General features: G+C 67.8%; 94 protein-coding genes and 1 pseudogene (1 of these 95 running past the window's edge). 51 read left to right on the top strand and 44 right to left on the bottom strand.

Going from position 1 to position 115,343, the window contains the following annotated elements; translation table 11 throughout:
- Positions 1–518, bottom strand: the 5' portion of a protein-coding gene (locus ACGTNF_RS00475) for a TRAP transporter substrate-binding protein (protein ID WP_394599921.1). It extends 508 nt beyond the left edge of the window; the window shows 518 of its 1,026 coding nt (coding positions 1–518); the start codon lies at positions 516–518; the stop codon falls past the left edge of the window.
- A 203-nt stretch (positions 519–721) separates the two neighbouring features.
- Between ACGTNF_RS00475 and argE the strand changes: the two genes are divergently transcribed.
- The 3 genes from argE (at position 722) to ACGTNF_RS00460 (ending at position 3,460) form a co-directional block, all read left to right on the top strand.
- Complete coding sequence (gene argE / locus ACGTNF_RS00470; protein ID WP_394599920.1) at positions 722–1,897, top strand: acetylornithine deacetylase; 1,176 nt, start codon at positions 722–724, stop codon at positions 1,895–1,897.
- A gap of 1 nt (position 1,898) precedes the next feature.
- Positions 1,899–2,633, top strand: a complete 735-nt coding sequence (locus ACGTNF_RS00465) for a glutamine amidotransferase (RefSeq protein ID WP_394599919.1) — start codon at positions 1,899–1,901, stop codon at positions 2,631–2,633.
- Between the two features lie 71 nt (positions 2,634–2,704).
- Positions 2,705–3,460 (top strand): FadR/GntR family transcriptional regulator, encoded by a 756-nt coding sequence (locus ACGTNF_RS00460; protein ID WP_394599918.1) that lies wholly within the window; start codon positions 2,705–2,707, stop codon positions 3,458–3,460.
- Positions 3,461–3,568: 108 nt separating this feature from the next.
- On the opposite strand, the gene ACGTNF_RS00455 is transcribed toward ACGTNF_RS00460, so the two are convergent.
- Positions 3,569–5,368, bottom strand: coding sequence for an IlvD/Edd family dehydratase (locus ACGTNF_RS00455; protein ID WP_394599917.1), 1,800 nt, complete (start codon positions 5,366–5,368; stop codon positions 3,569–3,571).
- Between the two features lie 28 nt (positions 5,369–5,396).
- Positions 5,397–7,142, bottom strand: coding sequence for an IlvD/Edd family dehydratase (locus tag ACGTNF_RS00450; RefSeq protein WP_394599916.1), 1,746 nt, complete (start codon positions 7,140–7,142; stop codon positions 5,397–5,399).
- A 232-nt stretch (positions 7,143–7,374) separates the two neighbouring features.
- On the opposite strand from ACGTNF_RS00450, the gene ACGTNF_RS00445 reads away from it, so the two are divergent.
- The 5 genes from ACGTNF_RS00445 (at position 7,375) to ACGTNF_RS00425 (ending at position 13,097) form a co-directional block, all read left to right on the top strand.
- The gene (locus ACGTNF_RS00445) at positions 7,375–8,397 is read left to right on the top strand and encodes a TRAP transporter substrate-binding protein (RefSeq protein WP_394599915.1); all 1,023 of its coding nucleotides are present in this window, start codon (positions 7,375–7,377) and stop codon (positions 8,395–8,397) included.
- A gap of 86 nt (positions 8,398–8,483) precedes the next feature.
- On the top strand, positions 8,484–9,062 hold the full coding sequence (locus ACGTNF_RS00440) for a TRAP transporter small permease subunit (RefSeq protein WP_394599914.1): 579 nt from the start codon (positions 8,484–8,486) through the stop codon (positions 9,060–9,062).
- The gene (locus ACGTNF_RS00435; RefSeq protein ID WP_394599913.1) at positions 9,062–10,363 is read left to right on the top strand and encodes a TRAP transporter large permease; all 1,302 of its coding nucleotides are present in this window, start codon (positions 9,062–9,064) and stop codon (positions 10,361–10,363) included. Before ACGTNF_RS00440 ends, ACGTNF_RS00435 begins: the two co-directional genes overlap by 1 nt.
- Before the next feature lie 155 nt (positions 10,364–10,518).
- Complete coding sequence (gene araD1 / locus ACGTNF_RS00430) at positions 10,519–11,505, top strand: AraD1 family protein (protein WP_394599911.1); 987 nt, start codon at positions 10,519–10,521, stop codon at positions 11,503–11,505.
- A gap of 14 nt (positions 11,506–11,519) precedes the next feature.
- Positions 11,520–13,097: an aldehyde dehydrogenase (NADP(+)) gene (locus ACGTNF_RS00425; protein ID WP_394599910.1), complete on the top strand. Its 1,578-nt coding sequence runs from the start codon at positions 11,520–11,522 to the stop codon at positions 13,095–13,097.
- A gap of 77 nt (positions 13,098–13,174) precedes the next feature.
- Here ACGTNF_RS00425 and ACGTNF_RS00420 read toward each other — a convergent pair whose 3' ends face one another.
- The 3 genes from ACGTNF_RS00420 to ACGTNF_RS00410 all read right to left on the bottom strand — a co-directional run bounded on the left by ACGTNF_RS00420 (position 13,175) and on the right by ACGTNF_RS00410 (position 17,079).
- A complete protein-coding gene (locus tag ACGTNF_RS00420) occupies positions 13,175–14,155 on the bottom strand; it encodes a LysR family transcriptional regulator (protein ID WP_394599909.1) in 981 nt (326 codons plus the stop codon).
- A gap of 346 nt (positions 14,156–14,501) precedes the next feature.
- Positions 14,502–15,482, bottom strand: a complete 981-nt coding sequence (locus ACGTNF_RS00415; RefSeq protein WP_394599908.1) for a GntR family transcriptional regulator — start codon at positions 15,480–15,482, stop codon at positions 14,502–14,504.
- Positions 15,483–15,549: 67 nt separating this feature from the next.
- Positions 15,550–17,079 (bottom strand): UxaA family hydrolase, encoded by a 1,530-nt coding sequence (locus ACGTNF_RS00410; RefSeq protein ID WP_394599906.1) that lies wholly within the window; start codon positions 17,077–17,079, stop codon positions 15,550–15,552.
- 307 nt (positions 17,080–17,386) lie between these two features.
- Between ACGTNF_RS00410 and ACGTNF_RS00405 the strand changes: the two genes are divergently transcribed.
- The 7 genes from ACGTNF_RS00405 (at position 17,387) to ACGTNF_RS00375 (ending at position 26,061) form a co-directional block, all read left to right on the top strand.
- On the top strand, positions 17,387–18,691 hold the full coding sequence (locus tag ACGTNF_RS00405) for an L-fuconate dehydratase (protein ID WP_394599904.1): 1,305 nt from the start codon (positions 17,387–17,389) through the stop codon (positions 18,689–18,691).
- A 198-nt stretch (positions 18,692–18,889) separates the two neighbouring features.
- Positions 18,890–19,942: a TRAP transporter substrate-binding protein gene (locus tag ACGTNF_RS00400; protein ID WP_394599903.1), complete on the top strand. Its 1,053-nt coding sequence runs from the start codon at positions 18,890–18,892 to the stop codon at positions 19,940–19,942.
- Positions 19,943–20,017: 75 nt separating this feature from the next.
- Complete coding sequence (locus tag ACGTNF_RS00395; RefSeq protein ID WP_394599902.1) at positions 20,018–20,509, top strand: TRAP transporter small permease; 492 nt, start codon at positions 20,018–20,020, stop codon at positions 20,507–20,509.
- Positions 20,506–21,762, top strand: coding sequence for a TRAP transporter large permease (locus tag ACGTNF_RS00390; RefSeq protein ID WP_394599901.1), 1,257 nt, complete (start codon positions 20,506–20,508; stop codon positions 21,760–21,762). The genes ACGTNF_RS00395 and ACGTNF_RS00390 overlap by 4 nt, the downstream gene beginning before the upstream one ends.
- Positions 21,763–21,796: 34 nt before the next feature.
- Positions 21,797–23,254, top strand: coding sequence for an FAD-binding oxidoreductase (locus tag ACGTNF_RS00385; RefSeq protein WP_394599900.1), 1,458 nt, complete (start codon positions 21,797–21,799; stop codon positions 23,252–23,254).
- A 2-nt stretch (positions 23,255–23,256) separates the two neighbouring features.
- A complete protein-coding gene (locus ACGTNF_RS00380) occupies positions 23,257–24,429 on the top strand; it encodes a fumarylacetoacetate hydrolase family protein (protein ID WP_394599899.1) in 1,173 nt (390 codons plus the stop codon).
- A 54-nt stretch (positions 24,430–24,483) separates the two neighbouring features.
- Positions 24,484–26,061 carry an aldehyde dehydrogenase (NADP(+)) gene (locus ACGTNF_RS00375; protein ID WP_394599897.1) on the top strand — a complete coding sequence of 526 codons (1,578 nt, stop codon included), beginning with the start codon at positions 24,484–24,486 and terminating at the stop codon, positions 26,059–26,061.
- A gap of 117 nt (positions 26,062–26,178) precedes the next feature.
- On the opposite strand, the gene ACGTNF_RS00370 is transcribed toward ACGTNF_RS00375, so the two are convergent.
- The 3 genes from ACGTNF_RS00370 to ACGTNF_RS00360 form a co-directional block, all read right to left on the bottom strand.
- Positions 26,179–27,168, bottom strand: coding sequence for a Gfo/Idh/MocA family protein (locus tag ACGTNF_RS00370; protein WP_394599896.1), 990 nt, complete (start codon positions 27,166–27,168; stop codon positions 26,179–26,181).
- A 133-nt stretch (positions 27,169–27,301) separates the two neighbouring features.
- Complete coding sequence (locus tag ACGTNF_RS00365; RefSeq protein ID WP_394599895.1) at positions 27,302–28,306, bottom strand: DMT family transporter; 1,005 nt, start codon at positions 28,304–28,306, stop codon at positions 27,302–27,304.
- A 151-nt stretch (positions 28,307–28,457) separates the two neighbouring features.
- The gene (locus ACGTNF_RS00360) at positions 28,458–30,173 is read right to left on the bottom strand and encodes a DEAD/DEAH box helicase (protein WP_394599894.1); all 1,716 of its coding nucleotides are present in this window, start codon (positions 30,171–30,173) and stop codon (positions 28,458–28,460) included.
- 556 nt (positions 30,174–30,729) lie between these two features.
- On the opposite strand from ACGTNF_RS00360, the gene ACGTNF_RS00355 reads away from it, so the two are divergent.
- Both ACGTNF_RS00355 and ACGTNF_RS00350 read left to right on the top strand, forming a co-directional pair.
- Entirely contained in the window at positions 30,730–31,179 is a 450-nt protein-coding gene (locus ACGTNF_RS00355) for a YaiI/YqxD family protein (protein WP_394599893.1), read from the top strand.
- A gap of 46 nt (positions 31,180–31,225) precedes the next feature.
- The gene (locus ACGTNF_RS00350; RefSeq protein ID WP_394599892.1) at positions 31,226–31,342 is read left to right on the top strand and encodes a DUF188 domain-containing protein; all 117 of its coding nucleotides are present in this window, start codon (positions 31,226–31,228) and stop codon (positions 31,340–31,342) included.
- Between the two features lie 51 nt (positions 31,343–31,393).
- Here ACGTNF_RS00350 and ACGTNF_RS00345 read toward each other — a convergent pair whose 3' ends face one another.
- Together ACGTNF_RS00345 and ACGTNF_RS00340 are read right to left on the bottom strand one after the other, a co-directional pair.
- Positions 31,394–32,398 carry a glutathione S-transferase family protein gene (locus ACGTNF_RS00345; RefSeq protein WP_394599891.1) on the bottom strand — a complete coding sequence of 335 codons (1,005 nt, stop codon included), beginning with the start codon at positions 32,396–32,398 and terminating at the stop codon, positions 31,394–31,396.
- A gap of 75 nt (positions 32,399–32,473) precedes the next feature.
- The gene (locus ACGTNF_RS00340) at positions 32,474–33,391 is read right to left on the bottom strand and encodes a LysR family transcriptional regulator (RefSeq protein ID WP_394599890.1); all 918 of its coding nucleotides are present in this window, start codon (positions 33,389–33,391) and stop codon (positions 32,474–32,476) included.
- A gap of 102 nt (positions 33,392–33,493) precedes the next feature.
- On the opposite strand from ACGTNF_RS00340, the gene ACGTNF_RS00335 reads away from it, so the two are divergent.
- The 3 genes from ACGTNF_RS00335 (at position 33,494) to ACGTNF_RS00325 (ending at position 38,194) form a co-directional block, all read left to right on the top strand.
- On the top strand, positions 33,494–34,336 hold the full coding sequence (locus tag ACGTNF_RS00335; protein WP_394599889.1) for a pirin family protein: 843 nt from the start codon (positions 33,494–33,496) through the stop codon (positions 34,334–34,336).
- 207 nt (positions 34,337–34,543) lie between these two features.
- The gene (locus ACGTNF_RS00330; RefSeq protein WP_394599888.1) at positions 34,544–36,220 is read left to right on the top strand and encodes a peptidoglycan DD-metalloendopeptidase family protein; all 1,677 of its coding nucleotides are present in this window, start codon (positions 34,544–34,546) and stop codon (positions 36,218–36,220) included.
- Positions 36,221–36,394: 174 nt separating this feature from the next.
- Positions 36,395–38,194, top strand: coding sequence for an ABC transporter ATP-binding protein (locus tag ACGTNF_RS00325; protein WP_394600526.1), 1,800 nt, complete (start codon positions 36,395–36,397; stop codon positions 38,192–38,194).
- Between the two features lie 18 nt (positions 38,195–38,212).
- Here the strand turns inward: ACGTNF_RS00325 and ACGTNF_RS00320 are convergent, their stop codons facing one another.
- On the bottom strand, positions 38,213–39,895 hold the full coding sequence (locus tag ACGTNF_RS00320) for a L,D-transpeptidase family protein (RefSeq protein WP_394599887.1): 1,683 nt from the start codon (positions 39,893–39,895) through the stop codon (positions 38,213–38,215).
- A gap of 182 nt (positions 39,896–40,077) precedes the next feature.
- Between ACGTNF_RS00320 and ACGTNF_RS00315 the strand changes: the two genes are divergently transcribed.
- From ACGTNF_RS00315 to ACGTNF_RS00300, 4 genes are all read left to right on the top strand, one after another.
- The gene (locus tag ACGTNF_RS00315) at positions 40,078–40,779 is read left to right on the top strand and encodes a murein L,D-transpeptidase catalytic domain family protein (protein ID WP_394599886.1); all 702 of its coding nucleotides are present in this window, start codon (positions 40,078–40,080) and stop codon (positions 40,777–40,779) included.
- Positions 40,780–41,088: 309 nt separating this feature from the next.
- Entirely contained in the window at positions 41,089–42,438 is a 1,350-nt protein-coding gene (locus ACGTNF_RS00310) for an MFS transporter (protein ID WP_394599885.1), read from the top strand.
- 253 nt (positions 42,439–42,691) lie between these two features.
- Positions 42,692–43,180, top strand: coding sequence for a peroxiredoxin (locus tag ACGTNF_RS00305; protein WP_016855532.1), 489 nt, complete (start codon positions 42,692–42,694; stop codon positions 43,178–43,180).
- Between the two features lie 21 nt (positions 43,181–43,201).
- A complete protein-coding gene (locus tag ACGTNF_RS00300; RefSeq protein WP_394599883.1) occupies positions 43,202–43,630 on the top strand; it encodes a GFA family protein in 429 nt (142 codons plus the stop codon).
- A gap of 114 nt (positions 43,631–43,744) precedes the next feature.
- Here the strand turns inward: ACGTNF_RS00300 and ACGTNF_RS00295 are convergent, their stop codons facing one another.
- From ACGTNF_RS00295 to ACGTNF_RS00285, 3 genes are all read right to left on the bottom strand, one after another.
- The gene (locus tag ACGTNF_RS00295) at positions 43,745–45,877 is read right to left on the bottom strand and encodes a PhoX family protein (protein WP_394599882.1); all 2,133 of its coding nucleotides are present in this window, start codon (positions 45,875–45,877) and stop codon (positions 43,745–43,747) included.
- A 147-nt stretch (positions 45,878–46,024) separates the two neighbouring features.
- Positions 46,025–46,969 (bottom strand): uroporphyrinogen-III C-methyltransferase, encoded by a 945-nt coding sequence (cobA, locus tag ACGTNF_RS00290; RefSeq protein ID WP_394599880.1) that lies wholly within the window; start codon positions 46,967–46,969, stop codon positions 46,025–46,027.
- Positions 46,926–49,724: a nitrate reductase gene (locus ACGTNF_RS00285; protein ID WP_394599879.1), complete on the bottom strand. Its 2,799-nt coding sequence runs from the start codon at positions 49,722–49,724 to the stop codon at positions 46,926–46,928. Before ACGTNF_RS00285 ends, cobA begins: the two co-directional genes overlap by 44 nt.
- 353 nt (positions 49,725–50,077) lie before the next feature.
- Here ACGTNF_RS00285 and ACGTNF_RS00280 point away from each other — a divergent pair, with 353 nt between their 5' ends.
- From ACGTNF_RS00280 to ACGTNF_RS00255, 6 genes are all read left to right on the top strand, one after another.
- Positions 50,078–50,671: an ANTAR domain-containing response regulator gene (locus tag ACGTNF_RS00280; RefSeq protein ID WP_016855528.1), complete on the top strand. Its 594-nt coding sequence runs from the start codon at positions 50,078–50,080 to the stop codon at positions 50,669–50,671.
- A complete protein-coding gene (locus tag ACGTNF_RS00275; RefSeq protein ID WP_394599877.1) occupies positions 50,668–51,699 on the top strand; it encodes a CmpA/NrtA family ABC transporter substrate-binding protein in 1,032 nt (343 codons plus the stop codon). Before ACGTNF_RS00280 ends, ACGTNF_RS00275 begins: the two co-directional genes overlap by 4 nt.
- 286 nt (positions 51,700–51,985) lie before the next feature.
- Complete coding sequence (locus ACGTNF_RS00270; RefSeq protein ID WP_394599876.1) at positions 51,986–53,308, top strand: NAD(P)/FAD-dependent oxidoreductase; 1,323 nt, start codon at positions 51,986–51,988, stop codon at positions 53,306–53,308.
- Positions 53,305–55,821, top strand: coding sequence for a nitrite reductase large subunit NirB (gene nirB / locus ACGTNF_RS00265; RefSeq protein ID WP_394599875.1), 2,517 nt, complete (start codon positions 53,305–53,307; stop codon positions 55,819–55,821). Before ACGTNF_RS00270 ends, nirB begins: the two co-directional genes overlap by 4 nt.
- A gap of 174 nt (positions 55,822–55,995) precedes the next feature.
- Positions 55,996–56,370 (top strand): nitrite reductase small subunit NirD, encoded by a 375-nt coding sequence (nirD, locus tag ACGTNF_RS00260; RefSeq protein WP_394599874.1) that lies wholly within the window; start codon positions 55,996–55,998, stop codon positions 56,368–56,370.
- Positions 56,371–56,657: 287 nt separating this feature from the next.
- On the top strand, positions 56,658–58,073 hold the full coding sequence (locus ACGTNF_RS00255) for a PhoH family protein (protein WP_394599873.1): 1,416 nt from the start codon (positions 56,658–56,660) through the stop codon (positions 58,071–58,073).
- 95 nt (positions 58,074–58,168) lie between these two features.
- On the opposite strand, the gene ACGTNF_RS00250 is transcribed toward ACGTNF_RS00255, so the two are convergent.
- The 5 genes from ACGTNF_RS00250 to ACGTNF_RS00230 form a co-directional block, all read right to left on the bottom strand.
- Complete coding sequence (locus tag ACGTNF_RS00250; RefSeq protein ID WP_016855521.1) at positions 58,169–58,387, bottom strand: hypothetical protein; 219 nt, start codon at positions 58,385–58,387, stop codon at positions 58,169–58,171.
- A gap of 156 nt (positions 58,388–58,543) precedes the next feature.
- Positions 58,544–59,212, bottom strand: coding sequence for an alpha/beta hydrolase (locus ACGTNF_RS00245; RefSeq protein WP_394599872.1), 669 nt, complete (start codon positions 59,210–59,212; stop codon positions 58,544–58,546).
- A 72-nt stretch (positions 59,213–59,284) separates the two neighbouring features.
- Entirely contained in the window at positions 59,285–61,054 is a 1,770-nt protein-coding gene (locus ACGTNF_RS00240; RefSeq protein ID WP_394599871.1) for an SLC13 family permease, read from the bottom strand.
- Positions 61,055–61,199: 145 nt separating this feature from the next.
- Positions 61,200–61,406 (bottom strand): cold-shock protein, encoded by a 207-nt coding sequence (locus ACGTNF_RS00235; protein WP_016855518.1) that lies wholly within the window; start codon positions 61,404–61,406, stop codon positions 61,200–61,202.
- A gap of 249 nt (positions 61,407–61,655) precedes the next feature.
- Positions 61,656–62,255 (bottom strand): CBS domain-containing protein, encoded by a 600-nt coding sequence (locus tag ACGTNF_RS00230; protein ID WP_394599870.1) that lies wholly within the window; start codon positions 62,253–62,255, stop codon positions 61,656–61,658.
- A gap of 169 nt (positions 62,256–62,424) precedes the next feature.
- Here ACGTNF_RS00230 and ACGTNF_RS00225 point away from each other — a divergent pair, with 169 nt between their 5' ends.
- Positions 62,425–64,065, top strand: a complete 1,641-nt coding sequence (locus tag ACGTNF_RS00225; protein ID WP_394599869.1) for an FMN-binding glutamate synthase family protein — start codon at positions 62,425–62,427, stop codon at positions 64,063–64,065.
- Between the two features lie 323 nt (positions 64,066–64,388).
- Complete coding sequence (gene mntP, locus ACGTNF_RS00220) at positions 64,389–64,967, top strand: manganese efflux pump MntP (RefSeq protein ID WP_394599868.1); 579 nt, start codon at positions 64,389–64,391, stop codon at positions 64,965–64,967.
- Positions 64,968–65,030: 63 nt separating this feature from the next.
- Here mntP and ACGTNF_RS00215 read toward each other — a convergent pair whose 3' ends face one another.
- A complete protein-coding gene (locus ACGTNF_RS00215; protein ID WP_394599867.1) occupies positions 65,031–65,987 on the bottom strand; it encodes a cation diffusion facilitator family transporter in 957 nt (318 codons plus the stop codon).
- A gap of 140 nt (positions 65,988–66,127) precedes the next feature.
- Here ACGTNF_RS00215 and ACGTNF_RS00210 point away from each other — a divergent pair, with 140 nt between their 5' ends.
- Positions 66,128–66,655, top strand: coding sequence for an HPP family protein (locus ACGTNF_RS00210; protein WP_394599866.1), 528 nt, complete (start codon positions 66,128–66,130; stop codon positions 66,653–66,655).
- Positions 66,656–66,790: 135 nt separating this feature from the next.
- The gene (locus ACGTNF_RS00205; protein WP_394599865.1) at positions 66,791–68,767 is read left to right on the top strand and encodes an alkaline phosphatase family protein; all 1,977 of its coding nucleotides are present in this window, start codon (positions 66,791–66,793) and stop codon (positions 68,765–68,767) included.
- On the opposite strand, the gene ACGTNF_RS00200 is transcribed toward ACGTNF_RS00205, so the two are convergent.
- The 4 genes from ACGTNF_RS00200 to ACGTNF_RS00185 all read right to left on the bottom strand — a co-directional run bounded on the left by ACGTNF_RS00200 (position 68,764) and on the right by ACGTNF_RS00185 (position 71,695).
- On the bottom strand, positions 68,764–70,131 hold the full coding sequence (locus tag ACGTNF_RS00200; RefSeq protein ID WP_394599864.1) for a PepSY-associated TM helix domain-containing protein: 1,368 nt from the start codon (positions 70,129–70,131) through the stop codon (positions 68,764–68,766). The genes ACGTNF_RS00205 and ACGTNF_RS00200 overlap by 4 nt on opposite strands.
- 96 nt (positions 70,132–70,227) lie before the next feature.
- The gene (locus ACGTNF_RS00195) at positions 70,228–70,626 is read right to left on the bottom strand and encodes a DUF2946 domain-containing protein (protein WP_394599863.1); all 399 of its coding nucleotides are present in this window, start codon (positions 70,624–70,626) and stop codon (positions 70,228–70,230) included.
- Positions 70,627–70,735: 109 nt separating this feature from the next.
- Positions 70,736–71,227, bottom strand: a complete 492-nt coding sequence (locus ACGTNF_RS00190; RefSeq protein WP_394599862.1) for a phosphatidylglycerophosphatase A family protein — start codon at positions 71,225–71,227, stop codon at positions 70,736–70,738.
- Between the two features lie 27 nt (positions 71,228–71,254).
- Positions 71,255–71,695 (bottom strand): YtoQ family protein, encoded by a 441-nt coding sequence (locus ACGTNF_RS00185; RefSeq protein WP_394600525.1) that lies wholly within the window; start codon positions 71,693–71,695, stop codon positions 71,255–71,257.
- Between the two features lie 184 nt (positions 71,696–71,879).
- On the opposite strand from ACGTNF_RS00185, the gene ACGTNF_RS00180 reads away from it, so the two are divergent.
- The 10 genes from ACGTNF_RS00180 to ACGTNF_RS00135 all read left to right on the top strand — a co-directional run bounded on the left by ACGTNF_RS00180 (position 71,880) and on the right by ACGTNF_RS00135 (position 80,272).
- Entirely contained in the window at positions 71,880–72,458 is a 579-nt protein-coding gene (locus tag ACGTNF_RS00180; RefSeq protein WP_394599861.1) for a gamma-glutamylcyclotransferase, read from the top strand.
- Positions 72,459–72,602: 144 nt separating this feature from the next.
- Entirely contained in the window at positions 72,603–74,342 is a 1,740-nt protein-coding gene (locus ACGTNF_RS00175) for an isocitrate/isopropylmalate family dehydrogenase (RefSeq protein WP_394599860.1), read from the top strand.
- A 46-nt stretch (positions 74,343–74,388) separates the two neighbouring features.
- Positions 74,389–74,715, top strand: coding sequence for a YnfA family protein (locus tag ACGTNF_RS00170; RefSeq protein ID WP_394599859.1), 327 nt, complete (start codon positions 74,389–74,391; stop codon positions 74,713–74,715).
- 523 nt (positions 74,716–75,238) lie between these two features.
- Positions 75,239–76,465 (top strand): serine/threonine transporter SstT, encoded by a 1,227-nt coding sequence (gene sstT / locus ACGTNF_RS00165; RefSeq protein ID WP_394599858.1) that lies wholly within the window; start codon positions 75,239–75,241, stop codon positions 76,463–76,465.
- 268 nt (positions 76,466–76,733) lie between these two features.
- On the top strand, positions 76,734–77,261 hold the full coding sequence (locus ACGTNF_RS00160; protein WP_394599856.1) for a helix-turn-helix domain-containing protein: 528 nt from the start codon (positions 76,734–76,736) through the stop codon (positions 77,259–77,261).
- Positions 77,258–77,977: an AzlC family ABC transporter permease gene (locus ACGTNF_RS00155; RefSeq protein ID WP_394599855.1), complete on the top strand. Its 720-nt coding sequence runs from the start codon at positions 77,258–77,260 to the stop codon at positions 77,975–77,977. Before ACGTNF_RS00160 ends, ACGTNF_RS00155 begins: the two co-directional genes overlap by 4 nt.
- Entirely contained in the window at positions 77,974–78,318 is a 345-nt protein-coding gene (locus tag ACGTNF_RS00150) for an AzlD domain-containing protein (RefSeq protein ID WP_016855501.1), read from the top strand. Before ACGTNF_RS00155 ends, ACGTNF_RS00150 begins: the two co-directional genes overlap by 4 nt.
- Positions 78,319–78,436: 118 nt before the next feature.
- Positions 78,437–78,979 carry a sigma-70 family RNA polymerase sigma factor gene (locus ACGTNF_RS00145; protein WP_016855500.1) on the top strand — a complete coding sequence of 181 codons (543 nt, stop codon included), beginning with the start codon at positions 78,437–78,439 and terminating at the stop codon, positions 78,977–78,979.
- Complete coding sequence (locus tag ACGTNF_RS00140) at positions 78,976–79,728, top strand: anti-sigma factor (protein ID WP_394599854.1); 753 nt, start codon at positions 78,976–78,978, stop codon at positions 79,726–79,728. The genes ACGTNF_RS00145 and ACGTNF_RS00140 overlap by 4 nt, the downstream gene beginning before the upstream one ends.
- A gap of 112 nt (positions 79,729–79,840) precedes the next feature.
- On the top strand, positions 79,841–80,272 hold the full coding sequence (locus ACGTNF_RS00135) for a DUF7282 domain-containing protein (RefSeq protein WP_016855498.1): 432 nt from the start codon (positions 79,841–79,843) through the stop codon (positions 80,270–80,272).
- Between the two features lie 89 nt (positions 80,273–80,361).
- On the opposite strand, the gene ACGTNF_RS00130 is transcribed toward ACGTNF_RS00135, so the two are convergent.
- The 5 genes from ACGTNF_RS00130 to ACGTNF_RS00110 form a co-directional block, all read right to left on the bottom strand.
- The gene (locus tag ACGTNF_RS00130) at positions 80,362–81,090 is read right to left on the bottom strand and encodes an SDR family NAD(P)-dependent oxidoreductase (protein WP_394599852.1); all 729 of its coding nucleotides are present in this window, start codon (positions 81,088–81,090) and stop codon (positions 80,362–80,364) included.
- A 39-nt stretch (positions 81,091–81,129) separates the two neighbouring features.
- Positions 81,130–81,918, bottom strand: a complete 789-nt coding sequence (locus ACGTNF_RS00125; protein WP_394599851.1) for an SDR family NAD(P)-dependent oxidoreductase — start codon at positions 81,916–81,918, stop codon at positions 81,130–81,132.
- A complete protein-coding gene (locus tag ACGTNF_RS00120; RefSeq protein ID WP_394599849.1) occupies positions 81,915–83,273 on the bottom strand; it encodes an MFS transporter in 1,359 nt (452 codons plus the stop codon). The genes ACGTNF_RS00125 and ACGTNF_RS00120 overlap by 4 nt, the downstream gene beginning before the upstream one ends.
- A gap of 58 nt (positions 83,274–83,331) precedes the next feature.
- Positions 83,332–84,213 (bottom strand): polysaccharide deacetylase family protein, encoded by an 882-nt coding sequence (locus tag ACGTNF_RS00115; protein WP_394599848.1) that lies wholly within the window; start codon positions 84,211–84,213, stop codon positions 83,332–83,334.
- Between the two features lie 567 nt (positions 84,214–84,780).
- Positions 84,781–85,800: a GntR family transcriptional regulator gene (locus ACGTNF_RS00110; RefSeq protein ID WP_394599846.1), complete on the bottom strand. Its 1,020-nt coding sequence runs from the start codon at positions 85,798–85,800 to the stop codon at positions 84,781–84,783.
- 376 nt (positions 85,801–86,176) lie between these two features.
- On the opposite strand from ACGTNF_RS00110, the gene ACGTNF_RS00105 reads away from it, so the two are divergent.
- The 5 genes from ACGTNF_RS00105 (at position 86,177) to ACGTNF_RS00085 (ending at position 91,792) form a co-directional block, all read left to right on the top strand.
- Positions 86,177–87,697, top strand: a complete 1,521-nt coding sequence (locus tag ACGTNF_RS00105) for an NCS1 family transporter (protein WP_394599845.1) — start codon at positions 86,177–86,179, stop codon at positions 87,695–87,697.
- A 52-nt stretch (positions 87,698–87,749) separates the two neighbouring features.
- Positions 87,750–89,096 (top strand): amidase family protein, encoded by a 1,347-nt coding sequence (locus ACGTNF_RS00100; RefSeq protein WP_394599844.1) that lies wholly within the window; start codon positions 87,750–87,752, stop codon positions 89,094–89,096.
- 55 nt (positions 89,097–89,151) lie between these two features.
- Positions 89,152–89,454 carry a hypothetical protein gene (locus ACGTNF_RS00095; protein ID WP_394599843.1) on the top strand — a complete coding sequence of 101 codons (303 nt, stop codon included), beginning with the start codon at positions 89,152–89,154 and terminating at the stop codon, positions 89,452–89,454.
- Positions 89,455–89,532: 78 nt separating this feature from the next.
- Positions 89,533–90,576: a CobW family GTP-binding protein gene (locus ACGTNF_RS00090; RefSeq protein WP_394599841.1), complete on the top strand. Its 1,044-nt coding sequence runs from the start codon at positions 89,533–89,535 to the stop codon at positions 90,574–90,576.
- Positions 90,569–91,792 carry an ABC transporter substrate-binding protein gene (locus tag ACGTNF_RS00085; protein ID WP_394599840.1) on the top strand — a complete coding sequence of 408 codons (1,224 nt, stop codon included), beginning with the start codon at positions 90,569–90,571 and terminating at the stop codon, positions 91,790–91,792. Before ACGTNF_RS00090 ends, ACGTNF_RS00085 begins: the two co-directional genes overlap by 8 nt.
- 53 nt (positions 91,793–91,845) lie before the next feature.
- Here the strand turns inward: ACGTNF_RS00085 and ACGTNF_RS00080 are convergent, their stop codons facing one another.
- The 5 genes from ACGTNF_RS00080 to ACGTNF_RS00060 form a co-directional block, all read right to left on the bottom strand.
- A complete protein-coding gene (locus ACGTNF_RS00080; protein ID WP_394599839.1) occupies positions 91,846–93,633 on the bottom strand; it encodes an ABC transporter permease subunit in 1,788 nt (595 codons plus the stop codon).
- Positions 93,620–95,191, bottom strand: coding sequence for an ABC transporter substrate-binding protein (locus tag ACGTNF_RS00075; protein ID WP_394599838.1), 1,572 nt, complete (start codon positions 95,189–95,191; stop codon positions 93,620–93,622). Before ACGTNF_RS00075 ends, ACGTNF_RS00080 begins: the two co-directional genes overlap by 14 nt.
- Positions 95,188–96,075, bottom strand: a complete 888-nt coding sequence (locus tag ACGTNF_RS00070) for an ABC transporter ATP-binding protein (RefSeq protein ID WP_394599837.1) — start codon at positions 96,073–96,075, stop codon at positions 95,188–95,190. The genes ACGTNF_RS00075 and ACGTNF_RS00070 overlap by 4 nt, the downstream gene beginning before the upstream one ends.
- A 4-nt stretch (positions 96,076–96,079) precedes the next feature.
- Positions 96,080–96,910, bottom strand: coding sequence for an ATP-binding cassette domain-containing protein (locus ACGTNF_RS00065; RefSeq protein ID WP_394599836.1), 831 nt, complete (start codon positions 96,908–96,910; stop codon positions 96,080–96,082).
- A gap of 166 nt (positions 96,911–97,076) precedes the next feature.
- The gene (locus ACGTNF_RS00060) at positions 97,077–98,015 is read right to left on the bottom strand and encodes a LysR family transcriptional regulator (protein ID WP_394599835.1); all 939 of its coding nucleotides are present in this window, start codon (positions 98,013–98,015) and stop codon (positions 97,077–97,079) included.
- A gap of 155 nt (positions 98,016–98,170) precedes the next feature.
- Between ACGTNF_RS00060 and ACGTNF_RS00055 the strand changes: the two genes are divergently transcribed.
- Positions 98,171–98,875, top strand: coding sequence for an SDR family oxidoreductase (locus ACGTNF_RS00055; RefSeq protein ID WP_394599834.1), 705 nt, complete (start codon positions 98,171–98,173; stop codon positions 98,873–98,875).
- Positions 98,876–98,941: 66 nt separating this feature from the next.
- Positions 98,942–99,625 (top strand): type 1 glutamine amidotransferase domain-containing protein, encoded by a 684-nt coding sequence (locus ACGTNF_RS00050; RefSeq protein ID WP_016855491.1) that lies wholly within the window; start codon positions 98,942–98,944, stop codon positions 99,623–99,625.
- A gap of 411 nt (positions 99,626–100,036) precedes the next feature.
- Here ACGTNF_RS00050 and ACGTNF_RS00045 read toward each other — a convergent pair whose 3' ends face one another.
- From ACGTNF_RS00045 to ACGTNF_RS00005, 9 genes and pseudogenes are all read right to left on the bottom strand, one after another.
- Positions 100,037–101,083, bottom strand: coding sequence for an IS481 family transposase (locus tag ACGTNF_RS00045; protein ID WP_394599833.1), 1,047 nt, complete (start codon positions 101,081–101,083; stop codon positions 100,037–100,039).
- A 236-nt stretch (positions 101,084–101,319) separates the two neighbouring features.
- The gene (locus ACGTNF_RS00040) at positions 101,320–101,688 is read right to left on the bottom strand and encodes a nucleotide pyrophosphohydrolase (RefSeq protein ID WP_394599831.1); all 369 of its coding nucleotides are present in this window, start codon (positions 101,686–101,688) and stop codon (positions 101,320–101,322) included.
- Between the two features lie 619 nt (positions 101,689–102,307).
- The gene (locus tag ACGTNF_RS00035) at positions 102,308–103,840 is read right to left on the bottom strand and encodes a tripartite tricarboxylate transporter permease (RefSeq protein WP_394599830.1); all 1,533 of its coding nucleotides are present in this window, start codon (positions 103,838–103,840) and stop codon (positions 102,308–102,310) included.
- Complete coding sequence (locus ACGTNF_RS00030) at positions 103,840–104,367, bottom strand: tripartite tricarboxylate transporter TctB family protein (protein ID WP_394599829.1); 528 nt, start codon at positions 104,365–104,367, stop codon at positions 103,840–103,842. Before ACGTNF_RS00030 ends, ACGTNF_RS00035 begins: the two co-directional genes overlap by 1 nt.
- 75 nt (positions 104,368–104,442) lie before the next feature.
- Positions 104,443–105,423 (bottom strand): Bug family tripartite tricarboxylate transporter substrate binding protein, encoded by a 981-nt coding sequence (locus ACGTNF_RS00025; protein WP_394599828.1) that lies wholly within the window; start codon positions 105,421–105,423, stop codon positions 104,443–104,445.
- A gap of 615 nt (positions 105,424–106,038) precedes the next feature.
- The gene (locus tag ACGTNF_RS00020; protein ID WP_394599827.1) at positions 106,039–106,410 is read right to left on the bottom strand and encodes a hypothetical protein; all 372 of its coding nucleotides are present in this window, start codon (positions 106,408–106,410) and stop codon (positions 106,039–106,041) included.
- Between the two features lie 75 nt (positions 106,411–106,485).
- On the bottom strand, positions 106,486–111,282 hold the full coding sequence (locus ACGTNF_RS00015; RefSeq protein ID WP_394599826.1) for a DUF3320 domain-containing protein: 4,797 nt from the start codon (positions 111,280–111,282) through the stop codon (positions 106,486–106,488).
- An 89-nt stretch (positions 111,283–111,371) separates the two neighbouring features.
- Positions 111,372–114,581: a type I restriction endonuclease subunit R gene (locus tag ACGTNF_RS00010; RefSeq protein WP_394599825.1), complete on the bottom strand. Its 3,210-nt coding sequence runs from the start codon at positions 114,579–114,581 to the stop codon at positions 111,372–111,374.
- 630 nt (positions 114,582–115,211) lie between these two features.
- Positions 115,212–115,343, bottom strand: a pseudogene (locus ACGTNF_RS00005) (IS481 family transposase); the annotation flags it as partial.

Raw genomic sequence — 115,343 nt, 5'->3', positions numbered from 1 at the left:
AAATCTTCGACCGACTCGATCGGTTCCTTGGTCAGAATGTATACCGGCGGCTGGATGTAGGGCTCGAGCCAAACCATGCCCTGGGAGCCGTAGGCTTCCTCCAGCACTTCATCCCAGCCCTGTTCATGAAAGAGGCTTTGCAACTTGTCGGTGTCAGCGGTACCACCGGGGAGGCCGATCTCGACCACACCGGCCGGCAGCTCACCTGCATGCATCGATTGGAACGGCGCGCCCATGGTGATCAGGCCGGACTTGACCGCCCCCAGCAGGCCGGTGGTGCCGACACCTTCACCGGAGTAGAGCACCTGGACGTTGATCTCACCGTCAGAGAGCTCCTCGATGTTCTCGCCGAGATTCTCGTAGAGCTCGCCGAAGGCGGTACCACGGCTATACAGGTTGCTGAAACGCCAGTTGTATTCGGCAGCGGCGACGTCAGCGGCAGCGACGCTGAGTGCCAAACCCACGCCAAGCGCCGTGGTGGGAAGCCCCTTCTTCAGGCCGATGATTTTATTCAACATATTGTTATCCTTCTATGCACTAATGGAGTATGTACAGGTAAGTAATATTAGGCCAGTAAACCCTTGGATCGCAAACCCTAGCTTCAACGATAGATTGCCCACACCCGAGCGTTCAAAATTAAGAACACCGACACTCATGCGACCACCTTATCGGCGTACCGCTACATGATAGGCTAGCTCCTTTTCCCACTCAGGAGCCGACCATGACCGCTGCCCAGTTCCTCGAGAGACTGGTGGGCTTTCCCACCGTGTCCCGCGACTCCAATCTGGACCTGATCGCCTTCATCGAGGCCTGGCTCGACGACCATGGCGTCGAGCACTGGCGCGTCGACAGCGACGACGGCACCAGGGCCAACCTGCTGGCCCGCATCGGCCCGGCGGTCGAGGGCGGCGTGGTGCTCTCCGGCCATACCGACGTGGTGCCGGTGGACGGCCAGCCCTGGTCGAGCGATCCCTTCGCCCTGACCGACAAGGGCGACGGCCGCCTCTACGGCCGCGGCACCTGCGACATGAAGGCCTTCATCGCCTGCGCCCTGGCCGAGGTGCCGCGCTGGGTCGAGCTCGAGCTGGAAAAGCCGCTCTATCTGGCCTTCTCCTACGACGAGGAGATCGGCTGCGTCGGCGCGCCGCGCATGATCGAGCGGCTGATGGCCGACCATCCGCGTCCGGCGGCGGTGTTCGTCGGCGAGCCGACGCTGATGGAGCCGGTGGTCGCCCACAAGGGCGCCACCAATCTGCGCACCACCGTGACCGGCCGCGCCTCGCACTCCAGCCAGATCCACCAGGGCGTCTCGGCGATCCACGTCGCCGCCCGGCTGGTGACCTTCATCGAGGACGTGATGAGCGAGCTGCGCGCCGAGGGCCGCGTCGACGAGGCCTTCAACGTGGTCCACTCCAGCCTGCACGTGGGCAAGATCCAGGGCGGCACCGCCATCAACATCATGGCCCGGGAGTGCAGCTTCGAGTGGGAGATCCGCCATCTGCCGTCGGACCGCTTCGAGGACCTGGTCGGCCGCGTCGAGGCCTACGCCGAGAAGCTGCAGGCCGAGATGCGCGAGCGTGCCCCGGACGCCGGCATCCACACCGAGCGGCTCAACGTCACCGTGCCGGCGCTGGCCGACGACAACAACGCCGAGGTGCTGACGCTCTGCCGCGAGCTGGTCGGCGAGGCACCGACCGGGGCCGGGGCCGGGGCCGGGGCCGTGGCCTACGCCACCGAGGCCGGCCAGTTCCAGCGCGCCGGCCTGCCCACGGTGATCTGCGGCCCGGGCAGCATCAGCCAGGCCCACCAGCCCGACGAGTACCTGGAGATCGCGCAGCTGGAGGCCGGCTCGGCCTTCATGCGCGCCCTGGGTCAGCGACTGGCTCGGGGGAACTGAGATGCCGCGACTCCTGATCGTCAAGACCGGCGACGCCTTCGACGACGTGGTCCGCGACCACGGCGACTTCGAGGCGCTGTTCCGCGACCGGCTCGCCCCCGCCTGCGGCGAGTTCAGCCTCGAGGTGTTCGATGCCCGCCACGACGGCACCCCGCCGACGCTAAGCGCCGACGATGCCCTGGTGATCACCGGCTCCCACGCCATGGTCAGCGACGCCGAGCCCTGGAGCGAGGCGCTCAAGCCCTGGCTGCGCGAGACCCGCGAGCGCGGCGTCGCCATGTTCGGCGTCTGCTACGGCCACCAGCTGATGGCCGCGGCCTTCGGCGGCGACAGCGGCTATCATCCCGCGGGCCGCGAGACCGGCACCCACCCCGTGCGGCTGACCGAGGCCGGTCACCGGGACGCCCTGCTGGGCGCGCTGCCCGAGACCTTCCCCGCCCAGCTGACCCACGCCCAGTCGGTGCTCCAGGCACCGCCTGGCGCCGAGGTGCTGGCCGTGAACGACCATGACCCCTTCCAGGCGCTGCGCTACGGGCCCCGTCAGTGGAGCGTGCAGTTCCATCCCGAGTTCACGCCGGCGGTGATGCGCGCCTACCTGCGCCATCAGGCCGAGGGGCTGGCCGAACAGGGCCGCGACCCCGAGGCGCTGCTGGCGGCGGTGTCACCGACGCCGGAGGCCACCTCGCTGCTGGCCCGCTTCTGCGGGCTGTTGGCGGGCGCCGCGGCGGCGTCCTGACACCAAGGTCACATTGATGAAACATGCAACATAGAACACAATATGTTGAATCTTTACCGGACGCGGGACTCGTGACAGACAAGCAGCGCAAGACATCCCCTCGCCCCAGCGTGGCCGATTTCCTGGCCGAGGCCATCTTCTCCGGCCGCTATCAGCCCGGCGACTTCGTGCCCAAGGAAGTCGACCTCTGCGAGCAGTTCGCCATCAACCGCTCGGCGGTGCGCAGCGACCTGCGCCAGCTGGTGGACGTGGGCATCATCGAGCGCATCTCGGGCCACGGCTCCAAGGTGCGTGAATACGCCGAGTGGAACATCCTCGATCCCCAGGTCACCGACTGGATGACCCGCTACGCCGCGCCTAACCCGGGCATCCAGCGCGAGATCCTGTCGTTTCGCCTCGACGTCGAACCCTATGTGGCGATGACCGCCGCCAATCGCGCCACGGCCCGCGACCTGGTCGCCATCGAGGAAGCCTTCGAGGGCATGGGCCAGAACCTGCACGGCGCCGACGGCCAGGAGGCCCGGCTGCACAGCGACTACGACGTCGCCTTCCACGTCGCCATCTTCAAGGCCACCCACAACATCGTCTGGGCCCAGCTCTCGCACATCCTCAGGCCCTCGATCTACATGCTGGTGGCGGAGTCCAACGTCAGCGCCAGCGACCCCGAGGACAGCCTGGAGCGCCACCGACAGCTGATGGAGAGCATCCGCGCGCGCCAGCCCCGCGAGGCCTTCCTCGCCGCCCAGGCGGTGCTCGCCGGGACCGCCGAGGCGCTGGGCATCGAGTCCGGCGACAGCGCCCTGGGCCGCCAGCTCGACCTGGGCTGAGTCCGGCGCGCCTAGCTCCCACTCGGCCCTTATCACCGAACGCGCAACAGCACGCGGCCGGCGCCCCTCCCGGCGCCGGCCGCGTGCTGTTGCGCTTCCCGCGTGGTTTCAGTGATTGTCCCGCGGCGGGCTGACCCGGGCCACGTCGTGATACTTGGTCGCCGGCGCCAGGGTCATGCCGCGGTCCAGCGGCTCGACCATCGAGCGCTGGATCTCCTGCCAGGGCGTCTGATGCCCGGGATAGCGATAGCCGCCCTCGGCCTCCAGGCGCTCGCGGCGCGCGGCCAGTTCGGCGTCGTCGACCCGCAGCGTCACCTCGCAGCGGCCGAGATCGACGCGCAGCCGGTCGCCGCTCTCGAGCAGCGCCAGGGGCCCACCGGTGGCGGCCTCCGGCGAGGCGTTGAGGATCGACGGCGAGCCCGAGGTGCCCGACTGGCGCCCGTCGCCCAGGCACGGCAGCGACTCGATGCCGGCACGGATCAGCGCCTCGGGCGGCTGCATGTTGACCACCTCGGCGCCACCGGGATGACCTACCGGGCCGGCGCCGCGCATCACCAGGATGGTGCGCGCATCGATCTCGAGGGCGGGATCGTCGATCCGGGCGTGATAGTCCTCGGAGCCGTCGAACACCACCACCCTGCCCTCGAAGGCGTCGGGGTCATCGGGGTCCTCGAGGAAGCGCTGGCGGAAGTCCGCGGCGATCACGCTGGTCTTCATCAACGCCGAGTCGAACAGGTTGCCCTTGAGGTTGAGGAAGCCCGCGTGCTCGACCAGCGGATTGGCGTAGCGGCGAATCACCTCGTCGTCGGTGGTCTCCCGCCCGGCCAGGTTCTCGGCCAGGGGGCAGCCGTTGACGGTCGCCGCCTCGCCGTGGAGCCGGCCCGCGGCCAGCAGCTCGAACATCACCGCCGGCACGCCGCCGGCGCGGTGGAACTCCTCGCCGAGATAGGCCCCGGCCGGCATCACGTTGGCCAGCAGCGGCACCTCGTGGCCGAGACGCTGCCAGTCGTCGTTGTCGAACGCGACGCCGGCGTGGCGGGCGATGGCGTTGATGTGGATCGGCGCGTTTGACGACCCGCCCAGCGCAGAACAGGTGATGGCGGCGTTCTCGAACGCCTCGCGGGTCAGGATGTCGCTCGGCCGCAGGTCGTCCCAGACCATGTCGACGATGCGCTCGCCGGTCTGGTAGGCCACCGCGCCGCGCTCCTTGTAGGGCCCGGGAATCATCGCCGAGCCGGGCAGGCTCATGCCCAGGGCCTCGGCCAGGGAGTTCATGGTCGAGGCGGTGCCCATGGTGTTGCAGTGCCCCACCGAGGGCGCCGAATCGGCGATTCGCGAGAGGAACTCGGGATAGTCGATGTCGCCGGCGGCCAGGCGCTTGCGCATCTCCCACACCACGGTGCCAGAGCCGACGCGCTCGGCGCCGCGCCAGCCGTTGAGCATCGGCCCGCCGGACAGCACGATGGCCGGGATGTTGACCGTGGCCGCGGCCATCAGGCTGGCCGGGGTGGTCTTGTCGCAGCCGGTGGTCAGCACCACGCCGTCCAGCGGATAGCCGTGCAGCACCTCGACCAGCCCCAGATAGGCCAGGTTGCGATCCAGTGCCGCGGTGGGACGGCGCACGTTCTCGTGGATCGGGTGCAGCGGGAACTCGAAGGGCACCCCGCCGGCGGCGCGGATGCCGTCCTTGACCCGTTTCACCAGTTCGATGTGGTGCCGGTTGCAGGGCGTGAGATCCGAGCCGGACTGGCAGATGCCGATGATCGGCCGGCCGCTGGTCAGCTCCTCCAGGGTGATGCCCTGGTTCATGTAGCGCTCCAGACACAGCGCGGTGGTGCCGGGATGCTCGGGATTGTCGAACCAGTCGCGCGAGCGCAGCCGGTCGGGGGTCATGGAACCATCGTTCATGGTGCGTTCCGTCATGGCGTCCGTTACCTCAGTGCGAGTGGCGCGGCACGTCGGCGCCCCGCGGGCCGACCAGGAAGTCGAAGTCGCAGCCCTCGTCGGCCTGCAGCACGTGCTCGATATAGAGCTGGCGGTAGCCGCCGCTGCGGGCGATCTCCTTCGATTCGGCGGTGGGATCGCTCTCGGCCAGGCGCGCCTCGAGCTCGGCCTCGCCGACCTCCAGATGCAGCCGGCCGCTATCGCAGTCGAGCGCGATCCAGTCGCCGTTGCGCACCGCGGCCAGCGGCCCGCCGGCGGCCGCCTCCGGGGCCACGTGCAGCACCACGGTGCCGTAGGCGGTGCCGCTCATGCGGGCATCCGAGATGCGAACCATGTCGGTGATGCCCTGCTCCAAGAGCTTGGACGGCAGGCCCATGTTGCCGACCTCGGCCATGCCGTGATAGCCGCGCGGCCCGCAGTTCTTCATCACCAGGATGCTGTCGGCATCGACGTCCAGGTCCGGGTCGTTGATGCGGGCCTTGTAGTCGTCGAAGTTCTCGAACACCACCGCGCGGCCGCGATGCTGCATCAGCTCGGGGCTCGCCGCCGAGGGCTTGAGCACCGCGCCGCCCGGCGCCAGGTTGCCGCGCAGCACGCACATCCCGCCATCGGCGCGCAATGGAGAGTCCAGCGGGCGGATCACCTCGTCGTTGTAGAGCGGCGCGTCGCAGACGTTCTCCCATAGTGTCTTGCCGTTGATGGTCAGGGCGTCCTTGTGCGGCAGGCGGTCGGCCTCGCCGAGGCGCTTGAGCACCGCGGGCAGGCCGCCGGCGTAGTAGAACTCCTCCATCAAAAAGCGCCCGGAGGGCTGCAGATCGACGATGGTCGGCGTGCCGCGGCCGATGCGCGTCCAGTCGTCCAGCGCCAGGTCGACGCCCATGCGCCCGGCGATGGCCTTCAAGTGAATCACGGCGTTGGTCGAGCCGCCGATGGCCGCGTTAGTGCGGATGGCGTTCTCGAAGGCGTCCTTGGTCAGCACCTTCGACAGCCTCAGGTCCTCGTCGACCATCTCGACGATGCGGTTGCCGGAGAGATGTGCCAGCACGTAGCGGCGTGAATCCACCGCCGGGATCGCCGCGTTGTGCGGCAGCGAGGTGCCGAGCGATTCCGCCATGCAAGCCATGGTCGAGGCGGTGCCCATGGTGTTGCAGGTGCCCGCCGAGCGCGACATGCCGGCCTCGGCGGCCATGAAGTCATGGATCGAGATCTTGCCCGCCTTGACCTCTTCGGAGAGCTTCCACACCACGGTGCCGGAGCCGATGTCCTGGCCCTCATGCTTGCCGTTGAGCATCGGCCCGCCGGTCACCACGATGGTCGGCAGGTCACAGCTGGCCGCGCCCATCAGCAGCGCCGGGGTGGTCTTGTCGCAGCCCACCAGCAGCACCACGGCGTCCATCGGGTTGCCGCGGATCGCCTCCTCGACGTCCATGCTCGCCAGGTTGCGGGTGAACATCGCCGTGGGGCGCAGGTTGGACTCGCCGTTGGAGAACACCGGGAATTCCACCGGGTAGCCGCCGGCCTCGAGGATGCCCTTCTTGACGTGCTCGGCGATCTTGCGGAAGTGGGCGTTGCAGGGCGTCAGCTCCGACCAGGTGTTGCAGATGCCGATGATCGGCTTGCCCTGGAACTCGTGGTCGGGAATGCCCTGATTCTTCATCCAGCTGCGGTACATGAAGCCGTTCTTGTCGGCGCTGCCGAACCACTCGGCGCTGCGCAGCCGGCGCTTGCTGTCTGTCATGGAAGCCTCTCCTCATCGCGTATCGCGGCCTGTTCTCGTGTCGAGCGTCTCACCCGGAGCGTGGCCTCCGGACGGCGCGGCCATGACATGACGGTAGCCGGACGGCGCCGCGTAGTCGATACATACGAAAGTATATGTTGAACAAATATATTGTATGTACAACATTTAGAGCCCGCGACGGCACGCCAGCCGGAGCGCCGCGACACAACAACAGCTTCGATGGAGAGTTCCGATGCCCTACCTCAAGACGCCCAGCCTGCTGCTCACCGGCACGGCGATGATGCTCGGCCTGTCCGCCGCCCAGGCGGCGGAATACGAGTGGAAGTTCCAGGCCTCCGAGACCGCCGGCGAACCCAGCTTCCAGATCAAGCAGGAGTGGGCCGACCGGATCGAGACCATGACCGACGGCCGGGTGAGCATCGAGATGCTGCCGATCAACGCCGTGGTCGGCCCCACCGAGACCCTGCAGGCGGTCTCCTCCGGCATCCTCCAGGGCCACATGACCGATCCCAGCTACTTCTCGGGCCAGGACCCGGCCTTCGGCATGATCGGCAACCTGGTCGGCGCCTGGAACGATCCCTACGACTTCCTGGAGTTCATGAAGCAGGGCGGCGGCGAGGCGCTCTACAACGAGCTGGCCTCGCCCTACGGCACCCACCTGATCAGCGCCGCGACCTTCCCGCTGGAGTCGATTCCCTCCACCGTCGAGGTCGACTCCATCGCCGACTTCGAAGGCCTCAAGATCCGCGCGCCCCAGGGCATGGTCTACAACATCTTCGAACGCATCGGTGCCACCCCGGTCAACCTGCCGGGCTCCGAGGTCTACACCGGCCTGGAGAAGGGCGTGATCGACGCCGCCGACTCCACGGTGCTGTCCAACAACGACGCCATGGGCATCCACGCCTTCGCGCCCTACCCGCTCTATCCGGGCTTCCACTCCATGCCGATGATCGCCGTGTCGATCAACCAGGACATCTGGGACGGCCTGCCCGAGGACATCCAGACCACCCTCGAGACCGCCTTCGACGGCATGGCCTATGACCTGATCGCCCGCCTCAAGGCCCAGGACATCGAGACCCTGCAGGCACTCAACCAGAACGCCGACGTTACCCCCATCGACCTGCCCGCCGAGGAGCGCAAGGCGTTCCGCCAGGCCGCCGAGCAGGAATGGGCCGAGTGGGCCGGCCGCAACGAGATGACCCAGAAGATCTACGACCAGGCCACCGCCTTCCTCGAGGCCCGCGGCCAGCTGTAATCCCCAGCCACACCGGACGGCGGCGCCCGAGTGCCGCCGTCTTCCCTGACGTTCATGACGGCGCATCCCGCGCCCCCGGAGGAGTCATGTCTTCCCCCCTTCCCGACGATCCCGCCGCGATCGAAGGCGACAGCGCACCGCCCGTGCGCGGCGCCTTCGACCGCGGCGTGGTCATGGCCGCCAGCGGCGCCGCCTGGCTGGTGTTCATCGCCATGGCGATCAGCGTCTATGAGGTCATCATGCGCTACGCCTTCAACTCGCCGACCTCCTGGGTCCACGAGAGCGTGGTGATGCTGGTCGCGGTCGGCTTCGCCCTGGGCGGCCCCGCCGCGCTGGCCAGCGATCGCCATATCCGCGTCAAGGTGCTCTACGACGCCGCCGGCCCGCGCTGCCGGCTGTGGCTCGACCGCTTCAACGACCTGGTGACCTTCGGCTTCTGCCTGGCCATGAGCTACGCCGCCTTCACCATGTTCTGGTCGGCCTCCCACAACCCGCTGGGCGAATGGCAGCTGGAACGTTCCGGCACCTCCTGGAACCCGCCGTTTCCGGCGCTGGTGAAGGGCATGATCCTGCTGGCACTCGCCATCATGTGCGTGCAGTCCTGCCTGCACCTGATCCGCTCGCTGCGCCGTCGGCCCGACACCACATCACACGAGATCGACTGATGGATATCGCAACCGGAACCATGTTGATGGTGGGGCTGATCTTCGCCCTGCTGATCACCGGCCTGCCGCTGGCCTTCATCACCGGCCTGGTCGCGCTCTCCTTCACCTTCGGCTGGTTCGGGCCCAACGCCCTGCCGCTGGTCACCAGCCGAGTCTACGGCTTCGTCACCGAATACTCGCTGGTGGCGGTGCCGATGTTCGTGTTGATGGCCTCGCTACTGGACCGATCGGGGATCGCCAAGGACCTGTTCAACGCCATGCGGGTGTTCGCCGGCCGCCTGCCCGGCGGCGTGGCCGTGCAGACCGTGGTGGTGGCCTTCTTCCTGGCCGCGCTGTCCGGGATCATCGGCGGCGAGATCGTGCTGCTGGGCATCCTGGCGCTGCCACAGATGCTGCGACTGGGCTACGACAAGCACCTGTCGATCGGCGTGGTCTGCGCCGGCGGCGCGCTCGGCACCATGATGCCGCCGTCCATCGTGCTGATCATCTACGGCCTGATCGCCTCCCAGTCGATCGCCGACCTGTTCACCGCGGCCATCACCCCGGCGGTGATCCTGATGGCCAGCTACATCGGCTACGTGCTGGTGCGCTGCCTGAAGAACCCCGAGATGGGCCCGCCGATGACCGACGCCGACCGCGAGGAAGGCTTCGCCAGCCGCGGCCAGGCGCTGCGCGCCATCATCGTGCCGGCGCTGATCGCCGGGCTGGTGCTGGGCTCGATCTACGGCGGCGTGGCCTCGGTCACCGAGGCGGCGGCCATGGGCGTGTTCGGCGTGCTGCTGGCGGTGTTCGCGCGCGGCGAGTTCTCGTTCAAGACCCTGCACCAGAGCCTCGGCCAGACCCTGACCACCTGCGGCATGATCATCTGGATCGGCATCAGCGCCGCGGCGCTGGTGGGCGTCTACAACCTGATGGGCGGCAACCGCTTCATCTCGAGCATGATCATGGGCCTCGACGTGGCGCCGATCGTGATCATCCTGGTGATGATGGCGATCCTGCTGGTGCTGGGCATGTTCCTCGACTGGATCGGCGTGGCGATGCTGACACTGCCGATCTTCGTGCCGATCGTCGAGCAGCTGGGCTACAGCCCGATCTGGTTCGGCATCCTGTTCGCGGTGAACATGCAGGTGTCCTTCCTGTCGCCGCCGTTCGGCCCGGCCGCCTTCTACCTCAAGGGGGTGGCGCCACCCGAGGTCAGCCTCAAGGACATCTTCGTCGCGGTGCTGCCCTTCATTGCCCTGCAGCTGTGCGTGCTGTTCGCGCTGCTGTTCTGGCCCGACATGGCCATGTGGCTGGTGTAACCGCGCCGGCAAGGCGGCGCCCCGTCGCCTTGCCTCGCCCCCATGCTTAAAATCAACATATAAAAACATATGTTGCACATACACCCGACGCCGGGGCTATGATGGGGCCACGTCAATGCTTCGCCGCCCCGACCCGACAGCCGAGGAAACTCGCCATGCGCATCATCCAATGCCTTCATGACGGTACGGCCCGCGCCGCCCTGGTCGAAGACGACAACAGGGTCCGCCTGACCGAGGCCGACACCTACACCCTCGCCCAGCGGGCCATCGCCGCCGGTCGGCCGCTGGCCGAGATCGTCGGGTCGGCGCTGACCGAGACCCGCCTGGACTACCAGGCGCTGGTCGACGAGCGCCGCCTGCTGCCGCCGCTGACCCATGACGACCCGGCCCACTGCCTGGTCACCGGCACCGGCCTGACCCACCTGGGCAGCGCCGATACCCGCGCTTCCATGCATGCCAAGGCCCAGGCCGACGAGTCCGAGCTGACCGACTCCATGCGCATGTTCAAGCTCGGCGTGGAGGGCGGCAAGCCCGCCGCCGGCGAGACCGGCGCCCAGCCGGAGTGGTTCTACAAGGGCGACGGCGACTGCGTGGTGGCCCCCGAGGCGCCGATGCCGGTGCCCGCCTTCGCCGAGGATGCCGGCGAGGAGCCGGAGCTCGCCGGGCTCTACGTCATCGGCGACGACGGCCAGCCCTGGCGCGTCGGCTACGCCATCGGCAACGAGTTCTCCGACCACGTCACCGAGCGCTTCAACTACCTGTGGCTGGCCCACTCCAAGCTGCGCCACTGCAGCTTCGGCCCGGAGCTCTTGATCGGCGAGCTGCCCGACCACCTCGAGGGCACGAGCCGCATCGTGCGCGACGGCGAGACCCTGTGGGAGAAGCCGTTCCTCACCGGCGAGGCCAACATGGCCCACACCGTCGCCAACCTCGAGCAGCACCACTTCAAGTACCCGGGCTTCCGGCGCCCCGGCGACGTCCACGTGCACTTCTTCGGCACCGCGACGCTGAGCTTCGCCGACGGCGTCCAGACCCGCGACGGCGATCGCTTCGAGATCAGTCTGCCGGCCTTCGGCCGCACGCTGCGCAACCCGCTGGCGTTCGAGGCCGACACCCCCGAACCCCCCGTTCAATCCCTGTGACCTCAGGAGGCCCCATGACCCTGGAAGGCAAGCAACTCATCGGCCAGCAGGCCGTGACCAGCGACGGCAAGCCGATCCACGCCGTCGATCCCGCCACCGGCGAGACCCTGTCCCCGGCCTATCCCGCCGGCGGCCGGGCCGAGGTGGAACGGGCCTGCGACCTGGCCTGGGCCGCCTTCGATACCTACCGCGAGACCGGTCTCGAGGCCCGCGCCCGCTTCCTCGAGACCGTGGCCGAGGAGATCGAGGCCATCGGCGATGACCTGATCACTCGCGCCATGGCCGAGTCCGGCCTGCCGCGGGCCCGCCTGGAGGGCGAACGCGGCCGCACCTGCGGGCAGCTGCGCCTGTTCGCCAAGGTCGTGCGCGCCGGCGAGTGGCTCGATGTGCGCCTCGATCCGGCCCTGCCGGAGCGTCAGCCGATGCCGCGGGTCGACCTGCGCCAGCGCCACATCGCCCTGGGTCCGGTGGCCGTGTTCGGCGCCTCCAACTTCCCGCTGGCGTTCTCGGTGGCCGGCGGCGACACCGCCTCGGCGCTGGCCGCCGGCTGCCCGGTGGTGGTCAAGGCCCACGCCGCCCACCCCGGCACCTCCGAGCTGGTCGGCCGCGCCGTGCAGCGCGCCGTGGCCCGCTGCGAGCTACCCGAGGGCGTGTTCTCGCTGCTCTACGGCTCCGGCCGCGAGCTCGGCCAGGCGCTGGTGCGCGACCCGCGCATCAAGGCGGTGGGCTTCACCGGCTCGCGCTCGGGGGGCACCGCGCTGATGCAGGCGGCGCAGTCGCGCCCCGAGCCGATCCCGGTCTACGCCGAGATGAGCTCGATCAACCCGGTGTTCCTGCTGCCGGAAGCGCTCCAGGCTCGCGGCAAGGCACTCGGCGAGGCCTTTATCGGCTCGCTGAACATGGGCGCCGGCCAGTTCTGCACCAACCCCGGCCTGGTGATCGCCGTGAAGGGCGAGGCGCTCGATGCCTTCGTGGCATCCGCCGCCGAGGCGGTGAAGGGCTCCGCGGCCCAGACCATGCTGACGCCGGGCATCCATGACGCCTACGTGCAGGGCGTCGACGGCCTCATGCAAAGCAGCAAGGCCCGCGAGGTCGCCCGCGGCGCCGCCGGCGACGGCCCCAACGCCTGCCAGACCGGGCTGTTCGTGGCCTCCGCTCAGGACTTCCTGAGCGACGAGGCGCTGCAGGCCGAGGTCTTCGGCGCCACCTCGCTGGTGGTCGAGTGCGCCGACCTCGACGAGGTCAAGCGCGTGGCCGAGTCGCTGGAAGGCCAGCTCACCGCCACCCTGCAGATGGACGACGCCGACCTGGACGCGGCCCGTGCGCTGCTGCCGGCGCTGGAGCGTCGCGCCGGCCGGGTGATGGCCAACGGCTGGCCGACCGGCGTCGAGGTGTGCCACGCCATGGTCCACGGCGGGCCTTATCCGGCCACCTCGGACGCGCGCACCACCTCGGTGGGCAGCGCGGCGATCCATCGCTTCCTGCGCCCGGTGTGCTACCAGAACCTGCCGTCAGGGCTCTTGCCCGAGGCCCTGCGCGACGGCAACCCGGCCGGCGTCAGCCGCCTGGTCGACGAAAAACGCGAGGCCTGAGGTCCTGGTGGGGCGAGAAGGTCGTCACCAGAGACCCCAGGTAAAAGCGAAGCGGGACGGCATGCGCCGTCCCGTGGTCATTCGGGAGCGTTCGCCTCGTCAGGCAGCGCGGGGGCATCTGCCAAACTGCCGACCAGATCGCGCAGATGATCGATGAGCTCCTGGGCGGCAGGCGACAGGGGCTCACCGCGTCGGCTAATGATGCCGAAGTAGTCGAGGGGCTTGCCAATCACCCGCTCGAGAATCACGTACTGGCCGCTTTCCAGCGGGCGTCGCAATACCGAACGCGGCAATACCGCTAGCATGTCGGACGCCTGCAGCAGTTGCAGCGTCGCCTGGATCGAGGTGGTCTCGACAACATCGTTGGGCGAGGCGACCCCCTCCTCGGCCAGCGCCGCCTCGAACACGCCCCGCATGGGACTGCTCAAGGGATGCAGGATCCAGGGCCAGCGACTCAGTGTGGCCAGGTCAGGAGGCTCGTCGACTGGTACCAACGGATGATCGTGTCGCACGACCACCCGCAGTGGCTCATCGAGCAAAGGCTCGAAATCGAAGAGGTTGTGCTGACTGACATGGGTCAGCCGGCCGATCACCAGATCAAGTCGCTTGTACTCGAGTTCAGCCAACAGCCGATCACTGGTCTGCTCTTGCAGGCTAATCGATAACCGCGGCCGCTGGCGCTTAAGCCGGGCAATCGCCGTCGGCAGGATCTCGGGTGCCGCCGCGGCGATCGCGCCGATCAACAGCTGTCCATAGCCACCCTCGCGCAGGTCATTGATGTCACTGACGAGTCGATCAGCGTCGTTAACCAGCCGCCAGGCATGGCGAATCACCTGCTCACCGAGTTCGGTAGGCTGCATGGCCCGCGGCAGGCGTTCGAAGATGGTGAAGCCGAAGTATGCCTCGAGGTCGCGCAGCATCTTGCTCGCCGCCGGCTGGCTCAAGTGCATCGCTCGCGCCGCCGCATGCATGTTGCGACTCTGCGCCAGCGTTGTCAGCAGTATCAAATGTTTGAAGCGCAGCCAGCCAAAGAGGCTAGAGGACGACAGTCTTTCCATGCTGATGGGGATCCCGTTCGTGCCCGTCCCCTAGAGTGACCGCAGCATCGTGATAACCAGATTGAATCACAATGCCACAAACTGCGACTGGGTTGTAATGAGAAACAGGTCACCAGCCGGTGACACTCCCGGTCCCGGCCATCCGGCAGATCCCGCAGGTCCTGATAGAAACAAGGCGCCCAGCCGGACGCGAAACACTCGGCATTCGCACGCCACTTATCGACACCGATTGTGGGCTCGGCGAGAGCGGCCTGATCGATTCAAGCCGGCAAAGTGGCAGCTCAACCGCCGTGGCACTGGCCGAACCGCTGTCGCTGGAGCTGCCGGAGGAACAGGGGAAAGCGGCCTAGAGCGTTTCCACCCAGCTCAGATAGCGCGGCATCACCACCTCGCCGGTCTCGCGAAAGTCGGCCAGGCGTTGCCTGACCTTGGTCTCGGCGTTCGCCAAGTGCTCATCGAGCGCCTGGCCGGCCTGCTTGGGCAATCGCGCACTCAGCGCCTCGAAGACCCGGCGATGCTCCGTGAAGAGCGGATCCTCTGCGGGCATCTCCACCGCACCGCCCAGCAGGTGCTTGCTGATCAACAGGATAGGCCGCGTGCGGCGCAGCATGGTGATGATCTCCGGATTACCGCCGCGCATCAGCGCCTCTTGGTGCAGTTCATTCTCGAGCGCATCGAGCCTGGCGCCCTCGAGATTCGGATACTCCCGCGCGGCTTCATCCAGCCGGAAGAGATAGCCGGAGAGCTCATGGTCGGACAGGACCCCGCAGGCACGGGAAATCATGAAGGGTTCCAACTGACGACGAGCGTCATACAGGTGGTGCAGGCGCGCATCGTCCAGCGGGATCACGCTCCAGCTGCTGTACTTGGTCTTGTCGACGACTCCTAGCGACTGCAGCGAGGCCAGGATACGCTGCGTCGTCGTGCGGCTGACATCGTAGGTCTTGGCAAGCTGGAGTTCGTTAAGCTCCAAGCGGCCTTTCATCGAGCAAAGCACCAGGTCGCGTTCGACCTTTTCGGCTAATGCCTGCCAGGCTTCCGTGCGCTGGATTGACGCCTGCCCACCCACCGCACGAAAGTCACCGGCGCCCAGGGGTCGCCGGATGATCTCTCCGTCTCCCCGACCGACCAGATAGCCGCGGCCATCGAAGCGACAGATTTTGCCCTCGTCATGAAGCCGGCTCAGGGTCTGGCGCACCGGAGAGCGGCTCATGTCGAAGATAGCGGCAATATTGCCCTCCAGCAGCACCAGCCCAGGCTCGAGATGTCCCCGGTCGATCCCTTGCACAAGGGCCTGGTACAACTGCTCTTTCAATGTATTGCTCATGCACGCACTCGACCAGGAAACGCGTCATATCCTCTCGCTAAAACGTCTCGCTTGCCAGCCTCGACGCTCAGGTGACGGCACCGACCATCCACGGGACGAATTCGTTGTTGCCATAGCCAAGCGTCTCGCTGGCGCTGAGCTTGCCGGAAGCCACCGCGATGATGTGCTCGAAGATCTCGCGGCCGACACTATCGACGCTCGCCACGCCATCGACGATGGTACCGCAGTTGATGTCCATATCTTCGTGCATGGCCTCGAACATGCGAGTGTTGGTCGCGAGCTTGAGACAAGGCGCCGGCTTGAAGCCCGAGACCGACCCCCGGCCGGTGGTGAAGCAGACCATGTTGGCCCCCGAGGCGATCTGGCCGGTCACCGATGCCGGGTCGTACCCGGGGCTGTCCATGAAGTTGAAGCCGGGCCGCCGGCGCGGCTGGGCATATTCGAGGACGTCGTTGAGGCTCGATGTCCCGCCCTTGGCCACCGCGCCCAGCGACTTCTCGAGGATCGTCGACAGCCCGCCGGCCTTGTTGCCCGGCGACGGGTTGTTGTTGAGCTCCGCCCCATTGATGCGGGTGTAATGCTTCCACCAGGCCATGCGTTCGAGCAGCTTGTGCGCCACCTCCTCGTCGATGGCGCGATCGAGCAACAGATGCTCCGCGCCGTAGATCTCCGGTGTCTCGCTGAGAATGACGTTACCACCATGTCTCACGACAAGATCCGCGGCACGACCCAGGGCCGGGTTAGCGGAGATGCCCGAATAGCCGTCAGAGCCACCGCACTGCAGCGCCACGGTCAGATGCGCCAGCGCCGCCGGACGCCGCACCGGGCGCTCACGCGCGCGAGCCATCTCCAGCACCTTGTCGCTGGCCTGCCGGATGCTCGCCCGAGTCCCCCCTGCCTCCTGAATATTGAATGAATAGATTCGCGAGCTGCCTGCCAGGCCTGACTTCTCCACCAACTGTTTGACCTGGTTCGTCTCGCAGCCCAGGCCGATGATCAGCACGAAGGCAAAGTTGGGGTGGCGTGCATACCCCGCGATCACCCGCTCGAGAAAGGCGAAACCGTCGGACTCGGTGTTCATGGCACACCCCGACCCATGAGTGACCGGAACGACCCCATCGAATCCCAGCCTCTCGATCTCTCCGTCGGCATTGAGGGACTCCGCCGCCATCTTGGCCACCGTCGCCGAGCAGTTGACCGTCGACAGGATGCCAATGTAGTTGCGTGTGCCCACCTGACCGTTGTCCCGATGGTAGCCGTCGAAGGTCCGCTCGTTCGCCATCACAGGCGTCTTCTCGGCCGGAACGAACGTCGACAACGACGAGTCGCGCTCGCGCATCGCCACGTTGTGCGTGTGCACGTGTTCGCCGATACCGATATCGCGAACGGCCACACCGATGACCTGACCGTATTTGATGACCTCATCGCCGTCGGCGATCGCCGCCAAGGCCACCTTGTGACCGGCATCGATGTTCTGGGCGGCAAGGTGCTGGCTGGCATCGACAGGAAATCCTTGAGGAATCGCCCGGGTGGCGACGCCGACATTGTCGGCGGCATTCAGCCTGATCACCGCCTGCGAATCATTGATGAGCTCCATGCCTGCACCTCGAAAAAGCGATTGTTGGAATCTTGTATCGCTTATCCTTCCACATAATGACCATTGCGCACAATATCCAAAAACAGCGTGTCGCTCCCTTCCTGTCTTGCTTCAGCGAGCTCTTGGCATCGGCCCTGCAAGCGCCCCGCGGGACAACCCGGCACCGACGGCGACATCGATGAACCGATAACCAGAACAAATCAATAGAACTTATTTTTGATTGGATAGGAATCGAAAGATCGACATACGCTGCCAGGACGCTTGACCCGGCCTCGTTCGGGAGAACGACCTCACAGGAGCAGTAAAGATGACCACCATTACCCACCTCGAAGTGCGCGATACCCGCTTCCCGACCTCACGCGATCTGGACGGCTCGGATGCCATGAATGCGGCGCCGGACTACTCGGCCACCTACGTGATTCTGTCGACAGATGCCGGCGACGGGCACGAAGGCCACGGCCTGACTTTCACCATCGGTCGTGGCAACGAGGTGTGCGTCGCCGCCGTGAATTCCCTGGCCTCACGTATCGTGGGTCGCGAACTGGAAACGATAACCGCCGACATGGGCCGCTTCTGGCGCGACCTGACCAGCGGAGACAGTCAGCTGCGCTGGCTGGGGCCAGAGAAAGGCGTTATCCACCTTGCCTGTGCCGCCATCGTCAACGCCGTATGGGATCTGTGGGCGAAACGCGAGGGCAAGCCCATCTGGAAGCTGCTGGCCGACATGTCCCCCGAGGAGCTGGTGCGCTGCCTGGACTTCCGATTCGTCAGCGATGCCCTGACACCCGGTGAGGCGCTGGCGATCCTCAAGCGCAACGAGGCCGGCAAGGCCAAGCGTGAGGCGCACATGCGGGAGGTCGGCTACCCGGGTTACACCACCTCGGCCGGCTGGCTCGGGTATTCCGAGGACAAGATGCGTCACTTGGCCCGCGAGGCGCTGGCAGAGGGCTGGGAGCATTTCAAGCAGAAGGTCGGCGGCGACCTGACCGAGGACCGGCGGCGCGCCCAGATCCTGCGCGAGGAAATCGGCTGGCAGCGCACCCTGATGATGGATGCCAACCAGATGTGGGATGTCGACGAGTCTATCGCCAACATGCGCAGCCTGGCCGAGTACGCGCCGCTATGGATCGAGGAACCGACCAGCCCGGACGACATCCTCGGCCATGCCGAGATCCGCGCCCGCCTGGCCCCGTCTATCGGCGTCGCCACCGGCGAGCACTGCCACAACCGGGTGATGTTCAAGCAGCTACTCCAGGCCGAGGCGATCGATTTCTGCCAGCTCGACGCGGCACGCCTGGGTGGCCTCAATGAGGTCATCGTGGTGCTGCTGCTCGCCGCCAAGTACGACGTGCCGGTCTGTCCGCACGGCGGCGGCGTCGGGCTGTGCGAATACACCCAGCACATCTCCCTGTTCGACTACATCGCCGTGTCCGGTTCGCTGGAGGGTCGCCTCCTCGAGTACGTGGACCATCTGCACGAGCACTTCCTCGACCCGGTGCGCATTGAGAAGGGCCGCTATCGGGTGCCCGAGGCCCCCGGCTACAGCATCACCATGCATGCCGAGTCGCTGGCGCGCTTCCATTTCCCCGACGGGGAAGCCTGGCAGCAATGATCCGACCTTCGCCGCCGGCCACAGCACTTCGACCAATGGCCAAGTCCCATGGAGCGACCTTTCATGTAGGTTGAACATATAAAACCTTTTGATGAACATATCGAGAATAATGTGTTCATGCCCGGCCGATACGCAGCGCACCGCGGTCGGCCGACTCACCGCGTGTTGCAGACACGCCAGCCACACCAAGGAGCCAGCATGACAACAACCACAATGACGCGTGTAACCTCTCTGATCGGTGCCACACTGCTGGGTTTGACCGCCCTGCAGGCCAGCGCCGCACCCGACATGCCGCCGATCCCCGCCGTCCAAGGCGACGTTGTCCAGGCTGATGGCGAGTTCAAGATCAAGTTCAGTATCGGCACCACCCAGTCCGGTGCCCAGTACCGCGGCCTGGAGTACTTCGAAAAGATCGTCGAGCAGCGCAGCGAGGGCAACATCCAGGTCGAACTGTTCCACAGCGCCCAGCTCGGCGATGACCTCCAGGCCGTCAGCAATCTCCAGTCCGGCACACTCGAGATGACCGCGCCCTCCACCTCGCCCCTGGTGGGGATGTTTCCGGAATTTGCCGTCTTTGATCTGCCGTTCCTGTTCCCCACTCCAGAAGTGGCCGATACGGTCCTCGACGGTGAGATCGGACAGCAGATGCTGGATGACGCTTCCCGTCAGGGACTCGTTGCCATCGGCTGGGCCGAGAACGGCTATCGTCAGCTGACCAACAGCGCCACGCCGGTGTCGTCCCCCGACGACCTCGACGGCCTGAAGATTCGCACCATGCAGAACGATATCCACCTCGATATCTGGCGCACGCTTGGCGCCAACCCGACCCCCATGTCCTTCGCCGAGCTATTCACAGCGCTGGAACAGGGCGTGGTGGATGGTCAGGAGAATCCCTGGATCACCATCGAGGCCTCGAAGTTCAATGAGGTGCAGGACTACGCCAGCGAGACTAACCATGTCTACACCCCCTTCATCACCCTGGTGTCCGAACGCTTCTGGAACCGCCTCCCCGCGGATTACCAGCAGTTGGTGCGCGACGCTGCCCAGCAGATGGGTGACTACGAGCGTGAAGTCAGTCGTACCCTGAACGATCAGATCAAGCAGCAACTGCAGGAGTCCGGGATGCAAATCACCGAACTGACTCCGGAGCAAGTCCAGGTGTTCCAGGAGCAGCTGGCCCCGGTCTATGACGAGTGGCGCGACGAGATCGGCGGTGAGCTGATCGACGCGATTCGTGAGGCCTCACAGTAAACGCGGAGATGCCGTCGCGGGACGGTCGGCGCCGTCCCGCCTGCCCCTCTAACGCGCCAGACACGAGAGTCCGCCATGAACGCTAGCTCAACCTCCCCTCTTTCCTTAGTGCTTGGGCTGCTCAAGCGCAGCCTCGAGATCGCCGTTGGCCTGCTGGTACTCGGGGTCGTCTTCTGTGTGGTATCTAACGTCTTCGGCCGTTTTGTACTCAACTACTCCTTCGTGTGGGCCGAAGAACTGTCGCGAGTGCTGTTCATCTGGCTGGTGCTGCTCGGCGCGGGACTAGGCAGCCTGAACAACGAGCATGTCTCGGTCACCTTCTTCAAGAACATGGCGCCGCCGAAGATCCGTCGAGGCTTCGGCATCCTCTCGGCACTGGTCATCTATGTCGTGTGCGCCTGCATCCTCCTCGGCTTCCAGCAGTTGATATCCGGCTACATCAGCACGACTCCACTGCTGAAGATCCCCAAGACCCTGCTCTACAGCGCCATGCCCGTCATGGCGGCGCTGACGCTGATCGCCAATACGATCTTCCTCTTTCAGCTGCTCAAGCGGAGCCCGACATGATTCTCTGGAGCCTGCTGCTAGGCCTGATGCTGTGCATCGTGATCGGCATGCCGATCTCCTTCGGCCTCGCTGCTATCAGTCTGTTCATCTTCGTTTCCGCCGACTACTCGCTGAGCCCCATCGTGTCGGAGGCGGTCAACGGTCTCGATTCCTTCCCGCTGCTGGCGATCCCCTTGTTTATCCTGGTCGGCGAGGTGATGAGTGAAGGCGGTATCGCCAAGCGCCTGGTGCGCCTGGCCAGCGCCATGGTCGGCTTCATTGCCGGGGGACTCGGTCAAGTAGCGGTGCTGACCTCGATGTTCTTCGGTGGTATCAGCGGCTCGGCCGTCGCCGATGCCTCGGCCGTCGGCAGCATGATGATCGATCCCATGAAGCGGCATGGCTACTCGGCCCCGATGGCCACTGCCATCATCGTCGCCGCCTCGGTGGTAGGTATCATCATTCCCCCATCGATTCCCATGATTCTGTTTGGGGTTGTCACCGGCACCTCGATCTCGGCACTGTTCCTGGCCGGCATCATTCCGGGGATACTGATCACCTTGGGGCTTGCCGTCACTACCTACCTCCAGTCGAAAAAGACCGGCAAGGCCCAGCCTTTCGATGCCGGCGAACTCTTCGCCGCATTGAAGAGCGCCTTCCTCGCCCTGCTGCTGCCCGTGATCATCGTGGGGGGCATCCTGAGCGGTGTCTTCACGCCCACCGAGAGCGCCGCCATCGCGCTGCTCTATGCACTGTTGGTGTCGATGTTCGTCTACCGCAGTCTGCCGCTGAAGCGTTTCTTCCAGCTGTGTATCGCTACCGGCAAGCTCACCGGGGTCGTCATGCTGCTGTTGGCCTTCGCCAATGTGCTGGCCTGGCTGCTGACCGCCAACATGATTCCCCAGCAGTTGGTCGCCAGCCTGTCGGCGCTGTCGGATAACATGTTCGTGATTCTCGGCATACTGAGCCTCTTCCTGCTGATCGTCGGCTTCTTCATGGACCTGACGCCCGCCATGGTCATCCTCGCCCCGTTGATGACGCCAATAGTCGTCAAGCTCGGCATCGATCCGGTCTATTTCGGCGTGCTGATGTCGTTCATCCTCGGCATCGGCTTGGTCACGCCTCCGGTAGGTACCGTGCTCTACGTCGGTTGCGGCGTCGGCAAGGTCAGCATGGAGCATCTGGTCAAGAGCCTGCTGCCCTTCTATTGCACGCTGCTCATCCTGCTCGCCCTGTTCCTGATCTTTCCCGGGTTAGTTCTATGGTTCCGCTAATCGTCGCCCCCGGCCCTAGGAAGAGGAGGTCGTCATGAACATCAGCCCGTCGGAAGCCATCGACGCCCTGAACGCGCTACTCGGTGAGGGCGGCGTCGTGGCGCCGTCGCAGGACCTGTCGCGCTATGCGGTGGACTGGGCGGGCGACCGGCACGGCCTGCCCCTGGCCGTGGCGCGCCCGCGGACCACCGAGGAAGTGGCCGATGTCGTCGACTTCTGCCACCGCCATCGGGTGCCGATGGTCGCTCAAGGCGGTCATACCGGCCTGGTCGGTGGCGCCCTGCCCGATGCCGAGCGACCGGAGCTGGTGATCAGCCTGGAGCGCCTCAACCGGGTCCGCGAGATCGACCCCCTCAACTTCACCCTGAGCGTGGACAGCGGCTGCGTGCTGCAGACGGTCAAGGACGTGGCCGCGGAACACGACTGCGACTTCCCTCTGAGTCTCGGCGCCCAGGGCAGCTGTCAGATTGGCGGCAACGTGGCCACCAACGCCGGCGGGCTCAACGTGCTGCGCTACGGCATGATGCGCCAGCTGGTGCTGGGGCTGGAGGTGGTCTTGCCCGACGGGCGTGTCTGGCACGGCATGCATGCGCTGCACAAGGACAACCGTGGCTACGATCTCAAGCAGCTGTTCATCGGAGCCGAAGGCACGCTGGGCATCGTCACCGGGGTGATGCTCAAGCTGTTTCCCCGGCCTCAGGACACGCGCACCGCGCTGGTCGCGGTGCCGGACGTATCCGCCGCGCTGGGGCTCTACGCTCAGGCACGACGCAGCTGCTGCGACCTCCTCAGCGCCTTCGAGCTGATCCCGCGCGCCTGCCTGGAACTCGCCTTCGAGGCCGCACCCGACCTGCCCGACCCGCTGGAGACGCCGTCGCCGTTCTACGTGCTGCTGGAGATCACCGCCAGCGGCCCGGTCGACCTCGACGCCATGATCGAACACCTCTTCGATAGCGGCATGCAGGCCGGGCAGGTGCTCGACGGTGTTCTGGCCGGCAGCGACGCCCAGGCCGCTCGCCTATGGCGGATTCGAGAGGCCATGGTCGAGGGCCAGCAGCGCCATGGCGAGCACCTGCGCACCGACATCGCGCTACCGATCTCCACGCTCGGCGACTTCTATGATGACGCCAGCCGAGCCATGGCCACGCACTCGCCGCAAACCACGGTCATCGCCTACGGGCACCTCGGCGACGGCAACCTCCACTTCAACCTGCTCCCGCCGGCGGGGCTGGATCTCGCCGCCAAGCGAGCCCTGCTCCATGCCCTCGAGACGGAACTGTTCGCCATCGTCGAGCGCTACCGGGGCAGCATCAGCGCCGAACACGGCATCGGGCGTACCAAGCAGGCCGCTTTCCTCGATGGCCTCAGCGAGCTGGAACGCGAGCTGATCGGCGATCTCAAGCAACTCTTCGATCCCGACGACCTGATGGCCGCCGGGCGAATTCTGCCACGCGTGGCACGCCCCGCCACGTCTCCTCAGCCACAGGAATGATCATGCATCACGTCGATCCCCAGCAGTGTCTTCCCCACGATCTCGACCGGGCCATGCTGATCGGCCGGGTCTGGCGCGAGTCGCCTAGCCCCGGCCCTGCCATCGTGGTCGTCCGCGATGGCGAGGTGCTGGACGTCTCCTCGCAGATCGCGACCATCGCCGATCTGCTCGACCTGGCAGACCCTGCCGCCTTCGTCCGCGATGTCGAGGGCGAATCGCTGGGGCGGGTCGAATCCCTGCTCGAGTCCTCGCTGAACGAATCGAACGATGCCCCCCGCCTGCTCGCGCCCTGCGACCTGCAGGCCGTCAAGGCCTGTGGCGTGACCTTCGCCGTGAGCCTGCTCGAGCGCGTGATCGAAGAGCAGGCCGCTGGCGACCCGCACCGAGCCGGCGAGCTGCGCCGCGAGATCCAGTCCCTGATCGGCGGCGACCTGTCACGGATCCGGCCGGGCTCTCCCGAGGCCCTGGCCCTCAAGGCCGATCTCCAGGCCCGCGGTGCCTGGTCGCAATACATGGAAGTCGGCATCGGCGAAGACGCCGAGGTGTTCTCCAAGGCTCAGCCGCTCGCGTCGATGGGATTCGGCGAGCCCGTCGGCTTGCATCCCGCCTCGCGCTGGAATAACCCCGAGCCGGAAATCGTCCTCGCCGTCGATGCCGCTGGCACCCCGCGCGGTGCCAGCCTCGGCAATGACGTCAACCTGCGCGACATCGAGGGGCGTAGCGCCCTGCTGCTGGGCAAGGCCAAGGACAACAACGCCTCCAGCGCCATCGGCCCCTTCATTCGCTTGTTCGATGAGCACTTCACGATGGACACCGTTCGCCACGCGCAGGTCTCGCTGCGCATCGAGGGTGCCGATGATGACTTCGTGCTGGAAGACTCGAGCGACATGCGCGAGATCAGCCGCGACCCGCTGGAACTGGTGTCGCAGACCCGCGGCGCGCATCACCAGTATCCGGACGGTTTCATGCTGTTCCTCGGCACCATGTTCTCGCCGGTCCAGGACCGTGATGGCCCCGGTCAGGGTTTTACCCATCACCTGAACGATCGCGTGACCATCGCCACGCCCAGCCTCGGCGCCCTGATCAACCGCGTCGATCGCAGTGATCGCCTGCCGGCCTGGACCTTCGGCCTGCGCGCGCTGTTCGCCCATCTCTCCGCCCGTGGCCATCGCTAGGACGTTGCACGGACGGCCACTAGCAATCCTCTCACCCATGCGTCAGGAGACAACATGACCCTGGAAGGCAAGCAACTCATCGGCCAGCAGGCCGTGACCAGCGACGGCACCGCGATCCAGGCCGTCGATCCCGCCACCGGCGAGACCCTGTCCCCGGCCTATCCCGCCGGCGGCCGGGCCGAGGTGGAACAGGCCTGTGAGCTGGCCTGGGCCGCTTTTGATACCTACCGCGAGACCGGCCTCGAGGCCCGCGCCCGCTTCCTCGACACCGTGGCCGACGAGATCGAGGCCATCGGCGATGAGCTGATCACTCGCGCCATGGCCGAGTCCGGCCTGCCGCGGGCCCGCCTGGAGGGCGAGCGCGGCCGCACCTGCGGGCAGCTGCGCTTGTTCGCCAAGGTCGTCCGCGCCGGCGAGTGGCTCGACGTGCGCCTCGATCCGGCCCTGCCGGAGCGTGCGCCGATGCCGCGGGTCGACCTGCGCCAGCGCCATATCGCCCTGGGTCCGGTGGCCGTGTTCGGCGCCTCCAACTTCCCGCTGGCGTTCTCCGTGGCCGGCGGCGACACCGCCTCAAGCTTAGCCGCCGGCTGCCCGGTGGTGGTCAAGGCCCACGCCGCCCACCCCGGCACCTCCGAGCTGGTCGGCCGCGCCGTGCAGCGCGCCGTGGCCCGCTGCGAGCTGCCCGAGGGCGTGTTCTCGCTGCTCTACGGCTCCGGCCGCGAGCTCGGCCAGGCGCTGGTGCGCGACCCGCGCATCAAGGCGGTGGGCTTCACCGGCTCTCGCTCGGGTGGCACCGCGCTGATGCAGGCGGCGCAGTCGCGCCCCGAGCCGATCCCGGTCTACGCCGAGATGAGCTCGATCAACCCGGTATTTCTGCTGCCCGCCGCCCTGGAATCCCGTGGTGCAGCGCTGGGCGAAGCCTTTATCGGCTCGCTGAACATGGGCGCCGGCCAGTTCTGCACCAACCCCGGCCTGGTGATCGCCGTGAAGGGCGAGGCGCTCGAGGCCTTCGTGGCGTCCGCCGCCGAGGCGGTGAAGGGCTCCGCGGCCCAGACCATGCTGACGCCGGGCATCCATGACGCCTACGTGCAGGGCGTCGACGGCCTGGTCGCCAGCAGCAAGGCCCGCGAGGTCGCCCGCGGCGCCGCCGGCAACGGCCCCAACGCCTGCCAGACCGGGCTGTTCGTGGCCTCGGCCGAGGACTTCATGAGCGACGAGGCGCTGCAGACCGAGGTCTTCGGCGCCACCTCGCTGGTGGTCGAGTGCGCCGACCTCGACGAGGTCACGCGCGTGGCCGAGTCGCTGGAAGGCCAGCTCACCGCCACCCTGCAGATGGACGACGCCGACCTGGACGCGGCCCGCAAGCTGCTGCCGACGCTGGAGCGTCGCGCCGGCCGGGTGATGGCCAACGGCTGGCCGACCGGCGTCGAGGTGTGCCACGCCATGGTCCACGGCGGGCCCTATCCGGCCACCTCCGACGCGCGTACCACCTCGGTGGGCAGCGCGGCGATCCATCGCTTCCTGCGCCCGGTGTGCTACCAGAACCTGCCCCAGGGGCTACTGCCCGAGGCCCTGCGCGACGGCAACCCGGCCGGCGTCAGCCGCCTGGTCGACGGAAAACGCGAGGCCTGAGGCCCTGGTGGGCCGAGAAGGTCGTCACCAGAACCCCAGAGTGGAAGCGAAACGGGACGGCATGCGCCGTCCCGTTGTTTGTTCAGTGGGCTGCCGACCGATCAAGCCGAGCGGGTGTCATCGGGTGAGCGAGCCTCGGCCCTCGAACGCTTCGACGCTCTCGCGGCGACCATAGAGGAAGGCGTCCGCCACCTGGCGCAGCGGGGCGACGTCGACCTCGGAGCGACCGGCGACGGCCAGCTCGGCGAAGCGCGCGTAGAGCCCGGCGTATTCCTGGCCGACCATGGCGGTCAGCCGCGACGGCTCGTCGTTGCCGTCGCCGGTGGGCGCGTCCACCACGACCTCGTCGTCGATCAGCAGGCGATTGCCGCCGTGGGTCAGCCGCAGCTGGCCGGCGTCGGTCGCGACGCGCACCTCCCAGGTGACCTCGCCGGCCTGGCGGAAGTCGAAGTCGGCGGCGATCGGCGTCTCCTCGGCATCCATGAAGGCCAGTTCAGCGGCGATCGGCGTCTGGCAGTTGGCCGGCACCTCGAGGGTCGCCTGGCGCAGGAAGAACGGCCGCGGCAGCACCCGGGTGGCCACCGAGAGGGCATTGATGCCGGGATCGAAGACGCCCATGCCGCCGGGCTCCCACAGCCAGTCCTGGCCGGGATGCCAGACGTGCACGTCCTCCTTCCACTCGATCTCGACGCCGAGGATACGGCGCTCGGCCAGCCACTCGCGCGCCGCGGCCACGCCGCCGGCCTGCTGGGAGTGCCAGGCGGCGAACAGCGTGCCGGGGCAGCGCTCGGCCAGCTCGACCAGCGCCGCGACCTCGCTCAGCGTGGCGCCGGGCGGCTTCTCCAGCAGCACGTGCTTGCCGGCCTCCAGGGCCAGCCGCGCCTGGGCGTAGCGCAGGTGGGTCGGGGTGCAGATGGCCACGGCGTCGAGGTCGGGCTCGGCGGCGAGCATCGCCTCCAGCGACGCGTGGTGCGGCAGGCCGTCGATGCGGGCCACGGGATCGGCCCCGGCCACCAGGCGCAGGGTCGGATTGGCCTGGATGGCCGGCAGATGCTGGTCCCGGGCGATCTTGCCGAGCCCCACGAGACCGATGGAAAGCGAAGACATGGCGATTCCTGACGGATGGCTGACGAAGTGCGGACCATATCAGAGCAAATGTCACACATATAGCTAAGCGCTCGTCGCCGCACCGGCCGGCCGAGGCTCCATCGCCCTTCGAGGCTGCTGCCGACAGCCGAGCTCAGCGCGGCCCGTCGCTCCGGCGTACGCCGGGAGACCCCACCGCGGGCTCGTCGGCGGCATCGGGCCCGCCCTCGGCGGCGGCCTCCAGCACCTCCCGCGAATCCGGCGCGCCGGCGGCGGCCTTCTGCCGCTGGCGACGCAGGTCGCGCAGCGTGCTGATCAGCATCGCGGCCACGATCAGACCGCCACCGATGAAGGCGGCCACGGTCGGCACCTCGCCGACCCAGAGCCACACCAGCAGGGTGCCGACCAGGGTCTCGAGCAGCATCACCAGGCTGACCTCGGCGCCCGGCAGGTAGCGCGGCCCGGTCTGGATGCCGAAGTAGGCGACCGTCAGCAGCGCGCCCATCGCCAGCAGGTATTGCATGTCCGCCGCCGACGGCAGCTGCACGCCGCCCAGCAGCGCGCCGGGCACCAGCATGGCCAGGCAGCCCAGCGGCAGGATCACGGTGGTGTCGACGCCGCGCCGGGACTGGCTCTTCTGGGCGCTGGCCACGGTGGTGTTGATGGCGATACACAACGGCACTCCCAAGGCCACCACGAGCCCCAGGGGGTTGCCGCTGCCGATCTCGCCGCTGGCCATCAGGCAGGCCCCGGCCACGCAGACCACGATCACCACCCAGGTCTGCCGGCGCAGCCGCTCGCCGAAGACCCACCAGCCGATCAGCGCGGCGACCAGCGGCGCCAGGTTCATCATCACCAGCACGTTGCCGGCGGCGGTCAGTCGGACGCCGATGACGAAGGCCCAGGCGCTGCCGGCGAAGGCCAGCGGGCACCACCAGGCCGCGGGGCCGCAGGCCTTCACCGCCGCCGGCAGTTCACGCCCGTAGCGCCACAAGGCCACGCCCAGCAGGGCGACGCCGAGCAACAGGCCGCGCCAGAACATGAAGGTGGCCACGTCCACCGTGGTGGCCTTGACCATCAGCGCATCCGGCGACAGGAACAGTACGCCTGTCATGGTGATCAGATAGCCCCGCAGGCGAAACGGCAAACGTGACCACATCGTCGCTCTCCCCTCGACATGCATGCCGGCCATACGGGCCGGTAGTGATAAACGACGAGCAGGCCGGGGTTTCCCCCGACCTGCTCGGTCATGGCGTCGCGGGAGGCGCCCGCTCCGGTCAGGAGCGGCGCCTCACGCTAGCGAGATCGCCTCAGGCGCGTTCGCGACGCGGCACCGGACCGTCATCGTCGCGGCGGCGGCGAGGCGCACGCTCGGCGGGAGCGCGGTCTTCGCTGATCTCCAGCGGACGACCCGCGACCCGAGCGCGCCCCATCTTGTCGAGGATGCTCGACGGCAGGTTGTTCGGCAACTCGACGACGGAAAAGGCATTGCGGATGTCGATCCGGCCAATGCGGTTGCCCTCGATGCCGCCTTCGTTGGCCAGGGCGCCGACCAGCTGGCCGGGCTTGACGCCGTCCTTGTGACCGACGGACACGCGGTAGCGGGTCATGCCCTCGCGCGGTGCACGGTCACGGGGGCCGTTCTCGCGACGCGGCTTGCCGTCACGGCGATCGTTGCGGTCGGTGCGCTCCTTGCGCGGCGCCTGGAGACGGCCGATCGGGGCCTCGTCGGCGCGCGCCAGGGCGGAGAAGGCACAGGCCAGGTCGACCGGATCGTAGCCTTCACCGATCAGCTGCTCGATCAGCGCGCGCTGCTCCTCGGCGCCCTTGGTGATGGCGGCGACGGCGCGCTGGTGGAAGACCTGATCGCGATGGGCGCGGATGGCGGCCTCGTCGGGCAGGGCCATCTCGCTCATCTTCTGACCGGTGGCCTGCTCCAGCCAGCCGACCTTGCGGCCTTCGCGGTTGCCGGCGAAGGTGATCGCCACGCCGTTGCGACCGGCACGACCGGTACGGCCGATGCGGTGGGTGTAGGCCTCGGCGTCCTGGGGCAGGTCGTAGTTGATGACGTGGGTGATGCGCGGCACGTCGAGGCCACGGGCGGCCACGTCGGTAGCGATCAGCACGTCGATCTTGCCGCGCTTGAGGCGGGTGATGGTGCGCTCACGCAGGCTCTGGTCGAGATCGCCGGACAGGCTGGCCACGTTGACGCCACGCGCGGAGAGCTGCTCCATCAGGGTGGTGCAGGAGGCACGGGTGCGCACGAAGACGATGGCGGCATCGACCGGCTCGACCTCGAGGATGCGCGCCAGGGCTTCCTGCTTGGCACCGCCCTCGATGCGCACGCGGCGCTGCTCGATGTTCTCGCCGGTGGTGGTGCGCGACTCGATGGCCACCTTGACCGGCTCGACCAGGTAGCGGTTGACGATGCGCTCGATCTCGGCCGGCAGGGTGGCGGAGAAGAACACGCGCTGGGCGTCCTGGGGGGTGTCGGCGACCACGCGCTTGACGTCGTCGATGAAGCCCATGCGCAGCATCTCGTCGGCTTCGTCCAGCACCAGGGCGGACAGGCCGTCGAGCTTCAGGCTGCCGCGGTCCAGGTGGTCGATGATGCGGCCGGGGGTGCCGACCACGACCTGGGCGCCGCGACGCAGCGCCTGCATCTGCTCGCGATATTCCATGCCGCCGCACAGGGTGGCGACTTCCAGGCCCTTGAGGTTCTGGCCATACTTGGTGAAGGAGACGGCCACCTGCTGGGCCAGCTCGCGGGTCGGCGCCATCACCAGCACCTGGGGCGCGCGCTTGTCGAGGTCGAGGCGCGAGAGCAGCGGCAGGGCGAAGGCGGCGGTCTTGCCGGTACCGGTCTGGGCCTGGCCCAGCATGTCGCGGCCTTCCAGCAGGGCTGGAATGGTCTGTGCCTGGATCGGCGACGGAGTCTCGTAGCCGAGGGTCTCGATAGCAGAATGAACGGCAGGCAGCAGGGCCAGATCGCCGAAACTCGGCGAGGCGACGGAAGTCGAGGTCATGAATCACACCTTGGTAGGCCGGCATCGCCGGCAAGAAACATCGTGGCGCCCCTGACGCGGTCACACGGTCAGGTTCCTGCACGGGGGCAGGTCGTCGTCAACATCGGAGTCGGGGACGCCGGTCGCACCTGGCATCGGTTCGAGCCCGCCTTGGCAGGCGAACCGTCGTGGCGACCGTCTGCGCCGAATTCACCCGGGTGGCGAACTCTTGGCGGCGCTCCATCTTCACATTTCGAACGCTTTGGGCGGTTGGCCCGGCGTCTTCGCGAGCGTCGTGTTCACGCTGGGTGAAACGGCGCTGAGTATGATGGTGGGGTCAGCACATGCGAGGAGCGCGCATGCTACCATCGTCGCTTTGCTCTGGCCAATCTTTTCCGGCACGACGCCGCATCGACACGAGGGCTGATCCGGCGCCGGGTCTCCGAAGGGCGCTTTCGCCCCGTCCCCGGGCGCTGGCGACACCCTCCCTGGCGCAGGTCCCTTCTGCGAACCGCCCCCGGCGCCCCTCGCGTGGCCAGCGACGCCTTTCCTTCACTCTCTTGTTTCAGGAGCCTCCATGCCGAACCTTTGGGTCGACGCCGATGCCTGCCCGCGGATCGCCCGTGAGATCATCGTGCGCGCCGCCGAGCGCACCGCCACCCCGACCACCTTCGTCGCCAACCACCAGGTGCCGCTGCCGCCCTCGAAGTGGGTCAAGGGCCTGGCGGTCAGCCACGGCTTCGACGCCGCCGACGACGAGATCGTCGACCGCCTGACGAAGGGCGACCTGGTCATCACCTCCGACCTGCCGCTGGCCCTGGCCGCCATCGAGCGCGGCGCCGGCGTGATGACCAGCCGCGGCGAGGCGCTGAACGAGAGCAACATCCGCGCCCGGGTTCAGATGAGGGACTTCATGGAAACCTTGAGAGCCAGCGGCGAACACACCGGCGGGCCCAAGGGCTACTCGGACGTCGACCGTCGGGAATTCGCCAACGCGCTGGATCGGTGGTTGGCGAAGAACGCCTGATCGTCATGCATCTGCACGGTGCAGATGAGCCTGATACAAGGGCCGCATGGAAACCTTGAGGGCCAGTGGCGAACACACCGGCGGGCCCAAGGGCTATTCGGACGTCGACCGGCGGGAATTCGCCAACGCGCTGGATCGGTGGTTGGCGAAGCAGAAGGGCTAGCGACAGTGAAGGGAGGGAGACGGATGTCTCCCTTCCCTTAAGGCTGGCGCCCTACCCTTTCTCGCGAATCCCGCGACCCGGCAGGCGCTCGCGGTCGTGGGGACGCTCGAGACCGAGCAGCGGGCCGGCCGGCACGATGCCGTTGGGATTGATGGTCTTGTGGCTCATGTAGTAGTGGCGCTGGATATGCTCCATGTTCACCGTCTCGGCAACGCCCGGCCACTGATAGAGCTCGCGCACGTAGTTCGAGAGGTTCGGGTAGTCCTCGAGGCGGCGCAGGTTGCACTTGAAGTGGCCGTGATAGACGGCATCGAACCGCACCAGGGTGGTGAACAGGCGGATGTCGGCCTCGGTCAGCCACTCCCCCGCCAGATAGCGCCACTCGGACAGTCGCGTCTCCAGCCGGTCGAGGGAAGCGAACAGCGCCTCGACGTGGCGTTCGTAGACGTCCTGCTCGCTGGCGAAGCCGGCCTTGTAGACGCCGTTGTTGACGTGGTCGTAGACGTCGGCGTTGACGGCATCGATGGTCTCGCGCAGATCCGCCGGATAGAGGTCCAGGCGATTGCCGGTCAGCTCGTCGAAGGCGTCGTTGAAGATGCGCACCAGATCCGCCGACTCATTGCTGGCGATACTGCCGTCGCGGCGGTCCCACAGCGCCGGCACCGTGACCCGTCCGGTGTAATGCGGGTCGGTCAGGGTGTAGAGCTGGTGGTGAAAGTCGACGCCGTTGAGCGGATCGCCGCTCGAGCCCTCGTCGCGGTGATAGGTCCAGCCCTGATCGAGCATCAGCGGGCTGGTGTGCGAGACGCCGATCAGCGGCTCGAGTCCCTTGAGGCGACGCATGATCAGCACGCGGTGTGCCCAGGGGCAGGCCAGCGACACGTAGAGGTGATAGCGGTCGGCCTCGGCGGTGCGCGCCGACCGGCCGTCGGGACCGGGGCTACCATCGGGCGTGATCCAGTCGCGCAGCTTGGCCGATTCGCGCACGAACTCGCCGCCATGCGCCTGGGTGTCATACCACTGATCGTGCCACTGGCCGTCGATCAACAAGCCCATCTCGAATTCCTCCTCCAGAACGTTTACGCCTAGCGTAAACCGAGGAAATCGAAGCTCAAGCACAGTTTTTGGCCGTCACTGTTCGTTTTCTTCGAAAGATGCGCCGGCATCGACCTCGTGCAGGCTGTCGCGCAGCTGCCGAGCCATGGCCCGGGTGGCCGGCCCGGCGCGGTCCTCATCGCGGTGAATGAGCTGGAGAGGCACCTGCCGCACTCCGCCGGCGGTGAGCGGCAGCGGCTTGAGCCGCCCGGCCTCCAGGCTGTCGCCGAGGCGCGTTTCCGGCACCCAGGCGAAACCGAGATTGCGCTCCAGCATGCCGATGGAGGTGTCGAGGTGACTCACCGTCCAGCGCTGCTCGGCCTTGAGCCAGCCGGCATCCTGGCCCTGCCCTTGCGCGGAATCGCGCACCACCAGCTGGCGATGCTGTTCCAGATCGCGCAGGTCGAGCGCGCGCCCCAGCCGGTGCAGCGCATGATCGGGATGAGCCACAGCGACGAAGCAAACCGTCACCAGCGGTTCGCCGAGGAAGCCACGGGCGCCGACCCCCGAGACCAGCAGGTCGGCCTCACCCTCCTGGAGCATCTCGACGCCGCCGTTGAGCACCGTCTCGTGCAGCTGCACCCGCACATAGGGAAAGGCCGCGGAGAAGGCATCCAGCGCCCGCGCCAGGGCGTCCGGCGGAAAGAGCTGGTCGATGGCCAGCACGATCTCCGCCTCCAGCCCCTCGGCCAGCCGCGAGGCCACATCCTCCAGCGACGAGGCGTTGTCGAGCAGCTGGCGGGCGCGCCGCAGCAGCATCTCGCCGGCCTCGGTCAGCCGCACCTGGCGGCCCACCGGCTCCAGCACCGCCACGCCGAGCTGCTCTTCCAGCTTGTGCACCGCGTGATTGAGCGTCGAGGGGCTCTTGTGGATGGCCTCGGCGGCACGCGAGAAGCCACCATGATCGACCACGGCGGCCAGCATCTGCCACTGGGCGAGGGTGACACGGGACATGTTCGATTTCCTCGAATGTAATGCGCGAAACGTTGCGCTTAATCTTCGAAAAAATCGGCCTAGAATGCCAGTCATTCCATCATCACCAGGGAGTTCGAGACGATGACCCAGCCCATCGACCGCCGCCCCGATCGCCGCCTCAGGAGCCATCCCAGCCAGGACGGCGACGGCGTCGCCATCCGCCGCCTGCACGACTTCGGCGGCGGCCTGGATCCCTTCCTGATGCTCGACGAGCTCGAGGCGGCGCCCCACGACGACGCCATCGGCGGCTTCCCGCCGCACCCCCATCGCGGCATCCAGACCCTGACCTACGTGCTCAACGGCGGCCTGCGCCACGAGGATCACCTCGGCCATCACTCGAGCATCGGCGCCGGAGACGCCCAGTGGATGCACACCGGCCGCGGCATCATCCATGGCGAAACGCCCTTCGCCGACGCCGAGGGCCTGCACGCCTTCCAGCTATGGCTCAACCTGGCCGCCGCGGACAAGCTCAGCGAGCCGACCTATCGCGACGTGCGCCGCGACGAAATGTCACATCTGACAAGGTCTGGCGCTCGGCTGACGGCGCTGGCTGGTGACTGGCAAGCGACCGACGGCGAACGCATCAGTGGCCCGCTCGAGGCCCTGGCGGGTCATGCCGGCGTGGCCCATCTCGAGCTCGACGCCGGCGGCGAGCTGATGCTGTCGTCTCGCGCCACCACCCTGCTGGTGTTCGTCTTCGCCGGTGAACTCTCGGTGGCGGGCGACGGCGTCCCCCGGGGCGAACTGGTGGACCTCGGCGCGGGCGATCGCCTGTCACTGACCAGCGCCGCAGGGGCCCGGGCCCTGTTGCTGGCGGGTGAACCCCACGGCGAGCCTATCGCCCATTACGGCCCCTTCGTGATGAACCATCGCCACGAGCTCGACCAGGCATTGCGCGACTATCGGGACGGGACCTTCGTCTAACGGACGGTCGACCGACTTGCCAGACGAGGTCGATGCATGGCACGGTCAAGGTGTTAATAAACACTGTTCGCGGAGCCGGTCCGAGCCTGACGGGACGGCCCCGCACCTTGCTGTATAGGTGTACAGCCTAGGCACCCTAATCATCATGGGTTAAGGTTCTAGTGCCTTTTTAAGCATTTACACCTATTCACCAGGCCAAAAAACATCATGCGAATTCTTCGTTCGCTGCCCCGCACGCACAAGTTGCTGCTGTTGCCCGTTGCCACCATGGTCACCGTGCTGGGCGCCCACAAGATTCTGACGTCCGTCGAGGACGCCCGTCAGGGCGGGCAGGACCAGGACAGCGTCCTGATCGCCCTCGGCGAAGACGCCAGCCCCGGCGTTCCCTCTCTCGCCCTGGATCGCGCCCCGGTCTCCGAAGCCATCCAACTGGCGTCGCGTGCCAAGGACGCCACCCTGGAAGCCATTCCCCTCTCCCAGCTGCCCGCTTCCGAGATCGTCGACGTGGACTTCGCTCGCGCCGCTCACGCGAGCGGCAATATCGAGGACGCCGAGGTCACCGCCCCGCAGCTCGACGACACCGCGCGCCACCTGGCGATCGTGGTCGGCACCGTGGGCAGCGGCATGCTGGCCGCCGACGAGCAGCTCATCGCCGACGCCACTTCCTACGAGGACATCTCCTCCGACGAGCTCGAGCTGTTCGACGACGGCCCGATCCTGCTCGAGGACGAGATCGACGCCGACGAGCCCTACGTGCCCGAATGGCTGGCCTACACCGTCGAGTCCGGCGACACCTTCGCGATCATGGCCCAGCAGAACCTGGGGCTGGGCTACAGCGAAGTCACCGCCCTGCTCGAGGCGATGCCGGAGCCGCGCCTGCTCACCCACTGGCGCGCCGGCGACCGCTTCGAGTACCAGCTCGACGAACAGGGCAAGCTGCTGTCGATGCGGATGATGAAGAACGCCCGCATCGGCTACCAGGTCGAGCGCAGCGACGAGGGCGGCCTGGACGTGGCCACCATCGAGCGCACCGGCGAGGCCACGCAGCGCCTCTACGCCGGTACGGTCAGCGGCAGCTTCGCACGCTCCGCCCAGGCCACCGGCCTGAACAGCGCCGAGGTAGCCGAACTCTCCCACGTACTGGAAAAGAAACTCGACTTTCGCCGCGACACCCGTCGCGGCGACCGTTTCAGCGTGCTGGTGGAATCCGACCTGATCGACGGCGAGGACCTCGATCCGCGCGTGCTTGCGGTCAGCTACGAAGGCTCGCGCATGGACCTGACCCTGGTGCGCAACGCCGAGGACAACCGCTTCTATACCCCGGACGGCGAGAGCCTGGACCCGGCCTTCGACCGCTATCCGTTCAGCGGCCACTATCGCATCAGCTCCAACTTCAACCTGCGCCGTCATCACCCGATCACCGGCCGTATCAGTCCCCACAAGGGCACCGACTTCGCCATGCCGTCCGGCACCCCGGTCGACGCCCCGGCCGACGGCCGCGTCGAGCTGGTGGGCAACCATCCCCTGGCCGGCCGCTACATCGTGATCCGCCACGACAACGGCTACAAGACCCGCTATCTGCACCTCTCCAAGCCGCTGGTCAGCCGCGGCGAGCGGGTGACGCGCGGCGAGCGCATCGCGCTGTCCGGCAACACCGGCCGCAGCACCGGCGCGCATCTGCATTACGAGGTCATGGTCAACAATAACCAGGTGGATGCCATGAAGGTGGCACTGCCGGAGCATCAGGGCCTCAGCGGCGATGCTCTGGTCGCCTTCCAGAAAGAGGCCGAGCCGATGCTGGTCGCCCTGGAGAGCGGCGAGACCGGCACCACGGTGGCCAGCGCCGGCACCGATCCGAGCGGCGCCTCCGACGACGAGAGCTGATCGCCCCGCTTTCGCCGTCCCCGATACGACGCCCCGCCCCGTGCGGGGCGTCGTCGTATCGTCCCTCTCTTTCGTCGGCCGCCTCCTCCGCTAGACGGGGGCCTCTCGCCGACACGGAGCCCGCCCTTGTCCTCGCGCGCCGCACCGCCCTCCTCCGTCTCCTCCCCCCTGGCCATGCTCGGGGTGTTCCGCTACAGCCATCGGGCGCTGGGCCTGGTGTGGCAGACCTCGCGCCGCCTGACCCTGGGACTGGCCCTGTGCACCCTGGTGGCCGGCGTGATGCCCGCCGTGGCCGCCTGGATCGGCCAGCTGATCGTCGACGGGGTGGTGACCGCCATGGAACGCCATCAGGCCGGCACGCCGCTGATGCCCGAGCTGTGGCCGGTGCTGCGCTTCGTGCTGCTGGAAGCCGGCGTGGTGGCGCTGATCGCCCTGGCCCAGCGCGGCCTGGCCGCCCAGCAGTCGCTGCTGCGCGCCCTGCTCGGTCAGAAGGTCAACGTCATGATCCTGGAGAAGGCCGGCACCCTCACGCTCGCCCAGTTCGAGGACTCGGAGTTCTACGACAAGCTGACCCGGGCCCGGCGCGAGGCCTCGACCCGCCCGCTGGGGCTGGTCAACAAGACCTTCTCGCTGCTGCAGAACGCCATCTCCCTGGCCAGCTTCGGCGTGCTGCTGGTCGGCTTCTCGCCCTGGGCGCTGCTGGTGCTGGTGATCGGCGCCCTGCCGGTGTTTCTCTCCGAGGCGCGCTTCTCCGGCGACGCCTTCCGGCTGTTCCGCTGGCGGTCGCCCCAGACCCGCATGCAGATGTATCTGGAGACCGTGCTGGCCCGGGAGGACAGCATCAAGGAGGTCAAGCTGTTCGGCCTCGAGCCGCTGCTGCTCGACCGCTACCGGCGCATCTTCGAGACCCTCTACGCCGAGGACCGGCGACTGACGATCCGCCGCGAGACCTGGGGCTTCCTGCTCGGCCTGCTCGGCACTCTGGCCTTCTACGCCGCCTACGCCTGGGTGGTGGCCGATACCGTGGCCGGCCGGCTGACGCTGGGCGAGATGACCATGTACCTGATGGTCTTCAAGCAGGGCCAGGCGGCGCTGTCGGCGAGCCTGACCGCCATCGGCGGCATGTACGAGGACAACCTCTACCTCTCCAACCTCTACGAGTACCTGGAGCAGCCGGTGCCCGAGGAGAGCGGGCATCTCACCGAAGGCGACAGCCCCGGCGACGGCATCCGCTTCGAGGGCGTGGGCTTCACCTACCCCGGCGCCGACAAGGCCGCGCTGTCCGGCATCGACCTGCATCTGACGCCCGGCCACAGCCTGGCGCTGGTCGGCGTCAACGGCTCGGGCAAGACCACCCTGATCAAGCTGCTGACCCGCCTCTACGACCCCAGCGAGGGGCGCATCCTGCTCGACGGCAGCGACCTGCGCGCCTGGGACCGGGCGACCCTGCGCCGGCGCATCGGGGTGATCTTCCAGGACTTCGTGCGCTACCAGCTCAAGGTCGGCGAGAACCTGGGCGCCGGCGACGTGGCCGCCTTCGAGGACGAGGACCGCTGGCGGCAGGCCGCCCGCCGCGGCCTGGCCGAGGACTTCATCGCCGACATGCCGGGCGGCTATCACACCCAGCTGGGGCGCTGGTTCAAGGGTGGCCAGGAGCTCTCGGGCGGCCAGTGGCAGAAGATCGCCCTGTCCCGCGCCTACATGCGCGAGGAGGCCGACATCCTGGTGCTCGACGAGCCCACCGCGGCCATGGACGCCGCCGCCGAGGCGGCGGTCTATGGCGACTTCCGCGACCACGCCCGGGACAAGATGACGGTGTTGATCTCGCACCGCTTCTCCACCGTGCGCGCCGCCGACCAGATACTGGTCATCGACGGCGGACGCATCCTCGAGCGCGGCGACCACGCGAGCCTGATGGCGCTCGACGGCCGCTATGCGCGACTGTTCCGGCTGCAGGCCCGGGGCTACGAGTAGCGCTTACGACAGACGCCGTCAGCTGGCCGGGGCGTCGCCCAGGGCGGCCATCAGCGCCGGGTCGCGGTCGTAGACGTCCGGCCGGAAACTCGCCAGGCCGCCCGCCTCGCCCTCGGCGGTCCAGTAGTGCAGCGCCAGCGGCACCGGCCTGGCCAGCGAGACGTTGTCGGTCGCGCCGCCGGCCAGCCGGCGCTCCAGGGCGATGCGCGAGCCGCTGTCGTCGATCAGCAGCCGGGTCAGCTCGGTGACGTTCTCCACGCGGATACAGCCGGAGCTCAGCGCCCGCCGCGGGCGCTGGAAGAGCCCCCGGGCCGGCGTATCGTGCAGGTAGACCAGATGGTCGTTGGGGAAGCGCAGCACCAGCCGGCCGAGCGGATTGCGCGGGCCGGCGCGCTGGCGCAGCATCACCGCGCCCGGCTGCTGCCAGTCGACGGCCTCGGGGTCCAGGCGGCGACCCTGCGGATCGATCGCCTCCATGTCGTGCTCGGTCAGGTAGCCGAGGTCGCGACGCACCCGAGGCAGCACGTCCTCGCGCATGATGGTCGGCGGCACCGTCCAGGTGGGGTTCAGGGTCAGATAGGTGATCTCGGAGCGCAGCACCGGCGAGGCGCGGTCGGGCTGGCCGACGATGACCCGCGCGCCCCAGCGCTCGCCGTTCGGGCGATGATAGTCGAGCCGCTGGCCGGCCAGGTCGACCTCCAGCCGCCACTCGGGGCGCTCGCCGGAGAGCCAGCGGGCCCGCTCCAGATTGGCGCGCAGGGTCTCGATGCGCACCCGGGCCGGCACGTTGAGCGCCGCCCGGGTGCGCGGGCCGATCACGCCGTCCTCGGCCAGCATGTGACGGCGCTGGAAACGCCTCACCGCGGCCGCCAGGGTGTCATCGAAGCGGTTCTGGGCCGGCGCCTCGAGGGCGATGTCGGGAAGGCTCGGGAGATAGTGCGTCACGTCGGCGGCCATCACCTCGAGCTCGCCGATCATCGCCAGGCGGCGGCGCAGCAGCGCCACGTCCTCGTCGACGTCGCCGGGCCGCAGCGGCGTCTGGCGCGCCGGCAGGGTCGGCCAGCCGCCCAGGCGGGCGATATGGCGATAGCGCGTCAGCGCCTGGCGCAGCCCGGCGTAGGTCTCGCCCTCGGGGCGCGCCAGGGCCAGCGCCGCCTCCCCGTCACCGGCCTCGAGGGCCCGCGCGATACCGACCAGATCCAGGCGCGGCGGGGCCACCGGAATCTCCCAGTCGGGGTAGACGTCGCGAGGATCGAGGCGCCCGCGCTGCAGCTGGGTCAGGGCGTCCAGCAGGGTGCGGCTGGCGTCCAGGTCGAAGCGCGCCCGGGCGGCCTCCGACGCCGCCGGAGCGAGCGCGGTCTCGGCCTCCCGCGCCAGCCGTTCGGGGCGATAGTCGCCGGGATCGAGCCCATCGTCCTCGAGGGCCTCGAGCAGCGCGATCAGGGTGGTCACCGCCGCACGATCTTGCCAGACTGGCGCGCCGCCCTGCAGCGCGTAGAAGTGCGCCAGTCGCGGCGAGGCCGCCTCGAGGCGCTCGCCCAGCGGGGACGGGGCGGCCACCGCGGCCGGCCCGTCGGCCGGGGCGACCCCATCGTCATGAGCAGCCGGGGCCTCGGCACTCGCCGCAGCCGGCCAGCAGGCCAGCAGCAAGACCATGCCGCTGCGCCGCAGCTCTCGGGGTAGGACGTTCGCGACTCGCATGATGTGGCCTCCTGGCTTTCGACTGATGAGACTGGTCTTCCTGACCGCCTTGTTCATAATACGACAAACCGACGACATGGCGCCCGGCCATGACCGACACGCGAGGCCCCGAGCACCGACAGATGACCAGCCCACCTCACCACATGAGACGCCATATGTCCTTGCCGCGTTCAAGGGGCCTGATGGCTCCGCTGCTGGCCGCCGCCCTGCTGCTGGCCATGCCCGCCTCGGCGCGGGACTTCCTCGCCCGGGCGGTGACGCCGCTCGCGCCGCCCTCCCCGCTTTCGAACCGCCTGACGGACCTCGCTCCCACCGCCGACCCGCAGGTCCTGCGCCTGGCGGCCCAGGCCCTCTCCTGCGCCGATCCCGGCGCCGAGCGGCTGGCGGTGATCGACTTCTCGCTGCCCTCCACCGAGCAGCGGCTGTGGGTGTTCGACCTGGTCCACGACCGGCTGATGTTCCGCGAACTGGTCTCCCACGGCCAGGGCTCCGGCGATGCCCTGGCCAGCGAGTTCTCCAACGTGCCGAACAGCCACCAGTCGAGCATCGGCCTGTTCCGCACCCTCAACAGCTACGAGGGCAGCAACGGCTACTCGCTGCGCCTGGAGGGCCTCGAGCCCGGCGTCAACGACAAGGCCTTCCAGCGCGCCATCGTCATGCACGGCGCCGACTACGTCAGCGAGTCCTTCATCGAGCGCACCGGCAGGCTGGGGCGCAGTCACGGCTGCCCGGCGGTCCGCGAGGAGATCGCGGTGCCGCTGATCGACAGCCTCAAGGAAAGCCAGTATCTCTTCACCTACTACCCCGATCCCGAGTGGCTGGCCGACTCGGCCTTCCTGCGCTGCCCCCGCGACGACCGCCGGCTGGCCGCCGTGACGCGCTGAACGCTTCCACCCCCTTCTTCCCCGGCCACGTCTCGCCGCCACAGGCACCATATCGGCGCATGACCGGACCAGACGGGCACGGTCATGCGCCATCCCGCGCCGTCCTCGGCGCCCGCCCTCCTCTCGCCAGATATCTAACACGCTGAAAAAGCGGATTTCCCCACGTCATGGCAATGCGTATGCATGAGCATCGACAGTGAGCGCCAGACGTGGACCAGGCCCCTCGGGGTACGAGTGCGTCGGACCCGACCTTCAACGGCGAAGGCCCAAGAGATCGCGTGTTCGAACGTCATTCGACGAGGTACCCCCATGGAAATCCGCAACAAGGCCAGCAGGATCCGTCTGCTCAACTGGAAGATGCCGCAGATGCGCGCCTTCCACTTCTCGTGGTTCGCCTTCCACCTCTGCTTCTTCGGCTGGTTCGGCATCGCCCCGCTGATGGCGGTGGTGCGCGACGACCTCGGCCTGACCAAGACCCAGATCGGCAACACCATCATCGCCTCGGTCGCCATCACCGTGATCGTGCGGCTGGCCATCGGCGTGCTGTGCGACCGCATCGGCCCGCGCCGCGCCTACACCTGGCTGCTGTGCCTGGGCTCGCTGCCGGTGATGTCCATCGGCCTGGCCGACAGCTTCGAGACCTTCCTGCTGGCGCGCCTGGCCATCGGCGCCGTCGGCGCCTCCTTCGTGATCACCCAGTACCACACCTCGATGATGTTCGCGCCCAACGTGGTCGGCACCGCCAACGCCACCTCCGCCGGCTGGGGCAACCTCGGCGGCGGCACCACCCAGATCGTGATGCCGCTGGTGTTCTCCGGCATCCTGATGCTCGGCGTCAGCGAGGCCGTCGGCTGGCGCCTGGCCATGGTGGTGCCGGGCGTGGTGATGCTGCTCACCGGCATCGCCTACTACCGCTTCACCCAGGATGCACCGGACGGCAACTTCGATGAGCTGCGCGAGCGCGGCGAGCTGCCGCCGGCCAGCGGCGAGCACGGCATGGGCGCCAGCTTCAAGGCCGCCGCCGGGGACGTGCGCGTGTGGGCCCTGTTCGTGGTCTACGCCGCCTGCTTCGGGGTCGAGCTGACCATCAACAACATCGCCGCCATCTACTACTTCGACAACTTCGATCTGAGCCTGGCCACCGCCGGCATGATCGCCGGCCTGTTCGGGCTGATGAATCTCTTCGCGCGCACCCTGGGCGGCGTCTTCTCCGACCTGTTCGCCCGCCAGGGCGGCCTCAAGGGCCGGGTCCGCTGGCTGTTCATGGCCATGCTGTGCGAAGGCGTGGCGCTGATGTTCTTCTCGCAGATGCAGGTGCTGGCGCTCGCCATCGGCATCATGCTGGTGTTCAGCCTGTTCGTGCAGATGGCCGAGGGCGCGACCTTCGGCGTGGTGCCCTTCATCAACAAGAAGGCGCTGGGCGCGGTAGCCGGCATCGTCGGCGCCGGCGGCAACGCCGGTGCCGTGGCCGCCGGCTTCCTGTTCCGCTCCGAGTCGCTCTCCTACCAGCAGGGGCTGTTCTATCTCGGCATCGCGGTCATCATCGCCTCGCTGTGTGCCCTGGTGGTGCGCTTCTCGCCCGAGGTCGAGGCCGAGGAACAGGCCGCCTACCACGAGGCGGCCAGCGACGCGGGCGAAGGCGCGCTGTCGCTGCGCTGATTACCGCCCCACGCCGCCGGCGCCCCCGTCGTTCCGCGGCGGGGGCGCCGTCGTCTGCGCCGACCTGGCGTGGCAGAAGGGCCGAAGAAGGTTTGCAGAGCGCCCCGCTTGGGGCCACGCTGGGACGAGCGCCTCCCTCGCGAGGCATTGCATGACGGCGTCATCCGCGTGACCCTGAACGGCCGGGCATGACGGCCGCCCCCGTATCGCGCGCGGCATGCCCGTCTCCATCCCACCGAAAAGGAGCTTCCCCATGACGATCGCCACCGGTGACCGCCTCCCCGACGTCACGATCAAGACCAACGGCCCCAAGGGCCCCGAGGATCTCGCCATCGGCGACTTCTTCGCCGGCCGCAGGGTCGTGCTGTTCGCCGTGCCCGGCGCCTTCACCCCGGGCTGCTCCAACACCCACATGCCCGGCTTCGTGGTGCACGCCGATGACATCCTCGCCGCCGGCGCCGACGCCATCGCCTGCATGGCGGTCAACGACGCCTTCGTGATGGATGCCTGGCAGAAGGACCAGAACGCCCAGGCGATGACCATGCTGGCCGACGGGAACGCCGAGTTCACCCGCGCCCTGGGCCTCGACATGGACGCCAGCGGCGGCGGCATGGGCACCCGCAGCAAGCGCTTCGCGCTGGTCGCCAACGACGGCGTGGTGGAATATCTGGGGGTCGATACCCAGAAGGGCGTGATCGAGGCCAGCAGCGCCGACGCCATCCTGGCCCATCTCAAGGGCTGAGCCGGCCCGAGGAGGCATGCCATGCACGACGCCATGACCCTGACCGGCCGCTGCCTGTGCGGCGCCGTGGCCCTCGAAGTGCAGGCCTCGCGCCAGAACATCGGCGCCTGTCACTGCCAGATGTGTCGCACCTGGGGCGGCGGGCCGCTGCTGGCGCTGGAATCGGTCTCGAGCGTTCGTCTCGAGGGCGAGGACAGCGTCAGCGTCTTCGCCTCCTCGGACTGGGCCGAACGCGCCTTCTGCCGCCACTGCGGCACGCATCTGTTCTATCGCCTCAAGAACGGCGAGCACTACGCGGTGCCGGCGGGGCTGGTCGACGTGGGCCAGGCCTGGACCTTCGACAGCCAGATCTTCATCGACGAGAAGCCGCCCTGGTATGCCTTCGCCAACGACACCCGCAACCTGACCGGCCGGGAGGTGTTCGAGGCCTTCGAGCGGGGCGACGACTGAGGCCCTGCCTCGGCTCAGCCCCCGCCGCCAGCCCGACGACACGAAGCGCCCCCGGCATTGGCCGGGGGCGCTTCGCATCGGGGCAAGGAAAGGCGCACGCCGGGGCCGGCGCGATCAGACGCCGATGATGCCGCCATCCTCGCGCTGGATCACCACCGTGGAGGCCCGCGCGCGCACGCTGCCCCGGGTCTCGGCGGTGGCGTCGTCGCCGGCCGGCCAGTTGCCCGGGTGCTGGATGTTGATGAACATCGCGGTCTTGTCCGGCGTGAGGCAGATGCCGGTCACCTCGCAGCCGTTGGGGCCGACGGCGAAACGCTTGAGCTGGGCCTGGTTGCCGCCGCCGACCACCGAGGCATCGCCCTCGGCCTGGCTGACGTTCTGGGGCACCACCGCCAGCAGCTGATCGTTGGTGTACTCCGTCACGCCCGCGTAGCCGTTGTCGGTCTGGATCCACAGGATGCCCTGGCCGTCGCCGCGGTCATCGTAGTGCAGGCCGTCGGGGCTGGCGAACTGGTTGAGCTCGGTCAGGCCGGAGACGTTCTCGGCATCGCCGACCGCCGCACCGAACACGAACACCTCCCAGTCGAAGCGCATCGAGCCGGCATCCTCGCGCCAGCGGATCACCTGGCCGCCCTCGTTCTCGGCCCGCGGGTTGGCGGCATTGGTCGGCGCCGTGGCGTAGCCCACGCCCGCTTCCTGAATATCGCCGCCATCGTGGGTGTAGGTCGCGGCGGTGCCTTCCTCGGTGCGCTGGGAGTTGTTGGTCAGGGTCATGTAGACCTCGCCGGAGGCCGGGTCCACGGCGCCCCACTCCGGGCGGTCCATGGGCGTGGCGCCCATCAGGTCGGCGGCATCGCAGGTGTGAATGATCACACCGGCCTGATCGTCCGCGGCCAGGCCCAGGGCCTCGGCCAGGGTGCGGCCGTCGCGGGTCTCGGCGCCCGGGGTCAGCGGCAGCCACTCGCCACGGCCATCGGCCTCGAAGCGCGCCACGTAGAGGGTGCCGGCGTCCATGTACTTGGCACCGAGGGCCAGGCGGTCATAGCTGGCCCCGGGGCGGTTGGCGTCCGCCGGGTCCCAGAGGGCCTCGGAGACGAACTTGTAGATGTACTCGTTGCGCGAGTCGTGACCGGAATAGAACACCACCGGCTCGCCGGCCACCAGCTTGCCCGGCCAGCAGCCCTCGTGGCGGAAGCGGCCCAGGGCGGTGCGCTTGACGGCGCGCTCGCCGGTATAGGGGTCGATCTCGACGATATAGCCGAAGGTGCGCGGCTCGTTGCGATAGTCGTCGACGGCCGAGGCGCCCGTCGGGGTGGCGTTGAAGCGGGCGAACTCGTCGTTGCGCTCGCTGGCATCGCCGGCGGCGGTTTCCCAGCCGTAGCGGCCGCGGCCCTCGGAGACCCCGAGGCGCTGGTCGTCGCGCTGGCGCTCGGCATTCTTGACGAAATAGCCCGGCCAGTTCTCCTCGCAGGTCAGGTAGGTGCCCCAGGGGGTATAGCCGTTGGCGCAGTTGTTGTTGGTGCCGCGGGTCAGGGTGCCGTCCGGCGAGTACCGGGTCCTGACATAGTCGCTGCCGGCCACCGGGCCGCTCAGCGCCATCTCGGTGGCGCTGGTGTAGCGGCGGTTGTAGGCGGAATCCGCCACGTGCCGCCAGCGACCGCCGTCGCCCTTCTCGAGCTCGACCAGGGTCACGCCGTGGGCGTTGATCTCGGTGCGCACCTCGTCGGCCGGGCGCTTGCCCGCCTCGGCGTTGGTGGCCCCGCCCTTGGGCGCCCAGAGGGACGCCTGGTCGATGTACTCGTTGTTCATCGCCAGCACGAAGCGGCGCGACGCGGACGACTCGTCCAGGGCGAAGTTGTGCATGCCGTCGTGGTGCATGCCGACGCTGTTGGCCTGGATCTCCGGCGTGAAGGCGAGATCCTCGCGCCAGTCCGGCGCCTGGCCGTTGAGCGGCGTGCCCCAGGGAATCAGCACCTGAGCGGTGTAACCGTCCGGCACGACCACGGCGTCGGTGCGCGAGCCGCGAATGGCATCGAAGGCCAGCGACAGCGGCGTTTTCTCGGCGCCCGCGGCCTCGGCACGCCCGGACAGGCCGCTCAGGCCGAAGCCGCCCAGCATCGCCATGGCGGCCATGCCGAGTCCGCCCTGCATCACGCGACGGCGCGAGACATGCTTTTCCAGCACCGAGGAGAACGGCTCGTTGGCACTCCGGTTCAACAGGCGATGGTCTTCGATTTCCTTGCTCATCCTGGTCTCCTCACGGTCAGGCGTCGTTATCCGGCCGGCATGTCGGCGCCTTCCCGGGCGTCGCTGCCGGCATCAGTCAGCCAGGGGAGCATGCGTGACGAGGGTGACAGTAAGATGACGCACCGTGATCGATTTTTCGGACAAAACCTAGGAGGCAAACGCCTCGCGTCTTGCCGTCACGGCCCCGGCCGGCGTCGCCTCGACCATGCGCACCACGCTGCCCACCACGATCAGGCACGGCGACGGCAGCGGCGTCTCGGCGAGGCGCGCCGGCATATCCACCAGGCTGCCGGTCAAGGCGGCCTGCTCGGGCAGGCTGGCGTTGGCCACCAGCATGATCGGCCAGTCGTCGGGCAGACCGGCGCCACGAAGCCCGGCACAGATCGCCTCGACCTTGGCCAGCCCCATGTAGAACACCAGGGTCTCGTCGCGCCGGGCCAGCGCCTGCCAATCCGGCGCGCCGCCCTCGCGGCACAGCTGCGCGGTGACGAAGCGCAGCTGCTGGGCGTGGGCGCGGTCGGTGAGCGGAATGCCCATCGAGGCGCAGGCCGCCGAGGCGGCGGTGATGCCGGGCACGATCTCCGCCGGGACGTCGGCCTCGGCCAGGGCCGCGAGCTCCTCGCCCATGCGGCCGAACACGCCGGGGTCGCCGCCCTTGAGGCGCACCACCGACTTGCCCTGCCTCGCCAGCGTCACCAGCAGCGCGCCGATCTCGTTCTGGGGCACGCTGTGGTGGCCGCTGGCCTTGCCGACGTAGTAGCGCTCGCGGCCGGCGGGGATCAGCGCCAGCACCTCCTCGCCGACCAGCCGGTCATAGACCACGGCATCGGCCCGGGCCAGCAGCCGCGCGGCCTTCAGCGTCAGCAGCTCGACGTCGCCGCTGCCGGCGCCGACCAGATGGACCCGTCCGGGGCGACACTCGCCGCGCCGCGAGACCCGCGCGGCGTCATCGTCCGCTTCGCCGACGCGACCGGCCCTCCCTCGCGGCGACAGGCCCAGCCTGGCCGAGCCCAGCCGGGCCAGGGCAGAGAAACCGCGGCGCAGGGCATCAGGCGACGCGAACGGGGATCTTGGCTTGCTCGGAGCGCGCATGGCCACTCTCCTCTTGTGTCGTGGAATCGAGCGCCTGGGCATCGGCGCCGGCGTCGACGGTGTCCGGAGCATGCTCCTCGACCAGCGACTTGAGCTCGGGAATGCAGCTGCCGCACTGGGTGCCGCAGGCGAGCCGTGCGCCCAGCGCCTCGACGCTGGCGTCGCCGGCACGGATGGCCTCGACGATGGTCGTCTGGCCCACCTGATGGCAGCTGCACACCAGCGGACCGCCATCGGCCTCGCCGGCGTCGCAGCCAGCCAGCAGCCGGCGACGCACGTCGCCCTCGAGCGTCGCCTCGGCGAAGCGCGCATCGAGCCAGGAAAGCCCCGGCAGCTCGGCGGGCGGCGCCACCATCAGCCACCAGCGCAGCCGGCCGTTCTCGAGCCCCGCGGCGCGCAGCCGACCGCCGGCCGGGTCGTCGCTCCACAGGCTCGGCGCCGTGGGCAGCCACTGCCGCACCCAGGCCAGCCAGTCGCGCGACGCATCGTCCGTCTCGCCGCCGGCCAGCTGCCAGCGCTGGCAGTGGGCCAGCGGGATGCGCGCCCAGTAGGCGCCGTCGTCGCGGCCCTCGAAGTCGCCGGCTTCGCCCGGGGCGATCAGCAGGGTCGCCTCCCAGCCCACCGCCAGCGGCGCCAGGCTCACCGCGCCGTGCTTGGCTTCGGGCTGGCCGGAGATCGGGTCGAGATGGGCGGCGAGCAGGCCGCCGGTGCGCGCCGCGCCGGTGAAGCGGTCGGTCCAGTGCATCGGCACGAAGGCCTCGCCGCGGCGCTGGGCCTTGGTCAGCCGCACCCGGGCGCGGTACTCCCCGCCGGCGCCGGTCAGCCGCGCCAGCTGCTGGTCGCCGACGCCGAAGGCGGCGGCGTCCTCGGGGGTGATCTCGATGAAGGGCTCGGCGCGGTGATTCATCAGCCGCGGCGCCCGGGCGGTGCGGGTCATGGTGTGCCACTGGTCGCGCACCCGGCCGGTGTTGAGGCGCAGCGGACGCTCGGCGCTGAGCGCCTGTTCGGGGCCGCGCGGACGCACCGGCAGCAGCCGGGCCCGGCCGTCAGCGGTGGCGAAGCGACCGTCCTCGAACAGCCGCGCGGTGCCGCGGGGGGCCTCGGCGGTCACCGGCCACTGGATCGGCGCCAGGGCGTCATAGCCGGCGCGGTCGAGCCCCGCCAGCGCCGAGATGTCGAACGGCCGCGCCTCGTGGCCCGGCTGCCCGGGGGCGTTCTCGAAGCCGGAGAGCCGGGCGTGCTCGGCGAAGATCTCGCCGGGATGGCCGTAGTCGAAGGCCTCGCCGAAACCCAGCCGGCGCGCCGCCTCGCAGACGATCCACCAGTCGTGGCGCGCCTCGCCCGGCGGCGGCAGCATCCCGCGCTGGCGCGAGATGCGCCGCTCGGAGTTGGTCACGGTGCCGTCCTTCTCCGACCACGACGTTGCCGGCAGCACGATATCGGCGTAGCGCAGCAGGTCGGTGTCGGCCATGCATTCGGAGACGATCACCAGCGGGCACGTCTCGAGCGCCGCCCGCACCCGATTGGCGTCGGGCAGGCTGACCGCGGGATTGGTGGCCATCACCCACAGCGCCTGGACCTCGCCGCGTTCGATGGCCTCGAACAGCGCCACCGCCTTGTGCCCCGGCGCCTCGGGCAGGCCCGGCGTCAACCGGTCGGTGGACCAGAAGCGCGTCACGCGGTCGCGCGCGCCGGGGGAGTCGTAGTCCATGTGGGCGGCGAGCTGGTTGGCCAGCCCCCCCACCTCGCGGCCGCCCATGGCGTTGGGCTGGCCGGTGATCGAGAACGGCCCGGCGCCGGGCAGGCCGATCTTGCCGCCGGCCAGGTGGCAGTTGATGATCGCCTGGCACTTGTCGGTGCCGCTGGACGACTGGTTGATGCCCTGGGAGTAGAGGGTCACCACGTGCAGCTGGCTGGCGAACCAGTAGAAGAAGGTCTCCAGCCGCTCGGCGTCGACGTCGCAGTCGGCGGCGATGGCCGCGATGGACACGTCGTCCTCCCGGGCCGCGGCCAGGGCCGCGTCGAGCCCGTCGGTATGCTTGCCCAGATAGACGTCGTCGAGCCGGCCCTTGTCGGCCATCCAGGCCAGCAGGCCGGTGAACAGCCGGGCGTCGCTGCCGGGCCTGAGCCCCAGGTACAAATCGGCGATCTCGCAGCTGTCGGTGACCCGCGGGTCGATCACCACCACCCGCATCAGCGGATGGCGACTCTTGGCGGTGCGCAGGCGCTGATAGAGCACCGGATGGTTCCAGGCCAGGTTGGACCCCACCAGCACCACCAGCTCGGCCTCCTCCAGGTCCTCGTAGCAGCACGGCACGGCGTCGGCGCCCAGCGAGCGCTTGTAGGCGGCCACCGCCGAGGCCATGCACAGCCGCGAGTTGGTATCCAGGTGCGGCGTGCCGAGAAAGCCCTTGAACAGTTTGTTGGCGACGTAATAGTCCTCGGTCAGCAGCTGGCCGGACAGGTAGGCCGCCACGGCGTGATCGCCGGCGCGCTCGCGGGTGGCCTGGAGGCGGCCGGCCACCGCCTCGAGGGCGGTGTCCCAGTCGACCTCGACGCCATCGACCCGGGGTCGGGTCAGGCGGCCGTGATCGCCCAGGGTCTCGGCCAGCGCCGAACCCTTGACGCACAGCCGTCCATAGTTGGCCGGGTGGTCGCCGTCGCCCTCCACGCCGGTGATGCGCCCGTCCTCGATGTCGGCCGTCACGCCGCAGCCGACGCCGCAGTAGGGGCAGGTGGTGCGCGCCTGTTGCATGCTGCTCTCCTCGATCATGGTCCCGACACGACGACGCCCACCGCCATGCCGGGTGGGCACGGGAGTGGGCGTCGTTGCCGTGAGTCGCCGCCGTGGCGACTCGGGAATGTCTTTCCATGAGAAAAGCAAACGGCATGCCAGGCGGAAGGAAAGCGTCGGCACTCAAGCCATCGCGGCCGTCTCGGCGATCTCGCCTGCACCAGCCGGCGGCATTTTCCGCCCCGCTCCGCCTCTTCGTGGTGCAAAAGGACGGCACCGGCGATCGTTGCACCACCGACGCTCGGCGCCGATGCGGCTGGAATGGCTCTTGCATGAACAGGGCCTGACCGTTTCCCCATCACGAGCCCTATGCCATGCCCCAGCCCTTGCGAATCCTGCTGGTCGACGACGAGAGCGTGCGCGCCGCCATGGTCGAGGAGGCCCTCGGCCAGGAGGGGCACGAAGTGATCTGCCACCTGCAGAGCCCGGCCAGCCTCAACGACATGGTCGAGCGCCACGCGCCCGACGTGGTCATCATCGACATGGAATCCCCCGACCGCGACACCCTCGACAGCATGTCGCAGCTGCACCGGGAGAACCCGCGGCCGGTAGTGTTCTTCGCCGACCAGCACGACCCCGACTCCATGCAGGCCGCCCTCAAGGCCGGCGTCAGCGCCTACGTGGTCGACGGCCTGGTGCCGACCCGGGTCCGGGCGATCCTCGAGGTCGCCGTGGCTCGCTTCGATGCCTTCCAGTCGATGCGCCAGGAGCTCGACCGCACCCGCACCCAGCTCGCCGACCGCAAGCGCATCGAGAAGGCCAAGGGCATGCTGATGAAGCACCAGGACTGCGACGAGCCCCAGGCCTACCAGACCCTGCGCAAGCTGGCCATGGACCGCGGCCAGCGCATCGGCGAGGTGGCCGGCAACGTGATCGATATCCTCGAAGGACTGGAGAAAGGCCTATGAGCATGCCCCATGCCCCCGAGCGTCCCCGACTGACCCTGGGCATCGTCCCGCTGCTGGACGCCGCCCTGCCGATCGTCGCCCGGGAAGGCGGCTTCTTCGCCGCCTCAGGGCTCGACGTCACGCTGTCGCGGGAGAGCGCCTGGTCGACCCTGCGCGACAAGCTGGCCGCCGGGATGCTCGACGGCGCCCAGCTGCTGGCCCCGCTGCCGCTGGCCATGAGCCTCGGCGCCTCCGGGCCGCCCTGCGACGTCCTGGCGCCGCTGGTGCTCGGCCGCAACGGCAATACCCTGGCGCTGTCGTCCTACTGGGCGGAAGGCATGGCCGCACCCCTCGACGGCTCGCCCGGCGGCCGGGACCCGGCCGTCAACGCCCGCGACTTCGCCGAGCGGCTGCGCCGGCGCGGCGCGCCACGTCCGCGGCTGGCCATGGTCCACCCCTTCTCCGGCCACCACTACCAGCTGCGCGACTGGCTGACCCTGGGCGGCCTCGACCCCGATCGCGACGTCGAGCTGGTCGCCCTGCCGCCGTCGCGCATGGTCGAGGCCCTCGAGCAGGGTCGCATCGACGGCTTCTGCGTCGGCGAGCCCTGGGGCAGCCAGGCCGCCCAGCGCGGCGGCGGGCATGTCGTCGCCACCGGCGCCCAGCTGTGGCCCGACCATCCCGAGAAGATGCTCGGCGTGACCCGCGACTGGGCCGGACGCCACCCCGCCACCCTCGCGGCCATGATCCGCGCCCTGGTCGCCGCCGCCGACTGGCTGGCCGAGGCGCCCGAGCACCGCCGCCAGGCCCGGGACTGGCTGGCCCTGCCGCCCTATCTGGATCGCGCCCTGGAGCATCTGCCGACGCTGCCGCTGGGCGAGGCGCCGGTGGCACAGCGCCTCACCGGGCTGCGCCCGGAGGTCGGCGAGATGGCAAGGGTCGTGGACCACCTGGCCCGCCAGCTCGACGTCCCCCTCCGACGCGGCGTGGTCGAGGCCTGCTACAGCCCCGTGCATTTCGATGCCGCGACGCACCAGGAGCGTGCATGACGGCGCCGTCAGGGGCCGCCCCGGCGGCGGTCATCGCCCGGCGATGATTATTTAACTCTTTGAGTTTGCTGACTTTCACCGCGTCCTGGCCCGAACCTTGATAGGAACAGGCCAGAACGGAGGGCCCGGCCCTTCGGCGGTCAACGGCGATCGCACCTCTAAGTCCAGACGAAGACGTCTCCACGCTCCCCAATGCCGGGGAGCGTCGAGGCGTCTTCTGCGTTTATGGAGGGAATCCGAGATGAGTCCCGATGACCCGACAGCCGCCGCCTTGCCCGATGGCCCCATGCCATCGCCCGCGACGCCCGTCGATCACCTGGTGATCGTCGGCAACGGCATGGCCGGCCAGCGACTGGTCGAGGCGCTGGTCCAGCGCGAGGGCGTGCCGCGCCGCATCACCCTGATCGGCGCGGAGGCCTGCCCCGCCTACAACCGCATCCTGCTGTCGCCGCTGCTGGCCGGCGAGATGGAACGCGAGGCGCTGACTCTGCGCGACGCCGACTGGTACGCCGAGCGCGGAGTCGAGCTGGTGCTCGGCGAGCGGGTCGAGCGCATCGACCGCCCCGCGCGCCGCCTGACCACCGCCGGCGGCCGAGAGATCGCCTACGACCGCCTGGTGCTGGCCACCGGCTCCACCCCCGTCCTGCCGCCGGTCGACGGCCTCGAGCTCGACGGCGTGCACGCCTTCCGCGATCTGGACGACGCCGCCGCCCTGACCCGCGCCGCCGAGCGCGGCGGCCGCGCGGTGGTGATCGGCGGCGGCCTGCTGGGCCTGGAGGCCGCCGAGGGACTACGCAAAAGAGCGCGTGCCGGCCTGTCGGTGAGCGTGCTCCAGCGCGCCTCGCGGCTGATGAACCGCCAGCTCGACGCCACCGCCGCCGGCCTGCTCGAGGCCGAGCTCGAGGGCCGCGGGCTCGAGATCGTCACCGGCGCCGACCTGGAAGGCCTGGAGGACGACGGCCGGGGCCGCGTCTGCGCCGTGCGCCTGGCCGACGGCCGCCGGCTGCCCGCGGACTGCGTGGTGCTGGCCATCGGCATCGCGCCCAGCGTCGAACTGGGTCGCCGGGCCGGCCTCGAGGTCCACCGCGGCATCGTCGTCGACGACCGCCTGACCAGCAGCGACCCGGCCATCCACGCCCTGGGCGAATGCTGCGAGTTCGAGGGTCGCACCTATGGCCTGGTCGAGCCGATCTGGCGCCAGGTCGAGGTGCTGGCCGCCCGGCTGGCCGGCGAGGACGTCGAGGGCTACGTGGAAGCGCCGACCGCGACCAAGCTCAAGGTCAGCGGCATCTCGCTGTACGCCTTCGGCCCCATCGAGCCCGGCGACGACCACGAGGTGCTGACCTACCACGACCCCGAACACGGCGACTATCGCCGGCTGCTGCTGCGCGACGGCCGCCTCGAGGGCGCCGTGCTCTATGGCGATACCGCCGCCGGCCCCTGGTACTTCGCCGAGGCGCTGTCCGGCCGCCATCTCGACGCCTGCCGTCAGGCGCTGCTGTTCGGCCCGGCCGATGCCAGGGCCCTGCTCGACGCCACGAAGGCCGAAGCACCGAATCCCGCCACGCCCCACGCCCAGGACCGCTCCCCGCAGGAGGAAGCCGCATGAACACGCCCAGCCAAGCAACTCCCCCGCTGATCATCATCGGCAACGGCATGGTCGGCCATCATCTGGTCGAGCAGCTGATCGAACGCGGCGCCACCGAGCACTACCGCATCACGGTGTTCGGCGAGGAGCGCCACCGCGCCTACGACCGCGTTCACCTGTCCGAGTACTTCGCCGGCCGGGACGCCCAGTCCCTGGCCCTGTGCGACGCCGACTTCTACGCCGAGCACGGCATCGAGCTGCGCCTGGCCGAGGAGGTCACCGCCATCGATCGCGACGCCAGCGAGGTAATCACCGAGCGGGGCCGCTATCCCTATGCGCGGCTGGTGCTGGCCACCGGCTCCTTCCCCTTCGTGCCGCCGATTCCCGGCCACGAGCGCGACCACTGCCTGGTCTATCGCACCCTGGACGATCTCGACGCCATCCGCGCGGCGGCCGCGGACGCCACCACCGGCGTGGTGGTCGGCGGCGGCCTGCTGGGCCTGGAGGCGGCCAACGCCCTGCGCGGCCTGGCTCTCGACACCGCCGTGGTCGAGTTCGCCCCCCGGCTGATGCCGATGCAGGTCGACGCCGAGGGCGGCGAGCTGCTGCGCGAGAAGATCGAGGCGCTGGGCGTGCAGGTGCTCACCGACCGCGCCACCCAGCACATCGAGGACGGCCAGACCAGCCGCCACCGCATGGTGTTCCAGGACGACAAGGTGCTGGAGACCGACCTGATCGTGTTCTCCGCCGGCATCCGCCCCCGCGACCAGCTGGCCCGCGACTGCGCGCTGGAGATCGGCGAGCGCGGCGGCGTGGTGATCGACGACCGCTGCCTGACCAGCGACCCGGCGATCCTCGCCGTCGGCGAGGTAGCGCTGTGGCAGAACAGCATCTTCGGCCTGGTGGCCCCCGGCTACCAGATGGCCAAGGCCGCCGCCGACACCCTGCTGGGCGGCGAGCTGACCTTCGACGGCGCCGACATGAGCACCAAGCTCAAGCTGCTTGGCGTCGACGTGGGCGCCATCGGCGACGCCCACGGCAGCCGCAGCCCCGGCGCCCGGACCTTCCGCTACCTCGACGAGCTCAAGCAGGAATACCGCAAGCTGGTGGTCTCCGGCGACGGCAGGAAGCTGCTCGGGGCCATGCTGGTGGGCAACAACGACGCCTACGACACCCTGATGCAGGTCTACGCCAACGGCCTCGAACTGCCGGAGGATCCGGCGGCGCTGATCGTGCCGTCCTCCGAGGGCACGCCGACGCTCGGCGCCGACGCCCTGCCCGACGACGCGATCATCTGCTCGTGCCACAACGTCACCAAGGCCGCGATCTGCGAAAGCCTCGACGCCGGCGCCATGGACCTCGGCGCGGTCAAGGCCGAGACCAAGGCCAGCACCGGCTGCGGCGGCTGCGCGGCGCTGCTCAAGAACGTGGTCGACCACGAGCTCGAGGCCCGCGGCGTGGAGGTCGACACCTCGATCTGCGAACACTTCGCCCACACCCGCCAGGCACTGTTCGACATCGTGCGTGTCGAGGGCATCCGGACCTTCGGCGAGCTGATTGACAAGCACGGCGCCTCCGACGCCCATCGCCTGGGCTGCGACATCTGCAAGCCGGCGGTGGCCTCGATCCTGGCCTCCTGCTTCAACGAGCCGATCACCGACGCCGCGCACATCCCGCTGCAGGACACCAACGACACCTTCATGGCCAACATGCAGAAGAACGGCACCTACTCGGTGGTGCCGCGGGTGCCGGGCGGCGAGATCACCCCGGACAAGCTGATGGTGCTGGGCCAGGTGGCGCAAAAATACGGGCTCTACACCAAGGTCACCGGCGGCCAGCGCATCGACCTGTTCGGCGCCCGCCTGGAGGACCTGCCCGACATCTGGGGCGAGCTGATCGCGGCCGGCTTCGAGACCGGCCACGCCTACGGCAAGTCGCTGCGCACCGTGAAGTCCTGCGTCGGCAGCACCTGGTGCCGCTACGGGGTGGCCGACAGCGTGGGCATGGCGATCCGGCTCGAGCATCGCTACAAGGGCCTGCGCTCGCCGCACAAGCTCAAGTTCGCGGTCTCCGGCTGCACCCGCGAGTGCGCCGAGGCCCAGAGCAAGGACATCGGCGTGATCGCCACCGAGCACGGCTGGAACCTCTACGTGTGCGGCAACGGCGGCATGCGCCCGCGCCACGCCGAGCTCTTCGCCACCGACCTCGACGACGCGCAGCTGATCGCGATCATCGACCGCCTGCTGATGTTCTACGTGCGCACCGCCGACCGCCTGCAGCGCACCTCGGTGTGGCGCGAGAACCTGGAGGGCGGCCTCGACTACCTCAAGGCCGTGGTGCTCGAGGACAGCCTGGGAATCAATGAGGAGCTCGAGGCCCAGATGCAGACCGTGATCGACAACTACGAGTGCGAGTGGGCGGGCGCCATCAACGACCCGGAGAAGCTCAAGCGCTTCCGCAGCTTCGTCAACGATGCCCGGCCCGACCCGGACATCATCGTCACCGAGGAGCGCGGCCAGCTACGACCGGCCTAAATCGGTTGTGCTCGACACCGGGATGAGCTGATCCGGCGACAAGCCCCGCGAGGGCGCTATGAACCCATCCTTGGGCGCTACTTTGGCCATCCATGGCCAAAAACCCCTCGCTTGGCCTTGTCCCCGGCGCTCATCCCTCCAGAGATCCGGAAATACGTTCTCGAGGAATCTTCCATGACCACCGCAACCGCAGCAGCCCCGACCATGACCCCGACCTGGCATCCCCTCTGCACCCGGGCCGACCTGGTGGCCCACTCCGGCGTCGCCGCCTGGATCGAGACCGCCGAGGGCACGGCCCAGGTGGCCCTCTTCTACCTGCCTGGCCACGCCACCGAGCTCTACGCCGTGGATCATCGCGATCCCTTCTCCGGCGCCAACGTCATCGCCCGCGGCATCGTCGGCGACGCCCGGGGCGAGCCGGTGGTGGCCTCCCCGCTCTACAAGCAGCACTTCCGCCTCGACGACGGCCAGTGCCTGGAGGACGACGCGATCCGCCTGCGCACCTGGCCGGCGCGCCTCGAGGGCGACGAGGTACAGATCCTGACCTGATGCTGCCCGCCCGAATGCCCCCGACCGGCGCCATGGCGCCGGTCGTTCTCGCCGCGGCGTTGAGAAAACGTCGATTGTGCGAAGCAGCAGAATTGGCCCATGCTGGAATCGAAAACCACATGTGACGGTCTGATGAACAGACCGCTGCCATCAACGAGGAGGTGAGCCCGGAGCCCAGGCCTGCACGTCGCGTCTGTCACGGAACCGACATCCCGCGCTGACAGTGTCGACATCGAGGCGTCATCTGTTTTGACGTCGTCCCGGTGATTATCAGGAGAGCCGCGCCGATGGTACGCATCGACAAGAAAGCCACCCGGCTTTACGTGCTGGACACCAATGTCCTGATCCACGACCCCGCCGCCCTCTATCAGTTCGATGAGCACGAAGTGGTCATCCCCATGACCGTGCTCGAGGAGCTCGACAAGCACAAGAACGGCATTCGCGAAATCGCCCGCACCGCCCGGCAGGTCAGCCGGACCCTCTCGGACCTCACCGCCAACGTCGATCTCAGCCAGATCCGCGAAGGCATTCCCATCCCGCGTCTCAACGGCCCCGAAGGCCGCCTGCGCCTGCTCTGCTACGACGATCTCGAGACCCCGGATCACCTCGAGAACAGCCCCGACAACCGCCTGCTGACCGAGACCTGCCGGCTGCGCGACGAGCGCGCCGACGCCTCGGTGGTCCTGGTCACCAAGGACATCAACCTGCGGGTCAAGGCCGCCGCGGTGGGCGTGCCGGTGGAGGACTACCTCACCGATCGCGCCTTCGACGACAGCGACGCCATGCTCGGCGGCGCCCGCGTCTACCCCGAGGCGGGCCCCGACGGCCGCGGCCTGTGGGAGAGCCTCAAGGCCGACGTCAAGGTCGAACGCGACGACGGCGGCAAGGTGGTGTATCGCCTCAACGGCGAGATCCCCGCCGACTGGCACCTGGGCATGCTGGTCTCCGACAGCGACGACGAGGCCAGCTTCGAGGCCATCGTGCGCGACCTGGGGCCGAAGCACGCGCATCTGGAGCTGCTCACCAACTATCGGCACGGCGCCAGCGTGTGGGGCGTTCACGCCCACGACAGCCGGCAGAACTTCACCCTCAACCTGCTGATGGACGACGAGGTCGACCTGGTCACCATCGCCGGCAGCGCCGGCACCGGCAAGACCTTCATGACACTCGCCGCCGCCTTCCAGCAGACCCTCGACACCAAGCGCTTCGAGCGCATCGTGTTCACCCGGGCACCGATCTCGATGAGCGAGGACATCGGCTACCTGCCCGGCACCGAGGAGGAGAAGATGTCGCCCTGGATGGGCGCCTTCCACGACAACATGGACAACCTGCTGCGCGACGAGCACGACGGCAGCACCACCTGGAACCAGGAGGCCACCCGCCAGCTGCTGGGCTCGCGGGTGCAGATCCGCGCCCCGGGCTTCATGCGCGGCCGCACCCTCAACGACACCTTCCTGATCATCGACGAGGCACAGAACTTCACGCCCAAGCAGCTCAAGTCGCTGCTGACCCGGGCCGGGCGCAACACCAAGATCGTCTGCCTGGGCAACGTGGGGCAGATCGACACGCCTTACCTCACCGCCAACACCTGCGGCATGGCGGCGGTGGTGCAACGCTTCCGCGACTGGCCCCACGCCGGGCACGTCACCCTCAAGAGCGTCGAACGCTCGCGTCTGGCCCTGGCCGGCGAGGAGCTGCTCTGACTCTCGGACGCCTCGCCTGAACGACACGGGCCGGCACCTTTCGGTGCCGGCCCGCTTTCATGCCGACGGCGCATGGTCACGTGGCGATAAGCGCCTCAGCCGCCGCGATTGAAGGCCTTCTCGATCAGCGCCTCGCTCTCGCTGCCCGGCCCCTTCTTCAGCACCTTGCAGGCATCGTGATAGAGGCAGACGAAGCGCTGGCAGGAGGCGCAGTGCACACGATCATCGGGTTTCTTGATGCTGGAGACCCGCATCAGCTGGCTCCCGCAGCTGGGGCAGCCGACCGGCAGGCGAAGGTCTTCTGACAGGGACATGGGTGACTCCTTTCCATTGGGTTCCGTCCCTTATCCTGCCGCAATCCCGGGGGGGTTCGCTACCGGCCCGACGCAGCAGGGGCCCATCACGGGATGGCGCCCCGCCTGCTTGGCGATGCGCTGCGTCGAGGCGGGAGCGCTTCGGAATCCTGGGGATCAGCGGCCCAGCCGGGCGGCGATCCAGGGGCCGATGTCGGCCACCTGCTGTGGGCAGACGGCATGGGCCATGGGGTACTGGCGATAGCGGACCGGATAGCCCAGGGCCTCGAGGCGGTCGCGGGCGGCCTGGCCCAGCGCCTCCGGCACCACCGGATCGACGTTGCCGTGGTGGATCTCGATCGGCAGGTCACGGTTGGCCGCTGCCGGCTCGAGGCTGTCGACGGTGGCCAGGTAGGTGGACATGGCGAGCAGCCCGCCCAGGCGCTCGGGGAAGGTCAGCGCCGCCTGATAGGCCACCGCGCCGCCCTGGGAGAAGCCGGCGATGATGATCCGCTCGGCGGGCACGCCCTGGGCGATCTGCTCGTGCACCAGCCCCTGGATGCGTTCGGCGGACGCCTTGAGCTGCGCCTCGTCGACGCGGCGATCGAGGCTGGCCTCGAGGATGTCGTACCAGGCCGGCATGGTCATGCCGCCGTTGATGGTCACCGGCAGGCGCGGCGCGTGGGGCAGGACGAAGCGGACGTCGAGGTCGTCCGGCAGGCCCAGGGCCGGCACCAGCGGCTCGAAGTCGTGGCCGTCGGCGCCCAGGCCGTGGAGGATGAACACGCAGGCGTCGGCGGGTCGCCCGCTGCGTGGCTCGATGATCAGCTCGTCGGATCCGCTCATGGCTCGTCTCCAGCACAAAAGCGACACCCTAGCGCAAAGCGCTCCGTCGAGCGAGGGGCTCCCGGCGCGGCGTCAGAACGGCCAGATCAGGGGAATCAGCCCCAGCGCCACCGCGGCGGTCAGCAGGTTGAGCGGCGCGCCCACGCGCAGGTAGTCACTGACGCGGTAGCCGCCGGGGCCGTACACCATCAGGTTGGTCTGATAGCCGACCGGGGTCAGGAAGCTGGCCGAGGCGGCGAACATCACCGCCACCACGAAGGGCATCGGGCTCACGCCCAGATGCTCGGCGGCGGCGACCACCACCGGGAAGCTGATCACCGCCGCGGCGTTGTTGGTCACCAGCTCGGTCAGCAGCGCCACCAGCAGGTAGGTGCCGATCAGCAGCCACCAGGGATTGCCGTCGACCCAGCCCATGGCGCCCTGGGCCAGCGCCACCGCCGCGCCGTTGGCCTCCAGCGCGGCGCCCAGGCCGAAGGAGGCGGCGATGGTCAGCAGCACCTGGGTATCCATGCCGCGCTTGGCCGAGCCGATCGAGCAGCAGCCGGTGAGCACCGAGGCCGCCGCGCCCAGCATGGCGGCGCTGAGCAGGCTGGTCACGCCGCTGGCGGCGAGCAGCACCACCACCGCGAGGATGCTCCAGGCCAGCCAGGCGCGCTCGTGCACCGGCCGCGCCGAGCCGTTGACCTGGCTGATCAGCAGGAAGTCCCGGGACTGGCGGTGGCGTTCGATGAACGGCGGACGCGCCTCCAGCAGCAGCACGTCGGCCGGTTGCAGGCGAATCTGGCCCAGGTTGCCGGCGACCCGCTCGCCGCCGCGGCATACCGCCAGCACCGCGGCGCCGTAGAGGGTGCGAAAGTGGCCATCGCGGATGCGCTGGCCGATGAACTGGCACTGGTCCGAGACCACCGCCTCCACCAGGCGGCGTTCCTTGAAGTCCTTCTGCAGGCTCGACTCGTCGTGATGCGAGGGGATCAGCCCGCGGATCTGCTGCAGCTCCACGGCGCCGGCCGAGGTGCCGGCGAAGATCAGCCGGTCGCCGCCCTTGAGCCGCTCGCCGGGCCCCACCACGCTGACCACGTTGCCGTCGCGCTCGATCTCGACCAGGAACAGCTCCTGCAGATGACGCAGCCCGGCCTCCTCGACGCTGCGATCGACCAGCGGGCCGCGCGGGTCGACCTCCATCTCGATGGTGAACTCGCGGGGATTCTCGAACGCTTCGGTGGCCCCCGTGCGCGGCGGCAGCAGGCGACGCCCGACCAGCAGCAGATAGGCCAGCCCCACCGCCGCCACTGGCACGCCGACCCAGGCGATGTCGAACAGCCCCATCTCCAGCGACGGATAACGCTCGATCATCAGGCCGTGTACCACCAGGTTGGTGCTGGTGCCCATCAGGGTAATGGTGCCGCCGAGAATGGAGGCGAAGCTGAGCGGCATCAGCAGCCGGTGGGCCGGCAGGCCGAGGCGCCGGCTCCAGCTCAGCACCGCGGGAATGAAGGTGGCGACCACCGGGGTATTGTTGAGGAACCCGCTCAGCGAGGCCACGGGCAGCACCAGGCGCGCCAGGGCACGCTGCTCGCCCCGGGGGCGTCCCAGCACGTAGCGAATGATCAGATCGATGCCGCCGGTCTCGCGGATGCTCGCGACCAGCACGTACATGAAGGCGACGGTGAACAGGCCGCTGCTGGAGAAGCCGGCCAGTGCCTGGTCGGGGGCGACCACGCCGAGGCCGATCAGCAGGACCAGCGCGCCCATCAGCACCATGTCGGGGCCGATACGGGTCAGCGCCATGATCGGAAAGACGGCGGCGACGACGGCGAGCGAGATCCAGGCGTCCGGGGACATGGTGGGCATTCCAGGGAGAGTACGGTCCATCCCATTGTGCCGACCGACACATATTCTAAAAAGTTATTTTTAGAAATTCATTTATATGAAAAAGGAATTATGGCCGACCCCACCGTTGCGGCGGGGCCAGCCGTTACACCACGTCTCAGCCGATGGCCTTGATGTTGGATGCCTGCAGCCCCTTCTTGCCCTGGGTGACCTCGAAGGACACCTTCTGGCCTTCCTGCAGGGACTTGAAGCCCTCGGCCTGGATCTCGGAGAAGTGGGCGAACAGGTCGTCACCGCCGTCGTCCGGAGAAATGAAGCCAAAGCCCTTGGTGTCGTTGAACCACTTGACGGTACCGGTCGCCATTGTCACATGCCTCGCATTGCCTGTTGAATCCGCGCGATGAGGGCGTCTTGCCGCTTCACGGCACGCGGCCCGCGCCCCGATGAGCGCAGGCCTGACACTATACCGCAGTCATGACGGCCCCGTTACAGCGATTTCTCACGCAGCCAGCCGCGACAGGTCCTCGTCGCCCTGGCAGGGCGCGCCGGGCTTGACCGTTTCCGGGGCATCGGCGTCGGTCACGGTACCTGGACGAGGGATCGGATCGAGGACTCAGAGCTCGTGGCCGAGCACCACGCGGCAGATATCGGAGAAGCTGCGCGCCTCGGGCAGCGTGGCCACGTCGCTGCCCAGCGCGCGGCCGATGTCGGCGGCCGAGATCACGCCGCGGATGCGCTGATGCCCCAGGCGGTCGGTATCGGTCACCAGCAGGTGCTGGTCGCCGTAGGCCTCCAGCTCGCGCACCAGCTGGCCGATGGACAGGGCCGCCAGGCGCTCCATCGACAGCGCGTGCAGCTCGGCGCAGGGCGTCTGCACCATGCGCGCGGTCACGTCCTCGCGGTCGATGCCGCGACGCTGCATGGCCTGGGTGATCAGGCGGCCGCCGATCACGTCGCGGGCGTTGAGCACGCCGACGCAGTCGCCGTCGTTGTCGACCACCAGCAGCAGGCGCACGCCGGCGTGCTCCATCACCTTGCGGGCATCGACGAGGGAGGTGTCGGCGGGCACGGTGAGCGGCAGCACCTGCTGGAAGTCGGTGAGCACCGTCAGCGCCGGGCTGTCCGGCGAGAGACGCGGCGGCATCGGCTTGGTGATCGGAGTATGGGCCGGCAGCACGTAGGGACGGTCGGGGGAAGCGGTCAGGGTAGACATGAGGGGTTGACTCCTTCTCGGTCACAATCGGCGGGGCACGCCGGATGTCCCCACACTGCGCCCGCGCAGATTAAGAGAACCTTAAGGGATGTCCCGTGGCGACCCGGCGATTGACAGTCGACCGGCCGCGGCTTGCAATGGCCCTTTCCCGCCGCAATGGAGTGCGAAGATGTCCCGACCGCCCCGCCGTTTTCTCGTCTATGGACTGATCCTGGCCGGCCTTCTCGCCTGCCTGATCGGCCTGGCGCTGGCCCCCGCCTGGGGCTGGGCGCTCGGCGCCCTGGCCCTGGCCGCACTGGCCGCGATGGGCACCCACGACATCGTCCAGCGCCGCCACACCGTCAGCCGCAACTATCCGGTGACGGCCCATCTGCGCTACCTGCTGGAGTCCTTCGGTCCCGAGATCCGTCAGTACTTCATCCAGCGCGACACCGAGCAGGTGCCCTTCTCCCGCGAGCAGCGCAGCCTGGTCTACCGGCGCGCCAAGGGCACCATCGACAAGCAGCCCTTCGGCTCCCTCGAGGACATGCAGGCCCCCGGCTACGAGTGGATGAACCCCTCGCTGGCCCCGGCGACCATCGACGACGATGATTTCCGCGTGACCGTCGGCGCCGGGCGAGCCCGGCCCTATGACGTCAGCGTGTTCAACGTCTCGGCGATGAGCTTCGGCGCGCTGTCGCCCAACGCCATCAGCGCGCTGAACGACGGCGCCCGGCGCGGCGGCTTCTACCACGACACCGGCGAGGGGGGCATCTCGCCCTATCATCGCCGCGGCGGCGACCTGGTGTGGGAGATCGGCTCCGGCTATTTCGGCTGTCGCGACGCCAACGGTGGCTTCGATCCCGAGCGCTTCGCCGAGCGCGCCACCGACGACGCGGTGAAGATGATCGAGATCAAGCTCTCCCAGGGCGCCAAGCCGGGCCACGGCGGCATCCTGCCGGGGGCCAAGGTCACCGCCGAGATCGCCGCCACCCGCGACGTGCCCGAGGGCGAGAGCGTGGTCTCGCCGGCCGCCCACAGCGCCTTCTCCACCCCCCGCGAGCTGATCGCCTTCATCTGCCGGCTGCGCGAGCTCTCCGGCGGCAAGCCGGTGGGCATCAAGCTGGCCATCGGCCATCCCTGGGAGTGGTTCGCGCTGGTCAAGGCCATGCGCGAGGAAGGCGAACATCCCGACTTCGTGGTGGTCGACGGCGGCCAGGGCGGCACCGGCGCCGCGCCGCTGGAGTTCGCCAACCGCCTGGGCATGCCGCTGACCGACGCCCTGCTGCTGGTGCACAACGCCCTGGTCGGCGCCGGGCTGCGCGAAAAGGTGCGCGTGGCCGCCGCCGGCAAGGTGATCAGCGCCTTCGACGTCGCCCGCACCATCGCCCTGGGCGCCGACTGGTGCAACTCGGCGCGCGGCTTCATGTTCTCGCTGGGCTGCATCCAGGCCCGCAGCTGTCACAACGACCGCTGCCCCAGCGGCGTGGCCACCCAGGATGCGCTGCGCGGCAGCCGACTGGACGTGCCGCTCAAGGCCGAACGGGTGGCACGCTTCCAGGCCGGTACCCGCGAGGCGCTGGCCGAGATGCTCGGCGCCGCCGGGCTGCGCCACCCCGGCGAGCTGGGGCCTGAGCACATCATCCGCCGGGTCTCGCGCCACGAGGTGCGGACCCTGGCCACGCTGTTCGATTTCGTCGCGCCCGGCGCCCTGATCGAGGGCGATGCGGCCCGCCACGCGATCTTCGCCGACTACTGGGACGGCGCCAGCGCCGACAGCTGGGCGCCGCCGGAGCGCCTGATGCGGCTGCGCGAGAGCAAGCTGGTATGAGCGACGCGCGGACGTCCGCGAGCGACGCTCGGGATGCAACCGTTTCCCGGTGATGGTAGGCTGCGTCGACTCCGGCCATGGGCACCTCCCATCGCCCACATGGACCGGACGACCCTCGCTGGGGAGTAGCTGGCTCACGCCCGATGCGTGAGAGCGCCTGTCAACATAGTCGGCCAGATGCCGTGGCAGGTGCGCCGGCGCGTCGCTCGATACCTCGGGTATCGCGATCGCGCCAGGTCGGCGAGACCATCGACGGTACGACGCCCAAGGCCGGGCGTGTCGTATCGTCGTGGTGAATCGCCCGGCCGGACCACGTGACGCCCATGACCCTGCTGTCCACCACCCTGCTGGCCTTCTCGATGTCCACCGACGCCTTCGCCGCCGCGATCGGCAAGGGTGCCGCCGTCGATCATCCGCGTTTCCGCGAGGCCCTGCGCACCGGCCTGATCTTCGGCGTCGTCGAGGGCCTGACCCCGCTGATCGGCTGGGCCCTCGGCCTGGGCGCCTCCCAGTACATCTCCCGCTGGGACCACTGGGTGGTCTTCATCCTGCTGCTCGCCCTCGGCGTGCGCATGATCCGCGCCGGCCTCGAGACGCCGGAGCCCGACGAGGGCGCCCCCGCCGTCAAGACCGGGCGTCAGGCCTGGTGGCTGATCGCCGCCACCGCGATGATCACCAGCATCGACGCCCTCACCGTGGGCATCGGCCTGGCCTTCATGGAGGTCAATATCCTGCTGACCGCCCTGGCGATCGGCGCCGCCACCACCCTGATGGCCACGCTCGGCGTGATGCTCGGCCGTCGCCTCGGCGTGCTGATCGGCCAGCGCGCCGAGGTGCTCGGCGGCGTGATCCTGATCGGCATCGGCACCGTCATCCTCACCGAACACCTGGGTCTCTGGTAAGAAGGCTGCGGCAAGGGGCCAGCGTTAAGGGAACTGCGGTGAGCCCGGCGTGGCCCGCCGGCCTCAGGGGCGATGCGCGCCGGGCGCCGGCGCTTCCACGTCGTCGGCGCAGCGATCGGGGGACTCCAGCTGGATGGTGGCGTGGGCCACGTCGAAGCGCTCGAGCAGCACCGCCTTGATCGCCACCAGGGTCGCCTCGCGGTCGGCGCCCTCCTCCACGGCGGCGTGCAGCGACAGCAGATGGCGCCCCGGCGTCATCGACCAGGCGTGAACGTGGTGCACGTCGTACACGCCGTCCAGCCGCTCGGGGAGCTCCCGCTCGATGCGCGCCACGTCCAGCGACGCCGGCGCGCCCTCGAGCAGGATATGTGCGGACTCGCGGGTCAGCCGCCAGGCGCTGCGCAGGATCAGCGCCGCCACCAGCAGCGACAGCAGCGGGTCGATCGGTGTCCAGCCGGTGGTCAGGATCACCAGCGCCGCGACGATGGCCGCCACCGAGCCCAGCAGATCGCCCAGCACGTGCAGCGCCGCCCCGCGGATATTGAGGTTGTCGCGATCGCCCAGATGCAGGATGGCGAACACCGCCAGGTTGATCACGAAGCCCAGGGCGGCGATGGCCAGCATCGGCGTGCCGGCCACCTCGACCGGCGACAGGAAACGCCGCAGCGCCTCGATGGCGATCCAGACCACGATGGCGATCAGCGTCAGGCCGTTGACGAAGGCGGCCAGGATCTGCACCCGGTCGTAGCCGTAGGTGCGGCGGTGGTCCGCCGGGCGCTGGCTGAGCCGGGCGGCGAACCAGGCCAGGGCCAGCGCCGCGGTATCGGTGAGCATGTGGCCGGCATCGGCCAGCAGCGCCAGCGAACCGGACAGGATGCCGCCCGCCACCTCGGCGATCATGAAGCCGCCGGTCAGCGCCACCGCCCAGGCCAGGCGCTTCCGGCTGTCGGCGCCGGCGTGATGATGGCCATGCCCGTGGGGGTGGGCATGCGGGTGGGCAGGGTCGTGATCGTGTGCCATCCGGCCTCCTTGTCGCGAGATTCCCTGAGCGTCCGGGCAGGCGATGCCCCAGCCTACCCCGGGCCCGGCACGCGGGCCTATCTTTACCTTCAGGGTACCGCCTGACACTATATCGCACCCTTTTTGTGCACGATGCGACGATGAAGACCTACTTCAGCAAGATGCGCGGCGCCCGCTATCGCCGCGGCGACCTCGACTGGCGCGACGCCGGCTGGTCATGGCTCGGCGCCTTCGCCGGCATGAGCGCGGTGGCCTGGCTCAGCGAGCAGTGGCTGGCCCTGCACCTGCTGGTGGTCGGCTCCTTCGGCGCCACCTCGGTGCTGATCTACGCCGCCCCGGCGAGCCCCTTCGCCCAACCCCGCAACGTGGTGCTGGGCAGCATGCTGTCGGCGCTGATCGGCGTGGCGTGCTTCCAGTGGCTGGGCGCTACGGCACTGGCCGTGGCGCTGGCGGTCTCGCTGTCGGTGCTGGCCATGCAGCTGACCGAGACCGTGCACCCGCCGGGTGCGGCCTCGGCGCTGATCGCGGTGATCGGCGGCCCCGAGGTCCACGCCCTGGGCTGGTGGTTCCCGCTGGTGCCGATCGGGCTCGGCTGCACGCTGATGCTGCTGGTCGCGATCCTGGTCAACAACCTGGCCCGCCACCGCCGCTATCCCCGGCACTGGTAGCCCTCACCCGTCGCCGGGCGACGACTCCCGCCTGCGGCGCCTTGTCGGCTACCATGGTCGGAACCGAGCAGGCCCGGACGAACGCTCGACTCACGACGGCCTGGCCGATTCGCACACTCAGGAAGCGCCTCGACAATGACGTCTGCCGATACCGCCCGCCTCGATCCCGCCGCGTCCGCCGAGCTGCCGGACGTGCTCGCCGGCCCGATCCTGCGCCGCCTCGCCCCGGACCGCCTGAGGATCTGGCTGGTCGGCACCCGGCCGCTGTCCGGCCGGCTGCTGCTGCATCCCGAGGGCCACGGCCCGCGCCGGCTGGCGCTGAACGAGCGCCGGGTGCGCCATCTGCCGCTGGGCCGCCACGCGGTGCTGCACCTGATCGACGTGGCGCTGGAGACGCCGCTGCCCGTCGGCGTGGCCATCGACTACGACCTGCGCCTGGCGGGTGAAGACGGCGGCGAGGAGGCCGGCATCGCCGACTGGGCCCCGCACCTGCTCCACGAGGGCGCCCGCCGCCCGCGCTTCGTGCTGGCCGAGGACCATCGCCGGCTGCTGCACGGCTCCTGCCGCCGCCCCCATCACGACGGCCCCGACGCCCTGGTGCGCGCCGACGGCTGGCTGGCCGAGCGCCGCGACGACGCCGGGGCCTGGCCGGCCTGGCTGCTGATGACCGGCGATCAGATCTACGCCGACGACGTGGCCGGGCCCACCCTGGTGGCGATCCACGGCCTGATCCAGCGCCTGGGCCTGTTCGACGAGCCGCTCGAGGGCGCCACCGTGGCCGACAGCCAGGGCCTCTACGCCGCCGACGCGACCTACTATCGCCGCGAGGCGCTGCTGCCCGACGTGGAGAGCAGCGCCAACCTGCGCGAACGCGTCTTCGCCGGCGCCCGCAAGCCGGTGTTCACCTCGGCCCACGCCCGCAACCACCTGATGACCTTCGCCGAGGTCATGGCCATGTACCTGCTGGTGTGGTCGCCGGAGCCCTGGCGACTGGTGACGATCCGCAAGCCGGCGATCTCCGCGGACGACGGCGCCGCCTTCGACGACGAGGCCGCCATCCTCGATCGCTTCGTCGAGGGCCTGCCGGCGGCCGCCCGGTTGCTGGCCCACGTGCCGTCGCTGATGATCTTCGACGACCACGACGTCACCGACGACTGGAACCTGACCGCCGACTGGGAGGCCTGCGCCTACGGCCATCCGTTCTCGCGTCGCATCCTCGGCAACGCCCTGCTGGGCTACCTGCTGTGCCAGGGCTGGGGCAACGACCCGGAACGGCTGGCCGCGCCGCTGGACGAGGCCGCCGCGCTGCTCGACGCCGCCAAGGCGAGCGACGGCTGGCTGCCCGCCGAGGCCCACGATGCCTGCCTGCACCACCTGCAGCGCTTCGAGGGCTGGGAGTTCCAGGTCCCGGGCACGCCCCGGCTGGTGGTGCTCGACACCCGCACCCGCCGCTGGCGCAGCGAGCGCAGCCCGCGCCGGCCCTCGGGGCTGATGGACTGGGAGGCGCTGTCGGACTTCCAGCAACAGCTGCTCGACGCGCCCTCGGCGATCATCGTCTCGCCGGCGCCGATGTTCGGCGTCAAGCTGATCGAGGGCATCCAGAAGCTGTTCACCCTGGCCGGCAAGCCGCTGCTGGTGGACGCCGAGAACTGGATGGCCCACCGCGGCGCGGCCAGCGTGATGCTCAACATCTTCCGCCACTCGCGCACCCCGGGGCACTACGTCATCCTCTCCGGCGACGTGCACTACTCCTTCGCCTACGACATCCGCCTGCGCCACCGGCGCGGCGGCCCGCGGCTGTGGCAGATCACCTCCAGCGGGCTCAAGAACGCCTTCCCCGATACCCTGCTCGACGCCTTCGACCGCGCCAACCGCTGGCTCTACGCGCCGCGCTCGCCGCTCAACTGGTTCACCCAGCGCCGGCCGATGCGCATCCGCCCCCGCGACCCCGACCGCGCCAAGGCCGGGGAACGGCTGTGGAACGGCGCCGGCATCGGCCTGGTGGAGCTCGACGACCAGGGCCGGCCCAGCGACATTCGCCAGCTCGACGCCCGGGGGTTCGACGTGCGCTTCCCGCCGCCCCCGGACAAGGATGAGGCAGAGAAGGACTAGACCGAGACCGCTCGCCGGGCGGCCGTCCGGCGCCGCACCAGGGCATCCACCACGGCCATCACGATCAGCGAGGCGCCGACCAGCGGGAAGATCGCCCCGCCGATGGCCAGCAGCGCCAGCACGCCGCGCAGCCGGCGTGGATCGGCCGGCGCCGGCGGCACGCCGAGCCTCCCGGCCGGTCGACGCTTCCACCACATCACCGCCGCGGAGACGCACAGCAGCACGATGCCAGCGCAGGCCAGGGCCAGGATCAGCTGGTTGGCCAGGCCGTACTGCTGGCCCAAGTGCACGTTGATGCCCCACTCCAGGCCGCGCCCCAGCGGGCCGTAGTCGCCGTAGCCCATGTCGAGCAGCGCCTCGCCGCGATACTGGTCGAGGTGCACGACGCGCTGTCGGCCGAGGTCGTCCGGGTAGACGGAGCCGGTGTAGACGCCCGTCGGTCCGGCCGGCAGGTTGACCGCATAGCCCGGCGCCAGCCCCTTGGCGTCGAAGATCGCCACCGCCCGGTCGAGGCCGATCGGCGCGGCCGCGCCGGCACCGGCCTCGGAGATCGGGAGTTGCGCCTGCTCCAGCGACCAGGTCGTGGCCTCGCGCTCGGCCAGGCGCTCGTCGGACATCGGCACATTGACCCGCACGCCGTCCGGGTAGCCGAAGTTGTGGCCGTTGGCCAGCTCGTTGACCTTGCTGCCCCACACCGTCGACCAGGGCATACCGGTCACGGCCAGGAACAGGATGACGCCGCCGACGAAGAGCCCGGTCACCGCGTGCAGGTCGCGCCAGAACACCCGCTTGCCGGGCCTGGCGCGCACCGACACCACGCCGCCGCGCCGGCCCCGCGGCCACCACAGGTAGAGGCCGGTCAGCACCAGCAGGATGGCCCAGCCGCCGACGATCTCGATCAGCATGCTGGCCCCGCTGCCGAACAGGGTGAGGCTGTGCAGGTGGCGGACCCACCACATCACGGTGCCCCGGTAGGGCATCTGGCCGGTCACCTCGCCGTCATGGGGATCGACGAACACCGCCACCCGACTGCCGTCCGGGCGGCTCACGTCGACCTCGGCGGCGCTGGACGCATCGGCCGGCGGCACATAGCGGAACGCCTCGCCGTCGACCGCGGCCAGCGCCGCGTCGCGCTGGACGCCGGGAGGCACCGTATCGGACTGACGCGCCTCGACCGTCATCATGTCGGCGTGCCACCAGCGGTCGATGTCGTCGTGGAAGAGATAGAGGGCACCGGTGACCGCCAGGGAGATCAGAAACGGGAGGACGATCAGCCCGGCATAGAAGTGCCAGCGCCAGACGGCGCGATAGAGGTCCTGCGCTCTGGGGCGCATGTCAGGACGGCTTGCGGAAGGTTGGCTCATGGGAGTCTCGCTCGAGGAAATCGGAGGCACGCCTGCCCTCGCCTGGCGTCGTGTCGACGCCGGCGAGCGAAGGCCAGGCGATTCACATCGGGGGGATCACGAGCGAGATCGGGGTGGCGCGCGGGTCGGCGCCTGGGGGAAAACCGCCGGCCCGCCATGGGGCGAGCGGGTCGCCACGACCGGGGCGGTGATGGCGTGGGACGGCACCGGGGCAACGCTCGGCAGCAGCGCCGATAGCACCGGCATTCGCTGGAACAGCGAGCAGTAGCCGCAGGCCTCGTGCCGGTGCGGCGCCGCCTCGTCCGCCATGGCCACCGACGACGCGCCCCGGCTCATCGCCTCGTGATGCCTGCCCTGGTGCGCCGCCCCGTGATGGGCCCGCTCCGCAGCGCTGAACTGGCCAATCAGCGGCCCGGCCACCACCAGCCACATCGCCAGCAGCGCGAGGCGCGCGACCGATCGGCGATAGCGGCGAGTGACGAGCGTTCGGATCATGAGCGGGGCCGGCCGGAACGAGGGGCCTCATGATAGCCCAGATGCCCCGGGGCCACAGCCACCGCGACAGGGTGCCGCGGCGGTTGTGTCGTGATACCTGCGATACCGCTCATCGCCCGGCCTCACCCCGCCCGCGTCGCCACAGCCGCGCGGCGAGGCGTGAGAAGAGCCTCATCAGCGCCCAGGCGTAGAGCGCCGCCACCAGGTCATCGAGCACGATGCCGATCCCCCCGGGCATCGCCTCCACCTGTCTCACCGGCGGCGGCTTGGTGGCATCGAACAGCCGGAAGACCACGAAGGTGCCTGCCAGGGTCAGCGGATGGCGAGGCGCGGCCTGCCCGAGCATCGCCACCGGGAAGGCGACGATCTCGTCGAGCACGATACGTCCGTCGTCCTTGCCACCCAGGGTGTCGGAGGCCAGCTGACACAGCGGCATCGCCGCCACCAGCAGCGCGGCGGCCAGCCCCAGCCGCCAGCGACGCGAGCGGCCCAGCAGCCACCAGGCCAGCGGCAGCGCCAGCAGCGAGCCGACGGTGCCCGAGGCCCAGGGCGACAGGCCGAGACCGAAGCCGGTGGCCGGCCACATCCATAGCGCTTCCATCGCTCCTCCTCGGTGGCGGCGGCGGAATCAGCCGCGCAGCACGTGGCGCAGGATCTCGACCACCTCGGCCGGGGTGGTCGCCCAGGCCATGGCGGCGGCGTCCACTTCCTTGAGCGGATGAACGATGTGGTCGCCGTGCAGGGTCACGTAGGGCTTGCCCAGGGCGGCGCAGTAGCCCGCATCGAAGGCCGCGTTCCACTGCTTGTACTTGTCGCCGAAACGCACCACCACCAGGTCGCTCCGCTCGATCAGCGTCTTGGTGCGGATGGCGTTGACCTTGGACGACTTGTGGTCGCGCCAGAAGCCCTCGCTCTGCGGGCCGAGATGATCGCCGGCCGCATCGCTGGCGTCATGGTCGGTGACCGGCGCGGTGAAGGCCACGTCCAGGCCCGCGGCCCCGGCGCCGAGACGGATCTCCTCGCGCCATTCGGTGTGGATCTCGCCGGACAGATAGACGGTGAAGCTCATGGTGTCGGTTCTCCTCATGGGCCGGCTCGCGCCGGTCTTGTCGGTCGGATCGACAATCCTACGTCATCGCGCTTTGTGCACAAGGTTACGGTGAAATGAATACACGGCCATGACTTCGACAAGCCGCGCCTGGCCGCGCATCATGGGGCGCCCACGACGGCAACGAAGGACGCGACAGTCTCCCATGGCGCTCGACACCACCGCGCTCAACCGGCGCATGACCCACTTCGACGACCACGACGATCTGTGGCTGTTCGGCTACGGTTCGCTGATCTGGAAGGCCGACTTCCCCTTCCTCGAGCGCCGGCCGGCGCGCATCCACGGCTGGGTGCGGCGCTTCTGGCAGGGCTCCCACGACCATCGCGGCACGCCCGAGGCCCCGGGGCGCGTGGCGACCCTGATCGCCGAGGAAGGCGCCGCCTGCCTGGGGATGGCCTACCGCATCACGCCGGAGACCCTGCAGCCGCTCGACGTGCGCGAGAAGAACGGCTACCTGCGCGAGCTCACTCCGCTGCACTTCGAGGACGGCACCGGCGCCATGGGGCTGACCTACCTGGCCACCGCCGACAACGCCGCCTTCCTGGGCGAGGCGCCGCTCGACGACATGGCCCGCCAGATCGCCGGGGCCGAGGGCCCGAGCGGCCCCAACCGCGACTACCTGCTGCACCTGGAGACGGCGCTGGCGGAGCTCGGCGTGACCGAGGAGCACGTCAGCGAGCTGGCCCGCCGGGTGCGGACGCATACTCCCGCACGCCCCGCCTAGCGGCCCGGCGGGAGCATCGAAACAGGGCGACGGCATTGGGTGTACAATGAAACCCTGATCGCATGGCAGCCGGCGTCCTTCCGGCCACGACGCCCAGGGACGCGAGGCTGCGTGGATTCCACGAGCACGAACACGGGAAGAGTGATGAGCGACAAGATCCAGGTGGCGGCCCCGCTGGTCATCCTGCACGGCGACGAAATGGCCCAGGTGGCCTTCGAGAAGATCATCGATACCTTCGTGACCCGACCGCTGGCCATCGAGCTGGTCGAGATCGACCTGACCGCCGAGAACCGGCTGCTCACCAACGGCCAGGCCGTCCTCGACGCCATCGACGCGCTCAACCGCCACCAGGTCGGGATCAAGAACGCCGGCATGACCGTCAATCGCGAACAGCGCGACGCCCTGCTCGCCCGGCACCCCGAGCTCGACGCCGCCACCCTGCATCCGCTGGCCACCAAGTCGCCCAACGGCGCCATCCGCAAGGGCATCGGCGGCAACATCACCCGCGAGGACATCGAGTTTCGCAACCTCAAGGTCGAGCGCCCGACCTGGGTCGGCCGCGACATCGAGGTCGAGACCATGGAGCACGGCGGCACCAAGGACAGCTACAACGCGCTGTCCTCGGCCACCGGCGTGGTCAAGCTGCTGTTCGTGGGCGAAAGCGGCGACCCGGTCGAGCTGCATCGCCGCGAGGTCAACAAGGGCGACCCCTGGCTGCTGGCCACCAACGACCTGGACGACGTCAGGGCCTGGGCCCACCGCTTCTTCCGGCGCGCCCTCGACGAGAAGCGCGACATCTACCTGGGCCTCAAGGACACCGTGATTGCCGGCTATGACGGCGTGATGCGCGCCGCCATCGAGGACATCTACCGCGAGCACTACCAGGCCGACGCCGAAGCGCTGGGGCTCGCCTACCACTACGAGCTGATCGACGCCCAGGCCGCGCGACTGGTCGCCAACCCGCCCGAGCGGGCGCTGTGGGGCGTGCCGGACAACAACACCGGCCGCAAGCTCTACAAGCTGGTCGAGCAGCTCAAGCGCCACGGCATACCCGACCGCAAGGCCCAGGTGTCGATCTCGCGGATGAGCGCCGGCGGCGGCGACCAGTACGGCAGCTTCAACGCCCCCGCCAGCGAGGACGGCATCCTCAAGGTGGTGGTCGATGGCGAGGAGAAGCACGCCCGCCGCGTCAAGCAGGGCGATCCCATCCTGCTGATGTCCAACGACCGCGAGGCGATCAAGGACTGGGTGCTGCAGGTGTTCCGCGACGCCTCGCGCAAGGACAAGGAGGTCTACTTCGGCCTCAAGCGCGAGTACATGGACTACGACGAGGTGTTCAGCGACGTCATCACCGAGGCCCGCCGCGCGCTGGCCCACAACGACACGCCGCCGCCGTCGTTCATGATCATGCGACCCTCCAGCCAGCTGATCAAGATGATCACCGACCCGCCCCGCAACGCCCTCTACCCGGCGCAGAACCTGGACGGCGACATCTTCTCCGACATCTCCGCCGCCCTCGGCGGCAGCCTGGCCACCGCCAGCTCGATCATCGAGAGCAAGAACGGCACCATGCTGTTCGAGGCGCCCCACGGCACCGCTCACGATCTGTACCTGAAGTACCTGGAGAGCGACGGCAAGGAGGCGCACTTCAACTCCTCGGCGCTGATCTACGCCGTGGGCAACGCCCTGGAGACGCTGGCCGAGCGCGAGAACAACGCGGCGCTGGCCGACTACGCCCGGCGCCTCAAGGCGGCGCTGATCGACACCATCGGCGACGGCATCGTCACCGGTGACCTCAAGGGCAAGACCACCGATCCAACCACCGAGACCGTGGTCGACATGCACGGCTTCCTCGACGCCGTGGAGGCGCGCCTGACCGCGTGATCGTTCCTTCTTCCCTCATGCTGCACTTGTCTGCTCCGGCGGCGTCATGCTGACGCTGCCGGTCTATGTGGCCGCCGCCCTGGCCGAGATCGCCGGCTGCTTCAGCGTCTGGGCCTGGTGGCGTCAGGGCGCCTCGGCGCTGTGGCTGCTGCCGGGGCTGGCCAGCCTGGTGCTGTTCGCCTGGCTGCTCAGCCTCTCCTCGGCCGACCATGCCGGCCGCGCCTATGCCGCCTACGGCGGCGTCTATATCGTCGCCTCGCTCGCCTGGCTGTGGGCGGTGGAGCACCGCCTGCCCGACCGCTGGGACCTGCTCGGCGCCGCGCTGTGCCTGGCCGGCGCCGGCATCATCCTGCTGGCCCCACGGAGCGGCTGAGTCGATCCGTCACCTTCGGCATCCTCGGCGCGACAACCGCCGATGATTGACTTAGGCTCCATCGGTTGACGCCACTTCCCCGGTGAGCGCCACTCGGCCCGGGGCCGGGCCTTCCTTGACCAACCGGGAAACGGTTCCGGCCGGATGTCGGTCAGGACATCTGCCGCTGCCTCGGCGGCGAGGCCACCCCGCCGCTGAGCCATAACGACGACCCGTACCTGCACTTCCGCCATCCCTGAAGGCCTCTGCCTGCCGGCGGCCTCACCGCATATTCCACCCTGAACACGGCGACAGATCAGCACACCCTGCTGGTTTCAAGAGAAACCAAGGTCGTACCCCCTATCGTTTTACGTCGATGGTAGAATTCGCGCGCCTGCCCGGGAGACACCCGGGCAGGGCGTCGACAGGCCATCGCCATCGCGTGTCCCGACCCCCGCGGCACCCCGCGACGTGGCCACGTGGTGATACGGCGACCCCGGCGCACGACACGTTCATGCACCCCGTGATTCCACAAGAGACACCCATGATCGCTACCCTCAACTCCCTGGGCCGCCCGCTGCTGCGGATGGGGCTGATCCCCCAGATCGCGCTGGGCATCGTCGCCGGCCTGCTGCTCGCCACCCTCGCCCCCGATACCGCCCAGTCGGCCGCCCTGCTCGGCCAGGTCTTCGTCTCCGCGCTGAAGGCCGTGGCGCCGGTGCTGGTCTTCGTGCTGGTGGCGGCAGCGATCGCCAACCATCGCCAGGGCCAGCCCACCCACATCCGCTCCGTGCTGGTGCTCTACCTCATCGGCACCCTGGTGGCGGCGCTGGTCGCCGTGGCGGCGAGCTTCGCCTTCCCCACCAGCCTGGCGCTGAACGCCCCGGCGGCCAGCGGCACGCCGCCCGGCAGCGTCACCGAGATCCTGCGCAACCTGCTGCTCAACGCCGTGGCCAACCCGGTCGAGGCGCTGATGGAGGCCAACTTCATCGCCATCCTGGCCTGGGCCGTGGGCCTCGGGCTGCTGCTGCGCCGCGCCGCGGACACCACCCGCACCGCGCTCAAGGACCTGTCCGATGCCGTGTCGGGCATCGTCCAGACGGTGATCCGCTTCGCTCCGCTGGGCATCTTCGGCCTGGTCGCCAACACCCTGGCCGAATCCGGCCTCGACGCCCTGCTCGACTACGGCCGCCTGCTGCTGGTGATCGTCGGCTGCATGGCGTTCGTGGCGCTGGTCACCAATCCGCTGATCGTGTTCCTGAAGACCGGCCGCAATCCCTATCCGCTGGTGTTCACCTGCCTGCGCGGCAGCGCCATCACCGCCTTCTTCACCCGCAGCTCGGCGGCCAACATTCCGGTCAACCTGGAGCTGTGCAAGCGTTTGAAGCTGCACGCCGATACCTATTCGATCTCGATCCCGCTGGGCGCGACGATCAACATGTGCGGCGCCGCCATCACCATCACCGTGATCACCCTGGCCGCCGCCAACACCCTCGGCATTCAGGTCGACTTCGTCACCGCGCTGCTGCTGTGCATCGTCTCGGCGCTGGCCGCCTGCGGCGTGTCAGGCGTGGCCGGCGGCTCGCTGCTGCTGATCCCCATGGCCGCCAGCCTGTTCGGCATCTCCGCCGACGTGGCCATGCAGGTGGTGGCGATCGGCTTCGTGATCAGCGTGGTGCAGGACTCCACCGAGACGGCGCTGAACTCCTCCACCGACGTGCTGTTCACCGCCGCGGCCTGCCGCGCCGACGGCAACACCGACGAGGCCTGAGCCTCGCCTGCCCGGCCGCTGCGGCGGCCGGGTACCTTTTCTCTTTATCCTCCTCCCGCCTTCGCTTCTTCCCTTCCTCCTCGCCACTGCCCGCGGCGTCTCCCGCCCCTTCTCCTTCATCGTGCGCCTGGCGGCATTCCCGGTCGCTTCCTACCCCGGCCCGGCATAGCGCCGCCGGCCGGACAGCCTCCCTTGACAGTCGGTTGTTCTTTTTATAGAACGTTCCTTATATCGAACAATTCGTACCCCCCTTGTACCGGAAGCTTCCATGGACCATCTCGCCCTCAGCACCCTGGGCCAGCACCTTCAGCGCCTGCGTCAGGAGCGCGGGCTGTCGCTGTCGCAGCTGGCCGCCGCCGCCGGCCTCGCCAAGTCGAACCTGTCGCGCCTCGAGCAGGGCAACGGGAACCCCACGCTGGACACCATCTGGCGGCTGGCGGTGCAGCTGAACATGCCCTTCGGCACCCTGGTGGCGCCGATCACCGTGCCCCTCGGCGAAGACGGCGTGCAGGTGAGGCTGATCGACCAGGGCCAGGAAGGCCGCCAGGTCGACGCCTACTGGATGCGCTGCGCGCCCCATACCGATCGCCATGCCGAGGGGCACACCCCCGGCGCCACGGAATCGCTCACCGTGCTCAGCGGCGAGCTCGAGGCCGGCCCCGAGGACGACCTGCGCTCGCTGCAGGCCGGCGACACCCTCGCGTTCGGCGCCGACCGCCCCCACCGCTATCGCACCGGCGAGCAGTGGGCGACGCTGATCCTGACCATCGTCTACGCCGAGAGGAAGACATCATGATCGACCAGGCGACCTCGGCGCCTTCCCGCGCCTGGCTGTCCGGCGTGCGCGAGGCCTTCCCGCTGCTGGGCGGGTACGTGCCGGTGGCGATCTCGTTCGGGCTGATCGCCGTCCAGGCCGGCTTGACGGCCTGGGAGGCGACGCTGATCTCGACGCTGATCTACGCCGGCGCCTCGCAGTTCCTGCTCATCGGCATGATCGCCGGCGGCGCGCCGCTGTGGCTGGCGGTGGCCATGACGCTGCTGCTCAACGTGCGCCATGCGGTCTACGGCCCCAACCTGGCGCCGTGGCTGGACCGCAGCCGCTGGTGGCTCGTGCTGATGCACGGCCTGACCGACCAGGTCTTCGCCCTGGCCCATCACCGCTTGCCGCAGCTGCCGGAAGCGCAGCGCCTCGGCTGGTTCACCGGTGCCGCGCTGCTGGCCTGGACCAGCTGGATCCTCGGCACCCTGCTCGGCGCCCTGGCCGGCGACTGGCTGATGGCGCGCTGGCCGCTGCTGGGCGAGATACTGCCCTTCGCCCTGCCGGCGCTGTTCCTGGTGCTGGTGGCGCCGCGCTGCACCTCGAAGCGCTGGAGCCTGGCGCTGATGATCAGCATCGGCGTGGCGATGCTCTGCAGCCTGGTCGGCTACACCAACATCGGCATCCCCATCGCCGCCGCCTGCGGCGCCCTGTGCTTCACCCTGGTCCGCTTCACGCCGGGAGGCGCCCCATGAGTAACGACCTCTGGCTGGCCCTGCTGGCCACGGCCCTCGGCACCCTGCTGATTCGTCTGCTGCCGCTGCTGTGGATGCAGCGCCGTCTCCGTCGCCTCGACGGCGCGGACGGCATCGAGGCCATGCCCCGCTGGCTCTCCCTGCTCGGCCCGATGATGGTCGCCGCGGTGCTCGGCGTGTCGCTGGTGCCTGATCGCCTCGACGCCATCGGCTGGCTGGCCACCGGGATCGGCGTGCTGGCGACCCTGGTCGTGTGGTATCGGCGGCGCTCGCTGGGCTGGCCGGTGGTCGCCGGCGTCACCGCCTTCGGCCTGGTGGAGGTCCTGGCCGCCCTCCCCTGACGCCCGGGCGCAGCGTGGAAAGACGGCGCCTTGACCGTCACGACGGCGAGGCGGCAGTCTGCGCGGGCATGATGCCGCTCTCACCGGCCTCGACCATCGACATGACAGGGAATGTGGTATGTCCAGTGATCGCCTGCAGGACCTGCTCCAGCGCGTGACTCGGCGCGACCGACAGGCCTTCGCCGAACTCTATGACGCCACCTCGGCGAAACTCTATGGCACGGTGCTGCGTATCCTGAAGGAACGGGGGCGCACCGACGACGTCGTGCAGGAGGTCTACGTCACCATCTGGCAGAAGGCCGGGCAGTTCGACGACGGCCGGGCCTCGGCGATCGCCTGGATGGCGAGCATCGCCCGACACGCCGCCATCGACGAGCTGCGCCGACGGCCCCGGGCGCCCCATGAGTCGGACGACGTCCTCGACCAGACGCCCTCCGATGCCCCCGGCGCCCGGGAGCACGCCGAGCGCGACGAGAACGCGCGCCGCCTGCATGCCTGCCTGGCCGAGCTGGAGGGCAACCGCCGGGACATGGTGCGCCTGGCCTATCTGGATGGCTGGTCCCGGGCCGACCTGGCCGCCCACTTCGAGCAGCCGGTGAACACCGTCAAGACCTGGCTCCATCGAGCCCTCAAGCAACTCAAGGGGTGTCTGGCGTCATGACAGACCACGACGACATCGACATGCTGGCCGCCGAGTTCGTGCTCGGCACCCTGGGCGCCGACGAGCGCGCCGAGATCCAGCGCCGCCGACGGGGAGACCCCAAGCTGGACGGCCGCATCCTCGAGTGGGAGACGCGCCTCGCCCCCCTCGGCGATGACATCGCCTCGGTGGCACCGGGGCCAGACCTGCTGGCGAGGATCGAGCGGCGCATCGAGGCACTGGAAGCCACGCCGGACACCGGCGAGCGCGAGGGCAAGGTCTCCCAGCTCGACGCCATGCGGCGCCGGCTGCGCTTCTGGCGCTGGAGCACCGGGCTCGCCTCCGCCGCGGCGCTGGTACTGGCCGCGGTGCTGATCGTCCCCGTCGAGCCGGGGACGAGCGAGTCGCCGTTCGTGGCCGTGTTCCAGCAGGACGACCAGCAGCCCGCCTTCATGCTCTCCGTGGACCTCGACAGCCGTCGCCTGAACGTGCGGCCGGTCACCGCCGAGCCGCTGCCGGACCGCGCCTATCAGCTGTGGATCAAGGACGCCTCGCTGGGGCCGAATCCGCGCTCGGTGGGCGTACTCAATGACCAGCTGAGCCTGCCGGCCGACGCCCTGAGCGACTTCGATCCCGAGCTGATCAAGCGCGCCACCTTCGGCATCAGCATCGAGCCGCCCGGCGGCTCGCCCACCGGCCAGCCGACCGGCCCGGCGATCCACGGCTACCTCTATCCCACCGATCAGGACGCCTCGGCCCAGCGGCTGTGATTTTTTTTCGCGCCGAGGTGAAACCGCCGTCGCTCGTCTCTCGTAACTGCGGGCACGCCCCTCCCAACCACTTTGCTTCGATGGGGCGTGCTCGGAACTCAAGGAGAGAATGATGATGACCAAGTTCATGGCAAGCGCATTCGTATCCGCCGCTCTGCTCACCGGCGCTTCCCTGGCTCAGGCGGAAATGCACGGCGACATGCATCCGGAAGTCTGGGCCGATGACCAGTCCGTCGCGGGCGGCACGGTCACCGCGGAAAAGGTCATGGCGGGCAGCAACGGCTGGCTGGTGGTGCACCGCACCGATGACAGCATGAAACCCGGCCCGGTGGTCGGCCATGCCCCGCTCAAGGAAGGCGAGAACATGGATGTCACCGCGATCCTCACCGAAGACGTCAGCGCCGGCGACCAGCTGATGCTGATGGTGCACAGCGAGGAAGGCGGCATGGAGACCGGGATCTTCGAGTACACCCTCGGCGCCTCGGAAGACGGCCCGATCAAGATCGACGGCAACCTGGTGATGAGCACCATCACCGCGCAGTAAGCCGCCCGGCAGACCGCCAGAACGACAAAGGGGCCCCCAGGGGCCCCTTTGTCGTGACGGCGGTTCCTGCCATCACGCGACGAACGGTGCTACATCACGTCGCCGCTGTTGGGGCCGAGGGCCTGCCCCAGGTACAGGTCGCCGTCCGGCGAGGCCGCCAGCAACAGCGCCGTCGGCGCCACTTCTTCGGCCTTGCCGAAGCGTCCCAGCGGCAGCTCGGCTTCCTTCTCGCCGATCCATTCGCGGCTAACGTCGCCCAGCAGCGGCGTGCTGATCGGCCCCGGCGCGATGGCATTGGTCAGCACATTGTACTGCGCCAGCTCCCGCGCCATGGACTTGGTCAGCCCCAGGATACCGGCCTTGGCCGCGCTGTAGTGCGCCATGCCGATGCCCCCCTTGTGGGCGAGCTGGGAGGCGATGTTGATGATCCGCCCCGCGCGCTGTTCCACCATCAGCGGTGCCACGTAGTGGCAGGCCAGGAACACGCCGCGCAGGTTGACGGCGATCATCTGATCGAAGACCTCCGGCGACATCTCGGTGATCGGGCACTCGTTGAGGATGCCCGCGCTGTTGACCAGCACATCGATCCGCCCGTGACGCTCGACCACCGCGTTCACGAGTGCCTGGACCGATTCGGCGGAGCCGACGTCGACGCGATGGGCCGAGCCCCGGGGCCCGCACAGGTCGACACAGGCGTCCCGGTCAAGATCGGCCAGGGCCAGCGTCGCGCCTTCGGCCTGAAACAGTGTCGCGATCGCCTGGCCGATGCCGCTGGCGGCGCCGATGATCAGGGCGACCTTGTTGTCTAGTTTGCTCATTGAAGTCTCCAAAGGCAGGGAGCCGAGGCTCCCTCTCCGTCAGCTCGGCCAGCGGACGGTCAGTCCGCCGTCGACGATCAGCTGCTGGCCGGTCACATAGGACGCATCGTCGCTGGTGAGGAAGCGCACGGTGCGAGCGACCTCCTCGGCGCGCCCCACCCGCCCGGCGGGAATCTTCTCGCCGGCCGCCGCCAGGCCTTCTGGCCCCAGCGAGTTGACCGGGTCGAGCGACTGCGGCGTCTCGATCAGTCCCGGGATCAGGGTGTTGACGCGGATGCCGCGAGGCGCGAGCTCCACCGCCAGCGACTTGACCAGCCCCACCAGGCCGCTCTTGGCCGCCGCGTAGTGGGCATGATCATCCCAGCCGTAGACGCCGCCGGCGATGGAGGACACGGCCACCATCGAGCCCGGCCCGGTCATCGCCCGGGAGGCGCTGCGGAACAGGCGCATCACGCCGGTAAGATCCACCGACAGCATGTCGTTCCAGTCCTCATCGGAAAGCGCTTCCAGCGGCGACTGGCGCAGGATGCCGGCCGCGGCCACGGCGATATCCAGCCTACCGAAGGCCTCGATGGCCGCCTGGGCCAGCGCGTCGCACTGGGCGCCGTCGCGCACGTCCACCGCCACGGCGACGCACTCGCCGCCGGCTTCCTTCACCGCCTCGACGGTGGTCGCGACATCATGGGGATCGCCGGGATAGTAGCCGGCCACCACCTTGACGCCGGCCTTGGCGTAGCTGACCGCCAGGGCCTGACCGATGCCGCTGGCGGCACCGGAGATGATCACGACCTTGCCGGCCAGGCCGTCGTCCCGAGTCAGATTGCTCATGCGGCTGCCTCCTCGAAGGCGTTCTGTTCATGGAGATCGACCTGGCGGGTGCCGAACATCAGCAGGCCACTGAGCACCAGCGGCAGGGAGCCGGCCAGGATCGCCGCCCAGGTCATGGTGACGCCGAGAGACAGCAGCACCGATACCAGGCCGGAGCCGATGATCGCGCCGACCGGTGCCATCACGTGGGCCACGTTGGCCCCGGTGCCACGCACGTGGGCCGGGAAGGACTCGCCCATGTAGAACAGGATCGCGGCGAACGGCCCCAGCAGGAAGAACAGGGTGATGGCGTACATCACGTAGACGAAGCCGTCGCTGGCCGGGCCGAGCAGCATCAGCAGGCTGGCGATACCGCCGAGCAGGAAGCCCATCAGCACGGTGCTGCGACGGCCGATGCGATCGCCCAACCAGCCGTGGGTCAGGTAGCCGCCGAAGCCGACCGCGTTGGCCAGGATCAGCACGTACAGCGAGCTCTCGAAGCTGACGCCCTTGGCCTCCACCAGCACGGTGGTGCCGAGCACCGCGAAGACCTGGATCGCCATCCAGCTGAACAGCCAGACCAGCGACAGCGAGATGGTGTGACAGCGCAGCTCCGGCGTGAACACGCCCTTGAGGCCCTGGTTGTTGCCGGTGTTGATCTCGACGTCATGCTCGGCGGCGAGGCGTGCGGCGCCCTCGGCGTCACCCGCCTTGCGGCGACGCTCGATCTCCTTCATCGCGGCGAACACCGGCGACTCTGGCAGCTTGAGCGCCATCACGATGACGATGATCGAGGCACAGGCGGCGACGAAGAAGCTGCCGCGCCAGCCCATCACGGGCAGCAGCAGCGAGGTCATGCCGGCGGCCAGCAGCGCGCCGACCGGCCAGCCGCTCTGCACCAGGCTGTACATGAAGCCGCGCCCCTTGGCCTTCTTGTAGATCTCGTTGAGGTAGACGGCGTTGACCACCTCCTCGGAGACCGCGAAGCCGGAGAAGGCGCGAATGATCACCATCGAAGCGGCGCCGATGGCGATCCCCGACAGCCCGGAGCTCATGGCCCCGCCGATCACCAGCAGGATCAGCGTCTTCTTGCGCCCGAAGCGGTCGAGCATGGTGCCGACCACCAGCGAAACGACGAACACCCCGATGGTGGCCCAGGTATTGACCGCCGTGGCCTTGGCGGTGCTCCAGCCGAAGTCATCGGCGATCACCGGCAGCAGGGTGCCGAACAGGGTGTAGTCGTAGACCGACGCCACCCAGGCGATGAAGCAGACCAGCGAGGCATAGCCGATCTGTTTCTTGGTGATGACGGCATTCCATGGCTCGTCTGCGCTTGAGCGGGTCTCGGCGGGCCCGCGGGAGGTTGGCTCGGTCATCGACGTCACCCTCTTGTTATCGTTTGTCGTTATGTTGTGGTGTCGGGCTGGACCGCGATCAGCCGCGCGGCTGGCGCTCGGCGAAGTCGTCGGCGATCTCGTCGAAGGTGCAGAAGCGCACGCCTTCATGGCTCTGCATGTACTCGATCAGACGCTCGAGCATCATCAGGTTCTGCGGGCGGCCGCAGACATCCGGGTGGATGGTCATGGTGAAGACGGCATAGTCATTTTCGCGGTAGACCCAGTCGAACTGGTCCTGCCACATTTCGCCGAGATGGCGCGGGCTGACGAAGCCGTGGCTGTTGGGGGCCTTCTTGATGAACATCATCGGCGGCAGGTCGTCGAGGTACCAGTTGGCCGGGATCTCGATCAGGTCGGTCTCCTCGCCCCGCTCCAGCGGCTTCATCCACTCCTCGGCGGACTTGGAGTAGTCGATCTTGGTCCAGGAGTCGCCGACGCGCACGTAATAGGGGTGGAAATCGTTGTGCATCAGGCTGTGGTCGTACTTGATGCCCCGCTCGAGCAGCAGCTCGTTGGTCACCGGGCTGAACTCCCACCACGGCGCCACGTAGCCGGTCGGGCGCTTGCCGGACAGCTCGGTCACCAGCTCGATGCTGCGGTCGAGCACGTCGCGCTCCTGCTCGCGGGTCATGGCGATGGGGTTCTCATGGCTGTAGCCATGCACGCCGACCTCGTGACCAGCATCGACCACGGCCTTCATCTGCTCGGGAAAGGTCTCGATGCTGTGGCCGGGGATGAACCAGGTGGTCTTGAGGTTGTAGCGCTCGAACAGCTTGAGCAGGCGCGGCGCACCGACCTCGCCGGCAAACAGGCCGCGGGAGATGTCATCGGGGGAATCCTCGCCGCCGTACGAGCCGAGCCAGCCGGCGACGGCATCCACGTCGACACCAAATGCACAGAGAATCTCTTTCTTCGCCATCTTCGAACACCTCGTTATTGGGTCTTGGTCTGGTGTGCTTGCGGCAGGCGACGGCGATCGTCCGCCCGCATCATTTTGAAGACTGGATACAAAGGTCATTTTTGTCAACACAGACCTCGGCGCCCAGACCGTCAACACGACGCCCATTTTTACGCCTCAACCAGGCGCCAAAACACAGACTTAACCGTATAGACAGGAAGAAACACTGACATTTAGCTGAAGAGCCACATCAATCACCCAAAATAACTCATCGACGTCTTTTTTCCGGACAGGCACCCATATCTTGCCAACCCGCGACAAACGTCATTTTTAGCGGCGTGAATGAAGACCGGCACGGGGCGCCAGCCGGTCATGCCGGGCGAGCCCGTGCCGACCCGCCGGTCGATCGAAGGGCGGCCAGGCCGCCCCGAACGGCCACAGACCAGGAGCCAAAGGCCCAGACAGGAGAACGGAAGGAGAGAACGGGCAGAGGCGGGGCAAAGAAGGGCAGCACGACCGGACGGCGCACACGGCAAGGCACCGGGAGGACGGCGGCGATCCGCCCGGCGGGTCAGGCGCGAAACGCCCTCAGGTGATCTTCACCAGGTAGGGCGGCAGGTCCGGCTCGGGGAAGACCGACAGCACCTTCAGCCGGCGCCGGGTGCGCTCGGCGGCGGCCTGGAGATGCGACTGCAGACTGGACGCCGCGGCATCATAGGCGCCGAACGACAGGTGGTCGAGCACCAGCTTGTGCTCCATCAGCAGCGGCTCGTCCGGCGGCACGCCGAGCGTCTGGAAGAAGATGCGATTGACGATCACCGGCAGCTGGCTCTGGGCGATCATCTCGCGGGCCTTGCGATTGCGGTAGTGACGCAGGCAGCGCTGGTGCAGATCCTGCTCCAGCCTGAGGATGGCCGCGGCACTCTGGCGTTCTGGATGATCGATCAGGTACCGGACCTCGGCGCGCATCGCCTCGAGCTCGGCATGCTCCAGCAGCGGTCCGGACACCTTCAGGGCCGCCGGTTCGAGCAGCACGCGAATCTCGTAGTCCTCGGCCACCGCCTGGGCCGTCAGCGGCCCGGCCAGCCAGTGGGAGTGGCGATCCTTCTCGATCAGCCGTTGATTACGCAGGCGGCCCAGCACTTCCCTGGCCACCGTGCGGCTGACGCCGTAGTGCTCGCTGAGCATCGTCTCGACGATGCGAAAATGACCGAAGGCCAGGCAGGTGGCCACGGCCTCCTCGACCTGCGCATAGATGCGCTCCGCCGCCGGCCGGGTATCCACGGCCGGACGCTCGTCGGTGTCGAGCCTCAGCATCTCGGGCGTCAACGGCTCCCGGGCCGGCGTCACCGCGTCGGGGTCCGGGGTCGCGAGGAAGCCGCGCCCCTCGAAGCGACTGATCAACCCCTGCTCGTGCAGCAGCTCCAGCGCCTTGCGCACCGGACCACGACTGGTACCGAACAGCCGTGCGATGGGCCCCTCGAGCAGGATCATGTTGGCCGGCAGACGCCGGGCCCGCATGGCCTCGCGCAAGGACGCCTCGATCATGGCATAGCGAGGGGCGCGCCCCCCCTGTTGCCGCTTGGAACTGCCTGCGTTCGCCAGCACCCGCTCCTCCCTGAAGTCATCGCCCCGCAACGCCATCCTCCCACTCGATGGACGCCATCATCCTCTGGCCATCGAGTGCCTGGGCGTTCCAGGCGTATTTTGACACTTACCCCCGACCCTTTCGAGCCGACGAAAGATGGCCGCTGTCACCAAACACCATTCATCTATCGTCGCGAAAAACACCCCAATATTTTTTCTCTTCAATGACGAGGCATTAGGAAGAGCGAGCGTTCGATTCCTATCTTACGGCGACGAACCCCTTGGCAAAAAATGATTTTTGTATCCATACTACATTTAAGGCGCCCGGCGAGACCGGATTCGCTCCGCCCGGCGCCGCACACCAACAACAAATGACCATCTCCTCAGGAGCGATCCCGTGGCCCAACCACACGACATCGGTGGCGCCTCCGCGCCCTCCCAGCCGGACAACGACCGGCAACACCTGCTCGAGGCCTCCATCCTGCCGGTCTGGCTCAACCAGCGAACCATCGGCTTCTTCGGCTTCATCTGGCTGTGGATCGGCATGGCAGTGATCATCGCCACCTTCCAGCTCGGCGCCGGGGGCGTCGCCGGCCTGCCGCTGTACCAGGTGGTCGCGATCATCTTCATCGCCAACCTGGTGCTCGGGGTAGTGATGAGCCTCACGGCGGACATCGGCACCGAACACGGCCTGTCGTTTGCCGTCTACCTGCGCGCGCCCTTCGGCCTCAAGGGCACTCACCTGCCCGCGGTGTCGCGCGGCGTGGTAGCCGCCATCTGGTTCGGCGTGCAGACCTATCTCGGCGCCCTGGCCCTCAACGGCATCGTCGAGTACCTGTGGGGCCTGGATAACTGGATCCTGTGGTACGCCCTGTTCGCCGTGGTACAGATCGTCAACACCGCCCTCGGCATCCGCGCTGTGGAACTGCTGGCCTCCATCGCCGCGCCCTGCATCGTGGCGATCTCGGTGTGGATGTACTTCACCCTGGACGTGCTGGCCGAGACCCAGGGCATCAACATCTGGACTTTTGTCGGCGACCAGGACGTCGCCGCCCTGGGACTGTTCTTCGCCAACATGGCCTTCTGGTCGGCGCTGGCGGTGGATATTCCCAACCTGACCCGCTTCCTGCGTGCCCCCGGCGGCGAACGCGGCTTCTTCCGCCGCAACCGCAACGTCTTCATCGCCCAGTTCCTGGCGCTGCCCGCCACCCAGGCGTGGATCGCGCTGATCGGCGGCGTCTCCTTCATCGCCGCCGGCGACTGGAACCCGGTCACGGTCATCCAGGGCCAGGGCGGCGGCCTGACCCTGATCGCGCTGCTGCTGATGGTGATCCTCGCCCAGTGGTCGACCAACAACGCGGCCAACCTGATCCCGGCCGCCCTGACCTTCGTCAACGCCGGCGCGCCGCGGGTCAGCTATCCGGTGGCGCTGGTCATCGCCGGGGTGATCGGTACCGCCTCCATGCCGTGGCTGATCCTCGACAACCTGTTCACCTTCCTCAGCTACTACGGCGCGGTGCTGTCCGCGGTAGGCGGCATCATGGTGGCGGACTACTACCTGCTGCGCCGCCGCCGCCTCAACGTGCCGGCACTGTTCGACCCCGAGGGCCAGTTCCGCTTCCTGAACGGCGTCAACCCGGCCGGCCTCATCGCCTGGATCGTGGGCGGCGGCCTGGCCCTGGTGTTCCTCGAGTACGCCTATGCGGTCGGCTTCGTCACCGCCCTGGTAGTCTACGTGGTGCTGATGAAGGCCTGGATCCTGCGCCGCTATCCTCAGGAGGAACTCGAGAGCGGCTTCGACGACCGCTTCCTGGCCACCTCGGTGGACCGCAACTGGGTCTACACCGAACAGGGTCGCTTCGAGCGCCTGCGCACCGACGACATCCCGGCCTCCGCCCTCAAGCGCGAGGATCGCTAACGCGACCGCGGGCGCCGTCGCGACGGCGCCCGCCCATCTGGAGACACGGCTCATGGTTGCTTCCCCCCGAACCGCCCTCGCCCTCGGCGCGGCCATCCAGCGCGGCGATCTCGACCCGGTCGCCCTGGCCGAACGGACCCTGGAGAAGGCTCGAGAGAGCGACGCGGTGTTCATCTCGCTGACCCCGGAGCGCGCCCTGGCCGAGGCCGAGGCCGCCGCCCAGCGCCGCCGCCACGGGGCCGGCCTCGGCCCGCTGGACGGCGTACCGCTGGCCTGGAAGGATCTGTTCGCCATGCGCGGCACCCTGACCACCGGCGGTAGCCGGGTGCTCGCCACGGCGCCCGACGAAGGCGACGCCCTGGCGGTTCGTCACGCGGCGAGCGCCGGGCTGGTCAGCGTCGGCAAGACCAACCTGACCGAGCTGGCCTACTCGGGCCTCGGTCTGAACCCCCACTTCGGCACGCCCCACCACACGCCGGGCGATGGCGAGGCCCGCGCACCGGGCGGCTCCAGCTCGGGCTCGGCCATCGCCGTGGCCCAGGGCATCGTGCCGGCCGCCATCGGCACCGATACCGCCGGTTCGCTGCGCGTGCCCGCCGCCTTCAACGGCCTGACCTCCTATCGCCCGTCCCAGGCCCGCCATACCCGGGAAGGCGTCACCCCGCTGGCCGACAGCCTGGACACCATCGGCGTGATCGCCACCACGCTGCCGGACTGCCTGGCCATCGACGACGCCATGCGCGGCCGGCCGGTCGCGACACGAACGCCGGCGGATCCGGAGCGCGCGGTCATCGTGGTCGACGACGCCTGCCTCGAGGACCCGCGGGTCGAGCCGGCCGTGCGCGACAACCTCACGCGCGCCGCCGAGCGTTTCGCCGAGGCCGGCTTCCGGGTGGTCCATCGCCGCCTGGCGAGCGTCGGCGACACCCTCTCGCTGATACACGGTGTCGGATGGCTCGGCGCCGCCGAGGCCTACACCGAATATCGCGAGCTGCTGGCCCGGGACGAGGCCGAGCGGATGGACCCGCGGGTCCGCCAGCGGCTGCTGGCGGCGCGGCACATGACGCCGGACGCCGTGGTGACGCTCTATCGCCGGCGCCGGGCGCTGCAGGCCCGGCTGCGCCAGGAGCTGGCCGGCGCCGTGCTGCTGACCCCGACCGTGGCCCACGTCGCCCCGCCGCTGGGCCCGCTGGAGGCCGACCCCGAGCACTTCGCCGCGGTCAACCTGGCCACGCTGCGGCTGAGCATGGTGGCGAGCCTGCTGGATTCGCCGGCGGTCGCCCTCCCCAGTGGCACCGATGCCGAGGGCCAGCACACCAGCCTGCAGCTCAGCGCCCCCTGCGGCGACGACGAGGCGTTGCTGCGGGTGGCGCTGGCGGCCGGCGAGTGCCTGGCCTGAATGTCACGACACCGGGCCGGCCATGCCGCCGGCCCGCCCGAAGCGAGGAGGTTTTATGTGCGGACTGTGCGGCGCCTTCGGCGGCGAGGACCACTGGAGCACCCAGATCGAGGACCCGGAGCAGGCCCACCACGCGCGACGTCGCGCCCGGGCCTACCGGGCGACGCTGATCAACCGCGTGCTCGGCGTGCGGCGCCTGACCATCGAGGACTTCCAGGGCTCGAGCTTCGTGCTCGCCACGGCCACCGGCAAGCGTGAGATCGTCCAGGACCTGGGCGGTGTCTGGCGCCAGGCCGAGCAGATGACCGGCCGCGAGCTCGACCCCCTGGATCCGGCGTTCCTGGCGGCCCTGGCCTGACGTCGGGCCGCCCTGCCCCTGCGCCTTTCTCTACCGTTCTCTACGTCTCACCCCCTGCCACCGGCGAGGAGCCGCCCCATGAACGACAAGACGCCCCTGCTGCCGGTTCACGTGATCTCCGGCTTCCTCGGTAGCGGCAAGACCACCCTGCTCAAGTCGGTGCTGGCCAGCGAGGCCTTCGGCGACAGCGCGGTGCTGATCAACGAGTTCGGCGACGTCGGCCTCGACGACCGACTGCTCGGCGAGATCGCCGAGGACGCGATACTGCTGGCCAGCGGCTGCGTCTGCTGCACCATCCGCGGCGAGCTTTCCGAGGCCCTGCGGCGCCTGCTGTCCCAGCGCCAGGACGGCACCATCCCGCCGTTCAAGCGCATCGTGCTGGAGACCACCGGCCTGGCCGATCCCGGCCCCATCGCCTCCACCATCACCGCCGATCCGGTGCTGCGCCATCACCTGCGCCCGGGCACCAACCTGACGCTGGTCGACGCCGTCAACGCCGAGGCCAGCCAGCAGCAGCACCCGGTGTGGGCGTCCCAGGTGGCGGTGGCCGACACCCTGGTGATCAGCAAGACCGACCTGGTCGACGACGAGGCCGTCGCGGCGCTTCGCCAGCGGCTCGCCGGCCTCAACCCGGCGGCCCGCTGCCTGGGCCCCGAGGCGCTGGATCAGCCGAGCGACGCTCTGTTCGCCGCCGGCCCGCACCTGCAGCGCTTCGGCCCGGCCGCGGCGACGGCCTGGCTCGGCCCCTGGACGCCATCGGCACAGCCCGCCGACAGCGGGCATCTCGGCGACGTGCATTCGTTTCGCCTGGGGCTCGAGGGCGAGGTGGACTGGAACTGCTTCGGCCTGTGGCTGTCGATGCTGCTCAACCGCCACGGCGCCGACATCATGCGAGTCAAGGGCGTGCTGCACGTCAGGGACGACCCGCGTCCGGTGGTGCTCCACGGCGTGCAGCACACCATCCATCCCCCGGAGCACATGGAGACCTGGCCCGACGACGAACGCCGCTCGGAGCTGATATTCATCACCCGTGGTATCGACGCCGATCGCGTGGCAGACTCGCTGAGTACCTTCATGGACGCCGTGAGCGACCATCCCAGCCCCAGGATCCTGCATGCCTGAACCCGTCTCCGTCACCGAACCGGCCGCGCCCTACGTGCAGCGAGGCCCCGTCAACCTGCGCGTGCTCGGCACCTCGGTCACACTGTTGGAGAGCATTCGCCAGCGCGCCCGCGAGGACCTGGGCATCCGCCTGAGCTTCGAGGTGCTCGACGGGGTCGCGGCCCAGCGCGCGGGCGTGCTGGCACCGGGCAGCTTCGACATCTACGACCAGTGGTTCCACAACGTCGACTTCGTGTGGCCGGCCAACGCCATCCAGCCCATCGACATCGCGCGGATCACCCACTGGGACCAGATCAACGACCTGCCCAAGACCGGCCGCCTGACGGCCCATGCGCCGCTGGGTGCCGGCAGCCACCCGGTCGACCGCCTCTACGTCCAGCCCGACGGCAGCCTCGGCGCGCGGCCCAGCGAGCGCATCACCATGCTGCCGGTCAGCCACAACGCCGACAGCTTCGGCTATCGGCTGGACATGCTGCCGGAGGGGCTCTCCCCCGACCGCGAGAGCTGGGGCTGGCTGCTCGATCCGCGCTGGCGCGGCATGGTCAGCCTGCAGAACGACAGCGCCATCGGCGCCATCGACGCCGCCATGGCCGCCAAGGCGATGGGGCTGGTCGACTTCGAGGACCTCGGCAACCTCAGCGTGGCGGAGATCGACCGCCTCATCGACTGCCTGATCGAGCTCAAGCGCCAGCAACACTTCCGCGCCTTCTGGAGCAACCAGGATCAGGCCTCCTCGGACATGGTGCGCGGCCGGGTCGGCATCGAGAGCCTCTGGTCGCCGGCCATGACCGACCTCAAGCAGCGCCAGATCAAGGTGCGCATGGCCTCGCCCCGGGAAGGCTATCGCGCCTGGTACGGCGGCATCTCGATCTCGCGCCACGTCGAGGGGCGCACGCTGGACGCGGCCTACGACTACCTCAACTGGTGGCTCTCCGGCTGGCCCGGCGCGGTGATGGCGCGTCAGGGCTATTACATCTCCACTCCCGAGCTGACGCGCCCGCATCTCTCCGCGGCCGAGTGGGACTACTGGTACGCCGGCAAGCCGGCCTCGGAGGATCTCGCCGGGCCTTCCGGCTCTTCCGGCATGATCCACCGCGGCGAGATCCGCGACGGCGGCGACTACCAGACCCGCATGAGCCGCATCGCGGTATGGAACACCGTGATGGACGAGCACAACTACCTGGTCAGGCGCTGGAACGACTTCATGTCGGCCTGACACCGGCCTGACAACCGACAGACGAATGAGCGGGCGCCCGGGCGCCCGCCCCGTCACGCCCCGCCGGCCTCGCGCCCGCGCCACAGGCCGGACAGCGAGACCGCCAGGATCGACATCAGCACCAGCGCCAGCGACGGCACCAGCACCGCCCAGGGCGCGCGCTCCAGGTAGGGCATGCTGTCGGCGAGCAACAGCCCCCATTCCGGCGCGGGCGGCCGCGGGCCGAGCCCGAGGAAACCCAGGGCGGCCAGCGCCAGCGCGGTGCCCGGCAGGCGCAGCATGGCGTGGCGGAACACCGGCCCGACCAACGCGGGCAGCACGTAGCGCGACAGCAGCCGCCAGCGCCCCACGCCGAGTACCGGGGTGATGCGCACGTGCGGCTGGGCCAGGGTCTCGCTGACCAGCGCCGAGGTGTGCGCCGCCAGCGGCGCCCAGCTCACCGCCGTCACCGCGATCACCGCGCCGGCGGCGCTCGGCCCCATCAGGCCGGCCACGATCAGCCCGGCGATCACCGGCGGCGTGGCGTTGGTGACCTCGATGGGCCCGGCCGCCAGCCGCGGCATCAGCCCGATCGCGAGCCCCAGCACGAAGGTGACCAGCACCGTGGCCAGCGCCATGCCCATGGTCGAGAGCGCGCCGTGGCTGACCCGGGCCAGGATGTCGCGGCCGATGCCGTCGGCGCCCAGCGGCAGCCCCGCCCCCGGCGGCTGCAGGCGCAGGTAGGCCGAGGTCATCGGATCGCGGGCGAGCCCCGCCAGCACGATCACAAGCAGCAGCGCCGCCGCCACCGCCGGCACGATCCAGCGCCAACCGCCGCCGTGGGCCACCGGGGCCGCCACCGGCACCGCGCCGGCCCGCATCGCCCGACCCAACAGCAGCGAGCGGCCGAGGTTGGCCAGCCCGCCGAGCGCCACGGCGATGGCCAGCAGGATCAGGATGCCGGTCTGCAGCGCCGGCAGGTCCTGGGCAGAGGCCGCGCCGAGCGTGGCCCGGCCGAGGCCGGGAATCGAGAACACCTGCTCGACGGCGATCGCCCCGCCGGTCAGGCCCACCACCACCAGCCCCACCTGGGGCATCAGGCTCGGCAGGGTGCGCTTCAGCGCGGCCAGCGCCAAGCGCCGCCGCGAGAAGCCCGCCATGTGCCAGGTCGCGACCCAGCGCTCGGCGAAGGCCGAGGTCAGGCCGTCGCTAAACAGCCGCCCCAGCAGGCCGCCGGCCGGCAGCCCCAGCGACAGCGCCGGCAGCACCAGGTGGCGCCACTCGCCCCAGCCATAGGGCGGCAGCCAGCGCAGCCAGGCGGCGAACACCACCAGCAGCAGCGCCGCGAGCAAAAACTCCGGCAGCGCCGTGACGGCCGCGGCCATCGCGCCCGAGCTCGGCGCCGGACGACCGTCGAGGCCACGCCGCAGGGCCCGCAGGCAGACCAGCAGCGCGGTGGAAAGCGCGACGACCAGCGCCGCCGCCATCAGCGCAAGCGACACCCCGGCCGCCTGCAGCAGGCCCGGCAGCACCGGGGTACCGGAGATCCAGGAGGTGCCGGCATCGCCGTGCAGCAGGCCGCCGACCCAGTGGCCGAGCGTCTCGAGCGGTCCCATGGCCAGGCCCAGCTGCTCGCGGATGGCATCGAGCGCCTCCGGAGTCGGGTTCTGGTCGCCGGCCCGGGCGCGCAGGATGCTCAGCGCCGGGTCGCGCCCCGAGAGCCACGGCAGCAGGCCCACCAGCACCACCACGCCGCCGAGGGTGAGCAGCCGCGACAGGGTCGGCAGCAGCGCGCCCCACGCGATCGACGGGCCGCGCACCGAGCGTCGCGCCGACAGGCTCGCGCCCTTACTCGGCGCCATCGTCGATGAACCGGGTGTGCTCGTTGATCAGCTCACGCTCGCGCGGGTCGCGCACGGCGCCGGCGACGCGGGTGGCCTCGCCCTGGATGACCCGCTCGTGGAGCATCGGCACCGCGGCATCGGTGGCGAGGATCGCCGCCTCGGCGTCGATGATCGCCTGACGGCGCTGCGGCCCCGGCTCCAGGTCGGCGGCCTTCTCCAGCGCCGCCTCGACCTCGGCATCGCACAGCTGGGCGATGTTGAAGGAGCCCTCGCAGGCGAAGTCGCTGACCATGTAGGCCACCGGATCGCCGGAGTCGAGCATGGTCGCCCGGGACAGGATGAAGGCGTCGAACTCGCCGGCCAGCATGTCCGCCTCGATGTGCGCGTACTGGCGCACCTCCTGCTGGACGTCGAAGCCCGCGGCCTCGAGCTGCTGCTCCAGCAGCACCGCGACCTCGGGCAGCTCGGCGCGGTCGGTGAAGGTGCCCAGGGTGATGGCGACGCCCTCCGGGGCCGCGGCCTCGGGCCGCCCCTGCACCGGCGTGCGCAGCCCGTCGGCCCACTGCAGCGCCGGGCCCAGCAGGCCGTTGGCGATGTCGGCGCGATTCTCGTAGACGGTGCGCACGATGGCCTCGCGGTCGAGCGCCTCGCGCGCCGCCGCCCGCAGCGCCGGGTCCGCCAGCGGCCCGGATTCGGTGTTGAGATAGAGGGTGTTGGTGCGCGGCATCGGCACCTCGTGGATCAGCTCGGGGTCGATCAGCGCGACCTGGGACACCGGCACCGCCTCGACCACGTCGGCCTCGCCGGTGCGCAGCGCCGCGCCGCGGGCCGTGCCGTCCGGCACGTAGTCGACATCGATGCCGGCGAGCTCGGCGCGCTCGCCCCAGTAGCCCTCGAAGCGGTCGAGGCGCGCGCTCTGGGTGCCGTTGATCTCGTCGAGCACGAAGGGCCCGGTGCCGGCCTCGGTCGGATTGACGGTGCCGTCGTCGCGGTAGGCCCGCTCGGCGAGGATCGCCAGCTGCGGGCTGGACAGCCGATTGGGCACCAGCGGGTCGGCCTCGGCGGTGCGCACGATCACCGCCCCGTCGCCGTCGGCCTCGATCGTCATGTCCACGCCGTCGAGGATGCGCGGCTTGGGCGCCGCCCGGGTGGCGGCGGTCAGCGAGGCCACCACGCGCTTGGCGGTCAGCGGCGTGCCGTCGTGGAAGGTCACGTCGTCGCGGATCGCGAAGCGCCAGCGGTACGGATCGAGCCGCTCCCACTCGGTGGCCAGGAAGGGCTCGGGGCTGCCGTCGTCATCGAGGCGGATCAGCGTCTCGGCGGTGCTCCAGCGCGACAGCTTGAAGGCATCGTCGGTCAGCGGATTCAGTCCGGAGCGCGGCGGCTGCAGCATGGCGACCCTGAGGCGCCGCTCGCCGGCGTCGGCGGTCTCGGCGGCGGTCTCGCCGGCATTCTCGGTGGAGGCCGACTCTTCCTGCTGGCAGCCGGCCAGCAGGGCCAGCGCGAAAAGGCTCAGCGACAGCGGCGCCAGGGGAAACGGCAAGGCACGGCGAAGGGACAAGGGGCGAAGGCTCAAGGGGCTAGCTCCTGGGAACGATGGGCCGGCGTGGCGGCGGAAAGGGAACCGGGGGTAAGAGACGTCGGAGGAAGATCCTGGCCCGGCAGCATGGCCGCGGCCCGGATCAGCGCCGCCGTGCGCTCGTGCGCCGGCGCGCGAAACAGCGCCTCGGTGGGGCGGTCCTCGATGATCGCGCCGTCGTCCAGCACCAGGGTGCGCTGGCACAGCCGGCAGACCACCGAGAGGTCATGGGAGATCAGCAGCAGGCCGATGCCGGCCTCGTGATGCAGCGTCTTCAGCACCCGGGTCACCTGGGCCTGGAGCGGCAGGTCGAGGCCGCTGAGCGGCTCGTCGGCCAGCAGCAGCCGCGGGCGCACGGCCATGGCCCGGGCGATGGCCACCCGCTGGGCCTGGCCACCGGAGAGCTCGGCCGGGCGGCGCATCAGATAGCCGCCGTCCAGGCCGACCTGCTCCAGCGCCTCGCCCACCCGCGGCTCGTGCGGGCCCTCGATGCCCAGCCGCACCAGCGGCTCACGGATCAGCTCGCCGACGCGCATGCGCGGGTCCAGCGAGGCCGCCGGATCCTGGGGGATGACCTGCACCACGCGGCGATACCAGCGCAGCGCGCGCGCCGAGCCCGGCGCGATGCGCCGCCCCCGGCAGACGATCTCGCCGCCGTCGGCCCGGGTCAGGCCGAGCATCAGGTTCAAGAGCGTCGACTTGCCGGCGCCGGATACCCCGGCCAGGCCGATCAGCTCGCCGGGGTAGAGGCGAAAGTCGATGTCGCGCAGGGTGTGGCGCCAGTCGCGGCCGCCCCACCAGCGCCGCGGCCCGGGCATGCGCTTGCCGACCCCGGAGACCCGCAGCAGCGAGCCGTCGTCGTTGAGTTCGGGCATCGTCATGGGCCTACCCTGCCGCCCGAAGACGCGGCGGCTCGGCCGGCGCCTGGAGGCGTTCGCGGTGGCCCAGCGCCGCGACCAGCTCGCGGGAGAAGCGGTGACGCGGCGCGGCGATGATGTCGGCCAGCCGACCGCTCTCCACCAGCCGGCCCTGATCGATGATCAGCGCGCGCTCGCACAGCCGCGAGGCGGCGGCCATGTCGTGGGAGATGAACAGCAGCGCGGGCGTGTCGGCGGTGCCGGTGGTCTCGCGCAGCAGCGCCAGCACCTCGGCCTGGGTCAGCACGTCGAGCGCCGTGGTGGGCTCGTCGGCGACGATCAGCGACGGCCGGCAGGCCAGCGCCAGCGCCAGGCAGGCCCGCTGGCGCTGGCCGCCGGAGAGCTCCGCCGGCGAACGTCGCATGACCCGTTCGGGCTCGGCGAGGCTCATCCGCCCCAGCAGCGCGACGGCCGCCTGCTGCGCCTCGCGACGGGAGAGTCCCTGGAAGCGCCGGAAGGGCTCGCGCAGCTGGACGCCCACGCTGACCAGCGGGTTGAGCGCGGCCTGGGTGTTCTGGAACACCATGCCGGCGCGGGCCTGCGCCGGCCGCCGGGTCGCGCGCACCCCGCCGACCTCGAGGCCGTTGAGGCGGATGGCGCCGTCGATGCGGGCCGCGGGCGGCGTCAGGCCGAGGATCGCCCCGGCGGTGAGCGACTTGCCGGAGCCCGACGGGCCGATCAGGCAGACCCGCTCGCCCGGCTGGACGGCGAACGAGAGGCCGTCCACCACCGGCCGCTGGCCGAGCCGGATGCGCAGGTCATCCACCCCGAGGACGGGGGCGTATGCCGGTGATGTCACGTCATGCTCCTGTCTCGCCGCTCGCGAAGGGCGGAAGGTTATAACATAACGTGTTGCAGAAACACTATCCGCGGGCTCGCATGACGCACCCCTTCATCGCGGTGTCGCCACGCCGGCCCGGATCAGCGTGAGCGACGGATCAACCGCCGGGATGATCGATACGCCCTTACGTCAGCGCGCCCTGGTCAGGCAGCGTGCGACAGCACACGATGATCTGTTCGCGCAGCCAGCGATGTGCCGGGTCCTTCTGATAGCGGCGATGCCAGCTGAGATGGAAGGGAAAGGCATCGAAGGCCACCGGCGGCGCCACGGGCGTCACGCCGAACTGGCGCCGGAAGTGCTGGCAGAGCCCCGTGGGCAGGCTGGCGATCAGCGAGGAACGCTCCAGCAACGCGGGCACCGCCATGAAGTAGGTCACGGCCAACGCCACCTCCCGCCTCAAGCCCTGGCCTTCGAGCTGCTTGAAGATGCCGCTTTTCAGGCGCGTATGGGGCTGCACCAGGACGTGGGCATAGCGCTCGAAATCGTCCCTGGTCATCTGCCCATTGCCTTCCAGCCGCTCCAGCAGCGGGTGCCCGTTGCCGACCAGACACTCGATCCCCTCGCGGATGACCTCGCGCACGACCAGATTATCGGGAGGATCGACTTGGCGCCCAAACGCCAGATCGGTCGTACCGCTCATGACGCCGGCCTCGCTCATGTCCTGTGACAGGCGACGCACCTGCAGGGTGATGCCCGGCGCCTGCTCGCGCAGGACCCCGGCCAGCGCGGGCAGTATCAACACTTCGAAATAGTCGTTGGCCGCGATCTCGAAATGGCGCTGCTCGGTGGCCGGTGAAAAGTCCCGCTCGCTGGTAATCAGGCCATCCAGATCGGTCAACGCCGACTCGATGACGGGAAAGAGGTGGTCGGCCTTCTCGGTCGGACGCATGCGCTGGCGGTCGCGGATGAACAACGGGTCGTTGAACAGCTCGCGCAGGCGACCCAAGGCAGCGCTCACCGACGGCTGGCTGAGGTGCAGACGTTCTCCCGCGCGGGTGACGTTCTGCTCCAGGTACAACGCATGGAAGGTCCGCAGCAGGTTGAGGTCGTAGTTGAGTTTCATCCGGGGCACTCACGGCAGCGTCTGAGGTGGCGGCGACCCACCAGGTATTTGCCTCAATAATAGTGCGTATACGCACTATCGATTATGGCGATGGTCAAGCAGAGGTTACCGTGACACCACACGTGAACGCAGCACTCGACTCACAGGAGCCCATCATGACAGGGGGACAGATGACAGACACTGCCAGCGAAAAGATCGTACTGATTACCGGTGCCTCCAGCGGCATTGGCGAGGCCACCGCACGCACGCTGGTAGAGGCCGGCCACAAGGTGGTCGTCACGGCGCGCCGCGAGGAGCGTCTTGCCGCCCTGGCGGATGAGCTGGGTCACGACAAGGTACTGGCCATTGCCGCCGATGCCACCGACTACGATCAGATGGCGAACGTCGTGGCGCGCGCGGTAGCCCACTACGGCCACCTGGACGTTGCCTTCGCCAACGCCGGCACCGGCATCAGCCAGCCGGGTACGGAACAGGGCGACCCGGAGGAGTGGAAGCGCGTCATCGATATCAACATCAACGCGCTGCTGTGGACCGCTCACGCCACCCTGCCCCACCTGAGAGCGCGCCAGGGGCATTTCATCCTCACCAGCTCGGTGGCGGGGCGCGACACCCATGCGGGGTCGATCTACAGCTCAAGCAAGTGGTTCGCCTACGGCTTTGGCCAGAACCTGGCGCTGGAAATGGCCGAGTGGCAGGGCCGCTGCACCACCATCACCCCGGGCATGGTCAACACGCCCTTCTTCGACCAGCCCAAGCCGGACAAGCTGCACCCGCAGGACGTTGCCGACGCCGTGCTGTACGCCATCAGTGCGGCGCCGCGGGCCAATATCCGCGAAGTGCACCTGATGCCGACGCGCTAGACGCAGCCTGCGCGTCACCCCCATCATCGAGCCTGCGGATGATTCCGCACGAGAGAGGAGAGCCCCATGAGCAAGGTACTGGTTGTTGTCACCTCCCACGATACCCTGGGAGACACTGGCAAGAAGACAGGCTTCTGGCTGGAAGAGCTGGCAGCGCCCTACTACGTGCTGAAGGACGCCGGTGTCGAGGTCACCCTGGCGTCTCCCCAGGGCGGAAAGCCACCGCTCGACCCGGCCAGCGAAGGCGAAGACTTCCAGACAGACGCCACTCGCCGCTTCGACCAGGACGAGCACGCCCAGCGCGACCTGGCCAACACCGCGGTGCTGTCCGAGATGAAGGTCGAGGATTTCGATGCCATCTTCTACCCGGGCGGCCATGGTCCGCTGTGGGACCTGACCCATGATGCGGACTCCATTCGCCTGATCGAGCAGTTCCACGCCGCCGGCAAGCCCGTCAGTGCGGTCTGCCACGCGCCTGCGGTGCTGCTGAAGGCGAAGAAGGCGGATGGCACGCCCTTCGTCGACGGCGTGCGCGTCACCGGCTTCACCAATGGCGAGGAAGACGCCGTCGGCCTCACCGAGATCGTGCCGTTCCTGGTAGAAGACAGCCTGCAGCAGCAGGGTGGCCTGTACGAGAAGAAGGCCGACTTCACCGCCTTCGCGATTCAGGATGGGCTGGTCATCACCGGCCAGAACCCGATGTCCTCCGAGGGCGTCGCCGAGCTGTTGCTCGACAGCCTGAAGGCATAAGGCCCGCTCGCTGAAGATTCGAAGGCCCCCACGATATCGTTCGGTCGATATCGTGGGGGACCGGGCCACCCACCGCATCATTCGTCATCGGCTTCGCGCCGGTTGACCCTCTTCATCGATGCCTGGCTGGGCCTGCGGGGCACGGCCCGGCGCCTACCCTCACATCTCTGGTCGTTCGAGACCGGCCCCATGCACGAAGTGGCTCACAGGTGTGACTCCGCAACTCGCGGATCAAGGTGGTGTACCCGCAGGTCTTGAACCTGCGACCGAGGGATGATGAGTTAGGCCCAAGGCCTGCCAATGCCAGCCATATCAATACCTTGCAAAGGCACTTACGCGCCTATGCCGATCTTCTTGTGTCTACGGCGTCGACAGCTTGTAGACACCGTAGCAACGGATTTTAAAAATTAATCAAGGCAAGGATTTTCGCATAAAATCCAAAAACTGAGGGCATAAACACTGCCATTGATTCATGTCGGGTCCCGTGTGATTGACCACCCGCTTGGTAAATAACTCAGGACGTTTGGCCTGCCATTCCTTCATCACCACAATCGGTGATTGGTGGTGCAGCGCCTTCTGCGGGATGTGGTGATTGTACAGCCACATGTAGCGTTTCAGCGTCTGCTCCAGGTCTTCGCCCGAGGTATAGCGCCGTGTCGCCAACACGTCGCTGATACGGCCATTGAAGCGCTCGACCATGCCGTTCGTCTGAGGCCGCCCTGGCTTGATCAGGCGATGCTCGATGCCATGTGTCTGGCATTCCTGGTCGAACGGGTGGCAGCCGCTGGGGTTGCGTTCACCGGCCCTTGTGAAGCGATCCGTGAAGGATTTGCCGTTGTCGGTGAGCACCGTCTGGACCTTGAAGGGAGCCTTCTCCTTCACCTGCTTCATGAACGCACGCGCATCCTTCGCGGACTGACTGCGCCTGATCTCCAGATGGACCCAACGCGTGGCACGGTCGATGGCGACGTACAGGTAGCGTTTCTGCTGCTCGTCAGGCATCTGAGGCAGGTGCTTGATGTCGATGTGCACGAAGCCCGGCTCATAGTCCTTGAAGGGTTTGTGCCGGGGCTTCTCATCATCGCCAGCGTCCTGCCGAGCCAGTTCCACCAGTGTCGGCACCTCGCGCCGCTTGAGCATGCGATGCAGTCCGGAGCGGGACAAGCGAGGGTTCAAGAATTCCCGTGCCACGACAAGCAGATCATCCAGGCCAAGGCGCAGGAATTCGCGAGCGGCGATGAGCACCTCCTCCTGCTCGGGCGTGAGCGTGGCCAGCAGGTTGTGACGCGTGTGTGACCGGTCATGGACATCATCGCGGTACCGCCAGCGCCGGATGGTCGCGGTGGCGACGCCGTATTGGCGGGCCAGTTCGCTATCCGTGATGCTGGAGGGGGCTGCTTGGATTTCGGCACGGATCTTCGGTGTCGTCGTCGCTTGCTTATGCAGCTTGATGTCCATGAATCTGCTCCCGGATGAATTGCTGAAGAATCTCTCTGGCGGCTAGCAGAGGATAACTTCTATAGGCGATTTGATCATCCGGGACCCTACAGCTAGTCGGTATCCGTCCCTGTCTGCTTGAGCGTCTTCCGCGCCTGCTCGATCTCCGGGCTGATCTGCCCTGCTTCCTCGATCACCTGTTCATTCATCAGCCACAGCGTGTGGCTCCGGCCACCAGCAGCAGGAGCAGGCCCAACTCAATCCGTTTCACCATCGGCGTAATGTGTGTACTTTTTAGCACTTCCCCGCACCCGATCTGAAGGGTATTTTGCCGCGTTTTTGTCCATCTTCGCCCGGCATGCCGATTCGATATCCACGTCCAGCTTGCCCGCCAGCCGAATCAGGTAGAGCTGCACATCGGCAATTTCGTCGCGCACGGCGGCCAGTTGCTGCTCATCCAGCTCCCTGGACTGCGCCTCGGTCAGCCACTGGAAGCACTCCTGCAGCTCCGCCGCCTCCACCGTCAGCGCCATGGCCAGGTTCTTGGGCGAGTGGAACTGGTCCCAGTCGCGCTCGGTGGCGAACTGGTCCATGGCGTCATGGAGCTGCTTGAACGGGTCTGACATGGGGTACTCGCCTGGTTCTACGGTATCGGATATCCGTGAGCATGCCTGCTCAGCCTCTCGCTACCCAGCCAGCATAGGCGACCATCCGATGGCCCACTCGCTCACAGCACGGAAAGAAATTCGCCGATGACCTTCAGGTCCTCAAGCTCGTCCTCGAGCACGCTGTCCTTTTAGCCGAAGGCGTTGGTCTGGGGCTTCAGCACGATGCGCTGGTTCACGAACTCGTCATACTCCTCGACCTTCTCGCTCTGATACAGCTTGATAGTGAAGCTGCCGCCGTGGTCCGGGTCCTCGATGGCGCGAGCGCATCTTGCTCACCATGTGCATCAAGAACAGCAGCGAACCGTTGGGGACTCGCGGCAGGCCAAGGCCAAAGCGGCCGTCATAACCGCGCTGGATGCTCACCCGTCGTATCGTTGGAGCTTTCGGCAAACTTGCGGACCAGCTCCTCGAACACCCGCCCCATGCCGTAATTGGAGAGCTGCTGCGGGCGTCCCCGTGGTGAGTGCAAATTCAAAGGCGCACTCTTATACAGCCAGAGTGGCAGATAGGCAGAGGCATCGATACAAAAGCGCCACCATCGCCAGCATGACGACAGTGGCACTTCAAGAACAGCGACTTAGCGTGACGCTGCGTTAAGAGTACTCTCCCTAGGCTTGCGGATCACCATGAAGTAGAAGAACACTGCCGTCAGGGCAATGAAGAACAGGCTATCCGGGCTGGTAAGGAAGACCATCGGGCTGCCGTCATTGATCGACAGCGCGCGACGGCAATACTCCTCTAGGCTAGGCCCAAGCACGAACCCCAGCAGCAGGCAGACGGTGGGATATTTCTGCTTGCGAAGGAAATAGGCCAACACACCGAACACCAGCGCCAGGGCCATCTGGAAGGTCGAATAGGTAGCGACATAGCTGCCCACCAGTGCGACCACGGCGATGCTCGAGTAGAGCACATCACGGCGGATCGACACGATCCTCAGGAAGTATGGGCCCAGCAGGTACAGCGTCAGAGGCACCAGAACCAGCGCGCTGACAAACAGCGAGGCAAACATCGGGGCAATCAGGTCCATCTGCTGGGTCATGAACTGCGGTCCAGGCTGAAGGCCGTTGATCACCAGGACTCCGAGCACGATGGCCGTCGTGGGGTCACCGGGAATCCCGAAGGTGAGCATGGGGACGAAGGCGCCACCGCACATGGAGTTGTTAGCACATTCCGATGCAGCGATGCCTTCGGGATTCCCCTTGCCATAGCGTTCCGGATGCTTCGACGAGCGCATCGACTCGGCATAGGCCACGAAAGCCGCCATCGAGCCACCGGCCCCCGGCAGGATACCAACCGAATAGCCGATCAGAGCACTCTTCAAATAACGCAGCACACCGATTTCCCGCACTTCAGAGAGCGGCGGGATAAAGTCGCGCCGACGCACCTTTGCAGCCTGTAGCTTGCTGGGGTCGACGGTTCGCGCGCTGCGGCTATCAGCTTGAATCAGCAGCTCGCTGATCGCGAACGTGCCGATGATCAGCGGCATCATATCGATTCCTTGAACCAGCACGCTGCTACCGAAGGTGAAACGAGCGACCGGCTGCACCACATCGATACCGATGGTCGCGACCATCACGCCCAGCAGCGTGGCGACCATCCCCTTGGTGATGGAACCACGCTGGGAAATGATGATCACGATCAGCGCGAAAGCGATCAACGAGAACTTTCCCGGAGTACGAATCAACAGGGCAACATCAGCCGCCAGCGGGGACATCACCATCAACAACAGGGCACCCACGGAACCGCCGACCATCGACCCCAGTGCGGCATGCCCCAAGGCCTTGGCACCTTGGCCACGCTGCTGCATCGGGTATCCTTCCATCGCCGTCATCATCGACGCGGGCGCACCAGGAATGTTGATCGTCGTCGCCGTAATGCTGCCGCTGCACATTCCGGCCATGAAGATACTGGCGCATGCGACCAGTGCCGTGGTCACATCGAGGCTGTAGGTCAAGGGCAGCAAGAGGGCAATAGCCAGCACCGAGGTCAGTCCCGGAACGGCTCCGAACAGGGTGCCAATCAGGAAACCGCCTACCATGTAGAGCAAGGTTTCTGGGTTAGCGAGAGCGGAGAACCCGCCCAACAGTCCATGTAACGCGTCCATGATCATTAACTCCACAGTGTCGGCAGGCGCACCTGGAAAAAGACCTCAAAAAGCAGGAACCCGGCTCCGGTGATAAGAAGCGTGGCGATAAGCTTCACGGGCCAATGCTTCAACGAGGCGCTACCGAACTGGAACATGAGCAGCAGCACGTAAAGAAACGTCGACACGAAGTATCCGATCAAATCGAAAGCGAGAAGATATACGGCCGTCATCAGAACGACGCAGATGGCACCCAACGAGATTCCAGCAACACTCTTCCCTTCCAGCTTCTGCTCACCTTCTCCATTGTCTGACGCATCGCCGGATTGCCTGTCGGTAGTATCGCGAACTCGACGGAGCTCCTGAAGCATCGTACAACCCAAGGCAAAGAGCATGAGCACGGCTGTCGCGATAGGGAAGAAAGAGGGGGTCATGTTGCCATCTTTCATCGGCATGCCGAGCTGTATCGCGGAGACAAGATAAACCAGCGTAATAACCGCAAGAACGGCTGGGATGTAGAATCCACCACCTAGCGAGGAGCGTTTCGAAGGCATATCAGAACCCGTTGTAAAACCACTGCGCCATGCAAATTGTACGGCGCAGTGAAAAAAGGATTACGAATAGAACGTCTATTTTTCCAGCACGCCTTTCTCGACCAGACTATCCATGGTGTTGAAGAGCTGCTGCTGAGTGTCACGCGACCATTCCGTGACATCTTCTGATCCAAGCCATGCTGGCGTCACCCCGATCTGCGTCAGCCACTGCTGGAACTCTTCGGTTTCGTAGGCCTCGTGATAGGTGGCTTCCAGAGTATCGATCACATCGTCCGGCGTACGTGCCGGGGCGACCAACGTAATGAAACTTCCCATCTGAAGATCCAGACCGGTATCTGTTTCCGTCACCGGTGGAACGTCAGGGAAGCCTTCGTTCTGCGTATCGGAGAATTCGACCAGGCCACGTGCCTGACCGGAATCGATCAACGGCGCGAGATCCCCAAGGCTGGTCACGACGGCATCGACTTCGCCGTTGAGAAGCGCCTCTTTCTGGGTAGCGGCACTGTTGTCGTAGGACACGATATTGAACTCCGCACCGGTTTGATCCTGGAGCTGGAGCAGTGTCAGGTGAGTACGAGCGCCCATATTCTGGATGCCGACCCGGATACTTCCGGGATTCTCCTTGGCGGCAGCAATTAGATCGTCAAGCGACTGGTACGGGGCGTCGTCCGTCACGGTAATGGCATCGGCTTCCTGGGTGATACGCGCGATCATGCGCATCCGATCCATGCCGAAGCCGGGAAGCATTTCCTTCCAGGGAATGGTGATGATGCTGTCATAGGTAATGGCAGCAATCGTCTGACCATCAGGGCGCGCGTCCATCAGCTGCAGCAGACCGGTAGCCGTCATGCCTCCCGCGACGTTCTCCACGTACATCGAGACCGGAAAGGACTCTTCGGCAATATTGGAAATCTTGCGCACGATGGCATCAGTGCCACCGCCGGCAGCCGCCGGCACGATGACACGCACATCGCGATTCGGATAGTCAGCATGGGACACACCGGAAGCAAATGCCGCCATGCAGGCGACTCCCAGCAATGTTTTTTGTAATCGCATTCCGCACTCCTTGCTGTATTGAGTCGTATTACCGACTTTTTCTGGATAAGACGAGATACATCAGCAGCACTTTCGAGATTTATCTAGGCCCAGTTTCACTGGCCTTGATTCCTCGCTCACCAGTCAAGCGAAGAGATTCTCCACAAAGAAAAAGCCCTAAAGTCATACATCATACAAACAAAGCTAGAAGCCAATCACTCGATGAGCAATACACCAAAAGTCTCATATAGACGAAAGTAATACTGTCGAGGAGATTTCCAAGGTGAGAGAGGCGAGGAAACCATCGACCTTCAGACCACCCCGCTCACCTTCCACAACGGTAAATAGTCAGCAATGCGGCGCCCGATGTGGCACCACCGCTTCTATGCGCGATGCCATTAATTCCGAAATGGGGCATGCGTTCTCAATGAGAGGGCTCCACGAACGTGCGGAACACAGAGGGAAGAAGCCAGAGGAGCAACCAGATATGATTGCGAGGTTGAAGATGGTGGGCCCAGTATCACTCAAAAAAAATGGCCATCATATTGAAATAAAATGACTATCTACTCTTCGAGTATTGATTATGCCCCCATAGATGCCCCTAGATCTTAAGCTATGCCCCTGGGATCGGGGAAGCTACCAAGCACCTTCATCGACATCAGGTGTATTCAGATCATCGTAGCCGGTTCCGATCGCCCCCTCATTGATCCCAGGCGTATTGAGGTCGTCGAAACCTGAGCCGACAGCGCCCTCATTGATCCCGGGTGTGTTCAGATCATCATAGCCTGAGCCGATGTCGCCCTCATTGATCCCTGGCGTATTCAAGTCATCGTAGCCCGAGCCGATGTTGCCCTCATTGATCTCGGGCGTATTCAGATCGTCGAAGCCGGACCCGATTGCACCCTCATTGACTCCAGGAGTGTTGAGATTGTCATAGCCTTGGCCATAGATGTTATTGGCACTGATAAGAGACAAGGTCACGACCGCCAACCTCCTGATTACTCTCATTTATCACTCCTTCATGTGCTGGTCGAAGTCACTTACTCCAGAACGCACACCGGGCCCCGCGTGGGGCCCACACGTTCACCGCAAGAACTCAGCTGCCAGGGTGGCTGTGCCGAGCTGAAGTCGCTCGTTACGTTCCTGAACCTTGTTCTCATCCATCAACTTGCCGATGAGGGCCTCGAGACGCTGCCTGATCGGCCCAGTCAGACGCTTGAAGCCCAGCTGGTTGATAGCCGCGCTCATGGCGTCCTCTGGCCCGACCGAGACGCCATCGCGAATCGTCTGCTGAATGGCATTCTCAAGCTCAACCCCCGGCACAAACTCGAACTTGCGCTGACTCGCTGGCAGGACGCTCCAGTCACGCAACTCCAGCGCCTCACGGCTAACGACATCAAGAATGTCTCCATCCTGATTCAGCAAGCCCTTCTTCGCCATGGATCGGCACTCGGTATCCACGCGCCGCTGAATCCGAGCCCCTGCGCGCTGCAACCCCGTAGCCTCGGTCAGCCTGATCAGCAGCATTTTTCGGTGAATCGGCCCCTCGCCCTCGACCACGGCCAGGATGGCTCTCTGCAAGCGATCCGCAGGGATCTCATCGAACTGGCTATCCGCGGCAGACAAGCCAATGCTGGAGGCGTCGACGGGCGCGTAAGCCGGTATGCCCGCCGAGGGTTCTGCAACGGTTTCACGCGCTATGCCGCTGCCAACGTCTTCCCTAGAAGCGTCTTCATCCTGAGGCTCGTTCTCCCGCGTCGGCGTGATGCCCTCCGCTTCCGCTCTCGCCTGGGCTTCCAGGTCCTTCTGGTGCCGTCTGGCGGCCTCCAGTGCCTCCTTCAAGCGCTCAGTCTCAGCGGCAGCATTACGGAACCACTCGGTGCTCCAGATGCGATGGAAGCGCCAGCCCAGCCCTTCCAATACGGACTGACGCAGACGATCCCGGTCACGCGCGATGGCGCTGCTGTGATAGCTGGCGCCGTCGCACTCCACGGCCAGCAGGAAGCGGCCCGGAGCCTCTGGATCGCGAACGGCCAGATCGATGAAGAACCCCTGGCTACCAACCTGCGGCTGGACCTCGTAGCCAAGGTCCTGAATGGCGCGCATCACCTCCCACTCGAAGGGCGAGTCCGGTTCCCTGTCCGTCATCTCGTGGGTCGGCAACTCTCCCGTCTCGGCATACTTGAGGAAGGCATGCAAAGCGCGGACCCCGAACGGCGATGACTCCGTGACCTTCAACTCATCGGCCTGGAAGTTGGCGAAGACGTCCATGGCCAGCCTCGCGCGAGAAATCAGCACGTTCAGGCGTCGCTCGCCGCCGGTCTTGTTGATCGGGCCGAAGTTCTGCCCGAGCCGGCCTGCCGACGTGCGCCCGTACCCAACGCTGATGAAGATCACGTCGCGCTCGTCGCCCTGAACGTTTTCCAGATTCTTGATGAAAAACTCATCACCACCGTCGTGATGACGGAAGAAGTCCTCGAGCTCTTCGTGCTCTCGGCGCAGACGCTCAACCTCCAGCAGAATGGCTTCTCGCTGGGCGGTACTGAAAGCCACCACCCCGAGAGACAGCTGGGGGGTGTCTTGCGCGTGCCGGATCACCGCCTCGGCCACCGCACGGGCCTCGCCCGCGTTGGTCCGCGAGCCGCCACGGTCGTAATGGGTCTCGGGCAGGTGACAGAAACGCAGCCCCCTGGCCTCGGGATGGACACCGGGGCTCGGGAAGATCAGCAGCTGATTGTCGTAGAACTGATCGTTCGAGACGGCAATCAGGGAGTGATGGCGACTACGGTAGTGCCAGCGCAGCATGCGTTCCGGCATGCCGCGGGCCTTCATCATGCCGAGAATACTCTCCACGTCGGCCGTGGCGCTCTCGTCGGCCTCTTCGTCGCTGAGCTCGACGGATTGCCCGAAGAAGTTGGTGGGCGGCATCTGCTTGCTGTCCCCCACCACCACGACCTGGCGTCCCCGCAGAATCGCGCCCAGGGCCTCGGGGGCCGGTATCTGACTCGCCTCGTCGAAGATCACCAGATCAAAGTCGAGGTCTCCCTGAGCGAGATAGCCCGCCACCGACATGGGACTCATCATGAACACCGGCTTGGCCTGCTGGATCACCGTCCCCGCCTCACGCAGCAACTTTCGAATCGGCAGGTGGCGCCGCTTCTTGGTGAACTCGCGACGCAGGATCTCCATTTCGCCCGGCGCATGCTTGGACGGGAGGTTGGCATGCAGGCGCTCGACCAGCGACTCCTGGGCATACCGGAAACTGGCCTCATCCAGCTGATTGAACTCATGGATCAAGCGCTCATGGGTCAGCCGATCGAAACGTGCCAGGCGCGGGCGCTCGACATAGGCATGATCCACCAGGCCGCCGAAATAGCTCAGCTCCAGCCATGCGCTCAGTGCGCGCGGCGCATGGGACCAGCTGGCCAGGGTCGCCGTCAGGTGATCAAGGCCTGCCGTCTCGAGGTCCTCGCTCAGCTGGTTGAAGCGCACCACCGCATACAACTGGGCGCTGTCTCGCCAGCCGGAAAGCCGCTGATGCCAGGTCCCCAGAGCCACCTGTGACACCTCATCCTGCCACTGGATCTGGTGACAGAGCTCCTGAAGCAATCCCTGGACACGCTCCGACTGGGTTTGAAGGGCCTCCACCTGGTCGGTGTGTTCCCGCAGATCCGGGTTGCCATCCAGGAAGGCGGCCAGCCCTGCAGGCAGCTCACCTTTGCCGATCGCCTCGTACAGGTCGACGATCCACTCGGCGAGCTGCGCCAACACCGACCAGTCGCTCTCTTCCCCCTGCCACTGTGCCCCGAACAGGGTCTGGCAGGTGGGCGACAGGCGCTCCAGCGTCTTCCGGTGCTGCTGGGCTTCCAGCAACTCGTCCACCCAGCTCAGCCATTCCACCGGCGACCCATCCAGCTGGCTACGGGCATAGCCTTTCAGGGCGGCGGCGGCCCGACGGTACTCGCCTGAGAAGATGCGCCACCACTTGTCGGTCCTCCCGGCGAGCCCGGTACGAATCGGCAGCAGATCGGCGTCATACACGGCCTCGATGAAGCGTGGTTGCATCGCGTCACGGGTGCGCGATAGCGCCTGGCCGGCCGCGATGGCCTGCTTTACCTCGTCACGACGGGCCTGCCACTCCTCGGTATTGACCTTCACCCCCGCCAAGTGCGGCGCATTGAGTGCCCTTTTGCCGGCACGCTGCAGGATGGCGATGTCATCGAAGCTCTGTGGAATCGGCAACTGCATGGCCTGTGCCAGGGCGACGGCATTGTCGGTCAGTTCCGTCAGCTGATCGGCGGCCCGCTGAACCAGCTTGCGAAGCTCCTGCTCTTCGCCGGGGGACAAGGCATGACGCTGCGAGTGGCAGTAGGGGTTCTCTGCGGGTGGCCCGTACTCGGCCAGATAGTCGCCCATGGCCTCCATGGCACGCTGCCCTCGCGACAGCTCCTGGGGCCCCCAGTCGCGCAGACGCTGGAAGTCGATTCGGGACAGAGCTTGCAGTCGGTCATCGCTTTGCAGCGACAGCATGCGTCCCAGCGCCGTCACGTAGTCAGTCTGAGAGGCCAGGATGGGGGCTCGGAGTTGTTCGACATAGCCATCCAGCGACTCGCGCACCTCGCCGAGGCGTTGATACTCGTGCGACCGGTCCGGCACCTTGGGGCGCCCGCTGTCGAATACCCGGCGCAGGGAATCGAGGACCGCCTTCTTGTTGCTCTTGTGACTGTGCAGCTCGAGCACAGCATCACCCAGATGACACTCATCTAGACGTGATTTCACGACGTCCAGGGCCGCCATCTTCTGGGCAACGAACAGGACCTTCTTGCCGCGCGCCAGTGCTTCTCCGATGAGGTTGCTGATGGTCTGCGACTTGCCGGTTCCCGGAGGCCCCTGCACCACCAGGCTGGCCCCTTCCATCACCGCGAGGATGGCCTCGAGCTGGCTGGAGTCTGCGTCCTTGACCAGGTGAAGTGACTCGGGTGTCTTGAGCAGATCATGGCCAGACGACGATTCGAGTCGCTCGGCGTCCTCGCGATAGCCCGTCTCGAACAGTTTTTCGAGTTGAGGGTGTTCCAGCAGCTCATGAGACTCCGGCCAGTTCGCCGGGTCGAGGTCGGTGTACATCTGGAACTTGCCGAAGGAAAAGAGTCCCAGCCGGATCTGATCCACATGGACCTTCCAGCGGGGACGATCGGCGACCATCTGCTGGACCTGCCCGAAATAGTCCACCAGCGAAGTCTCTTCCCCGAACTCGGGAAGCGAAAGCCGAAAGTCCTGCTTTAGCTTGGCGGCCAACGCCAGGTTGCCGCCCATCTCGGCGTTGGTGAACGACAGGGTAAAGCCGGCACGTGCAGATTCCCGCTGGAGCTCCACCGGCAGCAGGATCAGCGGCGCATGACGCGGTGTGCGGGCGTTTTCGTCCTCATACCACTCCAAAAAGCCCAGCGCCAGGTACAGCACCTCAATGCCCTGCTCCTGAAGCAGGGTATGGGCTTCGTTTTCCAGCTTGATCAGCCGCGTATCCAGTTCGCGGGCTGGAAGGCGCGTCTGCAGGTAGAGGTCGCTGAAGCGCTCTTCGCCCTGCTCCTGCTCGAGATACTCCTCCAGGGGCGGAAGAGGCTCCTGCTCTTCATCTGATTCTTCGACCTCCTCGTCGCCCGCGTCGGACTCGTCCTTCTCGTATACCTCTGGAAGAGGCAAGAAGCGCATGGCTTTCTTTTCCTCGACCAAGATGTTGGCGACCTCGATCGACCGCTCATCCACGACGTCGAGGAAACGCTTGTTGCTGGGCACATGCAGAAGCGGATTACCACGCAGCCCCATGTCGAGGAGCTCATGCCGGGCGAGCTCAAGCTTGTGTTGAAGTGATGACTTATCCATGTTGCGCGTTCCCTGCGTGGGTCACGTATCAAAAATTCAAAGATTATTATCGTAGAAGCTCGACGTCATCAGAGATCGTCAGATCCCTATTACTGCTGCGCCGAAGACCGCTCCCTGCCCGCCAACAGCTTTAGGATCAGCAGCGCGAACTCCCGCCCGGTCTTCTCGTCCTCCAGCAGCGGCATCGAGAGCTTCTCATGGTCGCCAATGGCATCCATGACCGCGTCTTCGACTTTCTTGGGGAAGAGGCCGTGCATGACCTGATCCTCGTCGTGATGACGGATCTGCGCCATCACCGATTCGTCGCGCTCGATGCGGTCGGCGATGCCGTTGGCGAAGTGTAGCTTGTCGTCGTCGCTGACCTCGGCCCCGTAGAGGTCGTTCAGCTTGTCGATGATCTCGTCGAGGCGCTTCTTCTCGGGGTCGTGGGGCTTGCCGGAGCCGACCTCGCTGATCGGCTGCAGGCCATAGTCGCCCTGCTCCTCCTCCAGGCGCAGCTGGTGCTCGGCGCGCTTGGTCAGCCGGTAGTGGCTTAGCTCGAGTTCGCTGACGTCGATGGTGTCTTCCTCTATCCGATCGGTGCGCAGCAGCGGCTGGAGATGCTTGGCGAACACGCAGAGCTGCTCCAGCTCGCGGTCGTCGAAGTGCACGATCTGGGACAGGAACTCGTAGGTGCGCACGAAGCTGGCGAGGTTCTTGCGGAACAGGTCCAGCTCATCGCGGGTGGTGCCGGCGTCCTTGAGCTCCTGATCGGCGCGGTGCACGCCCGCCTGATCGCCCTGCTGCTCGGCCTGCTGCCTCGCCGCCTGCCAGGTCTGGATCTGATCGACGATCGCCTTGTAACGCGTGGTGAAACGCTCCTTGGCCGGCTTGCAGTAGTAGCTGAGCTTGCTGGCGGGGGCCTTGGGGTCGAAGAAGGCCGCGGCGAAGGCCTCGACCTCCTCCCAGTGATAGATCCCGCTGGCGTCCAGTGTCTGTTGCAGGTCATAGACCACATTGACGTCGGAGACGTCGGCCAGCTCGGCCTTGCGGTAGTAGGGGGCGAAGGCGCCGATGATCTCCTCGGGGTCGTTGAAGAAGTCGAGGATGAAGGTCTCCTTGCCCGGGAAGATACGGTTCAGCCGTGAGAGGGTCTGCACGCAGTCCACCCCCTGCAGCTTCTTGTCCACGTACATGGCGCACAGCTTGGGCTGGTCGAAGCCGGTCTGGAACTTGTTGGCCGCGATCATGACGTTGTAGTCATCGGTGTCGAAGGCCTCGGCCAGGTCGCGCCCCTTGAGGCCCGGGTTGAGCTTGACGCTGGTCTCGGTGACCTCCTCCTCGATCACGCCGTCCGGGAGCACGCTACCCGAGAAGGCCACCAGCGGGTGCACGTCCTGGTACCCCTGCTCCTTCACGTACTGGCGCATGGCGAGGGCATAGCGTACCGCCTCCTGGCGGCTGGCGGTGACCACCATGGCCTTGGCCTGGCCATCCAGCAGGTGCTTCACGTTGGCCCGGTAGTGCTCGACGATCACTTCCACCTTCTGGCCGATGTTGTGCGGGTGCAGCCTTACCCACTTGGCCAGGGTCCGTGAGGCCTTCTTGGCATCCACCTCCTGATCGTCGCCATCCGGGTGGGCGAGCTTCCAGGCGGTGCTGTAGGTGGTGTAACGCTCCAGCACGTCGAGGATGAAGCCCTCCTCGATGGCCTGGCGCATCGAGTACAGATGGAAGGGCTCGGGCTTGTTGTCGCTGCTGGGCGGCAGCTCGGGATCGGGGGTTCGGCCGAACAGCTCCAGGGTCTTGGCCTTGGGAGTGGCGGTGAAGGCGTAGTAGCTGATCTTCTCGCTTGGCTTGCGCGCACTCACGGCGGCATCCATCAGCGCCTCAGCGCTCACCTCCTCCTCCTCGTCGGTGGCCTCCCCGGCAGCGGCCAGCAGCGCCTTGAGCTTGCTGGCCGAGGAGCCGGTCTGGGAGGAGTGGGCCTCGTCGGCGATCACCGCATAGCTGCCCTGGGCCAGCTGGGGGCGCTTGTCCAGGGCATCGAACAGCGCCGGGAAGGTCTGGATGGTGACGATGATGATGCGGGTATTGGTCTCGAGCGCTGCCGCCAGCTGCTCGGACTTGCTCTGGTTGCCGATGTCGCGAGTGATCGGGCACACCACCCCATGGGCATGCTCGAACTGGTAGATGGTGTCCTGCAGCTGGCTGTCGAGCACCGTACGGTCGGTGACCACGATCACCGAGTTGAACCGCTTGCGTCCGTGTTCGTCGTACAGGTTCGCCAGCTGGTGGGCCGTCCAGGCGATCGAGTTCGACTTGCCCGAGCCGGCGCTGTGTTGCACCAGGTAGCGGCTCCCCGGCCCTTCGTCGCGGGTGGTCTCGACCAGCCGGTTGACCACGTCCCACTGGTGGAAGCGGGGGAAGATCAGCGTCTCCTTGGTCTGGCGGCGGCCGTCGAAGTCCTCTTTGGTGACCTGCTCCAGGTGCAGGAAGCGGCCCAGGATCTTCAGCCAGGCATCGGGCTGGAACACCCGATCCCACAGATAGGCGGTGGCATAGGTGGCGTCATCAGGCGCCGGCGGGTTACCGGCGCCGCCGTCTTCGGTGCCCTGGTTAAAGGGCAGAAAAAAGGTATCCTTGCCGGCCAGCTTGGTGGTCATCGCCACCTCGTCCTGGCTGACCGCGAAGTGCACCAGGGCGCCGCGCTTGAAGGTCAGCAGCGGCTCCGGCTTGCGCGTCACGGGGTCCTTCACCGGGCGGTCGTAGCGGTATTGCCGCTTGGCGTTCTCGACCGACTGCTTGAAGGAACTCTTCAGCTCCAGGGTGGCGACCGGCAGGCCGTTGACGAAAAGCACCAGGTCCAGGCGAGGGTTGTAGCTTTGACCGGGGCTTTGCGCGGCCTCAGAGCCGCTCTCACGGGCGTGGGGGGAGTAGGAGACCTCCGGTACGACTCTTAGCCGGTTCGCCCGGTAGCGAGCCTGGGCGTCCGGGTTCATGCCGTGGTCGGGCTGGAAGCTGCACAGCTCGATCTTGTTGCCCGGCACCTTGAAGCCGTGGCGCAGCACCTCGAGGGTGCCGACACGCTCCAACTGGCGCACCACGGCCTTAATCAGCGCCGTCTCGGGAGCCTTGGGATGGGCCTTGGCGAACTTGTCCCAGCGCTCCGGGTAGGCCTCCTGGAAGTAGCCGACCAGGTCCTCGGGGTAGACGGCATTGACCCGGTCATAGCCGCTGGCCTGGCCCACGCGCCAGCCCCCCACGGCCATGGCGTCGATGATGTCCTGCTGGAATTGCGCTTCCCTGCTGTCCGCCATGCTCGCTCCCTGCTGTTGGCTATGCTTTGTCCCCAAGCCTACAGCGGTGAATGTGAAACCAGAAGATCAGCGGGGGCGCGGTTGCCACAGGTGAAGGGTACGCCAATCATTGGGAAACCCCATCACCGAGGTATCCCCGGCATGCTGGTCAAGCAACTGAGGGATACGCTTCCTCAAATTAAGCTACGCTAGATGCGTCAATAACAGCATGGATGTAGCCATGACTCCTATACAACACTTGTACTCTATGATCCTACTTGTAGGGCCAGCTGTGCTTATAGCGATGGAAACAACCTGGTGGAAAGGAATTCTCGCAATAGGAGCCTCATTTCTGCTGTCTTGGCTTTTATTCCTATTAGTATGGCCATTCATCACACGCTCTTCGTTAACACTGATGACATCATGGGCATGGCTGAAGCCCTTGATGGTTGCTAGTACAGTCCTTTATGTAGGGTTAAATTTTTTTTAAAACCAATGTCGCCTAAAGTGGTTAGACAACAACCACTAGAGGCCTAAAACTGCGAAACTAAAAACACCCTACAGAAAGCGATAGCTTTCATCATCCAAACGCACATGACTTACCTCCATCGGGAGGGCATCACTCGTTGTGCGGTGCCCTCGTGTTGATGGCTAGTTGTCGGGTCCCGTGTGATTGACCACCCGCTTGGTAAATAACTCAGGACGTTTGGCCTGCCATTCCTTCATCACCACAATCGGTGATTGGTGGTGCAGCGCCTTCTGCGGGATGTGGTGATTGTACAG

Source organism: Halomonas sp. B23F22_10, from assembly GCF_043496975.1.
Taxonomy (GTDB): Bacteria; Pseudomonadota; Gammaproteobacteria; order Pseudomonadales; family Halomonadaceae; genus Halomonas; species Halomonas smyrnensis.
The sequence above is the reverse complement of the archived record's forward strand: the minus strand, read 5'-3'. Positions and strand labels throughout refer to the sequence as shown.

Bases quoted from the DNA above. Each gene is read 5' to 3' on its own strand.
- argE (WP_394599920.1), top strand. From the start codon at position 722: ATGACCGCTGCCCAGTTCCTCGAGAGACTGGTGGGCTTTCCCACCGTG.
- ACGTNF_RS00465 (WP_394599919.1), top strand. From the start codon at position 1,899: ATGCCGCGACTCCTGATCGTCAAGACCGGCGACGCCTTCGACGACGTG.
- ACGTNF_RS00455 (WP_394599917.1), bottom strand. From the start codon at position 5,368: ATGAACGATGGTTCCATGACCCCCGACCGGCTGCGCTCGCGCGACTGG.
- ACGTNF_RS00450 (WP_394599916.1), bottom strand. From the start codon at position 7,142: ATGACAGACAGCAAGCGCCGGCTGCGCAGCGCCGAGTGGTTCGGCAGC.
- ACGTNF_RS00445 (WP_394599915.1), top strand. From the start codon at position 7,375: ATGCCCTACCTCAAGACGCCCAGCCTGCTGCTCACCGGCACGGCGATG.
- ACGTNF_RS00440 (WP_394599914.1), top strand. From the start codon at position 8,484: ATGTCTTCCCCCCTTCCCGACGATCCCGCCGCGATCGAAGGCGACAGC.
- ACGTNF_RS00435 (WP_394599913.1), top strand. From the start codon at position 9,062: ATGGATATCGCAACCGGAACCATGTTGATGGTGGGGCTGATCTTCGCC.
- araD1 (WP_394599911.1), top strand. From the start codon at position 10,519: ATGCGCATCATCCAATGCCTTCATGACGGTACGGCCCGCGCCGCCCTG.
- ACGTNF_RS00425 (WP_394599910.1), top strand. From the start codon at position 11,520: ATGACCCTGGAAGGCAAGCAACTCATCGGCCAGCAGGCCGTGACCAGC.
- ACGTNF_RS00420 (WP_394599909.1), bottom strand. From the start codon at position 14,155: ATGGAAAGACTGTCGTCCTCTAGCCTCTTTGGCTGGCTGCGCTTCAAA.
- ACGTNF_RS00415 (WP_394599908.1), bottom strand. From the start codon at position 15,482: ATGAGCAATACATTGAAAGAGCAGTTGTACCAGGCCCTTGTGCAAGGG.
- ACGTNF_RS00410 (WP_394599906.1), bottom strand. From the start codon at position 17,079: ATGGAGCTCATCAATGATTCGCAGGCGGTGATCAGGCTGAATGCCGCC.
- ACGTNF_RS00405 (WP_394599904.1), top strand. From the start codon at position 17,387: ATGACCACCATTACCCACCTCGAAGTGCGCGATACCCGCTTCCCGACC.
- ACGTNF_RS00400 (WP_394599903.1), top strand. From the start codon at position 18,890: ATGACAACAACCACAATGACGCGTGTAACCTCTCTGATCGGTGCCACA.
- ACGTNF_RS00395 (WP_394599902.1), top strand. From the start codon at position 20,018: ATGAACGCTAGCTCAACCTCCCCTCTTTCCTTAGTGCTTGGGCTGCTC.
- ACGTNF_RS00390 (WP_394599901.1), top strand. From the start codon at position 20,506: ATGATTCTCTGGAGCCTGCTGCTAGGCCTGATGCTGTGCATCGTGATC.
- ACGTNF_RS00385 (WP_394599900.1), top strand. From the start codon at position 21,797: ATGAACATCAGCCCGTCGGAAGCCATCGACGCCCTGAACGCGCTACTC.
- ACGTNF_RS00380 (WP_394599899.1), top strand. From the start codon at position 23,257: ATGCATCACGTCGATCCCCAGCAGTGTCTTCCCCACGATCTCGACCGG.
- ACGTNF_RS00375 (WP_394599897.1), top strand. From the start codon at position 24,484: ATGACCCTGGAAGGCAAGCAACTCATCGGCCAGCAGGCCGTGACCAGC.
- ACGTNF_RS00370 (WP_394599896.1), bottom strand. From the start codon at position 27,168: ATGTCTTCGCTTTCCATCGGTCTCGTGGGGCTCGGCAAGATCGCCCGG.
- ACGTNF_RS00365 (WP_394599895.1), bottom strand. From the start codon at position 28,306: ATGTGGTCACGTTTGCCGTTTCGCCTGCGGGGCTATCTGATCACCATG.
- ACGTNF_RS00360 (WP_394599894.1), bottom strand. From the start codon at position 30,173: ATGACCTCGACTTCCGTCGCCTCGCCGAGTTTCGGCGATCTGGCCCTG.
- ACGTNF_RS00355 (WP_394599893.1), top strand. From the start codon at position 30,730: ATGCCGAACCTTTGGGTCGACGCCGATGCCTGCCCGCGGATCGCCCGT.
- ACGTNF_RS00350 (WP_394599892.1), top strand. From the start codon at position 31,226: ATGGAAACCTTGAGGGCCAGTGGCGAACACACCGGCGGGCCCAAGGGC.
- ACGTNF_RS00345 (WP_394599891.1), bottom strand. From the start codon at position 32,398: ATGGGCTTGTTGATCGACGGCCAGTGGCACGATCAGTGGTATGACACC.
- ACGTNF_RS00340 (WP_394599890.1), bottom strand. From the start codon at position 33,391: ATGTCCCGTGTCACCCTCGCCCAGTGGCAGATGCTGGCCGCCGTGGTC.
- ACGTNF_RS00335 (WP_394599889.1), top strand. From the start codon at position 33,494: ATGACCCAGCCCATCGACCGCCGCCCCGATCGCCGCCTCAGGAGCCAT.
- ACGTNF_RS00330 (WP_394599888.1), top strand. From the start codon at position 34,544: ATGCGAATTCTTCGTTCGCTGCCCCGCACGCACAAGTTGCTGCTGTTG.
- ACGTNF_RS00325 (WP_394600526.1), top strand. From the start codon at position 36,395: ATGCTCGGGGTGTTCCGCTACAGCCATCGGGCGCTGGGCCTGGTGTGG.
- ACGTNF_RS00320 (WP_394599887.1), bottom strand. From the start codon at position 39,895: ATGCGAGTCGCGAACGTCCTACCCCGAGAGCTGCGGCGCAGCGGCATG.
- ACGTNF_RS00315 (WP_394599886.1), top strand. From the start codon at position 40,078: ATGGCTCCGCTGCTGGCCGCCGCCCTGCTGCTGGCCATGCCCGCCTCG.
- ACGTNF_RS00310 (WP_394599885.1), top strand. From the start codon at position 41,089: ATGGAAATCCGCAACAAGGCCAGCAGGATCCGTCTGCTCAACTGGAAG.
- ACGTNF_RS00305 (WP_016855532.1), top strand. From the start codon at position 42,692: ATGACGATCGCCACCGGTGACCGCCTCCCCGACGTCACGATCAAGACC.
- ACGTNF_RS00300 (WP_394599883.1), top strand. From the start codon at position 43,202: ATGCACGACGCCATGACCCTGACCGGCCGCTGCCTGTGCGGCGCCGTG.
- ACGTNF_RS00295 (WP_394599882.1), bottom strand. From the start codon at position 45,877: ATGAGCAAGGAAATCGAAGACCATCGCCTGTTGAACCGGAGTGCCAAC.
- cobA (WP_394599880.1), bottom strand. From the start codon at position 46,969: ATGCGCGCTCCGAGCAAGCCAAGATCCCCGTTCGCGTCGCCTGATGCC.
- ACGTNF_RS00285 (WP_394599879.1), bottom strand. From the start codon at position 49,724: ATGCAACAGGCGCGCACCACCTGCCCCTACTGCGGCGTCGGCTGCGGC.
- ACGTNF_RS00280 (WP_016855528.1), top strand. From the start codon at position 50,078: ATGCCCCAGCCCTTGCGAATCCTGCTGGTCGACGACGAGAGCGTGCGC.
- ACGTNF_RS00275 (WP_394599877.1), top strand. From the start codon at position 50,668: ATGAGCATGCCCCATGCCCCCGAGCGTCCCCGACTGACCCTGGGCATC.
- ACGTNF_RS00270 (WP_394599876.1), top strand. From the start codon at position 51,986: ATGCCATCGCCCGCGACGCCCGTCGATCACCTGGTGATCGTCGGCAAC.
- nirB (WP_394599875.1), top strand. From the start codon at position 53,305: ATGAACACGCCCAGCCAAGCAACTCCCCCGCTGATCATCATCGGCAAC.
- nirD (WP_394599874.1), top strand. From the start codon at position 55,996: ATGACCACCGCAACCGCAGCAGCCCCGACCATGACCCCGACCTGGCAT.
- ACGTNF_RS00255 (WP_394599873.1), top strand. From the start codon at position 56,658: ATGGTACGCATCGACAAGAAAGCCACCCGGCTTTACGTGCTGGACACC.
- ACGTNF_RS00250 (WP_016855521.1), bottom strand. From the start codon at position 58,387: ATGTCCCTGTCAGAAGACCTTCGCCTGCCGGTCGGCTGCCCCAGCTGC.
- ACGTNF_RS00245 (WP_394599872.1), bottom strand. From the start codon at position 59,212: ATGAGCGGATCCGACGAGCTGATCATCGAGCCACGCAGCGGGCGACCC.
- ACGTNF_RS00240 (WP_394599871.1), bottom strand. From the start codon at position 61,054: ATGTCCCCGGACGCCTGGATCTCGCTCGCCGTCGTCGCCGCCGTCTTT.
- ACGTNF_RS00235 (WP_016855518.1), bottom strand. From the start codon at position 61,406: ATGGCGACCGGTACCGTCAAGTGGTTCAACGACACCAAGGGCTTTGGC.
- ACGTNF_RS00230 (WP_394599870.1), bottom strand. From the start codon at position 62,255: ATGTCTACCCTGACCGCTTCCCCCGACCGTCCCTACGTGCTGCCGGCC.
- ACGTNF_RS00225 (WP_394599869.1), top strand. From the start codon at position 62,425: ATGTCCCGACCGCCCCGCCGTTTTCTCGTCTATGGACTGATCCTGGCC.
- mntP (WP_394599868.1), top strand. From the start codon at position 64,389: ATGACCCTGCTGTCCACCACCCTGCTGGCCTTCTCGATGTCCACCGAC.
- ACGTNF_RS00215 (WP_394599867.1), bottom strand. From the start codon at position 65,987: ATGGCACACGATCACGACCCTGCCCACCCGCATGCCCACCCCCACGGG.
- ACGTNF_RS00210 (WP_394599866.1), top strand. From the start codon at position 66,128: ATGAAGACCTACTTCAGCAAGATGCGCGGCGCCCGCTATCGCCGCGGC.
- ACGTNF_RS00205 (WP_394599865.1), top strand. From the start codon at position 66,791: ATGACGTCTGCCGATACCGCCCGCCTCGATCCCGCCGCGTCCGCCGAG.
- ACGTNF_RS00200 (WP_394599864.1), bottom strand. From the start codon at position 70,131: ATGAGCCAACCTTCCGCAAGCCGTCCTGACATGCGCCCCAGAGCGCAG.
- ACGTNF_RS00195 (WP_394599863.1), bottom strand. From the start codon at position 70,626: ATGATCCGAACGCTCGTCACTCGCCGCTATCGCCGATCGGTCGCGCGC.
- ACGTNF_RS00190 (WP_394599862.1), bottom strand. From the start codon at position 71,227: ATGGAAGCGCTATGGATGTGGCCGGCCACCGGCTTCGGTCTCGGCCTG.
- ACGTNF_RS00185 (WP_394600525.1), bottom strand. From the start codon at position 71,695: ATGAGCTTCACCGTCTATCTGTCCGGCGAGATCCACACCGAATGGCGC.
- ACGTNF_RS00180 (WP_394599861.1), top strand. From the start codon at position 71,880: ATGGCGCTCGACACCACCGCGCTCAACCGGCGCATGACCCACTTCGAC.
- ACGTNF_RS00175 (WP_394599860.1), top strand. From the start codon at position 72,603: ATGAGCGACAAGATCCAGGTGGCGGCCCCGCTGGTCATCCTGCACGGC.
- ACGTNF_RS00170 (WP_394599859.1), top strand. From the start codon at position 74,389: ATGCTGACGCTGCCGGTCTATGTGGCCGCCGCCCTGGCCGAGATCGCC.
- sstT (WP_394599858.1), top strand. From the start codon at position 75,239: ATGATCGCTACCCTCAACTCCCTGGGCCGCCCGCTGCTGCGGATGGGG.
- ACGTNF_RS00160 (WP_394599856.1), top strand. From the start codon at position 76,734: ATGGACCATCTCGCCCTCAGCACCCTGGGCCAGCACCTTCAGCGCCTG.
- ACGTNF_RS00155 (WP_394599855.1), top strand. From the start codon at position 77,258: ATGATCGACCAGGCGACCTCGGCGCCTTCCCGCGCCTGGCTGTCCGGC.
- ACGTNF_RS00150 (WP_016855501.1), top strand. From the start codon at position 77,974: ATGAGTAACGACCTCTGGCTGGCCCTGCTGGCCACGGCCCTCGGCACC.
- ACGTNF_RS00145 (WP_016855500.1), top strand. From the start codon at position 78,437: ATGTCCAGTGATCGCCTGCAGGACCTGCTCCAGCGCGTGACTCGGCGC.
- ACGTNF_RS00140 (WP_394599854.1), top strand. From the start codon at position 78,976: ATGACAGACCACGACGACATCGACATGCTGGCCGCCGAGTTCGTGCTC.
- ACGTNF_RS00135 (WP_016855498.1), top strand. From the start codon at position 79,841: ATGATGACCAAGTTCATGGCAAGCGCATTCGTATCCGCCGCTCTGCTC.
- ACGTNF_RS00130 (WP_394599852.1), bottom strand. From the start codon at position 81,090: ATGAGCAAACTAGACAACAAGGTCGCCCTGATCATCGGCGCCGCCAGC.
- ACGTNF_RS00125 (WP_394599851.1), bottom strand. From the start codon at position 81,918: ATGAGCAATCTGACTCGGGACGACGGCCTGGCCGGCAAGGTCGTGATC.
- ACGTNF_RS00120 (WP_394599849.1), bottom strand. From the start codon at position 83,273: ATGACCGAGCCAACCTCCCGCGGGCCCGCCGAGACCCGCTCAAGCGCA.
- ACGTNF_RS00115 (WP_394599848.1), bottom strand. From the start codon at position 84,213: ATGGCGAAGAAAGAGATTCTCTGTGCATTTGGTGTCGACGTGGATGCC.
- ACGTNF_RS00100 (WP_394599844.1), top strand. From the start codon at position 87,750: ATGGTTGCTTCCCCCCGAACCGCCCTCGCCCTCGGCGCGGCCATCCAG.
- ACGTNF_RS00095 (WP_394599843.1), top strand. From the start codon at position 89,152: ATGTGCGGACTGTGCGGCGCCTTCGGCGGCGAGGACCACTGGAGCACC.
- ACGTNF_RS00090 (WP_394599841.1), top strand. From the start codon at position 89,533: ATGAACGACAAGACGCCCCTGCTGCCGGTTCACGTGATCTCCGGCTTC.
- ACGTNF_RS00085 (WP_394599840.1), top strand. From the start codon at position 90,569: ATGCCTGAACCCGTCTCCGTCACCGAACCGGCCGCGCCCTACGTGCAG.
- ACGTNF_RS00080 (WP_394599839.1), bottom strand. From the start codon at position 93,633: ATGGCGCCGAGTAAGGGCGCGAGCCTGTCGGCGCGACGCTCGGTGCGC.
- ACGTNF_RS00070 (WP_394599837.1), bottom strand. From the start codon at position 96,075: ATGACGATGCCCGAACTCAACGACGACGGCTCGCTGCTGCGGGTCTCC.
- ACGTNF_RS00060 (WP_394599835.1), bottom strand. From the start codon at position 98,015: ATGAAACTCAACTACGACCTCAACCTGCTGCGGACCTTCCATGCGTTG.
- ACGTNF_RS00055 (WP_394599834.1), top strand. From the start codon at position 98,171: ATGACAGGGGGACAGATGACAGACACTGCCAGCGAAAAGATCGTACTG.
- ACGTNF_RS00050 (WP_016855491.1), top strand. From the start codon at position 98,942: ATGAGCAAGGTACTGGTTGTTGTCACCTCCCACGATACCCTGGGAGAC.
- ACGTNF_RS00045 (WP_394599833.1), bottom strand. From the start codon at position 101,083: ATGGACATCAAGCTGCATAAGCAAGCGACGACGACACCGAAGATCCGT.
- ACGTNF_RS00040 (WP_394599831.1), bottom strand. From the start codon at position 101,688: ATGTCAGACCCGTTCAAGCAGCTCCATGACGCCATGGACCAGTTCGCC.
- ACGTNF_RS00035 (WP_394599830.1), bottom strand. From the start codon at position 103,840: ATGATCATGGACGCGTTACATGGACTGTTGGGCGGGTTCTCCGCTCTC.
- ACGTNF_RS00030 (WP_394599829.1), bottom strand. From the start codon at position 104,367: ATGCCTTCGAAACGCTCCTCGCTAGGTGGTGGATTCTACATCCCAGCC.
- ACGTNF_RS00025 (WP_394599828.1), bottom strand. From the start codon at position 105,423: ATGCGATTACAAAAAACATTGCTGGGAGTCGCCTGCATGGCGGCATTT.
- ACGTNF_RS00020 (WP_394599827.1), bottom strand. From the start codon at position 106,410: ATGAGAGTAATCAGGAGGTTGGCGGTCGTGACCTTGTCTCTTATCAGT.
- ACGTNF_RS00015 (WP_394599826.1), bottom strand. From the start codon at position 111,282: ATGGATAAGTCATCACTTCAACACAAGCTTGAGCTCGCCCGGCATGAG.
- ACGTNF_RS00010 (WP_394599825.1), bottom strand. From the start codon at position 114,581: ATGGCGGACAGCAGGGAAGCGCAATTCCAGCAGGACATCATCGACGCC.